The sequence below is a fragment of the Bradyrhizobium sp. KB893862 SZCCT0404 genome (assembly GCF_018130885.1).
GTDB classification, from domain to species: domain Bacteria; phylum Pseudomonadota; class Alphaproteobacteria; order Rhizobiales; family Xanthobacteraceae; genus Bradyrhizobium; species Bradyrhizobium stylosanthis.
On the sequence record NZ_JAFCLT010000001.1, the window covers coordinates 889,083 to 1,000,366 of the forward strand.

Here is a 111,284-nt window from a genome sequence, read left to right on the forward strand (position 1 = left end):
CCGACCCGTCGAAATGGGAGAATGGCGGCGAGGGCGGAGTGACGCTGGAATCGCTGGGCGCCGGCAAGCTGCGGACAGCCTACATCGCAATCGGAAACCCGCGGCGCAATGCCAACGGCGAGATCACCAATGCGATCGTGATCAACTCCTATTATTCCGGCGATTCCACCGACATGTACGAGCAGTGGGTCAAGGGCGCCGCACTGTCGGGCGGCGTGCCCATCATCGGATCGGGGCGGCCGATCGACACCGACCGCTACTATGTCGTCATGGTCGATCCGCTCGGGACCTGGGGCGCGAGCAAGCCGTCCGACGGTCTCGGCGTCAAGTTTCCGCAGTACAGCTACTACGACATGGTGCAGGCGAATTACCGCCTGCTACGCGACGAACTGAAGGTTGCGCGCGTCGCGCTGGTCACGGGCGTCTCGATGGGCGGCACCCAGACCTATGTCTGGGGCGTGATGCATCCTGAATATGTGAACGCCTTGATGCCGATCGGCGGCACCACGCAGTCCGACGGCGAAGACCCCGTCGGTAACTGGACCTTCCAGATGATGACGGCGGCGATCCAGTCCGATCCGGTCTGGCAGTCCACCAATGGCGATTACTACAAGCTGCCCAAGGAAAAGCATCCGGTGCCGGGCGTTGCGTTCGGCTGGTCGATTCTCGGAATGACGGGTTACGACTTCGCCTTCCGCACCAGCCAGAACTGGGGCGCCGTGCAGCCCGAAATCTTCTACTGGGATCCGCCGAACGAGAAGGCGGGATTGAACGTCGTCAACCGCGCCAAGCTCTACGACGCGGTCGACCTCGTCTGGCGCAACAGGGTCGGCGAGACCCACAACGTCAATCCCTATCTCGGCCGTATCCAGGCACGCACGCTGGTGATGCACATCACCAACGATCTCTGGCTCAACTTCAAGCTGGCCCAGAAAGCGGTCGACCGCGTCCCCGGCGCCGATCTGATTGCTCAGGAAAGCCCGGTCGCCCATTACGGCGTGTTCCCGATCATCAACCAGCGCAAGAACGATCCGAAGTTCGTCGCCTTCATGGACGATGTCGCGAGCCTCGATCGCGCGCAGAAGTTCGTTGACAAGAACTACCGCGTCCCCGGCGTCGCCGAGACGATCGATCCCAAGAAATCCTTCTGGAAGGATTTCGTGACCTATCCGTATCCGGTCAAGTTCGCCAATGCCAAGGACAAGAGCGGCAACACCTGGCAGATCGGCTACATGGATGAATACAACGGCACCGACAAAAATCCGAAGGTGCTCGTCATCATCCACGGCAAGGGCGCGTTCGGCGGCCATTACGGCAACATCATGCAATATGCCCTGCGCAGCGGGTTGCGTGTGATCGTGCCGGACCTGCCGCACTACGGCATGTCCGGACCCGGCAACCTCGACAAGAGCCCGGCGCGCACGATGCAGGACATGCGCGAGGTCATCTATGACCTCGTCGTCAACCAGCTCGACGTCAAGAAAGCCTATTATCTCGGCCACTCACTCGGCGGCCAGTTCGTGACGGGCTATGCGCTGACCTGGCCGGACGCGGTGCAGGGGCTCGCGCTCGAGGCGCCGTCGGGCCTCGAGGAATATCCGCGGGAGATCACCATCGCCAAGGACAAGAAGGCGAAGCTGTTCGACCCGGCCTTCGACCACGATTTCGACAAGTGGAAAGCCGTGTGGGACCAGACCGGCATCCTCGCGGCCGAGATGGGGCGCTCGGAGCAGAACATCCGCGACTTCTTCTACTTCAAGAAGCGCGATCCTGATACCGGAGCGGTGTCGGCGGCCAAGAGCGGCTATTTCTTCAGCGACAGCGAGTATGCGCGCTTCCATACCGAGCAGCGCGTCGGGCTGACCAAGGGCAACCCGAAGGAGCTCGAGCAATGGTGCAACGTCTTCATCTACGACATCCACACGATCGGCGCCGAGGTTCAGCAGGACGATCCGAAGAACCTCTATGAGCGCGTGACCCAGATCAAGGCGCCGATCTTCCTCGCCTTCGGCGACAAGGAGCCCTTCATCCCGACGCCCGCCTTCAACGGGCTGACCGATCTCGGACGCGACGTCATCTCGCCGTTCATGACGCGGATGACGAATGCCGGCAACCGGCCGATCCTGAAGATCTATCCGGACACCGGACATTTCATCCACACCGACAATCCCGTCGAATATTCGGTCGACGTCGTGGACTTCGTCATCAAAGGCGGCGTCGACACGTCATCGCCGGCCGGTATCGACCGCATGATCAAGGGCGCCGTCGTCTCGGCGTTGCCGGTGGCTCCGAGTCCTCCCGGTGCCGCGCCCACGGCCGGTCTGAACAAATAGGACCGCCCATGGGGACGGTGCCAGGAGCTGCTACCGGAATTGTGCCGAGAGTGCAGGCGGGAGAGGTCAAGCTCGGCTGGCGGGAGTGGGGACGCGGCGACGTGACCGTCGTCTTCATCCACGGCAATCTCGCCAGCAAGGACTGGATCGAGCTCGCTGCGCCGTTGTTTCCAACGGGCCTGCGCGTCGTCGCGATCGACTGGCGCGGATGCGGCGACAGCGACCGGCCGAAGCCGGCCGCCGATTACTCCAACTATTCGATGCAGCAACATGCCGAGGACATGTTGGCTGCGCTCGATACGCTCGACATCGGCTATTGCCATCTGGCGACACACTCGACCGGCGGCATCATCGCCGCGCGGATGTTGCTGATGCAGCCGCATCGCTTCGGCCGGGTGCTCGCACTCGACCCCGTGACGCCGCTCGGCATGGCGTTCAATGCCGACCAGATCGGCCTGTTCCGCGAGATGATGGCGAGCAAGGAGCTGACCCGGACGATCATGGCGACGGCGGCCTCGTCCTTGTTCGTGCCCGAGAGCATGGCCCCGAATGCGGTCCCGCGCTTTCGCGAGGGGCTGGCCGAGATCCAGGCGCTGTTCGACCGCATCATCGACCAGACCTTTGGCGTCTCGGAAGGCATCTGGATCGGCACCCCGGTCAATCTCACGCGGGAGAGGGAAAGTCGCGAACTCGAGCGCCGCATGTCGGAGCTGCGGCATCCGCATCTGGTGCTGTGGGGCGAATGGGACGGCTGGATTCCGCCGGCCGACCTTCGCGCCATGGCCGAGGCGATGCCGGATTGCCGCCTCGTGGTCGTGCCCGGCATCGGGCACTCGATGAACCTGGAGAAGCCGGCGCTCTATGCCGGATATTTCGGGGCCTGGTTCGGAGGACTTCCCGCATAACGCAATCCCTGAAAGGAGAGGAATGTCATGGCAGAGATCAACGCGTCCGCCGAGGGTGTCCGCAACGCACTGACCGAGGCGCTCGGTCGCCTGCGCAAGGCCAATGCAGATTATTTCGAGTTGTTGGAGAAGAGCCTCGGCTCGTCGCCATTACCGATCGCGAACCAGGCCAAGGACTTCTGCAGCTTCATGCAGCGCAACACCACCGCGACGTTCGATCTCGGCGAGAAGCTGATCCACGCCAACAACGTGCAGGATGCGCTCAAGCTGCAATCCGAGTTCTTCCAGGACCAGATGCGCTCGCTGACCGATCAGGCCAGGACCATGGGCGAGTCCGCCATGAAGGCGGCAGGCGGCTTGTTCAGTCCGAAGAGCTGACACGGCGGCGACGACAGCGCCGGCCGTCCGCGTCCAAGTCATCCCATTGCCGGTCGTCCGGGCGGAGGCCGCCCGGTCGCCGGCCGGCCCGGCCGTCCGGGCTATCCCGGCTATGGGGGCGTTATCAGGGCCCGGCGGGTGAAGCCATTTGCAGCGCAAATTCCTCGCAGTTGTGGATAACTTCCGGGCGCGGCCTCGGGAGAGCAGGGGCGCATGTCCATGCTGAGCCTGCTATACATCCGCCCGAATCGCGCCCCAGCCGGGGGCTATTGGGAACCATCTTGGGCCGCCGCCGGATTGCCGGCGGCAAGTGTCTGAAAGTAAAGGCTTTATGGGCAAGCGAATTGTGCCGCCGGAAGAGCCGGCCGAAATTCACGAGGTGCGGCTGCAGGAGGCGCTGGAAGAGCGCTATCTCGCCTATGCGCTCTCCACCATCATGCATCGCGCGCTGCCGGACGCCCGCGACGGCCTGAAGCCGGTGCACCGGCGCATCCTCTACGGCATGCGCCTGCTCCGGCTCGATCCCGGCACCGCCTTCAAGAAGTCCGCGAAAATCGTCGGCGACGTGATGGGCTCGTTCCATCCGCACGGCGACCAGGCGATCTACGACGCCATGGTTCGCCTCGCGCAGGATTTCTCCTCGCGCTATCCGCTCGTCGACGGCCAGGGCAATTTCGGCAACATCGACGGCGATAACCCGGCGGCCTACCGCTACACCGAAGCGCGCATGACCGACGTCGCGCGGCTGCTGCTCGAGGGCATCGACGAGGACGGCGTCGAATTCCGCGCCAATTACGACGGCCAGTCGAAAGAGCCGGTGGTTCTGCCCGGCGGTTTCCCGAACCTGCTCGCCAACGGCGCGCAGGGCATCGCGGTCGGCATGGCGACCTCGATCCCGCCGCACAACGCCGCCGAGCTCTGCGACGCCGCGCTGCATCTGATCGAGAAGCCCGACGCGAAGTCCAAGGCGCTGATGAAGTGGGTCAAGGGGCCCGATTTCCCGACCGGCGGCATCTGCGTCGATTCCAAGCAGGCCATCGCCGAGGCCTACACGACCGGCCGCGGCTCGTTCCGCGTCCGCGCCCGGTGGGAGCAGGAGGAGGGCGCGCGCGGCACCTGGGTCGTCGTCGTCACCGAGATTCCCTTCCTGGTGCAGAAGTCGCGCCTGATCGAGAAGATCGCAGAGCTGCAGGACCAGAAGAAGCTGCCGCTGGTCGGCGACATCAGGGACGAGTCGGCCGAGGACGTCCGCATCGTCATCGAGCCGAAGTCGAAGAACGTCGATCCCGCGCTGATGATGGAATCGCTGTTCCGCCTGACCGAACTCGAAAACAAGATTCCGCTGAACCTGAACGTGCTGATCAAGGGGCGCATCCCCAAGGTGGTGGGGCTCGCGGAGTGCTTGCGCGAATGGCTCGACCATCTGCGCGACGTCCTGATCCGCCGCAGCAACTACCGCAAGGGGCAGATCGAGCACCGCCTGGAAGTTCTCGGCGGCTTCCTGATCGCCTATCTGAACATCGACAAGGTGATCAAGATCATCCGCACCGAGGATGAGCCGAAGCCGGCGTTGATGAAGGAGTTCAAGCTCACCGAGGTGCAGGCCGAAGCCATTCTCAACATGCGCCTGCGCTCCTTGCGCAAGCTCGAGGAGATGGAAATCCGCACCGAGGACAAGAACCTCCGCGCCGAGCTCAAGGGCATCAACGCGGTGCTCGCCTCGGAAGCCGAGCAGTGGAAGAAGGTCGGCGAGCAGGTCGGAAAGGTCCGCGACATGTTCGGACCGAAGACGCCGCTCGGCAAGCGCCGCACCACCTTCGCCGACGCGCCCGAGCACGATCTCGCCGCGATCGAGGAAGCCTTCGTCGAGCGTGAGCCGGTGACGGTCGTGGTCTCCGACAAGGGCTGGATCCGCACCATGAAGGGTCATGTCGAGGATCTCTCGGGCCTTGCCTTCAAGCAGGACGACAAGCTCGGCATCGCATTCTTCGCGGAGACGACCTCGAAGCTGCTGCTGTTCGCCACCAACGGAAAGTTCTTCTCGATCGACGTGGCGAAACTTCCGGGCGGCCGCGGTCACGGCGAGCCGATCCGCCAGTTCATCGATCTCGAGCCGGAGGCCGCGCCGGTCACGCTGTTCGTCAACAAGGGCGGGCGCAAATTCCTGGTCGCGAGCCACGAGGGCCAGGGTTTTGTCGTCAACGAGGACGATTGCGTCGGCACCACCAAGAAGGGCAAGCAGGTCCTCAACGTCGACATGCCGAACGAGGCGCGCTCGGTCACTGAGGTGATCGGCGACACCGTCGCGGTGATCGGCGAGAACCGCAAGATGTTGATCTTCCCGCTCGAGCAGGTGCCGGAGATGGCACGAGGCCGCGGCGTGCGCCTGCAGAAGTACAAGGACGGCGGTCTCTCCGACGTCGCCGTGTTCGAGGCCAAGGCGGGCCTGACCTGGAAGGACTCCGCCGGCCGCGAATTCTCCGCGACCATGAAAGAGCTCAGCGAATGGCAGGGCACTCGCGCCGATGCCGGCCGCCTGCCGCCGAAGGGATTCCCGAAGTCGAACAAGTTCGGCAAGGTGATCGGGTAGGGCGGTCTTGTCCCGGACGCGCTGCAGCGTGAAACGCTGCTGCGCAGAGCCGGGACCCACGCCACGCGGATTGCTGGGAGACGTGGGCCCCGGCTCAGCAGTGCACCGCTAAGTAGCGCTGCACTGCGTCCGGGGCACCGGCGAGTGTGACGCACCTCTCCCCACATCGTCATTGCGAGCGCAGCGAAGCAATCCAGACTGCCTCTGCGGAAAGACTCTGGATTGCTTCGCTGCGCTCGCAATGACGAGAGGTAGCAGCCTTGCTCCCCCAATTCGCATCGCTTGGCCCGCAAACGCTTGGCAGATAGTCGTGAGTGCATAAGTGCCTGCGTTGATCGGGCACGAACATTGCTTTTTCTTTGCCTGCAAACGAACTCTCAAGAAGAAGCAAAAGGCACAATGTTCAAACTGAAGGCTTTCATTCCGGCGCTGCTCGGTCTCACGCTGGTGGCGGCGCCCGCGCATGCTGCGGGCAATCTCGTCGCGGTGCTCGAGGCGGAGATCGTCACGCTCGATCCGCATTTCTCCACCGCCTACATTTCGCGCACGTTCGGCTACATGGTGTTCGACACGCTGTTCGCGAAGGACTCCAAGGGCGACATCAAGCCGCAGATGGTGCAGGACTGGAAGGTCTCGCCGGACGGATTGACCTACACGTTCACGCTGCGCGACGGCCTGAAATGGCATGACGGCCAGCCGGTCACCGCAAGCGATTGCGTGGCCTCGCTGCGCCGCTGGGGCACCCGCAGCGCGCTCGGCCGCCGCATCTTCGCGATCACGGCCTCGCTGGAGCCGACCGATGCGAAAACCTTCGTGCTGACGCTGAAGGAGCCGTCCGGCCTCGTCATCGACGCGCTCGGCAATCCCGTCAGCCCGGTCGCCTTCATGATGCCCGAGCGCATCGCGAAGACGCCCGGCGACCAGCGCATCACCGAGATCGTCGGCTCCGGTCCGTTCGTCTACAGCAAGGCCGATCACCGCACCGGCGACCGCATGATCCTGAAGAAGTTCGCCGACTATGTGCCGCGCCCCGAGCCCGCCGACTTCCTCGCCGGCGGCAAGCGCGTCAATGTCGATACGCTCGAGATCCGCGTCATCCCTGACGGTGCGACCGCCGCCTCTGCGTTGCAGGCCGGCGAGATCGATTTCATGCAATATGCGCCGTTCGACCTGCTGCCGCAGCTGGAGAAGAACGCGCGCGTCAAGCTCGTGAACTTCACCGGCGGCAACATGTTCGCGGGCGCCTACCGCCTCAATGCCGCATCGAAGCCGTTCGACGATCCCGAGATCCGGCGCGTGTTGTGGAAGCTGGTCGATCAGCGCGAGGTGCTCGATGCGCTCGGGCTCGATGCGAAATATGCAACGCCCTGCGCGACCTACTTCACCTGCGGCACGACCTATGAGAGCAAGGCCGGCACGGATGCTGCCGCAAAGCCGTCGATCGAAGCGGCGAAGGCCGCGCTGAAGGCGACCAAATATGCCGGCGAGCCCGTCGTCGTCATGGAGGCCAACGATCTCGAAGCCCCGCGCGTCTCGGCGCAGGTCCTGGCCGAGCGGCTGAAGGCTGCCGGCTTCAACGTCGATCTGCAGGTGATGGACTGGGCGAGCGTGCTGGCGCGCCGCGCCAAGAAGGAGGGCTGGAGCGTCTATGGCGTCCACGCCGGCGGTTTCGACCTCGGCTCGCCGCTGACCAACGTCATGGTCGCCTTCAACTGCGCCGACTTCACCGGCTGGCAATGCGATGCGCGCATCACGCCGCTGATGGAAGCTTTCGCCAAGGCGCCGGCCGAGGCGGACCGCAAGACAATCGCGGGCGAGATCCAGGCCGTCATGTACGATCAGGCGCCCGCCATTCCGTGGGGGCAGTTCGCCCAGCCCGCGGCCTATCGCGCCACCCTGCGCGGTCTGATACCGTCCGCCATCCCCGTGTTCTGGAACGTTGAGAAGTAACGCGATGTACGATGTCATTGTTGTCGGCGGCGGCTCCGCCGGCGCGGCCGTTGCGGCCAGGCTCTCGGAGGATCCCGCCCGGCGCGTTCTGCTGCTCGAAGCGGGGCTCGACTGGCGCGCCGACGAGGCGCCCTGGGAGGTGCGGACGCCCAACCCCATTCCGATCATCCACAAGCGCGAATATCAGGAGAAATGGCAGTGGCCTGATCTGCTGACGCGCCGGGTGGCGGGGCAGGAGCCGCGCTTCTACTGGCGCGGCAAGGGGCTCGGCGGCTCCTCGATGATGAACGGCCAGATCGCCATCCGCGGCGTTGCCGATGCGTTCGACGAATGGGCGGCCAATGGCTGCACCGGCTGGTCGGCGAAAGAGGTGATGCCGCTGTTCTCGGTGATCGAGGACGATCTCGAGTTCGGCGACAGCGCGGGCCACGGACGCGGCGGACCGCTGCCGGTCTACCGCGCTCCGCCCGAAAAGTGGGGCCCGATCGACCGCGGCTTGCGCGACGCGGCGCTGGCGAGCGGCTATCCCTGGTGCGCCGACCTCAACGGCCCCGATGGCGAGGGCGTTGCCTGCTATCCCATCAACAGCCGCGATCTGCGCCGCATCACCACCAATGAGGGCTATCTCGAGCCCGCGCGCGACCGCGTCAATCTGGAGATCCGCGGGCACGCGCTGGTCGATCGCGTGCTGATCAGTGACGGCCGCGCGACCGGCGTCCGCGTGCATATCGAGGGGCAGGGCACCCACGACATCGCCGCGCGTCAGATCGTGCTGTGCGCCGGTGCGATCCACAGCCCGGCGATCCTGCTGCGCTCGGGCGTTGGACCTGCCGAGGAACTGAAGGCGATGGGGATCGCGGTCGAACGCGATCTGCCGGTTGGCAAGCATTTCTTCGACCATCCGCTATTCCGCGCCACGATCCAGCTCCACGAAAAGCTGCGGCCGACCGATCCGGACACCCGCCACACCAATTGCTGCGTGACCTACTCCTCCGGCCTCGCCAATGGCGGCAAGCGCGACATGATCCTGATCGCCTTCAACCATCGCGGCGTCGGCGTACCCGGCGCGATCGGGGCGGGGCTGTTCAACGCCTATTCGCGCGGCACCCTCAAGCTCGCCTCGACCGACCCGTCGATCGATCCGGTGGTCGAGGAGAACATGCTGGCCGATCCCCGCGACATGCTGCGCATGATGGACGCGGTGAAGCGGCTCGCCGTGATCACCTCGCAGCCGGCACTGTCAGGCATTGCCGACTGGATCAGGCTGACCGATACCGATCTGACGCTGCCGCAGGCAGCCAGCCTGCCGGATCACGAGCTCGACGCGCTGCTGCGGCGGGAGACCGGCGACATCCAGCACGCCGCCGGCAGCTGCCGCATGACCGGCGTGAACGACGGCGATGGCGTGGTCAACCCCGATGGAGGGGTGAAGGGCATCGCGGGTCTGCGCGTCGCCGACGCCTCGATCATGCCGTCGGACTGCCGCGCCAACACCCATTTCACCACGGTGGTCATCGGGGAGGCGATCGCGCGGATGATGATGCGGTAGGCCTGCTGCACCAATTCGCTCGCCGGAGTGATGGTGGTAGTGTGGTGTTCGCGGCTCCCACGTCGTCATTGCGAGCGCAGCGAAGCAATCCAGAATCCCTCCGCGGACGCAGTCTGGATTGCTTCGTCGCAAGGGCTCCTCGCAATGACGGAGCCAGTGGCGAGGCCATCGCTCCATAGCCCTCCAATTCACATTTCAAACAGCAGTCACACCATCGCCTTCTCGCGGCGCATCTCGCCCGAGTTTTGGCTCTTGCAACACCCTCGCAAAGACAAGGGCGCAGGGAGGCCGGGCGCCGGCTGGCACCCGCAAGTCCGTGCGCTACAAAAATGCACACGGGGTGGACCACAGGTCTCGCCGGATCGCCCGGCCTTCCCTGCGCGAATGGTTTTAACGGTGTCCTTCGTGCTCTCCCCGGGGAGCGATGCACTATTGCCCCCGTCGCCTTGCGGATGATCGATGCACGTGCCGGTTGGCCGCCGCATCACCACAAGCCTTGACGCACAGACCCCGGGCGTCAGGACCACACGACTTCTCCGTCCGCGCACGTCCTCGCTGGGACTCCGAGGGGTAGCGTGTGCTCGCCCCCGAAGCCATGCGAAGACGCTGTCGGCATCGTGTCGTTGGCGCACCGCCATTGCTCACGGCCGAAGCCGCCCTGCAATGCCTGTCGCGCCCGACGCCGTCGCGTCCATCGCTGCCCGGCCCACGGTTCGTGACGATCGCGATCCGCCCCTTGTCTCGGGGCCAGGGTGTCTTGTGTTTACGCAAATACCGAATTTCGGTAAAGCGGAATATTTTCGCGGGCGGGGCTTGACAGGCATGAATGCGGCCGGATCGATCGCCTGTTTTGCCCGACGGGCAGTCTCCTGAAGCACGATGAGATCTGGATGAATCGTCATCGCGCTTCAGGTTGATGTTTTGCGCATGATCTTTTCGGCAAATCGCTTCGCGCTTTTCCGGATCGTGCTTCAGGTGCCGACGAGGCGAGGGCGGCGGTTGGCGAGCGAAGCCTTGGCCGATAGCGCGCTTAGCCATTCGCGGAAGCTGACGATCTCAGGACAGTCCGCAGTGCCTTCCGGCGCAATCAGCCAATCGCCGAGGCCAGATCCACGGTCGATCCGGTCACAGCGATAGCCCGGATGGTGGCCAAGGCCGCGCACGATCAGCAGGTCGACCTTGCCTTCGACCAGCTCGTGCAGGCCCGCGGGGTGCAGCACCCGCAGACCGATATCCGCATGCGCGTTGCGAAATTCCGCCAGGGCGAGACGGCGCAGGTCGAAGCCGCCGTGCACTCCCAATTGCAGCAGCACCGTACCTGCCGGCTTCAATTGCACGGTCGCGTCCGCAATGTGGCGAAAGCCTTCGGAGACCCCGGGCAGATAGGCCTGTCCGGCCGCGGTGAGGATCAGCTGCTTGTGCAGCCGCTCGAACAGCTGCACGCCGAGGCGCGCCTCCAGCGCTTTCACCTGCTGCCCGACGGCGGCGGGCGTCACATGCAACTCGTGCGCGGCGAGCTTGAAACTGAGATGCCGCGCGGCGGCCTCGAAAGCGCGGAGCGCGTTGAGCGGTGGGAGGGCGTAGGTCATTGCGCCGCAGTTTGACACCGATCGCTTGCGGCCTTGCAATAGATTTTCTTGCGCTGAACCGCAGCAATGATGCTTTGCACCGCGGCGACGCTGCCGGATACGGTCAGCCCGCAACCGGAGAAAACCCATGCCCGCAGCCCACATCCTCAGCCATAATCCCGCAACGGTCCACCCTCCCGCCGCTGGCTACAGCATGGGAGTTGAGCTGACACAGCATCGTCGCCTGCTGTTCATCAGCGGCCAGGTGCCCGAGAGAGTCGACGGCACGGTACCCGAGGGCTTCGAAGCGCAATGCGAGCAGGCCTGGCGCAATGTCGGGGAGGTGCTCGCCGCCGCCGGTCTCGGCGTGGAGAATCTGGTCAAGGTCACGACGTTCCTGACCGACCGGAGCAAGCTCGTGCCCAACCGCGCCGTTCGTACCACGGTGCTCGGCGACCATCGGCCGGCGCTGACGGTGGTGGTCGTTGATACCGTCGACAGCAAATGGCTGCTGGAGATCGAGGCGATCGCCGCGGAATGAGCGGGCTTCACAGGTAATGATCGATCCAATGATATGAGGTTTCCAATGGCCGAGACCATCCATCCCTTCTACCAGTCGCATCGGGGCGCCATGGAGGCCGCCATGCGCCATCGCCTCGATCTCGCCGAGGCGATGCTGCGCGAGCGCGCGCATCTGTCCGACGTCGACGGGATCAGGCAGGAGATGATGGCCGAATTCGACATCGTGCTCACGCAGACGCCCTATGTCGGAGGCGGGGCAAGCCGCATGAGCGATTTCTTCATGCGTCTGATCGGTTTCATGGCCATCAGCAGGGTGCTCCTGCGCCACGGCGTGCCGGTCCCCGTGATCGGTGAGATCGAGCGGGAGACCTATAAGGCGCAGCTGCTCACTGAACCGGAAGACGAGCGTCTTGCCGCGGGGCGTCAGTTCATGTCGCCCGAGAACCAGGCCTTGCTGCGCGAGCAGGCTGCGCTGAGCACGGCAAGCAGCCATCGAGACGCGTTTCCGGAAGACTTCGTCTACGATTTCGTTGAGCCTAGGCCGGGCGACGATTTTGAATTCGGCATCGACTACAAGGCGTGCGGCTTCTGCAAATTCGCGGCGCGCCATGGCGACAAGGCGATCCTGCCGAACATCTGCGGCCTCGATTTCGACGCCTATGCAACGCGCGGCATCCGTCTGGAAAGGACGCAGACCTTGGCCGGCGGCGCGAGCCACTGCAATTTCCGCTTCTCGCGGCTGCGTTAGGGGGAATGGAGCCAGGTGAGCAGCTGCCGGTACAAAGCCGGTGTCATGCCCCGCGAAGGCGGGGCATCCAGTGCGCCGCGGCCTATCGATTCAGCCACAATCGCCGCGGAGTACTGGATCGCTCGCCTTCGCGGGCGATGACACCGAACGTGGGGCTAGCGCCCTAGATCACTCCCGCGAAACGGAGCGCCACGCCCGCCGCGCAGCTGCCCGCCAGGACCGTCAGCATCCCCAGCTTGAAGCGGAAGATCGCGGTTGCTGCCGCGATCGCCAGCACCAGCGCGGGGAGGTCGACGCTGGTCAGCACCGGCCGGTCGAACGCGAACGGGAAGGCGTGGACCGGCACGGTCTCGCGGAACAGCGTGTGCAGCGCGAACCAGATCGAGAGGTTGAGGATCACGCCGACGACGGCGGCGGTGATCGCACTGAGCGCGCCGGCCAATCCCGTGTTGCCGCGCAGGCGCTCGATATAGGGGGCGCCGACGAAGATCCAGAGGAAGCAGGGCGTGAAGGTGACCCAGGTCGCGAGCAGGCCGCCGAAGGTTGCGGCGACCATCGGCGACAGGGTGCCGGGATCGCGATAGGCCGCCATGAAGCCCACGAACTGCAGCACCATGATCAGCGGGCCCGGCGTGGTCTCGGCCATGCCGAGGCCGTCGAGCATCTCGTGCGGCTTCAGCCAGTGATAATGCTCGACCGCCTGCTGGGCGACATAGGCCAGCACCGCATAGGCGCCGCCGAAAGTCACCAGCGCCATCTTCGAGAAGAACAGCGCGATCTGGCTGAACACGTTGGCTTGCCCGAAGGCCGCCAGCAGCGCGATGACCGGGACCAGCCAGAGCGCAAGCCACAGCGCGCCGACGCGGATTGCGCGACCGATGTCGGGGCGGATGTGATCGGGCACGGCCTCGCCGAGCATGCTGTCGATCGCGGCGCTGCTGTCGCCATGGCCGTGACCGGCCGGGGCGAATTCCGGACGGCCTTGTCGCGCGCCGATATATCCGATCACGCCGGCGGCGATGATGATGATCGGGAAGGGGACCGCGAAGAAGAAGATCGCGACGAAGGCGATCGCCGCGAGCGCGATCATGATGCGGTTCTTCAGTGCGCGCTTGCCGACGCGGAATACGGCCTCGACCACGATCGCGAGCACGGCGGCCTTCAGCCCGAAGAACAGCGCCTCCACGAAGCTGACATTGCCGTAAGCGGCATAGATGTAGCTGAGCCCCATGATGGCGATGATGCCGGGCAGGATGAACAGCCCGCCCGCCATCAGTCCGCCGGCGGTGCGATGCATCAGCCAGCCGACATAGGTCGCAAGCTGCTGCGCCTCCGGTCCCGGCAGCAGCATGCAATAGTTCAGCGCATGCAGGAAACGGCCTTCGGAGATCCACTTCTTCTCCTCGACCAGGATGCGATGCATCACCGCGATCTGGCCCGCGGGCCCGCCGAAGCTCAGGCAGGCGACGCGCAGCCAGACACGGAAAGCCTCGTTGAAGCTGATGCCGTGACCGGCATCAGCTCCTGCTTGATTGGCACGCGTATCCATTACGCCTTGACCTTGTTGGTCGGCCAGTTGTGGGTCTCGGCCGTGGCGTCGCGGCACCAGCGGTAGAAGGCGTCGTAGAGCAGCATGCCGGCCTCGAGCTGCTCGAGGTCGTCATCGTACATGCGCGACAGCCCGAGCGAGGCCGCGAGCAGGCCCGGCGCCTCCGGTGCCAGATCCGGCCGCGCGGTGTCGGCACCGCGCACCAGCGTCGCGAGTCGAAGCAAAGGCGGCGTGGCAATGCCGAATTCCTCGATCATCACGTCGAAGGTGCAGAGCTCGCCGCGGTGGCTCCAGAACACGTTCTCGATGTCGAAGGGGGCTGCATTGAAGCGCTGGCCGACGGCGACGACCTCGGACGGCGCCACATACAGGAACACCGCGTTGGGATCGACGAAGCGGCGGATCAGCCAGGGGCAGGCGATGCGGTCGACCTTGGGCCGCGCCCGCGTGACCCACACGGTGCGTCCCTTGGCGTCGCGCGGCGGCAGCTTGCGGGTGTCGAGCAGCGGCAGTTTTGCCGCTTTCCAGCCCTCGAAGCCGTCCTCCAGGGTTTCCGCCTCGGCGCCAAGCTGCCTCAGCCAGGCGGCCGTGCCCTGCGCCAGCTTGGCGCCGCGCAGGCAGGAGACGATGGCGGAGCGGCCGGCAAATTCGCCCCCCCATTCCGCGACGGTTTCGTGGCTGAGCCTGATCGAGCCGGGGATCAGCCGCCGGTCGGCGGCAAAATCCTCCTCCGTGCGGACGTCGATCAGGACAGGAGCGTTGGCCGTGCCGATCAGGCGCGCCAATTTATCGGATGATATGGTCGTGAACGTAGACATGTTGTTGCGTCCTCGCAAAAACCGAACGGGACGCGATACTTGGGCATGTCGCCTCGTGGGGAGATCGCTCAAATCCCCATGGGCCAATTACAGCTAAACTAAGCGGAACTGTCAATCCGCAGGACGATTGGCCTTCGAAAATAGACCGCCGCCGGTCTATAGTGGGCGCCAACACATCTGAATCTTCTGGAGAATTCGATGCATTCCCACTCCATTGAACAGTGGACGCATGACCACGCCTTCCTCGGCGAAAAGCACGATGAGAACGAGCGGCGCACCTGGCTCGTGGTGGTGCTGACGCTGGTCATGATGGTCGGCGAGATCGTCGCCGGTTCGCTGTTCGGCTCCATGGCGCTGCTGGCCGACGGCTGGCATATGGGCACGCATGCGGCAGCCCTCGGCATTGCCGCCTTCGCCTATCGCTTCGCGCGCCGGCATCTCGGCAATGCGCACTTCACCTTCGGCACCGGCAAGTTCGGCGATCTCGCCGCCTTCTCCAGCGCGATCATCCTCGGCCTGATCGCGGTCGAGATCGCCTATGAGAGCGTGCTGCGGCTGATCAATCCGGTGCCGATCGTCTATGGCGAGGCGATCGCGGTCGCGGCGCTCGGCCTGTGCGTCAACCTCGCCAGCGCGTGGCTGCTGCGGGGCAGCCACGATCACCACCACCACGGCCATCATCATGGCCACGATCACGGCCACGGTCATGCGCATCATGATCACGACGAACACGATCACCACCACCATCATCACGACAACAATCTTCGCGCCGCCTATGTCCACGTCATGGCGGATGCCGCGACCTCGGTGCTGGCGATCGCAGCGCTGCTGGTGGCCATGTATTCTGGCTGGGTGTGGGCCGATCCGGCGGTGGGCCTGATCGGCAGCGTGGTGATCGCGAGCTGGGCGTTCGGCCTTATCAAGAGCTCAGGGGCGGTGCTGCTCGACGTGCGTGCCGACGAGAAGCTGGAGCGGGTGATCCGCGCCCGCATGGAGGTCGGCGACGATCGGGTTACCGATCTGCATCTCTGGCAGGTCGGCCCGGGCCATTGCGCCGTGCTGCTGTCGGTGGTGTCGGACCGGCCGAAGCAGCCGGCTGTCTACAAGAAGCGGCTCGCGGGGCTGAAGGGGCTCAGCCACATCACGGTCGAGGTCGAGACCTGCCCGCATTGACGTGATTGGGCTGGCGCGGAATTCTTGGGTGCGCGCGGGGTTGATCCTCGGTCGCAGCCGGCATGGCCATAAGGAGAAACAGCAATGATGCCCAGGATCGCGCTCGCACTCGCCGCCGTTTCGCTCGCTCTGTCCAGCCCTGCGGCGATGGCACAATCGGAGAAGAGCGGGGTCGAAAGGCTCTACGTCCTCAATTGCGGCGAGGGTACCGCCGGCGACATCTCGCGCTGGACCCCCGGCCTCAACGAAGGCAAGTCGATGGACTTCGTCGACAGTTGCTATCTCATCAAGCATGCCAAGGGCTGGTTCCTGTGGGACACCGGCATCGCCGATGCCGTCGCCGCCATGCCGAACGGGTTGGTGCCCGCCGATCCCAAAGCGGTAACCTGGAAGCGGCCGAAGACGCTCGCGGCCCAGCTCGAACAGCTCGGCCTCAAGCCCGACGACGTCAAGGCAATGGCGGTCTCGCACACTCATCCGGATCACACCGGCAATGTCGAGCTGTTCCCGCAGGCCATGCTCTACGTGCAGAAGGCCGAATATGACTGGCCCGGCGCCAACAACGAGCCGCGCTTCAAGCCGTCGCATCCGGTCGAGCTGCTCACGGGCGACAAGGACGTGTTCGGCGACGGCAGCGTGACCATCCTGTCGACGCCCGGCCATACGCCGGGACACCAGTCGCTGCTGGTGAAGCTGCCGAAGACCGGCGCGGTGGTGCTGTCAGGCGATGCCGTGCACTTCAAGGACAATTGGGATAACCGCCGCGTACCCGGCATGAACGTCAACAAGGACCAGACCGCGGCCTCGATGCAGAAGATCGCCGACACGCTCGCCAAGGAGAAGGGGCAGCTCTGGATCAACCACGACAAGGCCCAGCGCGACAGCCAGAAGCTGGCGCCGGAGTTCTACGACTAGCGCTCGTTGGCGGCCCTGTTGCCACAGCGGTGGCAGCAGGGCCGTGCTAAGCGCCGGCAAAGGCTCCGGGACAGGAGACGGCGTGTGGGCGAATGGCTCGGGGTTGCGATCGCGCTGGCGTCGAGCAGCATCGGCGGCACCGCCGCGGCGATCACCCGCTATCTCGTCACCGGCGCCGATCCGGTCCTGCTGGCGATCCTGCGCTGGGGGATCGGCTTTCTCTGCCTGCTGCCGTGCGCGTTGCTGCTGCGTGTACGCTGGCCGCAGCGGTCCGACTGGCCGGCGGTGGCGTTGCTCGGCATCTGCTTCTTCGGCCTGTTCTTCATCCTCTACAACATCGCCGTGTCCTACACGACGGCGGCGCGGGCCAGCCTCGCGCTGGCGACGCTGCCGCTGCACACCATGGTGGTCGGCGCGATCCTCGGCGTGGAGCGGCTGACGGCGCGCAAGATCATCGGGGTCGGCATCGCCGTGCTCGGCGTCACGGCGGCGCTCGCCGCGGGGCTCGCGCAGAGCCCGCCGGGCGCCTGGCGCGGCGAGCTGATCATGACCGCGGCCGTGTTCTGCATGGCGTTCTACAATGTGCTATCGCGTCCGCTGATGCAGCGCTCCAGCGCGCTCGGCTTTCTCACGGTCGGCATGGGCGCGGGCGCGGCGGTGCTGGTGCTGGCGGGGCTCGTGAAGGGCAGCTTTGCCGCACTCGATCACTTCACGACGGCGCAGTGGATTGCCGGCATCTATCTCGGGGCCGGCGGCGGCGCGCTGGCCTTCATCCTCTGGGTCATGGCGTTGGCGCGGGCGACGCCGACCCGCGTTGCCAATACGATGACGGTCAATCCGATTGCCGCGACCTTGCTGGCCGCGCTGCTGATCGGCGAGCCGATCACGGCGAACCTCCTGATCGGGCTCGTTGCGGTGTTCGCAGGGATCTGGATTGCGACCGGCGAGGCGAAACCGGCCTAGCTCTTCGGCGCGGTTGCCGCAGGCGGGCTCGTCTCCGGCGTCTTCTTCGGCTTCAGCGTGCCCGCATAGAACGAGACCAGCCACACCAGGAGGAGGGCGAGGAGATAGACGCCCCAGGCCTGCGGCGGCGTGGTCGCCCAGCGCAAGAGGCCCTTGAAGGTGCGGGGCGGGCTGTTGTCGTCGGTCATGGCCCGCTTGTGCGCGAAAGCCGCTCGGTGGTCAATCCGGCCGCCGCTCGGCGCGGATCAGGAACAGCGCCGCCAGTGCCGAGAGGCTGAGCGCAGAGGAGACGATCAGCACCTTGGCGCCCATGACGTCGATCAAGAGGCCGAAGGCCAGCGGCGCCACCGCCTGCGCCATCCGCGCCGGCGCACCGATGATGCCGAGGCGGTAGCCGAAATCCTTGGGGCCGAAGATCGATAGCGGCAACGTCCCCCGCGCAATGGTCAGGATGCCGTTGCCCGAGCCATAGAGCAGCGCAAATGCGCTCGCGGCGGGCGCGCCGAAGATGGCAACGACGGCGGCGCCGACCGGCTGGGTGATGCAGGCCAGCCGCGTCGACCACAGCGGATGGAAGCGGCTGAGAAAGCTCGCCTCCAGGATGCGCGCGGCGACTTGTGCCGGGCCGATCAGCGCGCCGGCCGCGATCGCCTCGATGTGGGTGGCGCCCATCGTCTCGAGGATGCGCGGAAAGTGGACGGCCATGGCACCGGTGACGGTCCATGCGGCGGCGAAGACGAAGGCAAGCAGGATCATGGTGCGATCGAGCGGCACATTCGGCTTCTCGGCGGTCGCCGCCGCCTGCTTTGCGCCCTTGATCGCCGGCAGCATGAAGAAGTTGAGCGGCAGGCCGATCAGGATGTTGGCGGCGGCCCAGGCAAAGCAGGTCTCGCGCCAGCCGATATGGGCAAGGCCCCAGGCGGTCAGCGGCCAGCCGACGGTGGAGGCAAAGCCCGCCATCAGCGTGATGCCGGTGATGGAGCCGCGCGCCTCGGTGCCGTAGATGCGCCCCAGCGCGGCGAAGGCGGCGTCATAGAGACCCATCGCCATGCCGATGCCCAGCACGAGCCAGGCGAATGCCATCACCGCAACCGATTGCGAGACGCCCAGCAGGACCAGGCCGGCGGCGATGATCAGGTTGGAGGCCGACAGCACCTGCCGTCCGCCGACGAGGTCGATCTGCCGGCCGATGCGCGGGCCGAGCATCGCCGAGATCACCAGCGAGGCCGAGAACGCGCCAAACACCCAATTGGAGGAAATGCCAAGCTCTTGCGCCATGGGATCGGCGAGCAGCGCGGGCAGATAGTAGCTGGACGCCCAGGCCAGCGTCTGCGTCGTTCCCAGCGCCAGGATGATCGGAAGCTGGCGCTGGCTCATGGTTCTGTGCGTGGGGTCGGCGATGTCATTGGTTCCATTTGCAGCCGGCCGCGACAGCGCGTCAACAGCACCTGCGGCATATTCGACCTGCTGCAGGCGGGAGCCTAGGTCGCACGCCACGCCCCATGCGTGGCCTTTCGCTCGTCACGAATGCACGCCATAATGGCGTATGCAATTGACCTCGCGCCTAGCGCTGATGAACTGGCTGACCGGCCAGGGGCTCACAGGCCTGCCCGAAAACGAATTGCTTCGCGGGTTCTGCGAGCGCTGCCGCGCCGAGGGCCTGGAACTGTCGCGCGCGCTGGTCGTCATCGACACGCTGCATCCGATCTATGAGGGGCGGGGCTTCCGCTGGAGCGACCGCGCCAGCAACGAGAGCGACGCGTTCGAATACGGCTCGACCGCCGAGGGCGATGCCGCCAAGAGCTGGCGCCGCTCGGTGTTCTTTCACATGCTCGAGCACGGTCACGACGAGATGGTGATCGATCTCGCTGACGCACCGTCGCTGGATTTCTCGCAGATCGGCGAGCTCGCGGAAAAGGGCCACAAGCACTATCTCGCCTTCGTGCATCGCTTCGGCGAGAACGGTGCGCTCGGGCTGATGGACTGCCTCTATTCCTGCTGGACCACGCGGCGCGATGAAGGTTTCGACGAAGCCCAGCTCGAGGCCCTGCGCGATCTGGTGCCGGTGCTGGGGCTCGCGATCAAGTCGGCGCAGCAGGTCGACATCGCGCGCACGCTGGGCCGCGTCTATCTCGGCCGCGGCGCCTCCGAGCAGGTGCTGGGCGGGCGCATCTCGCGCGGCGTCACCGAGCGCATCAACGCCGTGCTCTGGTATTCGGATTTGCGCGGATCGACCGGCATCAGCGAGAGCATCGGCCCGGACGAGATCATCCCGTTCCTCAACGATTACGCGCAAGCCGTGATCGACGCGATCCACGATGCCGGCGGCGACGTGCTGAAACTGATCGGCGACGGCGTGCTGGCGATGTTCACCGGCGAAGATATGGCGCATGCCCGCCGTGCGGCGCTCCGCGCCGAGCACCTGTTCCGGCAGAACGTCGCGGGCTTGAACGCGCGGCGGGCCGCCGATGGCCGTCCCACCACCTCCGCCTATATCGGCCTGCATGTCGGCGAGGTCTTCTACGGCAATATCGGCAGCGAGGACCGGCTCGATTTCACCGTGGTCGGCCCGACGGTGAACGAGGTCAGCCGCATCGCTTCGATGAGCCGCTCGGTCGATCGCGAGCTGCTGGCCTCGGCGGAGTTCTACAAGGGCCTGGACGCCGCCGGCCGCCGCTACCTCGTCTCCACCGGCCGCTACGCGCTGCGCGGCATCGGCCGCGCGCAGGACCTCTACACGCTCGACCCCGAGGTCGATGCGAACGAGCCGGTGACGGGGAGCTACGAACGGTATCTGGCGAATTAGCCGGACTTCGCCCCCCGCGTCGTCCCGGCTTTCGCCAGGACGACGCCGGAAAAATCACCTAGCACCGCACCGCGACCTCATCCCCCACCATGGCCGGCTGCCGGTCGAGGGCCGCGGCCGGGGACAGCCAGATCACCAGCGCCTGCGCACCGAACACGGCGGCGGCGAGATAGAGGCACGCCTCGGCGCTCCAGAGGCCGCCGACGATGGCGCCGAGCGCCGAGCCGAGCGGGCGTGCGCCGTAGCTCATGATGTTGATGGCGGAGACGCGGCCGAGCAGGCGCGGCGGCGTCACCGACTGGCGCAGCGTCGTGGTCGAGATCACCCACAGGATCGGCCCGACGCCGAGCAGGAAGAAGCTCAAGGCGGCGAGCCAGGGCGAGGGGACCAGCACGGTCAACGCCATCACCACTGCGGCGACGAAGCCGGTGACGGGGCCGAGGCCGACCACCGTGCCGAACGCGACGCGCTTCATCACGCGCGTGGCGAGGAGCGCGCCGATCACCATGCCGACTCCGTACATGGTCAGCACGGTGCCGACGCCGGCAGCGCTCAGGCCGAGATGACGCACCGCGTAGGGTACGAACACCGAGATCTGCAGGAACCAGCCGGTATTGAAGATGAACTGGGTGATGAACACCGGCCGCAGCAGCGGATGGTGAAACACGAAGGCCGCGCCTTCACGGATCTCCTGCAACGGATGGCGGCGCGGCGAGGGCGCCCGCGCGGGCTCGTAGATGCCGGAGAGCAGCACCACGGCGATGGCCGAGAGCGCCGCGGCAAAGCCGAAGGCCAGGCTCGCCCCCCACCATCCGACCAACGCGCCGCCGAGCGCAGGCCCGCTGGCGAAGGCAACGGTGCGCGCGAGCTCGATCCGGGCGTTCGCGGCTGGCAGGAGGTCCGGGCTCACCAGCGAGGGCACCAGCGCCGGCGCCGCGACGCTGTAGACGACGGTGCCGCACACCGCAGCGAAGCCGAGCAGGGCCAGCAGCGGCAGATTGAGCGCGCTCAGCGCGAGGAGCAGCACGATCGCCGCGAGCGCCGCGGCCCGCAGCGCCTCGGCGCCGGCCATCAGCGCGCGGCGCGAGATGCGGTCGGCGAGCAGGCCGGCCGGAATGGCGAACAGCACGAAGGGCAGGGTCAGCGCGGTCTGCAGCACGCCGGTCTGGCCCTCGGCGACCCCCAGCGTGAGCACGGCGACGATCGGGGCGGCGGCCAGCGCGATCTGCTCGGCGGACTGCGCCGCGAGATTGGACCAGGCGAGGCGGCCGAAGGTGTCGGGGAGGCGCGGCGGATTTGACATGGCTCATTTCCTGCAAAGTCGGATTGGCGCCAGTATCGGCGTCCCGGCGCGGCCAAACCCACCCGCTTCCCGACAGGGCGGGGCAAAACGCGCCCGATGGGGGAACCGATGCGGCTAGATGCAGTTGCAAATGAGTTGCAATAAGCCTCGACTTCGGTATTCTGACCGTATGGATGCACGCTCGCCCGACCTCACCCCCGATGCCGCCGGCTGGCGCGCTGACGCGCCAACCACCAAAAGCCTCGCCGAGGTGAACGGCACGGTCGCCATTCCGGCGGCCGCCCAGTGGTGGCGGCGGCTGCTCGCCTTCGTCGGTCCCGGCTACCTCGTCTCGGTCGGCTACATGGACCCCGGCAACTGGGCGACCGACCTCGCCGGCGGCTCGAAGTTCGGCTACACGCTGCTCTCCGTCATCCTGCTCTCGAACCTGATGGCGATCCTGCTGCAGTCGCTGGCGGCGCGGCTCGGCATCGTCACCGACCGCGACCTCGCGCAGGCCTGCCGCGCCACCTATTCGCCGGCGGTGAACTTCCTGCTCTGGCTCGCCTGCGAGGCGGCGATCATCGCCTGCGATCTCGCCGAGGTGATCGGCACCGCGATCGCGTTGAAGCTGCTGTTCGGCATCCCCCTGATCGGCGGCGCGCTGCTCGCAGCCCTCGACGCCTTCCTGTTGTTGCTCCTGATGAACCGCGGCTTCCGCTTCCTCGAAGCCTTCGTCATGGCGCTGCTCGCCGTGATCGCAGTGTGTTTCGCGGTCCAGATCGTGGCGGCCGCGCCGCCGGTTGCCGAGGTGCTGCGCGGCTTCATGCCGAAGACCGAGATCTTCACCAATTCCGAGATGCTCTACATCGCGATCGGCATCATCGGTGCCACCGTGATGCCGCATAACCTCTATCTGCACTCCTCGATCGTGCAGACGCGCGCTTATGAGCGCAACGACACCGGTCGCCGCGAGGCGATCAAATGGGCGACGACGGACTCCACCATCGCCCTGATGCTGGCGCTGTTCATCAACGCCGCGATCCTCGTCGTTGCTGCCGCGACCTTCCACAAGAGTGGCCATTCGGATGTGGCCGAGATCGGGCAGGCCTTCGAGCTGTTGTCGCCGCTGCTTGGACTCGGCATCGCCTCGACGCTGTTCGCCGTCGCGCTGCTCGCCTCGGGCCTCAACTCGACCGTCACAGCGACGCTCGCCGGCCAGATCGTGATGGAGGGCTTTCTCGACCTGCGCCTGCCGAGCTGGGCGCGCCGCCTGCTCACGCGCGGCATCGCCATCGTTCCGGTGATCGTCGTCGCCGCGATCTATGGCGAGCGCGGCACGGCGGATCTCTTGGTGTTCAGCCAGGTCGTGCTGTCGATGCAGCTGCCCTTCGCCGTCATCCCGCTGGTCCGCTTCGTCTCCGACCGCCGCAAGATGGGCCAGTTCGCGATCCCGACCTCCGTTGCCGCGATCGCCTGGATCGTCGCGGGCGTGATCGTGATTTTGAATCTGAAGCTGCTGGCCGATACGCTGTTCGGCTAAGGCCGCTTGCGCGCGTGGCTGCTAGCAGAGCCCGCTCATGTGCTTGAACTTTAGGAGTGACGGCAGCCCTTGCGGGCTCGATTTCGGCACGTAGCCCCGCAAGGTCGCCTTCGGGCCCTTCTGCTTGTACTCGTCGATCCCGCATGACGTCGGGCCTTCGTACACCGTCACCGTCACGGCATAGAAATCGGGAAGCACGCCGTCGATCCGGGCCTCGGATTCGATGTCGATGTTCGGCTGTCGCCATGTATGGATGATCTTGCGGCCGGGCTCGGGCTTGTCGAACAAGGGGACGTCCGGCGCAAAGAGATCGGCGATGTCGCCAACCTTGCCGACCGGCTCGCCATAGTCCTTGATGAACTTGCGAAGCTTCGGGGATGGAGACGTCACCGCGATGCACCGGCCAAAATACTCTTTGCGACCGGCGTCGCAGGCGTGAGCGTCGATGCTCGACGAGATGATCAACGCGAGCGCGATGAAGAAAGACGCAGCCGACGGCGGGCGCATGCCTCTGCTTGCCGCGCGACATTGAACCACGGTGTCTCAGTCCTGCGGCTCGGACGTCGCATCGCCCTGCGCATCGATGCGCAGCCAGCCTGAGGGCGCGAGGCGCTGCTGCGGCAGGAAGCGGGCCTTGTAGTCCATCTTCTTGGAGCCTTCGATCCAGTAGCCGAGATAGACGTAAGGCAGGCCTTGACGTCGCGCGCGGGCGATGTGGTCGAGGATCATGAAGGTGCCCATCGAGCGGCTGACCTGGCTCGGCTCGAAGAACGAGTAGACCATCGACAGGCCGTCGCTGAGGACGTCTGTGAGGGCGACCGCGATCAGTTCCTCGCCGCGGCCGGTGATGCCGCTGTCGGGGCCACGCTTGCGGTACTCGATGATGCGGGTCTCGACATGAGAGTCCTCGACCATCATGGCGTAGTCGAGCACGGTCATGTCGGCCATGCCGCCGTGGCGGTGGCGGGCGTCGAGATAGGCGCGGAACACCGAATATTGCTCGGAGGTCGGCACCGCGCTGCGCTGCTCGCCGATGATGTCGGCGTTGCGCGCCATCACTTTGCGGAAGTTGCGCGAAGGGCGGAACTCGTTGGCGACGACCCGGACCGAGACGCAGGCGCGGCACTGGTCGCAGGCGGGCCGGTAGGCGATCGACTGGCTGCGGCGGAAACCGCCATGGGTCAGGAGGTCGTTGAGGTCGCCGGCGCGTTCCCCCACGAGGTGCGTGAACACCTTGCGCTCATGCCGGCCCGGCAGATACGGGCAGGGCGAGGGCGCCGTGAGGTAAAATTGGGGGGTGTCGCGCGAGTGCTGGGTCAAGGGACGTCGTGGGCCTCCGAAGTGAATATCAGCATCGCGCTACGAAAGCCCTCGGTCAATTGGTCTACTCGGCAGGTCAGACCAGCCAGCTTAGCCGGTTTTGGTTGACAGGCTCTTGATCAGTACGGCCCCGCTCAATAAGGCCTTGCCGCCTGCGGCACGTGTGCACGGACGGAATTGTTGATCACGACCGTTCCCAGCACGAAATCGTGCAGCAGGCGCCGGCGACCGTTGAACAGGCCGACCAGCACGACGAAGGGCGACAGGAACGACACCGTCACCCAGAACAGCACGGCATGGGTGGCGCCAAGCACGAAGTAGCCGGGCGCGCCGTACCAGGTGCGCAGTTCCAGGTCCATCACACGCATGCCGATCGTCGCGGAGGAGGGGCCGCCGATGCAGGCGCCGTAATAGACGATGGCCCAGATCACGGACGCCGGCCAGGCCAGCCAGAACAGTGCCCAGCCGAGGCCGAGCGTAACCACGCCGAACAGTGCGATGAAGAGGTAGCCGAGGATGACCGGAACGGAGATCACGATCATGTCGATCAGGAAGGCGAACACCCGGCGCGTCGCCACGCCGCGGAACAGTTCCGGATGCAGATACGGATCGTAGGCGTGCGGCTGCACCGCGCCGTCGTTGCGCCAAATGCCTGAATTACCCGAGTCCGACATCGTCCGTTCTCCCAGCGAAGCCCCGTCGCAGGACATGGGAACACGCCATGCCCGCGCCAAGGGCGCGCCGGGGTAGCAAGCCGAAATAATCCGGCGATTCGGGGGCGTTCTCGCACCAACGTCATTCCGGGGCGGCCCGCAGGACCGAACCCGGAATCTCGAGATTCCGGGTTCGATGCTATCGCATCGCCCCGGAATGACAGGAAGTGGTGGGCACGCTTGCGCGTTGCCCACCCTACGGCTCTGCCGGCGCCACAAAAACTAGGCCGGGGACGACGGAGGGATTTTACCCCTGGCTGCGCAGCTTCTCCGCGACCTTCGGTGCGAAATAGCTCAGCACGCCGTCGGCGCCGGCGCGCTTGAAGGCGAGCAGGCTTTCCATCATCGCGCGCTCGCCGTCGAGCCAGCCGTTGTTCGCAGCCGCAGCGATCATCGCGTATTCGCCGGAGACCTGGTAGGCGAAGGTTGGCATTGCAAAGGTGTCCTTCACGCGGCGGACCACGTCGAGATAGGGCATGCCGGGCTTCACCATCACCATGTCGGCGCCCTCGGCGATATCGAGCTCGACCTCGCGCAGCGCTTCGTCGGTGTTGGCGCTGTCCATCTGATAGGTGCGCTTGTCGCCGGTGAGCGTCTTGGCCGAGCCGATGGCATCGCGGAACGGGCCGTAGAAGGCGGAGGCGTATTTGGCCGCATAGGCCATGATCTGCACGTCGAGCAGGCCTGAGCGGTCCAGCCCCTCGCGGATCGCGGCGACGCGGCCGTCCATCATGTCGGAGGGCGCGATGATGTCGCAGCCGGCCTCGGCCTGCACCAGCGCCTGGCGCACCAGCACCGCGACCGTCTCGTCGTTGAGGATCTTGCCGTCGGAGATCAGGCCGTCATGGCCGTGGCTGGTGAAGGGATCGAGCGCGACGTCGCAGAGGATGCCGATCTCCGGAAACTCCTTCTTGATCGCGCGCACCGCCTGACAGACCAGATTGTCCGGATTGGTGGCTTCCGAACCTTCCTCGTCGCGCAAGGAGGGATCGGTGTAGGGAAACAGCGCGAGGCAGGGGATGGTGAGCTTCATGGCGCGCTCGGCCTCGCGCACGGCCTGATCGACGCTGAGGCGCTCGACGCCCGGCATCGAAGTAACCTGCTCGCGCTTGTTGTTGCCGTCGATCAGGAACAGCGGCCAGATCAGATCGTCGGTGGTGAGGACGTTCTCGCGCACCATGCGCCGGGCCCATTCGGCCTTGCGGTTGCGGCGCGGGCGGACGGTCAGATCGAGGGCATGGGGCACGGCCGTGCCCTCCCGGCGCGAGACCTCGCGCAATTCGATCGGACGCCCGTATTTGATCGCCATTACTCTTCCTCCGGCTGGAATTATTCTTATACCAGCTCGCATGGTTCCCGTCACCGCGGCTTGACCTGCCGCAAGGGATGGCAGCCGATTGATTTTGCTGGCCGAAGCAGCCAGAAGGGAGCCATGTCCGAGATATCCACCCGCGATGCGGCCCGCGACAGTGCCAGGGACGCTGCCCGAGACAGTGCCAGAGAAAGCGCGCTGTCGGTGGCGGCGATCTCGTCGGAGCGGCCTGAGTCCGACGACAATGTCTGGACGCGGCGGCTCGTGCTGTTCCTGCGGGTGATGGCGCTGCTCTCGATCCTCAAGGGCCTCTATCATTGGGCGCAGGTGACCGGCTTCGTCGGCGGCGAGGACGAGGCGTTCGAGAACCAGTCGATGGCCTGGCAGGCCGCGACCGTCTACTTCGCCGTGATCGAGCTCGTCGCCGCCGTCGGTCTGTGGCTTGCCACGCCCTGGGGCGCAGTGGTGTGGCTCACGACCGTGGTGTCGATGGCGGTCATCGAGCTGATGTTCCCGGGCATCTACGGCGGCAGCCTCGTCGTGGTCGGCGTCGAGGTCTTCATGCTCGCCGCTTATCTCGCGCTCGCCTGGATGGCCGCGCGCGAGCGGCCGCCGTAGCGATCGCGCGTCTTGTAGGATGGGTAGAGCGAAGCGAAACCCATCGATGCGACTGCGTGTGGTGATGGGTTTCGCTTCGCTCTACCCATCCTACGGTCTCTCGTGCCCCGGACGCAGCGCAGCGCTACTTCAGCGGTGCGCTGCAGAGCCCGGGCCCATCCGTCCGCAATCTCGCTTTGAAACACCTCGTCTCCCGGATCTGCGCTTCGCTTGTCCGGGACACGAGAGCGGAGTTGTGCGCGATTGGTTGACCGCTGGTTGCCTCAAATTTGAGGTAAGTTTTCATTGACCAGTCCGTTCCGCCACAGCCGTTACGGGTGCGTTTCGAAACGGGGCGGGGCTGTTCTGGAATGCGACAGAATGGGCGGACGGAGGGTGAACAGGACCTTGCGAAGGTCAACAGACGGTTGCGAAAAGTCCTTGTGGCACAGGCTTAATCCGCAATTCACTGTCTTAAATTCATGATCTCTTTATTCTCTTATTTAAGCCGATCTTCAAACGAGCCCCTTAAGTTGCACCTATCAGACGGGACACAAGTTTCGTCGAATAAGTGTCGATAAAAACGACAACAGGGGAAGTGTCATGATGAAAGCCGTCGCAACTGCGGCAGATACCGCAGAGCGCGTCTCGGGCCAGCAGGGTTCGGTGCAGACGCTCTATCTGGAAGCTTTGACTCTGGTGGAGCGGCTGCATCGCCGGCTCCTCGACGTGATCAAGGATGAATTCGATCGCCGCGGCCGTGCGGACATCAACTCGGTCCAGGCGCTCCTGCTCTACAACATCGGCGACAAGGAGCTGACCGCGGGCGAGCTGCGCACGCGCGGTTACTATCTCGGCTCCAACGTTTCCTACAATCTGAAGAAGCTCGTCGAGCTCGGCTTCCTCGATCATCAGCGCTCGCGCGTTGATCGCCGCTCGGTGCGCATCCGCCTGACCCCGCAGGGCCAGGAAGTCCGCCGCATCGTCGACGCGCTCTATCAGAAGCACGTCAAGACGGTCGAGCAGGTCGGTGGCATCTCGGGCGAGGAGTTCTCGACGCTCAACAAGTCGCTGCACCGTCTCGAGCGGTTCTGGACCGACCAGATCCTGTATCGCCTCTGAGCTTTCCGAGGGATCAAGGCCAAGCCGGCCCCGACAACAAGACCGGCAAGCCTCCCGAACGTGCCTAACTTCCCCAAGCGCGCCGGCCCGGAGTTGCCCCCGGACCGGTGCGTTTTGCTTTTTTTTGCGCCTGCGAAAAAATCACCGCGCGCAGGGAACAAGTTCCTCTCTCAGTGCTTATCCCTCCCGGACGGAGGTTACGATGCTGGTCGAGCGCGGCTTGGGGGTGATGAACGTGGAGCTCGTGAGCGAGGCCTACGCCATCGCCGCGAACTATCTGCGACGCTCCGGCGCGATCGCCGACACGCTCGTCACGGACGAGCATTTGCTCGGCATCATCGTCAAGCTGCTCCACCAGGGCGAATTCAACAAGATCAGGCTGGCCAACAAGGCCATCGCACGGTTCGAAGCCGAGACCGGGGCCCGTGCGGTTGCCTGATCAAAACTCCCAAAATCCGAGAGAACCAGAGGGTGCCATGGAAGCTGCCATCGACCGCATCATGCAGACCTATGACCTGCTCGCCAATCGCACGGCGGCGGCCAGCGAGGAGGCGCGGGAAAAGGTGACGAATTACCTCAACACCCTGATGGAAGCCGGCGAAAAGGACACCCACAGGTTGACGGTCTGCGGCCTGACCTATCTGCGCCAGCTCGACGGCAGCGTGGACCCGGTGAAGGCGGGCTATACCGGGCTGTAGGTAAGATCCGGCCGGCCCGGCCGGGGCGTAAAGGTCCAAAGCGGACCCTTTAGGGATAATCGGACAAGGGCGGTTCCGCAGAGCCGTCCTGACGTCGAAATCCTTCAATCCCCACCATATCTTGCATAAATATCAGGCCCGACCCGCAAATGCTTGGCCGGGGGCGGGCGATGTGGTAGATCGCGCGTGCTTCCGATCGCCACACCAGACCCGCCCGTAGCCTGCCAAAAGGCCGCGGCGGTGGAGATATTCGCAAGATGACCCTCGCCAAAACCGCCTCTGCGCCCGATTCGTTTTTCACCGCCTCGCTCGAGCAGGCCGACCCGGAAATCGCCGCCGCCATCAAGGGCGAGCTCGGCCGGCAGCGCCATGAAGTCGAGCTGATCGCCTCCGAGAACATCGTCAGCCGGGCCGTGCTGGAAGCGCAGGGTTCGGTCATGACCAACAAATACGCAGAGGGTTATCCGGGCGCGCGTTACTACGGCGGTTGTGAGTGGGTCGACGTCGCCGAGAACCTCGCGATCGATCGCGCCAAGAAGCTGTTCGGCGCCAACTTCGCCAACGTGCAGCCGAACTCCGGCAGCCAGATGAACCAGGCGGTGTTCCTGGCGCTGCTGCAGCCGGGCGATACCTTCATGGGTCTCGATCTCGCGGCCGGCGGCCATCTCACCCATGGCTCGCCCGTCAACATGAGCGGCAAATGGTTCAAGGCTTCGCACTACACCGTGCGCCGCGAGGACCAGATCATCGACATGGATGCGGTCGCCAAGCAGGCGGAAGAGGTCAAGCCGAAGCTGATCGTGGCCGGCGGCTCGGCCTATTCGCGCGCCTGGGACTTCAAGCGTTTCCGCGAGATCGCTGACTCGGTCGGCGCGTATCTGCTGGTCGACATGGCGCACTTCGCGGGCCTCGTCGCCGGCGGCGTGCATGCCTCGCCGGTGCCGTACGCCCACGTCACCACCACCACCACGCACAAGTCGCTGCGCGGTCCGCGCGGTGGTCTGATCCTCTCCAACGACGAAGTGCTCGCCAAGAAGCTCAACTCGGCGATCTTCCCGGGCCTGCAGGGCGGCCCGCTGATGCACGTGATCGCGGCGAAGGCGGTGGCCTTCGGCGAGGCGCTGCGTCCGGACTTCAAGGTCTATGCGAAGAACGTCGTCGAGAACGCCAAGGCGCTGGCCGAGGCGATGAAGAGCCACGGCTTCGATATTGTCTCGGGTGGCACCGATAACCATCTCATGCTGGTTGACCTCAGGCCGAAGGGCCTGAAGGGCAACGTCTCCGAGAAGGCGCTGGTCCGCGCCGCCATCACCTGCAACAAGAACGGCATTCCGTTCGACCCCGAAAAGCCGTTCGTCACCTCGGGCCTGCGTCTCGGCACCCCGGCGGCGACGACCCGCGGCTTCGGCGTCGCCGAATTCCAGCAGGTCGGCGGCATGATCGCCGAGGTCCTCAACGCGATCGCGCAGTCCGACGACGGCAAGGCGCCGCTGGTCGAGGCCGCGATCAAGGAACGGGTCAAGGCGCTCACCGACCGGTTCCCGATCTACCAGTAAGGTCAGGCCAAACGGATGCGATGCCCGAACTGCAACAGTCTCGATACGCAGGTTAAGGACTCGCGTCCGACCGAGGACTCGTCCGTGATCCGCAGGCGGCGCGTATGCGTCGCCTGCGAATTCCGTTTCACCACCTTCGAGCGCGTGCAGCTGCGCGAGCTCACCGTGATCAAGCGCAACGGCCGCCGCGTGCCGTTCGACCGCGACAAGCTGATGCGCTCGGTGTCGATCTCCTTGCGCAAGCGGCCGGTCGAGCCGGAGCGGGTCGAGAAGATGGTCTCCACCATCGTGCGCGAGCTCGAGACCGGCGGCGAGGCCGAGATCTCGTCGGAAGTGATCGGCGAGACCGTGATGGAGCATCTGCGCACGCTCGACGACGTCGCCTATGTGCGCTTCGCCTCCGTCTACCGCAATTTCCGCGAGGCCAAGGATTTCGCCGAGGTACTCGGCGAGCTCTCCGGTGAGGAGGAAGCGCGGCTCGCCGCGATCCGCAAATGATCTTCCGCATCCTGGAAGATCAGTTCGCGCAGAAGGCCCGCGAGGCCAGGGACGCGGACCGCCGCTTCATGGAGCTGGCACTGGCACTGGGCAGGCGCGGGCAGGGACGCACCTGGCCCAATCCGGCCGTGGGCGCCGTCATCGTCAAGGACGGGATCATCGTCGGCCGGGGCTGGACGCAACCGGGCGGACGGCCGCATGGCGAGCCCGAGGCGCTGCGCCGGGCAGGCGAGGCCGCGCGCGGCGCCACGCTCTACGTCACGCTGGAGCCGTGCTCGCATTTCGGCAAGTCGCCGCCCTGCGCGGATGCGGTGATCGCGGCCGGCATCAAGCGGGTGGTCGCGGCGATCGAGGATCCCAATCCGGAAGTTGCCGGCCAGGGCCATGCGCGCCTGCGTGCCGCCGGTATCACGGTGGATGTGGGTCTGTGCGCGGCCGAGGCCGCCTTCGACCATGCCGGCCATTTCCGCCGCATCCGGGACCAGCGTCCGCACGTGATGCTGAAGCTCGCGGTCTCGCCCGACGGCAAGATCGGCGCGGCCGGCGGCAAGCCGCTTGCGATCACCGGCGAGGGCGTGCGTGATCGCGTGCATCTGCTGCGCGCGCAGAGCGACGCCATCCTGGTCGGCATCGGTACGGTGCTGGCGGACGATCCGCAGCTCAATTGCCGCCTGCCGGGCATGGCGGCCCGTTCGCCGGTACGCGTGGTGCTGGACCAGAGCCTGCGCATTCCCGCATCGAGCCAGCTCGTGCGCTCCGCACGCGAGACACCGCTCTGGGTGATCGCGTCCGAGCTTGCGGAAGCCGCCGCCGCGACCCGCCTGGGCGCCGCCGGGGCTCAGATCATTCGTGTGCCGCCGGGCGGCGCGTCCGGGCTCGACCTTCCGGCCGTGCTGCATGCGCTGGCCGGGAAGGGCATCTCGCGGCTGATGGTCGAGGGCGGCAGCCGGGTTGCGGCCTCGTTCGTCGCGGCCGATCTCGTCGACGAGATCTGGCTGTTCCGCGGGGCGGAAGCGGTGGGCGAAGGCGGCGTCGATGCGCTCGATGCATTGCCCCTGTCGAAAATCACGCAGTCGCAGGCCTACAAGGTTCATGCTAGCGAGACATTCGATCACGATACTCTCACCATCTACGAGCGCGCCTAACATGTTCACCGGCATTGTCACCGATATCGGCGAGATCGTCGGCTTCACGCCGACCGCGCAGGGCCAGCTGCACCGACTGCGCATCGCCTGCAGTTACGATCAGACCACCATCGCCGATGGCGCCTCGATCGCCAGCAACGGCGTGTGCCTGACCGTGGTTGCGTCCGGCGTCGCCGGCGGCAAGACCTGGTATGACGTCGATGCTGCCGCTGAAACGCTGGCGCTGACGACGGCGAAGCACTGGAAGCTCGGCACCAAGCTCAACCTCGAGCGCGCGCTGAAGATCGGCGACGAGCTCGGTGGCCATATCGTCGCCGGCCATGCCGACGGCGTCGCCACCATCGTCAGCCGCGAGGACCTGCCCGACATGGCGCGGTTCGAGCTTTCCACGACGCGGGAGCTGGCGCGGTTCATCGCCACCAAGGGCTCGATCACGCTCGACGGCGTCTCGCTGACGGTCAATACGGTTGCGGACGTGACCTTTTCGGTGCTGATCATCCCGCACACTCTGACGGTCACGACCATCGGCGGCTGGAAGGCGGGGGCCGAGGTCAATATCGAGGTCGATTTGATGGCCCGCTACGCGGCGCGGCTGACGGAAATGAAGTGACCGGCAGAGCCGGTCACTCCGGGGCGCGGAGCGAACTGGGGTGCGCAATTGCGCACCTGAGAATCTCGAGATTCCGGGCTCGATGCTTCGCATCGCCCCGGAATGACGGTGTCTTTGAACTTGGCTTGCTGGCCTGCGGCGACTACATAGCGGCCAACCCAGACTGAACGGATTTTGACGATGGCAGACGCGCGGCGCGCACCCCTGAAGGACCAGACCGACATCTCCGGCGCACGCGCGCTGATCGTCGAGGCACGGTTCTACGACGATCTCCAGGACGCGCTGCTGGACGGCGCGGTCACCGAGCTGAAGGCGGCCGGACTGACGCATGACGTGATCACGGTTCCGGGCGCGCTGGAGATCCCGGCGGCGGTGGCCATCGCGGTCGATGCCGCGGCGGCGAACGGCAAGCCCTATGACGCCGTGATCGCGCTCGGCTGCGTGATCCGCGGCGATACCATCCATTTCGAGATCGTCTCGCAGGAATCCTCGCGCGCGCTGATGGACCTCGCAGTTGCGCGAAAACTGCCGCTCGGCAATGGCATCCTCACCGTCAACAACGAGGACCAGGCCTGGGCGCGGGCGCGTGCCAGCGAGCTCAACAAGGGCGGCGATGCCGCGCGCGCGGCGCTTGCGATGCTGCGCATCAAACGCCGCCTGGCGCGGGCTTGAGACATGGCTGACGCGAAAAAACCGGCTGGCGCTCCCGAGAAGAAGGCGAACCGCCGTGGTGCGGCGCGGCTCGCGGCCGTCCAGGCGCTGTACCAGATGGACATCGCCGGCGCCGGCATCAACGACATCTTTGCCGAGTTCGAGAGCCACTGGCTCGGCAACGAGGTCGAGGGCGACACCTATTTGCCGGCAGAAGCGGCGTTCTTCCGCGACGTCGTCTCGGGCGTGGTGCGCGACCAGAAGAAGCTCGATCCCCTGATCGACGAGGCGCTGTCGAAGGGCTGGCCGCTGAAGCGGATCGAGGCGATCCTGCGCGCGGTGCTGCGGGCCGGGGCCTATGAGCTCCAGCACCGCAAGGACGTGCCGGGCCGCGTCGTCGTCTCCGAATATGTCGACGTCGCCAATGCCTTTGTCGATCGCGAGGAGACCGGCATGGTCAACGCGGTGCTCGACCAGATCGGTCGCCAGTTTCGCGGCGACGAGTTCGGGCGGGGGTAGCCTCTGACGAGGGCGGTGAATTGATGCGAGATGGCTGCCCGATACTCCGTCGTCATCGCCCGCGAAGGCGGGTGATCCAGTACGCCGCGGCCCATCGAGTTCACACGACCGTCTCTGGAATACTGGATGGCCCGGTCAAGCCGGGCGATGACAGTGGAGAATGGGGCTAGGCAAGTGGCAGACCCGCAAGACCACTCCGGCGAAGACTCCCTCATCGCGCGCTATTTCAAGCCGCTGGCGACCGATCCCGGTGCGCTTGGGCTGGTCGACGATGCCGCGGTCCTGGCCTCATCGGGCGAGGACATCGTCGTCACCACCGACGCCGTCGTGGAGGGCGTGCACTATCTTGCCACCGACCCGCCCGACACCATCGCGCGAAAGGCGCTGCGGGTGAACCTGTCCGATCTCGCCGCCAAGGGGGCGACGCCGGCCGGCTTCGTGCTGACGCTGGCGCTGCGCAGCAAGGAGGATTCCTGGCTCCGCCCATTTGCCGACGCGCTGGGCGAGGACGTAAGAACCTTCGCGTGCCCGCTGCTCGGCGGCGACACGGTGTCGACGCCGGGGCCGCAGATGATCTCGATCACCGCCTTCGGGCGCGTGCCGAAAGGGCGGATGGTCGGCCGCACCGGTGCAAGGCCGGGCGACCGTGTCTTTGTCACGGGGACGATCGGCGATGCCGCGCTCGGCCTCGATGTGCTCACGGGCGGTGCGACGGCCGATGTGCTGAAGGGGGATCGGATCGCGCAGGATCATCTGCTCGATCGCTACCGTGTTCCCCGGCCGCGCAATGCTTTGGCGGCGGCGGTGCTCGCTCACGCCAGCGCAGCGATGGATGTCTCCGATGGCCTCGCAGGCGATCTTGCCAAGCTCTGTGCCGCCTCCGGCGTCAGTGCCTCGGTCGAGGTGCACCGCGTTCCGCTATCGCAGGCCGCCGCTGCCGCGGTCTCCGCTGTGGGCCTGGAAAAGCTTGTGTCCGGCGGAGACGATTACGAGATCCTGTGCGCCGTTCCGGAAGCCCACTGCGACGATTTTGCGCGAGGGGCCGACCAGGCGGGTGTTCCCGTCACGGCGATCGGCACCGTCGTCGCCGGTCTGCAGGCGCCGCGATGGACAGATGCGCAAGGCCGCGAGGTTGTCCTGAATAGGCTTTCCTACAGTCATTTCTAGACCCTGCGACCGAACGTCCGCCGGCTGCCGCGCCCAGTCCCTCTGCTTTCCAACGATAACCGGGTAATGTCGGCAATCGCAACTAACGGACTTGATTCGGATGACGGCGGCTTCAACCGAGAGCAAGTTGCAGCCCGTTCCCGGCCGGGAATGCGGAAGCTGCAGCTTGTGCTGCAAGGTCTACAACGTTCCCGAAATCCAGAAGGCCGCAGGCAAGTGGTGCGGCCAATGCAAGCCCGGTCGAGGCTGCAAGATCCACGACAACCTGCCGGACCAGTGCGCGGCGTTCAATTGCCTTTGGCGAACGGAAGCAGCAATGCCGGCGCAATGGAAGCCGGATCAGGCGAAGATGGTGGTTACCATCAATCCGATTACCCGGAATATCCAAGTCCAGGTTGATCCGGGCCTGCCGTCGGCCTGGAGCCGCCAGCCCTACCACGATCACTTGCGTCAATGGGCAACGAAGAACATGGCGAAAGGCCAGTACGTCGTCGTTTTCGTCAATGAGCTGGCGACGCTGGTTTTGCCTGACCAGGACGTGGCGCTCGGCCCGCTTGCGCCCGAGCAGAAAATCGCAGTTCGGCTCGAGCCCGGTCCGAATGGCGGTGTCTACGAGATCAAGGTTTCGACCACGCGAACGACGGATGATGGTCAGACCTTCGAAATCGCGTCCTCGTCCCGTCATCCCGTGAGATCCGCGGCCTAGACATGGCCGCCGACAAGCTTGACCACCTTCGGAGGTCGCCGGCGTGCACTGGCGGCCGGGTGCTCGGGATTTAGGCCCAAATACCTGCCGAGATCGGCCTTTTCGGCTCTATCCGGCGTTGCACCCTCAATTTGATTTTGGCAAGCTTGCGGCTGACTAAGGCCGCCCTCGGGCGGCTTTGTTCAAAATCAAGGCGCCGCACCGCTCGACGGACAACAAAAGGCGCCGGGGGTACATCAAGGATCTGAGGCAAAAAATCACATGACAGCATTATGGTTGATAGTGCTCTGCGGAGTGCTTTCCGTCGTCTACGCGATTTGGGCGACGTCTTCGGTGTTGAGCGCGGATGCGGGGTCGCCGCGCATGCAGGAGATCGCGGGGGCCGTGCGTGAAGGCGCACAGGCTTACTTGCGGCGCCAGTACACCACGATCGGTATCGTCGGCATCGTCATCTTCGTTCTGCTTGCCTATTTCCTTGGGCTCTATGTCGCGGTCGGTTTTGCCATCGGCGCCATCCTGTCCGGCGCCGCAGGCTTCATCGGCATGAACGTTTCGGTCCGCGCCAATGTGCGCACCGCCCAGGCTGCGACGACGTCGCTCGCCGGCGGCCTCGAACTCGCCTTCAAGGCGGGGGCCATCACGGGCCTGCTGGTGGCCGGTCTGGCGCTACTGGGTGTGACCCTCTATTTCGGCTTCCTGGTCCACTCGCTGAAGCTCGCGCCCGACAGCCGCACCGTGGTCGACGCCCTGGTGGCGCTCGGCTTCGGCGCCTCGCTGATCTCGATCTTCGCCCGTCTCGGCGGCGGCATCTTCACCAAAGGTGCGGACGTCGGCGGTGACCTCGTCGGCAAGGTCGAGGCCGGCATTCCCGAGGACGATCCGCGCAACCCCGCGACCATCGCCGACAACGTCGGCGACAATGTCGGCGACTGCGCCGGCATGGCCGCCGACCTGTTCGAGACCTATGCGGTGACCGCGGTTGCCACCATGGTGCTCGCGGCGATCTTCTTCGCGAAGACGCCGATCCTCGCCAACATGATGACGCTGCCGCTCGCCATTGGCGGCATCTGCATCATCACCTCGATCATCGGCACGTTCTTCGTCAAGCTCGGGCCGAGCCAGTCGATCATGGGTGCGCTCTACAAGGGTCTGATCGCAACCGGCATCCTGTCGCTGATCGGCATTGCCGTCGTGATCTACTACCTGATCGGCTTCGGCAAGCTCGACGGCGTCGCCTACACCGGCATGGCGCTGTTCGAGTGCGGCGTGGTCGGCCTGGTCGTTACCGCGCTGATCATCTGGATCACCGAATACTACACCGGCACCGACTATCGTCCGGTGAAGTCGATCGCCCAGGCTTCGGTGACCGGCCACGGCACCAACGTGATCCAGGGCCTCGCCGTCTCGATGGAGGCGACCGCGCTGCCCGCGATCGTCATCATCGCCGGCATCCTGGTCACCTACAGCCTCGCCGGCCTGTTCGGCATCGCGATCGCGACCGCCACCATGCTGGCGCTGGCCGGCATGGTCGTCGCGCTCGACGCCTTCGGCCCGGTGACGGACAACGCCGGCGGCATCGCCGAGATGGCGGGCCTGCCCAAGGAGGTGCGCAAGTCGACCGATGCGCTCGACGCGGTCGGCAACACCACCAAGGCGGTGACCAAGGGCTACGCGATCGGCTCTGCCGGTCTCGGCGCCCTCGTGCTGTTCGCGGCCTACAATGAAGACCTCAAGTTCTTCATCGCCAACAAGAATGCCTACTTCCAGGGCGTCAATCCGGACTTCTCGCTGAACAATCCCTACGTGGTCGTCGGCCTCCTGTTCGGCGGCCTGCTGCCCTATCTGTTCGGCGCGATGGGCATGACGGCCGTGGGCCGTGCGGCCGGCGCGATCGTGGAGGAGGTCCGCCGTCAGTTCCGCGAGAAGCCGGGCATCATGCAGGGCACCGACAAGCCGGACTACGGCAAGGCGGTCGACCTGCTGACCCGCGCGGCGATCAAGGAGATGATCATCCCCTCGCTGCTTCCGGTGCTGTCGCCGATCGTCGTCTACTTCCTGATCTACGCGATCGCGGGCGGTGGTGCGGCCGGCAAGTCGGCGGCGTTCTCGGCGGTGGGCGCGATGCTGCTCGGCGTGATCGTGACGGGCCTGTTCGTCGCGATCTCGATGACCTCCGGCGGCGGTGCCTGGGATAACGCCAAGAAGTACATCGAGGACGGTCACTTCGGCGGCAAGGGCTCTGATGCCCACAAGTCCGCGGTGACCGGCGACACCGTCGGCGATCCCTACAAGGACACGGCCGGCCCGGCGGTGAACCCGATGATCAAGATCACCAACATCGTGGCCTTGCTGCTGCTGGCAATCCTGGCGCACTGAGGCACACGGCATCGTCTGGAATGAAGACCCCCGCGGCGCAGGCCGCGGGGGTCTTGTTTTGCGTGCGGCCAGCGCCTTCCGGGGGCATCGGAGCAAGCCGGCTCATCGGCTCGCGATCGAGCAGGGCGCGGCGGCGCGGGCCTATGGAAAAAGGGTCCGGCGACCGGGAGATGCACACACCTGAGAGGGTGTCATTTAAGGTTGCTTAACCCGCTGCCCTCTAGAAATACGAGAGGATATCGGCGGCTCCCGAGCGGGTTCCCATGAGAGGCGCTCGCGACGTGTTCAGGTCATCGTCGCCTGCCGGCCGCAAATGGAGGTTCCGTTGCCTGCGCTGCCGATGAACGAGGTTGTGCGCGTGCTGATGGCGCACCCGGACGTGGCGGATGCCGTGCTCAGCTTCGAGCGGAGCCATGACGGCCGCCAGTTCGAGATCGCGTTCGTCGCGGTCGATCCGGACCGGCTGAGCGTCGGGGCGAACCACCTTCAGGCCGAAACAGAGCGGAGGGTGGCGCAATGGCGCCGCGCCTTCGATCAAGCCTATCGCCATGATGCCGATAGCCTTGCGCCCTCGTTCGTAGGCTGGACCAGCAACTTCACCAACAAGCCCATTCCCGAGCCCGAAATGGCGGACTGTACGATCCAGCGCATTCGCGCGCTCGGTGCGAGGCGGGTGCTCGAGATCGGATGCGGAGTCGGGCTGCTCGTCGAGAAGCTTGCGCCCGGGTGTGAGGTGTATTGCGGGACCGACCTTTCGCCAGTCGCCGTTCAACGCTTGCGCGCGTTTGCGCAGTCGAGGCCCGAGCTTCGGCATGTCGAGTTTCTGGAGCGGGAAGCCACGGATCTGACGGGGTTGTTGCCGCACTCGTTCGATGCCGTGGTGCTCAACTCGGTCGTGCAATATTTTCCGGGCATCGAATATCTGCACACGGTCCTGGAACGCGCCGCCGATCTGGTTGCTCCCGGAGGTCACATCTTCGTCGGCGATGTTCGCAATCTCGAGCTGCTGCCGGCCTTCCACCGTGAGGTCCAGGCCGCGAAGGCAGCGCCGGGTGCAACGGAGGCCTCGCTCGAGCGAAAGATCTTCCTGTCGATCGCCCAGGACCGCGAGCTGGTGATCGATCCCGGCTATTTTCAGGGTATCTCGCAAACCATCCCGCAGATCGGGGCGGCGGACGTGCTGCTCAAACAGGGATCAAGCTATGAGCTGACCCGCTATCGCTACGACGTGGTGCTGCGTGTCGATCACCAGGCCATCTCAGCTTGCACCGACAACAACAGCCTCGTGCCGGACATGAAGCACTGGGCGGATGAGCGTCAGCCGCTGGCCACCGACCCGATGGCCGCCGCGTTTCTTCAGCATCTCGGCATGGCGCTCGGCAACGCGTTGCGGGCCGAGCTTCCGGATGCGCAATTGCCCGCGGCCGTGATCGCGCTCAGCCAACGGGATTTCGCCGAAATCGTGCACGCCTTGCTGCGCGTGCCGGCTGATCCCGGCAGCCGTGAAGCGGCGGAGGCATCGATATGACCGCCTATAATCTCGGGCTGCGCTTCGAAGAGGTCGCGGCGTCCTCGCCCGATGCCGTCGCCCTCATCTGCGAGGGCGACAGCCGCTCGTTCGCGGAGCTCAACAGCTCGGCAAACCGGTTGGCGCGATGGCTGATCTCGCAGGGCGTGGGCAAGGGCGCCGTGGTCTGCCTCGAACTGCCGAAGTTTGTCGAGGCCTATGCGCTTGCCATGGCCTGCATCAAGATCGGGGCGCCTTATGCGTTCCTCGATCCCGCAGCTCCGGCGGAGCGTGCCCGGCTGATGCTGGAGCGGTGCCGGCCCGCCTTGATCGTCAGCGTGCGCGAGGGATCCGGCCCGCGCACGGTGATCGGCGATGCGGCGGCCAGAGCGGCTCTGCAAGAGACCGTTTCGAAGTTCGACGACGGCAATCTGTCGCTGACGTCCCTGATCACCGGCGTCGATCCGGCCTATGTCATGTTCACCTCGGGGTCGACGGGCGAGCCGAAAGGCGTGGTCATCCCCCATCAAGGGGTTCTCCATCTTATCGCGTGGGCGAAGAGCGATCTTGGAATTGGACCGCAAGACCGCCTGACCAATGTCAATCCGATCTACTTCGACAATTCGGTCTTCGACATCTATGCGGCATTGCTGAACGGAGCGGCGATCGTCGCGCTGGACGCGCTGAAGGGAAGGCCGCCAGCCGAGCTGGTGGCGGAGATCACGAAGCAACAGTGCACGTTCTTCTTCGCCGTGCCGACGCTGTTCATGTTCCTGGACTCCATGCATCTGCTGGGCCCCGAATGGCTGCCGAGCGTCAGCCGTTTCATGTTCGGCGGCGAGGGATTTCCGCTGGCCCGGCTGCGCCGCTTCCACGACGCGTTTGCCGGCAAGGCAAAGCTGATCAACTGCTACGGCCCGACCGAGACGAGCTGCATCTGCAGCGGCTTCGAGATCGTCGGATCCGTTTTCGACACCGACGACGGGTTGGCCCCGCTGGGACAGCTCAATCCCAATTTCAGCTACCGGATTCTGGACGAAGACATGAAGCCGGTCGCCGCGGGCACTGCCGGCGAGTTGTGGCTGGGCGGCCCGTGTGTGGGGCTCGGCTACATCAACAACCCGCAAGAGACGGCCCGCCGTTTCTGTCAGGATCCGCTGATCGAGGGCTATCGGTCGATCCTGTATCGGACCGGCGACCTCGTGGAGGCCGAGGCTGAAACGGGTGTTCTCCGTTTCCGCGGCCGTGCCGACAACCAGGTCAAGCTTCGGGGCTACCGGGTCGAGCTCGAGGAGATCGACCACGCGCTGGTGGCCTGCGAGGGCATCACCCGTGCGCTTGCCGTGGTGCTTCACGATGCCACTGGCGCAAGCCGGCTCCTCGCCGCCTATTCGGGTGCAAAAACCGCGGACGGCGATTTGCGTCAGCACTGCGCCGCGCGCCTTCCGGCCTACATGGTGCCGAGCCGGTTCGTCTGGCTGGAGAACATTCCCGTCAACGCCAATGGCAAGGCCGACCGGCGCTCGGTGGCGTCCCTGCTCGGTGAAGCGGTCGCGAGGGCCTCGTAGATGCGACGGCCCGCAGCGCTTGCGCGCATTCTCCGATGAGCATCGAAAGCCAGTCCTACGGCTACACGGCTACGGGCTCGCTCGGGAAGCCGTCGTGGCGGTTGATCCCCCAGATCGACCGCGACCCGAACCTCGTGGCGGGCGTCCAGAGCACAAGCGGCCGCTTGCTGCTCTGGTGCACGGTCGTGCTGCTCACCGTGCTGTTCTGGCGGATCGGTGTCGACTTCTCGGCGGCGGCTCTTGCGGTGGCGTGCGCTTATGTCGGGCGGCACCGGCGTGTGCTGATCCTGCTGGCAACCGTGCTGCTGCTTTACCGGAGCGGCTTCCTGATCGATCGCCCCTTCCTCGAGCGGATGGCCGTCACCGAAGGCGTCGCGGACCGGATCCATCAGCCGCTGCTGGAGGCGGTCACGCTGGTGGTGGTGCTTGCGCTGTTCGCGGGCCTGCTGGTCTTGCAGGGATCAGCGAGCACGGCGCTTCGCCGCCCGACGCTCAGCATCCTCGTCGCATTCCTGGCACTTCTCGCGCTGACGCAGGCGCCGGTGATGGCCGGCATGCCGCGCGTCCTGCTCTGGTCGTTCCTGATGACCTCGCAGCCCTATCTCTGGTTCCTCGCTTACGGTCTGGTCGATGCCGGCAAGAACCGGTCCCCGGTGTGGCAGCGCTTGAGCGTCTTTCATCCGTTCTGGGGATCGTCGCTGACGCCGTTCGGGAAGGGGCTGGCCTATCTCGAACGCTTCGAGGCCAAGACACCGGATGAGCTCGCGGTCACGCAGCTCAAGGGTGTCAAGCTCGCGGCCTGGATCCTCGTGCTGGCGATCGTCAAGATTTGCCTCGGCGAGCTCGTCCACGGTCGTTTGCAGCTTCCGATGTTCGACGACAACCTGCTGCAATATCTCGCTGGCCATCCTTTGCCGCGCCTCGTCGGATGGGCGAGCCTCGTCAGCTTCTTCGTGGAAGACCTGCTGGGCATGACGGTGTTCGGCGGCGTCATCGTCGCGACGGCGCGGCTCGCCGGATTTCGCCTGCTGCGCAACACCTGGCGGCCCCTGGAGTCGACGACGCTCGCCGACTTCTGGAATCGCTACTACTTCTATTACAAGGAACTGCTGGTCGATCACTTCTTCTACCCGACCTTCATTCGTTGCTTCCGCGGCCATCGCCGGCTTCGCATGTTCTTCGCCACCTTCATGGCGGCGTGCGTCGGCAACCTGCTGTTCCATTTCATTCGCGACATTCATTTCGTCGGCGACATGGGCCTTTGGCGGGCCGTGGTCGGCGAGCAGTCGCATGCGTTCTACACGTTCGTCCTGGCCGTCAGCGTGGGGCTCTCGCAGATGCGCCGCGCGCCGCAGCCGGCCTCGCGTGGATGGCTGCGCCGCCGCTTGCTGCCGTGCCTGTGGGTTTCGACCTTCTTCTGCCTCATCCACGTCTTCGATGCGCCGCTGGATCGCGAGCATACGCTTCTGCAGCGCGGTGAATTCCTGTTCTATCTCCTGGGAGTAACGACATGACCGCGAAAGCCGGCCCTGAAGTCAGGTCGCAGATGCGCCGCTACATCGAGCAGCGGCTGCTCATGAAGGGCGACGGCGCGCCGCTTCATGACGACGATCTGCTGTTCACCAGCGGGCGCCTCGATTCACTCGACGCCGTCGAGCTCGTGATGAGCATCGAGACCGACTATGGGATCAATTTCGCCGACATCGGTTTCGACCTGACGCGCCTCGATTCGATCTCGGCCATTGCGGCGCTGGTCGGACAGCCGTCAGCCCAGCCCGCCTAGCGCGCTTTCGCGCAAGGCGGGATGCCGGTTCGACCCAGCGCTACTGCACGTCCATCTGCAGCCCTTCCTTCTGGATGATGCCGGCGAACTTCTTCGTCTCGGCGTCCACGAAGTCGGCGAACTGCTGCGGGGTGCCATAGTCGGCGCGGGCGCCCATGGCGGCGATGTTCTTCTTCACGTCGTCGCGCTCCAGCATCGCCTTGACCTGGAGATTGAGCGCCTCGAGCACGGCGGGCTGGACGCCCTTCGGCAGGAACACCGAGAACCAGGACGAGACGTCGAAGTTCGAAAGCTCCGGCGCGCTCTCGCGCATGGTCGGCAGGTCTTTCGCGAGATCGCTGCGGTCGGTGGTGGTGACGCAGAGACCGGTGAGCGTGCCGTTCTGGACCTGCGGCAGGCTCGGATAGAGATTGTCGAACAGGATCTGGATGTCGCCGGCGAGCGCGGCCTGCAGCGCCGGCCCTGCGCCGCGGAACGGAATGTGCGTCATCTTCAGCCCGGTGAGCTGGAGGAACCAGGCGCCGGTGAGGTGAGGGCTCTGGCCGACGCCGGAGGAGGCGTAGCTGAGCTTGTCCGGATTGGCCTTCAGATAGGCGATCAGCTCGGCGATCGACTTGATGCCGGTCTTGGGATGCGCCGAGACGATGTTCGGGATCCGGATCATGTTGGAGACCGGCTGGAGCTGGTCCGGCTTGTAGGTCAGATTCTTGAAGATGCTGTAGGCGATCGCGTTCGGACCGGGGTTGCCGATCAGGATGGTGTGGCCGTCAGGCTTGGCGCGGACCACCTCGGCGGTGCCGATCGTGCCGCCGCCGCCGGAGCGGTTTTCCACGACGACAGACTGGCCCCAAATGGGCTGTAGATGTGCGGCGAGGAGCCGGCCCATGACGTCGGTCGAGCCGCCCGCCGCAGCCGGCACGATGACGCGGACGGTCTCGGTCGGTTTCCAGTCCGCGAGACTCGATCGCGGCAGGATCGCTGCGGCTGTGAGGCCGGCGGCACCGGTGAGAACGCGGCGGCGGGACAACAAATTTTTGGGCACGAATCCACTCCCTGCTTCTTGTTTTGCAGGGAGCGTAGGGAACCCGGCGCGCAACAGCAAGTCGCAGGCGAGGGCAAGTCCCGAGCGGACAGCGGCACGACGCCGCAGGCCCGAAAACGCGGTGGCTGCTCAGTCTTTAAAGCTGAGCAGCTTGAAGATCGGCGTGAGGTAATTCATCTCCTGGCCCGACGTCGCCGTGGTGCGGCTGATGAAGTCGAAGATCTTGCCGTCCTGCAGACCGTAATTGGCCAGCCGGCGCACGCGCCGGTTCTTGTCGAAATAGATCGCGATCACGCGCTGATCGACCACCTTCTGGTTCATGAAGGCGACCATCCGCTCCGAGCGCTGCGAGATGTAATAGAAGACCTCGCCGTCGAGGGTGGCGACCGTGGAGGGCGTGCCCATCACGATCAGCACCTGGTCCTGGCTCGCGCCGATCGGAATCTGCTCCAGCGCGCCCGGCGGCAGGATGTAGCCCTTCTGGAACTGCTCGCCGGTGCAGCCGGCGAGCGCCATGCCGACGAGGGCCGCAGCGGCAGCCAGGCGCAGGCCGCGCCAGCGTGCATGAAGGCCGCGGCGCTTGTCCGCGCGCAGGCCGGTCTGGTTCGTTATCGTCATAGCGGAACTGATTCCGTCCCCTTGCGTCGCGCGAGGCGCTGAAGTACCGGGCTGGGCGTCTGAATGCAACTCGCGCGCGCCCGCTTGCGGAAACCACAATGCTTTGGCCGTTCAATCACTTCAGGAAACCCCGGCTTGCCCCGGCGCGCACCATTGAAGCCATCTATGGCATGATCGTGACGCAGGCGCGAGAACCCATATTTTACCGTGACTTGGGCGTGCCGGATACGGTTAACGGGCGTTTCGACCTGTTGCTGCTGCATCTGTGGCTGCTCCTGCGCCGCCTGCGCACGGTCCAGCACGCCACCGAACTGTCGCAGGCGCTGTTCGACCGCTTCTGCGAGGACATGGACGACAATCTGCGCGAGATGGGAATCGGCGACCAGACCGTGCCGAAACGGATGCGGGCGTTCGGGGAGGCCTTTTACGGTCGCGTGCAGGCCTATGATCAGGCCGTGGAGGGCGGGGCTGAGGCGCTGGCGGCGGCGATCTGCAAGAATATCTTGAACGGGACCGGCCTGGAGCAGGCCCGGCGGCTCGCGGCCTATGCCGTGGCCACCGAGGCCGATCTCGGCCGGACCGGCGAGGCCGCGCTGCTGGGTGCGTCCTTCAAGTTTCCCCCGGCACTTTCCGAGGATATTTCGCCATGAGCCGACCGAACACCGGATCCGAGCCCGATCCCTGGCGGGCCCCCATCATCGTGGCCCAGATTCCCGAGGCCGGCCTGCATCGCGAGCTCGAGGCGTCGGCCGGCGAGCGGCAGGCCATGGCCGGGCTTGCCGGCCTGCGCGAGATCCTGTCGGCCCATGCCAGCTTCGACGTCGTCCCGAAGAGCGGTGGCCGCGTCCAGGTCACGGGGCTGGTCCGGGCCCGGGTCGGCCAGACCTGCGTCGTCACCCTCGATCCGATCGAGAGCGAGATCGACGAGGAGGTGGACCTGACGTTCGCGCCCGAGGCCGAGGCGCGGCGCCTGGCCGACCTGATCGAGGAGGGGCAGGACGACAAGGAGCCGCCGGAGGTGATCGATCCGCCGGAAGCCATCGTCAACGGCATCATCGACCTCGGCCGGCTCGCCACCGACGCCCTGTTCCTGGCAATCGACCCCTATCCGCGCAAGCCGGGCGTCGTGTTCGAGGCGGAGGTCACCGCCCCCGATCCGGAGGACCATCCGTTCGCGGTGCTGAAGGCGCTTCAGGACGGGAAGAAGAAGGGCGAGTAGTAGCCGATTCCCCCGTAAGACCGCTGCCGCGGAGCACGAGGTGTCTGCGGCGGCGGTTTGAAAGTCCGGTTTATCCGATTGATTTCCATACATTTCCTCTGAATCCGCCGGTTCGCGGCCGGATCGCCCTGAACGCAAAAGGCTGGGGGCAAGAGGTTGTTTCGGGATAACAAAACGCTATTGTCGCGCCCCGGTCCGGGTGCGGCGTGGCGCTTGGCCGGTCGCCATGTCCATGGCGAACCCATTTGCGGACCCGCTCGTTCAAGACCGCACCAGACCAGGTTTCCAGGACTTTCATGCCCAGCAAGGTTCGCATCGCGCTTGACGCCATGGGTGGCGACGACGGCGCCGCCGTGGTCATTCCCGGCGCCGCCATCTCGCTGGCCAGGCATCGCGACACCGAATTCCTGCTGGTCGGGGACCGGGCCAAGATCGAGCCCGAGCTCGAGCGGCATCCCCAGCTCAGGGCCGCCTCCAAGATCGTCCATACCGACGTCGCCGTCAGCGGCTCGGACAAGCCGAGTCAGGCGCTGCGGCGCGGCCGCAAGACGTCCTCGATGTGGCTTGCCATCGACGCGGTGAAGAAGGGCGAGGCCGATGTCGCGGTCTCCGCCGGCAATACCGGCGCGCTGATGGCGATGTCGCGCTTCCATCTGCGCACGCTGCCAAGCATCGACCGCCCGGCCATCTCCGCGATCTGGCCGACCAAGCGCGGCTCGTCCGTTGTTCTCGACCTCGGCGCCACCCTCGGCGGCGATGCCCATCATCTGGTGTCGATGGCGGTCATGGGCGCGGCCAAGGCGAGCGTGCTGTTCAACAAGAAGCGGCCCACGGTCGGCCTGCTCAACATCGGGACCGAGGAGGTCAAGGGGCACGAGGAGATCCGCGAAGCCAGCGAGATCCTCCGCGCGCGGAACCTGCCCGAGCTCGACTATATCGGCTTCGTCGAGGGGGACGACATCGGCAAGGGGGCCGCCGACGTCGTCGTGACCGAAGGTTTCAGCGGTAACATCGCGCTCAAGACCGCCGAGGGAACCGCGCGGCAGATGGCCGAGTTGCTTCGCAACGAGTTGCAGCGGAGCTGGCTGTCCAGGCTTGGCTATCTCTTTGCCCGCCCCGCCTTCCAGGCCCTGCGCGACAAGATGGATCCCAACAAGTCCAACGGCGGTGTGCTGCTCGGGCTGAACGGGATCGTGGTCAAGAGCCACGGTGGAACCAGCGCCGAAGGCTTTGCCTATGCGATCGATGTTGGCTATGAGATGGCTCACTACGATCTCCTGAACAAGATCAATCAGATGCTCAACCGCGAGGGTGGTGCACTTAGTTCCGTGCAGGCCGCGCAGGAGGCTGTTTCGTGACGAAAATCCGTTCGGTCGTGCTCGGCTGCGGCTCTTACCTGCCGGAGCAGGTGGTGACCAACGCCCAATTGGCGGCGCGTATCGACACCTCCGACGAGTGGATCGTCCAGCGCACCGGCATTCGCGAGCGGCACATCGCGGCCGAGGGCGAGTTCACCTCGCACCTCGCCATCAAGGCGGCGCAGGCCGCGCTCAGCGATGCCGGGCTGGATGCGCAATCGATCGACCTGATCGTGCTGGCGACCTCGACGCCCGACAACACCTTCCCCGCGACCGCTGTCGCCGTGCAGCACGGGCTCGGCATCAATCACGGCGCGGCCTTCGACCTGCAGGCGGTTTGCTCGGGCTTCGTGTTCGCGCTCGCGACCGCCGACAATTTCCTGCGCACCGGCGCCTTCAAGCGCGCGCTGGTGATCGGCGCGGAGACCTTCTCGCGCATCCTCGACTGGAACGACCGCGGCACCTGCGTGCTGTTCGGCGACGGCGCCGGCGCGGTGGTGCTGGAGGCGCAGGAGCAGCCGGGCAATGCGGCGACGGATCGCGGCATCGTCACCACGCATCTGCGCTCCGACGGCCGCCACAAGGCCAAGCTGTTCGTGGACGGCGGGCCGTCCTCGACCCAGACCGTCGGCCATCTGCGCATGGAGGGCCGCGAGGTCTTCAAGCATGCGGTCGGCATGATCACCGACGTGATCGTGGATGCCTTCCAGGCGACCGGGCTCAATGCCGACAGCATCAACTGGTTCGTGCCGCACCAGGCCAACAAGCGAATCATCGACGCCTCCGCCCACAAGCTGCACATCGCGCCGGAGAAGGTGGTGCTGACGGTGGACCGTCACGGCAACACCTCGGCGGCCTCGATTCCGCTGGCGCTGTCGGTGGCGCGGAAGGACGGCCGCATCAAGAAAGGCGACCTGGTCCTGCTGGAAGCCATGGGCGGCGGCTTCACCTGGGGCTCGGCGCTGGTGCGCTGGTAGCGCCACAGTCGATAAAATTTTGCCGGAATCAGTCGCGATTATCGATGCGTCTGCATTGATGAGCGCTGTTGACCGCCGTATCGTAAGCTCATAATTTCAGACAACAATTGTTCGCCGTGATGTGGGGCAGGGCGATGACCGATCAAAGTAAAACCGTAACGCGTGTCGATCTCTGCGAAGCCGTCTACCAGAAGGTGGGGCTGTCGCGGACGGAGTCGTCGGCGTTCGTGGAACTCGTGCTGAAGGAGATCACCGATTGCCTTGAAAAGGGCGAGACGGTGAAGCTGTCCTCGTTCGGCTCCTTCATGGTGCGCAAGAAGGGTCAGCGGATCGGCCGCAACCCGAAGACCGGCACCGAGGTGCCGATCTCGCCGCGCCGCGTCATGGTGTTCAAGCCGTCCGCGATCCTGAAGCAGCGCATCAATTCGCAGCACCGCACCAACGGCGACGCCAGCAAGGCTCAACCCGAGGCGTAACGCCCAACGGATAAGGACAGGCATTTGGACAAGGCGCCGGATGCGTTCCGAACCATCAGCGAAGTAGCGCAGGAACTCGACATTCCGCAGCATGTGCTGCGGTTCTGGGAGACCCGGTTCTCCCAGATCAAGCCGATGAAGCGCAGCGGCGGCCGCCGCTATTACCGCCCCGACGACGTCGACCTGCTCAAGGGCATCCGCCGCCTCCTCTACGGGGAGGGCTACACCATTCGCGGGGTGCAGCGGATCCTGAAGGAGCACGGCGTCAAATCGGTGCAGGGCCTCGCCGACGGCGCGGCCGCGGTCTCGTTCGGAGCCATCGAGGACGCCATCGGCGCCAGCCTGATGGAGCCGGACGACGAGGGTCCCATCAAGGGCATCGCGGACGCCGACGATGACGACTACCAGGGCGATGAGGAGGAAGGCATCGACTTCCGCTTCACGGAGGTCGACGACGAGGAGATCCTCACCACCTTCCGCAAGGGCGGCACGCCCGCCGCACCCGCCGGCCCCAGCGCGCTGGACCGGGAGCGCCTCGGAAAGGTGCTCGCCGACCTTGTCGCTTGCCGCGAGATGCTGGATCAGGCCCTGAAGGACGGCTAGGGCGCATTTCGCGGGCTTTGCCGCTGTTCCGGGCACCTCGCGGGCTCCCGGCCGATGCAGGCGAGGCACCAAAATGGTGTGACCTCGCCTTGCGCATCGCGCCGATCCTAGCTAATGGAACGACGTTCGGAGCGTGGCGCAGCCCGGTTAGCGCACTAGTCTGGGAGACTAGGGGTCGGAGGTTCAAATCCTCTCGCTCCGACCATTTTTTCCAAAGCATCTGTCGGGTGGATTGACCGGGGGCGTGGGGCCTGCTCCCGCCGGGGACGCGTGCGCGACGGTCAGTCGCGCCTGGCTTGTTCGGGGGGCGGGAAAACTAAATGCCGAAAACAACCCCATGCACAGTAGCGATGGCATTGGTTGAATGATGTTTTTCCGAATCGGTTTGCGCCGTCGGGCAAAACAGGGTTATGTTGTCATCGTGGGGACCTGTGGGATCGCGAAGTAGCCAATACTGCTTGGTGTCCTGTACAGGCATGGGTTGCTCCCGCGGAGCATCAAGCTCACCTCAAATACCCCACCACCATCCGCGTCGTCTCGTCCACCAGCACCTTCACCGTCTTCTCCGTCAGCATCTCGGCCTGGTTCAGCACGGTGTTGTGCGCGACGGATTCGATCGCGCTGACGCAGATGAAGGTCGCGACATCAACGTCCACCTTTCGCATCTCCTTGCGGCGGCTTTCGAGGTAGCTGCGGACGAGGGTGTGGACCTCGCGGTTGAAGGCTTCGACCTCCTTGAGCTGGCCGGTGCGGGGGATCTGCTCGGCGAGCACGCGATGCAGTTTCGGGTTGATGCGGTGGGCCTCGATCGCGACGGTGACGAGTTTTCGCACGGCCTTGTCGATCGGCAGGTCGGCGACCTCGATGAGCGCTGCGCGGACGAGGCCCATGATCTCCTCGTTGTGGCGGTCGATCACGGCAGCGACGAGCGCTTCCTTGCTCGGGAAGTATTGGTAGAGCGAGCCGACGCTGACGCCGGCGATCTCGGCGATGCGGTTGGTGCTCGCCTTCTCGAAACCTTCGTGAACCAGAATGCGAGCAGTCGCCTCGACCAGTGCATCGACGGTGGCGCGTGATCGCGCCTGCAAGGCATTTTTTCGGGGTTTTGTCGGCGGCGTGCGTGCCATGGCCTTTGCGGTCCGAATGCGAGTAGGAAAAGCGAGCGAATGCTCGCATTATAGCCGCATGTGGCGGCCTGTCGGCAAGCGTCTTCGTCGCCATATGGATGCCGAGCCAGGCGGAGAACTGACCATGAGCGTTGCGAGACTTGTATCGGCCTTGCAGTTTTGCCCGGGTGGTTGCGTATTCGGTGCATCGGCCCGGCGCGATCCCGCACCAAGTCTGCAGAGCCGCGCTCTCAACCTGCTGCTCGGGCAGCTCCCCTACAAGCAGCAGCTCGCATCCGCCGAAGCCGTGCAGGCGCATGTGCAGAAGCTCGCGCTGGAGCCGGCCTCGTTCGAGCCGACGGGCCTCGGGCGCGGCGTCGAAGCGGTGTTGACCAAGATGGGCGGATGGCCGGTCTATTACACCGCGCCGTCGTCGGGCCATGAGGGCTGCAACTACGTCATGTTCCTGCACGGCGGCGGCTTCATCAACGAGATCGTGCCGGCGCATTGGCGTTTCGTCGGACAAATGACGCGCAAGGCGCGCGTGTGCTGCGTCGTGCCGATCTATCCACTGGCACCGCGCACGACCGCGAGGGATGTCGTACCGGCGACGGCCGAGTTGCTCCGCATGCTGCTCGAGGATGCCGGCAGCGCAAAGGTCACGGTGGTCGGCAATTCGGCCGGTGCAGGCCTCGCGCTCGCGGCGTGCCAGTGGCTGCGCGATCGCGGCCATCGGCAGCCGCACCGCCTCATGCTGATCTCGCCCGCGGCCGATGCGTCGGTCAGCCGCCCGGAGCAGGTTGCGATCGCCGCGCGCGATCCGATCCAGGACATTCCGGGGATCGCCGAGGCGGGACGGCTCTATGCCGGCGCGCTCGATGTCGGCCATCCCTTCGTCAGCCCGCTCAACGGCGCCTTCCGCGCGCTGGCGCCGATGACGATTTTCTCGGGCACGCGCGATCTGCTCTACCCCGACAGCGTCGATCTTGCGGAGCGGGCGAGGGCGGTGGGCGTGCCGGTCGAGCTGCATCTGCTCCGCGACCAGCCGCACAATTATGCGCTGATGCCGACGCCGGAGGGACGGCGCGCGCGTGCGCTGATCATGCAGGCCATAGCTTAGGGGGCAAAGCTGGGGGAGGGAGGTGTGACTGACGTCACAGGGCGCGCAGCCTCGGTGGGTCTGGCGCTGGCAGTGCTCGCACAGGGGAAGGCTGCCCCGGGCGTTTCCTCAATAGACGTAATTTTACGGGGCCGTCAGGCGTGGCCCTTGATCTCGTAGTGACCCGGCACGCATTTGTAGCGCTCGAGGCGCCAGTTGGCGTGATAGATCGGATGCTCGCCCATCCATTTCGCCAGTGGTGCCTGTGCTCCGATCGCACACTGCATCATCGACATTTCGGGCGTCATGTTGCTGTCGGTCACGATTTCCTCGACGCAAGCGCCCGAGGCAGATGCACCTAGCCGGCAGAGCACGGCAACGACGGTCACGAACATTCCTGTCACCTCATCGGTAGTTTCAGACCACGAAGAGGATGCAAGCGGAGTGCCAGAGCCTGTGACACAAACAACACGCTGGCCTGGACGACTCGACCCAGCGTCCATCCTCATTTGGCGATTCGGATTGTAAAAAAATTGCCCCTAAACCGAAGCCGGACAAATACGGGAACCCGGTAAGGGACGGGCAATTGTAAGCGGCGCGCCGCTTTCCGCCTGTGAGGCCGTTCACAGGGCTGGCACGTCGATAGGCTCGGTTTGATACGGATAAGAGTCGGGCGCGCGGGACCCCCACAAGACCGCGGGATACGCGAGGGCGCTTCCGTACTGGTCGCGCCGGTGCAGTTTCTGTTCAAGCAGGACGACGAGGCGATGCTCGCTCAGGTCCGCGCGCTCGCGGACGAGAATCGCATGCCGTCATCGTCGACGGCGACGTGCCGCACTCTAGTCTTTCGAATAGTCCGCAGGCCGAAATAACGAATGTCGACCGATCCGCTTTTACCTGCGGTTGCGTCGCTGCTACATTTTGCGCGCACGCTCGCGAATGGCGTAGCGACGGAAGAAACATACCGACAAGGGAGGGGCCGAAAGTCCCATGAAGGATTTTGCTGGAAAGATCGCAGTCATCACCGGCGGCGGCACGGGAATGGGGCGCGAGCTCGCGCGGCAGCTCGTTGCCGAAGGCTGCAACGTCGCCATGTGCGACGTCTCGGAGGCTGCGATGGCCGAGACCAAGCGGCTGTGCGAGGTCGAGAAGCTGCCGCAGGGCCTGCGCGTCACGACGCATGTCGCCGACGTCGCGATCGAGGATCATCTGAAGCGTTTCCGCGACGAGCTCGCCGAGCAGCAGAAGACGGACAGGATCCATCTCCTGTTCAACAATGCGGGCATCGGTGGCGGCGGCAGCCTGTTCACCAACACGCGCGAGCAGTGGGAGCGCACTTTCAACATCTGCTGGGGCGGCGTCTATCTCGGCGTCCGCACCTTCCTGCCGATGCTGGTCGCGGCCGACGAGGCCCACATCGTCAACACCGCCAGCGTCAACGGGTTCTGGGCCTCGATCGGCATGGGGCAGGCGCACACCGCCTACAGCTCGGCCAAGTTCGCGGTGAAGGGATTCACCGAAGCGCTGATCAACGATTTGCGCCTGCACGCCCCGCACGTCAAATGTTCGGTGGTGATGCCCGGCCATATCGGCACCTCGATCGTCTCCAATTCGCGCAGGGTGCAGAGCACGGACGGCTCGGAGCGGCTCAACGCGGATGAGGTCGCGCTGACCCGCAAGCGCATGGTCGCCGCCGGCGTGCCGGATGCGGAGAAGATGTCGGACGAGGACATCCAGGCCGTGTTCGCCGAACGCGCCCGCAGCTTCCTGGAGGACGCACCGACGACGGCCGCGCAGGCCGCGAAGATCATCCTCGACGGCGTCAAGGCGGAGCGCTGGCGGATCCTGGTGGGCGACGACGCCAGGCGCCTCGACGAGCGCGTACGCGCCACGCCCGAGCAGGCCTATGACCGCGCCTTCTACGAGAGTTTTACACAGGAGGTCGGCTGGCGACTCGGCTGAACTGGCTTCGCGCTGCCGGCCGGTGAGCGCGCGCCAATATGGGTATGATGACCGTCATGGCAAGAGGCGCGCACGTCACCTCGCGTAATATGACGTGCCACCTCTTGCCATCGTTCGCTGCCTCATGACGAATTGGAATGTCACGCATGCGACTTGGCCCGTCGTTCACCGATCGTTCAAGCGATGGTGATGGCAAACGGCTCTCATTCGGTGCACGGCAGCTTGGTTGGCGAACCAAAATAGTTTAGTCAGTCAGGGGTAACGCGATGATAGAGCGTAGCTCCGATGATACCCGCATGCCTCTCCGACGACTGGATCCTCTGCCCGGAGCGAGAGGATATCTCCTCTGAGTTCACGCGGCTCCTCACCGCGGCCCAGGAGGGCGGCGCCACCATCGCGGAATGCCTGATGATCGCGCGGCAGCTCAAGCGCGGCGAGGACCAATCCTGGCATCGCGAGTGGAAGAAGCTCGCGCAGACCAATCGCCATCGCGCCGAAGCCGCGTTCGCAGAGGGCCACATGGCGACCGCGCAGCGCAACTGGCTTCGCGCGCTGAACTACTATGGTGCTGCGGCGATGCCGCTCGACCAGGCCGACGAGCGCCGATGGGTCGCAGTGCTGGCGATGCAGGAATGCGCCCGCCGCTATCTCACGGCGCGCGGGCCGGCCGGCGAGGTCGTGACGATTCCCTGGGTCGAGGACCACGCGCTGCAGGGCTACTTCCTGCCCGCGCGCTCGGGCAGAGAGCGGGCACCGACCGTGATCTGCATCGGTGAGCCCGGCCATCGCAAGGAGGAATTCCTGTTCAAGCTCGCGCCGCATGCGCGCGAGCGCGGCTTGTCGATGCTGGCGCTGGACCTGCTCGGCGACCAGCGCGACGACTATACCGACAGCCTGTTGCAACGTCGCGATCTCGAGAGCTCGATTGCGAGCGTGATGGACTATCTGGAGACGCGCGACGACGTCGATTTCGACCGCGTCGCCATCGTCGCGGACGGGTGGGGCTCCTCTTTCGTGGCGCGCGCGGTGTTGCAGGAGCCGCGGCTGGCCGCGGCGGTCTGCGACGGCGGGCTGTGGGATCTGCACGAACGATCGTTCTTCGCGAGCCGCTTTGCCATGAGCGACCTCAGCATCGTCCCGGTGCCGCATGCGCCGCTGATGGCCTCCAGCGCCGACTGTCCGGTGCTGATCACGCTCGGCGAGGATGGCTGGCTCAAGGCCGACCGGGCCCGTCAGATCGTCCAGCAGTCCCGGCTCGGCAGCTCGGATATCATGCTGAAGGTGTTCACTGCGGCGGAAACCGGCGCGGCGCAGGCCCATGCCGACAATCCGAGCCTTGCCAACGAATATATCTTCGACTGGCTGGAAACGCGCCTCGGCGCCGGGCAGGGAATCTAAGCGCGCGAGCGCGCGCTTTCAAACGAGTAGGCGTCTCAGAAGTCGAGCGAGATCCTGACGCAGGCCTTCTCCAGCCGGGTCTTCAGCGTCGCGAGCTTGCCGGTGAATTCGGTCAGCTCGTTCTCGTCGAACTCCTGGAAGACGAATTCGCGAATCGTCTTGTACTGCTCGTTGAGGCTCGCGATGTGCTTCTGGGTCTTGTCGACCAGCGAGAGCCGCACGACCCGGGCGTCGGTCGGAGAGGGACGCCGGCGCAGCAGGCCTTTCTTTTCCAGCAGCTTGGACTGGGTGGTGACGAAGGAAGGGTCGACGTGGAGCAGCTTGGAGACCACGTTGACCGGCACGCCGTCGTCCTTGTCGAGGTCGGAGATCGCCATCAGGATCAACCATTGCGGGCCGCTGATGCCGAGCGTCCTCGCCCAGAACTGACGCAGCTCCTCCAGATACATGTTGATCGAGGATATCTCCCAGGTGAAGCGCCTGATGATATCCAGATTTCCGACGGAGCGCAGACGCGCTCCTTCTTTCCTCGTCGCGGACACAGCATCACTCCCGTGAAATGATTCTTCAGGCCGGTGTTCGTTGAGGGCCATAGTCCACGCAAGCCTGCCCTGACGCAAGTGCAGAGCAGGGTTATTTTGTCACTAAAATTACAAAGATGAGCCGGTCAGCATCTTCGGCGGACCCGGGTGTTGCGCGCGGGGCACAGGTTTAGTGAAACCAGAAAGCTTATCAAATAAACTATTTTGATAAGTGGAACGGCGCAGGCATATTGCCGCTCGACGGTGGGGGGTACTCGATCGTCCCGTTGCAGGTGGTTCGCTCACGTCCCTCGCGTCGAATGCGGGTGTGTCCGAAAGCGCGAAGCGGCCGAGCGGATTTGAAGAGACGGGGATCTGGGGGGCCTCACGGTCCAGTCTCCGTAAAATGAGCAACTTGGAGGTTTTAAATGAAAATGGTGAAGAGCCTTTTGCTCGGCACTTCGGCGGTTCTCATCGCCGTCGGCGGAGCTCAGGCGGCTGATCTTCCGGTCAAGGCCAAGGCGGTCGAGTACGTGAAGGTCTGCTCGCTCTACGGCGCGGGTTTCTACTACATCCCGGGCAGCGACACCTGCATCAAGCTGGGCGGCTATCTGCGTGCCGAAGTCGCGCTCAATGCCGGCGGCAACTACAACGGCCAGTACAGCAACGTGTTCGCGGCGAACAACCGCCTGACGAACTACTACTCGATGCGCGCTCGTGAAGATCTCAACATCGACACGCGCACCGCGACCGAGTACGGCGTGGTCCGCACCTATTTCGATGCGGTCTTCACCTGGACGACCGGCAACTATGTCGGCACCGGCAGCGCCACCGGCGGCACGCAGTACAGCGGCACGCTCGGCCTCAACGCGGCGGGCACGGGTCTCGTCGGCTCGACCAGCGGCGCGGTCAACGGCACCGACGGCGCGATCTCGGGCGGTGCGCTCGGCGTCTACTACGCTTTCATCCAGTTCGCCGGCTTCACCCTCGGTAAGGCGGTGTCGCAGTTCGACGCGCCCTGGATCAACTATCCCGGCAACAACTTCGACCAGCTGGTCGGCGGCAGCGGCACCACCAACGGCGTCGTTCAGGCCACCTACACGGCCGATTTCGGCCAGGGCGTGACCGCGGCGTTCTCGCTGCAGGATCAGACGCAGGTCTTCCAGACCAACGTCTGGAACACGGCCGGCATGAGCACCACCGGCGTTCTCGGCGGCGCTTACGGCACGAACAACCTCGGCGGCACGCGCGCTCCCGACATCGTCGGCATGGTCCGCGTCGACCAGGCCTGGGGCCTGTTCCAGGCGTCGGTCGCCGCGCACGACAACCATGTCGCCTACTACGGTGCGAGCGAAGTCACCGGTCATCCGGAAGACAAGTGGGGCTGGGCCGTTCAGCTCGCCTTGCAGATCAAGAACATCCCGACCGGCGCCGGCGACACGATCAACATCTCGGGCGTCTATACCGACGGTGCGAGCCGCTACAACTTCCAGGAGCTGGCTGCGACCAGCTACTCGATGTTCGGCAGCTCGAACGCGGCGTATCAGAGCATCGGCTTCGCCGGCGTGTCTGACGCTGTGTTCGCTCCGGGCGGCGGCCTCGAGCTGACCAAGACCTACGGCTTCCGTGGTGCTTATACGCACAACTGGAATCCCTTCTGGAACACGGCGCTGTACGGCGCGTGGGCTGCGGTCAACTACAGCGGCACGGCGAAGGGCCTGATCTGCGGCAGCGCCGCGTTCGCCACCCTGACCGGCACCTGCAACCCGGACTTCAACATCGGCCAGGTCGGCGTCATCACCCGCTGGACGCCGGTGAAGAACCTGACCTTCTCGGCTGACTTCACCTACAGCCACCTCGACCAGAAGTACTCGGGCGTGATCACGACCGGTGCGCTGACGGGCGTCGCCAAGCCGGCGGCCACCTACGAGCTGAAGGACCAGGACACCTACAGCCTGCTGCTGCGCGCCCAGCGCAACTGGTAAGGCTTGAAGGTTCTCTCGGACAGAACGAAGCCCCGGCGGGAAACCGCCGGGGCTTTTTCGCGAGCAGGTTCTGTCGCGGAACAGGCTTTCGGAAAATCCGGCGGGCCTGTGCAGGAGACGAAGACGAGCTATGCGATTCGATCGCCTTCAAACTTATTTACTTACCTGAGTTAATCAGCTATATAGCTTTCAGCCAAATACGAAAGTAGCGGCTCTTAGCTTCACGCTAAGCCTCCAGAAACCTCCGGTGATGCCCCGCCGGAGGTTTTTCGTTTTTGGGCATGGCGTCGTCGAGCGACGCGGGTGCCACCTCGCGAAAGAAGAACGCGCCGAACGGCACGCTAGCCGCGCATCATGCGGGCACGCGAGTTCGGCCGGTAGGCGAGGCGGCTGTGGCCGGTGCAATAAGGCTGGCCGTCGGGCGCGGTATTGCCGCAGAAGCAGAAATCCTCTTCGCCCGGGCTCGAGATCGGCCAGCGGCAGCGGTTCTCAGAGAGCTCCAGCAGCGAGCAGCGATTGGCATCGTCGATCGGGCCGGGGGCAACAGGCGCGCCGGTCTCGCCATAGATCGTTGCGAGCATCTCGTATTGCAGCCGCGGCACCGCGCGCGATGCGCGTGCCGGCGGCGCAAGGCTGCGCTCGAGCCTGCGGTCTTCGACGGCGCGGCTGCGCGTCAGGTTGAGACGGGAGAGCTTGCCGATCACGGCATTGCGGCTGACGCCGATATCGGCCGCGATCTCGCGGCAGGAGAGGCCGGCTTCGAAATGCTGCTTCAGAAGCTCAATTCGTTCGTCAGTCCAGGTTGGTGAGAGAACAGGCATTGTAACGGTCCCAGGTTGCAGATGTCGGCCATCCGCATCGCAAGATCCGTCCGCATCACGTCCGGCGCGCGCTCACGTCCTGCCATTGTCGCGAATCGACAAAAGCCCGTCCTTGATGGCGAGACGGATGCCTTCCTCGATCAGGGTTCGTGCGACGCCGGGAACGCTGGTGCCGTGGGTGCCCTGTCTCACCAGTTTCTCCAGATAGGTGATGGTCGAGAGCGCCAAGGTTACGGGAATGCGGTCAGTCTCGGCTTTTTCGGTGGCCATGGCCCGAACGCTAGCCTCTTACTCAGGTACATAAAAGTAACGATTAAGACTCTATTTAGGTTCGGGGGTGGAAGTCAAATGCAGCCTTCGCTTGACGCTCAGCTCGTTGGAATCGCACAGGAAATTTGGCGCGACTCAGCGCGCCGCGCGGCAGGCTGGGCGGCGGCGTCGCGTTTTGGGGGCAGGGAAGGCCCGGCTGCTCAGCCGTGCACGAGCGCCTTTTCGATCATGCAATGGATGCCCTTGGAGCCGTTGACGGTCTGGGTCACCCTGAGGTCGGCGGCCAGACTGCACAGCGTATAGGCGTCCTCGCGCGACAGGTTTCGCTTCTCGCCGAGCAGCACGATCATGTCACGCAGCGCGCGCACTGCGCACTGGTCGAGGTCGGGATCCATCGCCATGGTCATGTAGTGCGTCGCCGTTTCGGCGCGGGGGTAGGCGAACTTCAGGTCCTTGCGCAGCGTCAGGCGGAAGCGGCCCTGCAGCGCGGTCTCGATCGCAGTGACGCAGACCTCGCCGTCGCCCTGCACGCCATGGCCGTCGCCGCAGGAGAACATCGCGCCGGGAACGAACACCGGCAGATAGAGCGTCGCCCCGGCACCGAGCTCCTTGTTGTCGAGATTGCCCCCCATGGCGCGCGGGACCAGCGAGGAGATGCGGCCCCAGGCCGGCGGTGGCGACACGCCCATCACGCCGAAGAAGGGTTTCAGCGGCAGGTCGAGGCCCCACGGCATGCGGCCGACCATCCGCGACCGGTCGAGCGGGATGTTGAGGATGCGCGTCTCGTGGAAATCGTCGGGCAGGGTGCCGGACAGCGGCTTGATCATGTTCCAGCCCCAATCCTGCCGGAGCTGGACGTCGAGGATCTCGACCGCGAGCACGTCGCCGGGCTCGGCGCCCTCGACCGCGATCGGGCCGGTGAGGATATGGCCGGGCAGCATGCGCTCGTTTTTGGCGTGAACCTCGTGCATCTCCGGCGGAATGTGGAATTTGTCGCGGTCGGGCAGCATGTCCGGACCGCCGCTGATGGTGTCGACCGTCACCTCGTCGCCGCTTTTGATGGTGAGGACGGGCTTGAGCGCGGCCTCGAAGAAGCCCCAATGGCAGGTCTCGGGGCTCGAATGCAGGTGGTGATGGGTCATTTGCGGCAATCCAGTCCGTTTGCTTGTGATGCCCGGGCTTGACCGGGCGAGCGATCATCTTCCAAGAAGATTTCTGAAGATGGACCGGCCGGTCAAGCCCGCGCACGGCATATCATTTCAGCGAGGCCCCCCTGTATTTCGTCCTGTCCAAGACCCTCGGCATTGCGCTGCTGCCGATCAACCTCCTGGTCGAGCTCGGCATCCTGTCGCTGGTGCTGATGCTGACGCGCTTTGCGGCGCTCGGCCGCAAGCTCGCGGTGACCACGCTGGTCCTGCTGGTGCTGGCCGCGTTCTCGCCGCTTGGCAACCTGCTGCTCTATCCGCTGGAGTCGCGCTTTCCGGCGTGGGATCCCGCGCGTGGGGCGCCCGACGGCATCATCGTGCTCGGCGGCTCCGTCGACACCGATTTGTCGGCGGCGCATCGCACACCGGTGGTGCGGCACGCGGCCGATCGCCTGTTCGCCCCGGCCGATCTCGCCCGCCGCTATCCGAACGCGCGCATCGTCTTCACCGGAGGCACCGCGAACCTGATCTCGACCGAGGCCAAGGAAGCCGACTATTCCGCGCCGGTGCTGGAGAGCCTCGGCATCCCGAAAGAGCGTCTGATCCTCGAGCGCGACTCCCGCAACACCTGGGAGAATGCGATCTTCACCAAACAATTGGTGTCGCCGAAGCCGGGCGAGCGCTGGCTGCTGGTGACGTCGGCCTTCCACATGCCGCGCTCGATGGGGATTTTCCGCAAGGCAGGATTCGACGTCGAGGCCTATCCCGTGGACTGGCGCATGGGCGGGCGTGACGATCTGTTCGCATTCACCCGTGTCGGCGGCGAAGGGCTCGCCAAGACCGACATCGCCATGCGCGAATGGATCGGTCTTCTGACGTACCGCGCCATGGGCCGGACCAGCGAGTTGCTTCCGGGCCCGGCCACGGACTAGGCTCGCACAACAAGAACAAAGCACCGGCGCGATCCGCCGGCCGGAGGACGCCATGTTGCAGCAGAGTGCAGAGACAATCGACCTTGCCGGTCTCGTCGCCGATCTCAACAGCCTGTTGCGGCTGAAGACGACGGTGATCGGCATGAAGCTGTTCGCGCGCGCCGCGGACATGGAAGCGATCCCGAAGATCCGGCGGCCGAACGCGATCCACACCACCGACCAGATCGTCAGCATGGCGGCGCGGCTCGGCTGGACGGTCGGCATCACCGCCGACGATCTCGTCGGCGCACAGTGCCGCGCGGTGATCGGCCTCAGCCCCCAGGACGACAAATGGCTCGCCGGCGAAAACTATGTCGGGGTCTGGCACGGCACGGCGGAGGACGCGCGCAAGCGGCAGGAGGCGCTGGACGTGGTGCCGTTCGGCCAGTATCAGGCGCTCGCGGTCAGTCCGCTCCAGAGCGGCCGGCTCGATCCGCCCGACATCTGCCTCGTCTACGCGACGCCCGGGCAGATGATCATCCTGATCAACGGGCTGCAATATACCGGCTACAAGAAGTTCGAATGGGGCGTGGTCGGCGAGACCGCCTGCGCCGATTCCTGGGGGCGGGCGCTGAAAACGGGCGAGCCGAGCCTGTCCTTGCCATGCTATGCCGAACGGCGCTATGGCGGCGTGCCGGACGAGGAGATGCTGATGGCGCTGAAGCCTTCGCATCTCGCCAAGGCGGTCGTGGGCATGAAGGCGCTGGCGAAGAACGGCCTGCGCTATCCGATCCCGCCCTATGGCATTCAAAGCGACGTCCGTGCCGGCATGGGCGTGAGTTACGCGAAAAAGTAAGGGACGACCATGAGCTCTCAGGAATTCGACATCGTCGTCTACGGTGCCACCGGTTTCACCGGCCAGCTCGTCGCCGAATATCTGGCGGCGCATTACAAGAACGACAAGGCGCTCAAATGGGCGATGGCGGGCCGCAGCCTCGACAAGCTGAAGTCGGTGCGCGATGCGATCGGTGCGCCCTCGGACACGCCGCTGATCGTGGCGGACGCATCCGACGCCGCTTCGTTGAAGGCGATGGTGGCCCGGACCAAGTCGGTGATCACGACGGTCGGTCCGTATCAGTTCTACGGCGAGGACCTGCTCGCGGCCTGCGTCGCCGGCGGCACTGACTATTTCGATCTGTGCGGCGAGCCGGTCTGGATGCGGCAGATGATCGACAAGTACGGCGCCGCGGCCAAGGCGAGCGGCGCGCGCATCGTGTTCTCGTGCGGCTATGATTCCGTGCCGTTCGAGCTCGGCACCTTCTTCGTGCAGGAAGAGGCCAAGCGCGTGTTCGGTGCGCCGGCGGCGCGCGTGAAGGGCCGCGTGCGCGACATGCGCGGCACGCTGTCGGGCGGCACCGCCGCGAGCGCGAAAGCGACCTTCGACGCGGTCGCGAAAGATCTCAGCCTCGTCGCCATTCTCAACGATCATTTCGCGCTGACGCCGGGCTTCACCGGCCCGAAGCAGCCCAAGGGCAACAGGGCGGTGTTCGAGGAGGATTTGCAGTCCTGGGCCGCGCCGTTCATGATGGCGCTGATCAACACCCGCAACGTCCACCGCTCCAACATGCTGATGGGTTTTCCCTACGGCCAGGATTTTGTTTACGACGAGATGGTCCTGACCGGTGCCGGCGAGAAGGGCGAGTCCAACGCCAAGCGCGTGATGGCGGCCAATGCCGAGAAGACCGGTCCGAATGCGCCGAAGCCGGGCGAGGGGCCGTCGAAAGAGGAGCGGGAGAAGGGGCTCTTCAACCTGCTCTATGTCGCGATCGCGCCCGATGGCCGCATGGTCCGCGCCGGCATCACCGGTGACCGCGATCCCGGCTACGGCTCGACCTCGAAGATGATCTCCGAATGCGCGATCTGCCTGCTGCGCGACGCGAGCGATGTTCCGGGCGGCTTCTGGACGCCGGGTGCAGCGATGCAGCACAAGCTGATCAAGCGGCTGGTCGACAACGCCGGGCTGACGTTCGGGGTGGAGAGCTAGCTCGCTCGCCTGCCACAATCACGGTGTCATCGTCCGGCTTGACCGGACGATCCAGTATTCCAGAGGCGGTCGTGATTGAGCCGAGAGGCCGCGGCGTACCGGATGCCCCGGTCAAGCCGGGGCATGACAGTGTTCTTCTGCGCTACACCGCCCGCGCATCATACGCGTACATGAAGTCCATGGCCTTGGCGCCAACCGGCAACAGCCACTTCATCATCTGATTGCGGACCCAGGCGCCGGTGGCGCTGAACTCGCGCTTGCTGTTGCCGTTGCGGCGGGCCATCGCGACGATCTTTTCCGTGCGCGGACGCCGTTCGGCCTCGAAAGCCTGGAAGGTGGCGCCGAGCTCCTGTCCTTCCTGCATCAGCCGGGCGAGCCGCATCGCGTCCTCGAGTGCGAGCGAGGCGCCCTGGCCGGCATGGGGGCTGGTCGCATGCGCGGCATCCCCGATCAGCAGCGAGCGCTTGCGCGACCAGACCGGCAAGGTCGCGACGTCGAGCGTGTCGGTGACCACGATGTTCTCGGCGGCGTCGATGATGGCGGGGATCGGATCGTGCCAGTCGCGATGGAAGCCGCGCAGATGCTGCTTCAAGGTCGCCTGGTCGAGCGCGCGGAACATCGCCGCGTCCATGCCGTGCGCGGGCTGGGTGCTCCACCACATCACGCCGTCGTTGGGATCCGGGCTGCAATGGCCGTAACCGAAGAAGCCGCTCTGGCCGAACGTGGTCTCGACATGCCGGCCGATGGCGCGGCCGTCGAGGACGGCGTGTGGCACGAAGCCGCCGAAGCCGATCAGGCCGGTGTCGAACGGTTGCGGGCCATCAGGCACGACCTGGCGGCGTACCACCGAGTGCACGCCGTCGGCGCCGATCAGGAAGTCGCCTTCCGCGGTGGTGCCGTCGGAGAAGTAGGCGATGATCGGCTGGTCGCCGCGATCCTCGATCTTGATCAGGCGCTTCTCGAAATAGAGCGAGACGCAGGCGCACCAGGCTTTGTCGATCAGGATCTCGTTCAGGCTCGCGCGGGCGATGTTGACGGCCGGCTGGCCGAAGCGCCGCGCCATGTCGCGGTTGATCGAGCCGAGCCGCTTGCCGCCTTGCGAATAGAAGTCGAACGATTCCGCGACCGAGCCGCGGCTGATCAGCTCGTTCGCAAGCCCGATCTCGTCCATCACATGCATGCCGTTCGGCGCGATCTGAAGACCGCCGCCGATGCCCTTCGAATAGGGCCAGGCCTCGTAGATCGCGGATTCGATACCGGCGCGGCGCAGCAGGATGGCGGCGACAGGCCCGGCGATTCCGGCGCCGATGATCAGGGCCTTGCGGGGACGGTTGGACATGGCTTGCTCCCGACGTTTCCGTGGTGCTAGGAGATATTACGGTCGCTAAATCTCTTAGTGACTAAGATATATATCGAGTAAGAGAAGAGGCCGACCTTGTCAAGGACGAAGGCGCGCACAGCGCTGTTGCAGGAGCTCGAGGAGGCGATGCGCCGGTCGTCAGCGCAGGGCGTGCTCTATGGGCAGACCGTTGCGAACGTTGCCGGAATTGCCAATTCCGACCTCGAATGCATGGACATCCTCTATCTCGAGGGGCGCGTCACCGCCGGCCGGCTCGCCGAGGTCACGGGCCTCACGACGGGCGCCATCACCGGCGTGATCGACCGGCTCGAGAAGGCAGGGCTGGTGCGCCGCGAGCGGGACGAGAAGGATCGCCGCAAGGTCTTCATCGCCGTGGTGCCGGAGGCGGCGATGAAGATCGGCCAGTTCTACGTGCCGATGCAGCGGGCGATGGAGAAGGTTTTTGGCGGTTATTCCGACGAGGAATTACGCCTGCTGCTGCGCTTTGCCAACGAAGGCTACAAGGGCGTGCTCTCTGCGACCGAGGCGCTGAAGAGCCTGCTCGACACGCCGCCGGAGAAGCGTCCGGATCTCAAGCTGAAGAAGCTTCGCCCGAAACCCTGATCTTGTAGGCCTGCGCGGCGGCGATCATGCCCCACATCGCGCCCAGCATCATCCAGAAATGCCGCCAGTGGTCGGTGTCGATCACGAAGCTCTCGCCGACGGTGCCGACGAAGGCGGAGAACACCGCGAGATAGGCCCGCTGCCAGGGCACGCGGACGAAGACGTGCCTGAAGCCCATGATCACGGTGGTGAAGACCAGCGCGGGATAGCACACGCCGGAGAGCCAGCCGCCGGACATGAAGGCGTTGAGGTAGGAGTTGTGGGTGTCCTCGGGGAAGTAGCGGTGGAATTGCAGCGGGCCGATGCCGAACGGCAGGTCGAGCGCCATTTCCGCACCGAGGATATGCCGGCCGAACCGGCCGAAGCGGCCCTCGTCATAGCTCTGGTCGAAGCTCGCGCGCTGCTTGAACATCTCGGCGGTGGCATCGAATGACAGCAGCACCGCAATCAGCGCCAGCCCGAGCACCGCGGCGACGATCGCCATGATGACGATGCGCGAGCGCTGGGCGTTGGTGCGGCTGGTCAACACCATCAGCGCCAGCATGAAGGCGGAGGTCAGCACCAGCCCGCCCCAGGCGGCGCGCGAGAAGGCGAGCAGGATCGCCAGCGACATGATGCCGAAGGCGAAGACGTTGCGGATCGCCTTGCCGAGCTTGTCCGAGACCACGCTCTGCAGCGCGAACAGCGCCGGCAGGATCAGGAAGGCGCCGAGCACGTTCGGATCCTTGAACGTGCCGCGCGCGCGTCCATAGAGCGTCAGCAGGTCGTTGCCGCCGGGAACGAGGTGGAAATAGCCGGCGACCGCCAGGAGCGAGGCGATCATCGCGCCGACCACGAGGCCGCGGCGGAGCATGTCGAGCCGGGCCGCGGTGTCCTCGGACGTGACCATGGCGAAGAACACGACTGTGACCGCCATGTACCAGGAGGTCGCGATCCAGCTCACCACCTCGGGCTGGTCGTACAGCGGGATCGCGCTGATGGTGTAGCCGACATTGAGCAGCACCAGCATCAGCACCATCGGCATCAGCACGAGCCGCAGGCGCAGGCCGGTGGCGAAGAAGGCGACGGTCGCGAGCAGCGTCGCGATCTCGTACGGGCTCGGTTCGATGAAGACGATGGCGCCGGAGGCGCCGACCAGCCACACCAGCGCGCGCTGCAGCGCCAGCACGCCGGGCGCGGCCGGTGCGGCCAGTTTCACTCCACCGGCTGTCGCCGCATACGCCATCACACGCTCACGCTACTCGTACGCCACAAACACCGCCGTCATCGCCCGGCTTGACCGGACGATCCAGTATTCCGCGGCGCCAGTTGGAGAAAACGGCTGGCGCTGCGGAATACTGGATGCCCCGGTCAAGCCGGGGCATGACAGACAAATCTCAATACGCGTTCTCGTTCTTGGTCAGCAGCGAGATCGGCGTCTTCAGGAGAATGACGAGGTCGAACAGCACCGACCAGTTCTCGATGTAATAGAGGTCGAACTCGACGCGCTTCTGAATCTTCTCTTCATTGTCGATCTCGCCGCGCCAGCCGTTGATCTGGGCCCAGCCCGTGATGCCGGGCTTGACGCGGTGGCGGGCGAAATAACCGTCGACGGCTTCGTCGAACAGGCGGCTCTGGAGCTTGCCCTGGACCGCATGCGGGCGCGGGCCGACCAGGGAGAGATTGCCGGAGACGACCACGTTGAAGAGCTGCGGCAGCTCGTCGAGGCTGGTCTTGCGGATGAAGCGGCCGACGCGGGTGACGCGCGGATCGTTCTTGGTCACGACCTTCGAGGCGGTCGGGTCGGCCTGATGATGGTACATCGAGCGGAACTTGTAGACATCGATTCGCTCATTGTTGAAGCCGAAGCGTTTCTGGCGGAACAGCACCGGGCCGGGGCTGTCGAGCTTGATGGCCAGCGCCACCAGCCCCATCACCGGCAGTGCCGCGAGTAGCGCGAGGCAGCCGACGATGCGGTCGAACAGCCATTTCATCACCAGGTCCCAGTCGGTGATCGGCGCCTCGAACACGTCGAGCGTCGGCACCTCGCCGAGATAGGAATAGGAGCGGGGGCGGAAGCGCAGCTTGTTGGTGTGCGCGGAGAGGCGGATGTCGACCGGCAGCACCCAGAGCTTCTTCAGCATCTCCAGGATGCGCGTCTCCGCCGAGATCGGCAGCGCGAACAGCACGAGATCGACGCGGGTGCGGCGGGCGAACTCGACGATGTCGTCGACCTTGCCGAGCTTGCGCGCGCCGGCGCAGGTGTCGAGCGCGCGGCTGTCGTTGCGGTCGTCGAACACGCCGAGCACGTGGATGTCGGAATCCTCCTGCGCCTTCAGCGCCTCGACAAGCTGTTCGCCGTTGCGGTCGGAGCCGACGATGATGGTGCGGCGGTCGAGCCGGCCCTCGCGCGCCCAGGCGCGCACCAGCGAGCGCAGCACAAGGCGTTGAGAGATCAGCGCGACGAGCCCGAGGAAATAGAAGGCGGCGAGCCACAGCCGCGATATTTCGCTGCCGAACTTGGCGAAGAACGAGATGCCGATGAACAGCAGGAACACGAACGACCAGGACGAGATCATCCGCGTCATCTGGCGGAGCTGGCCGCGGAACAGTTGCACCTGGTAGAGGTCGGCGGCCTGGAAGCAGACCACGGCGGCGACCGCGACGGCGAAGATCTCCGCGGGGTAGATCCAGCTGAAGGAGCCCGCGAGCGGCATGACATAGCCGACATAGACGGCGATGCCGACGAGGCTCAGCAGGACGAAATCGGCGAGGCGGACGAAGCCGGCGATCACGATCGGCGAATAGGCGCGCGCGACCTTCTGGTTGACGACCTCGAGCGCGGCGGGTGTGAGCCGGCGGCGACGCTCCACGAAAGGCTGGTCAGCGGGCCTGGCCGCGGCGCTGGTCGCGGCATCGAGCATCGAGCGTGCGTTGAGCGGTTCCACGGGCGTCCACGTCCATTCCAAAAGCCCGTGGGTCGCGACTTTGCACCCCGGGTGAGCATCCCCTGGCACATCGATTATCGAACAAATCGGAAGATTCTCTAAAGCCGGCCTTAAGGATGGCTAATGATTGGTAAATGCGTCGCGATAACCCGCGAGCACGCCCTCGACCATCGCCTGCTGGGAGAAGTGCGCGGAGATCCGTTCGCGCAAGGACACCGCGCGCTGCGCGGTGGTTTTGGGATCATCGAGCGCCGCGGCGATTGCTTCCGCCATGGCGTCGGGATTGCTCGGTGCGAACAGAGCGGGGCTGTCGCTGCCGAAGATCTCGGGGATGCCGCCGATCTTCGAGGCGATCATCGGGATGCCTGCGGCGCCCGCCTCGATCACGACATAAGGCATGGAATCGCCGCGCGAGGGAACGACCAGCAGCCCTCCCTTGGAGAAGCCGTAGCGCGCCTTGACGTGGCCGATGAAACGAATGGCACCGGTGAGGCCGAGCCTCTCGACCTGCGCCTTCAGTGCCGCCGTCTCCTCGCCGTCGCCGCCGAGCGTGAGCGTGACCTTCTTGCCGCCTTCGTGCAGCCGCGCCACGGCATCGACCAGGAGATCCGCGCCCTTGATGTGCCTGAACTCGCCGACGTAGCAGATGTCGGTGGCGTCCTCGGCGGTGATGACGGGCTCGAACTCCTCCGGCGTCACGCCGTTGAAGACGCAATGGACCACGCCCTTGGGTGTGCCGACGATGCGCTGATAGGTGTCGCGGGCAAACGCGCTCTCGAACAGGAACAGGTCCGTCGCGCCCATCAACGAGCGCTCGAGCCGCGCGTAGAATTCGCCCTTCAGCGTGTTGAGCGGATAATGCAGCGAGCCGCCATGCGGGGTGTAGATGCGGATGGCGTCGTCGGTGCGCCGCCGCATGCGGATGAAGGCGCCGGCCTTGGCGCCGTGGCCGTGCAGGACGTCGGGCTTGAGCGTGGCGATCAGGCGCCGCATGCGGAGCCACACCCGAAAATCGTCCGGCGACGGTTCGCGGCGGATCGCCATCCGATGCACGCCGAGCTTCAGCCTTGGCGCGAGCTCGGCAAGGGCCTTGTCGGCGCGTTCGCCGCCGGTGAGGCTGTCGGCGAGAATCCCGACATGATGGCCGCGGTCGACCTGACCGTTGGCGACGTCGAGGATGTGGCGAAAGATTCCGCCGACCGGAGCGCGCACGGCGTGCAGGATTCGAAGCGGCTGGTCGGGTGAGGGGGGCATGATCAAAACCAGCGCTCGACGGCGAAGACCGAACAATTTCGAGGAAAATATCGCGTTGGATTAAGAGCCTTCGTGGTTAACAAACGGTGACGAGCGCCTGCGTGCAATGCGCGCGACGTCGCGATTAACCCAGCGGCAACCTTAATGGAGTGTAATCGCCCCGGTTGAGGTAGCTTGGTGGCGTTGCCCCTGCGGGAGTGTTCGATGCGTTTAGCGTTCTGGCGTGCCGGCAGAGCCAAGGCCGTGGTCGAGCGGGCTGTTTCGAAGTCCAGAGCCGATGCCGCGCACAAGGCCGAAGCTGCCAAGATTGAATCGACCAAGAGTGAATCGATCAAGTCCGAAGCGGCGGCCACCGCTGAATCGTACAAGGCTGAAACCACCAAGGTTGAATCGAAAGCTGCGCCCGCCGCCGCGAAACCGGCTCAGGCCGAGTCCGGCGACCTCGATTTGCATGCGCTCGGCGCGGCATTGGCGCGCAAGCGCGGCTGGATCATCGTGCCGACGGTGCTGGCCCTCGTCGGGTCGATCGCCGTCGTCAATCTGGTCACTCCGCGCTACAAGTCCGAATCCCGCATCCTGATCGACGGCCGCGAGAACGTGTTCCTGCGCCCGAACAGCGACCGCACCGAGGAGCGGCAGGCGCTCGACGCCGAGGCCGTCACCAGCCAGGTGCAGCTCGTGCTGTCGCGCGATCTCGCACGTGAGATCATCAAGAAGAACAAGCTCGCCGAGCGCCCCGAATTCGATCCGGTGCTGCAGGGCATTTCGCCGCTGAAGTCGCTGGCGGCGCTCGTCGGCATTGGCCGCGATCCGTTCTCGATGACGCCGGAAGAGCGTGTGCTCGACGCCTATTACGAGCGCCTGCAGGCCTACGCCGTCGACAAGTCGCGCGTCATCGTGGTCGAATTCCAGTCCGCCGATCCCGACCTCGCGGCACGCGTCGCCAATTCGATCGCCGAAGGCTATCTCGTGCTGCAGCAGAGTGCTCGCCAGGACCAGGCCAAGAACGCGAGCCAGTGGCTTGCGGGCGAGATCGAGAACCTGCGCAAGAAGGTGTCGGACGCCGAGGCCAGGGTCGAGGATTTCCGCTCGAAGTCGAGCCTGTTCGTCGGCACCAACAACACCACGCTGTCGAACCAGCAGATGGGCGAGGTCAATACCCAGCTCAACAACGCGCGCTCGATGAAGGCGGATGCCGAATCCAAGGCGCGGCTGATCAAGGAGATGCTCCAGAGCGGCAAGCCGATCGAGGCATCCGAAGTGGTGAACTCCGAGCTGATGCGGCGCCTGTCGGAGCAGCGCGTGACGCTGCGCGCGCAGCTCGCGGAACAGTCGTCCACGCTGCTCGGCAATCACCCGCGCATCAAGGAGCTGAAGGCTCAGCTCGGCGACCTCGACAACCAGATCCGCGACGAGGCGGCCAAGATCTCCCGCTCGCTCGAAAGCGACGCACGCATCGCCAGCGGCCGGGTCGACGGCCTGACGGCAAGCCTGGAGCAGCTCAAGAAGCAGGCGACATCGACCAATGGCCAGGACGTCCAGCTTCGTGCGCTCGAGCGCGAGGCCAAGGCGCAGCGCGACCTGCTCGAGACGTATCTCGCCAAGTACCGCGAGGCCAACACCCGCGAGACCATCGACACCGCGCCGACCGACGGCCGCATCATCTCGCGCGCCATCGTTTCCAACACGCCGGCCTATCCCAAGAAACTGCCGATCGTACTGATCGCGACGATCGCGACGCTGCTGCTGTCGTCGGGTGTCGTCGTCACGGGCGAGCTGCTGCGTCAGACTGCGCCGCGGGCTGCGGCCGTGTTCGCGCCGGCGCCGGCGGCCTCACAAAGGCAGGCTGCGGCTCGCCAAGAACCGTTTGTTGAGCAGCCGTTTGTTGAGCCGCCGTTCGTTGAACCGCCGGTCGTCGCGCCGCCTGTCGCGCCATCCGCCGAACCGGTCTTCGAACCGATCGTGGACGAGTCCCTGCCGCTTCAGCCGGAGATGACGGCCGATGCCGGTCTCGCCGAATTCGCCGAGATCGAGCACCTCGCTCACAGACTGCGCGGCGGGGCGGCGAAGAAGGTCACGGTGCTCGGCACCGCATCCGGCGAGGCCGTCACTTTGTCGGCGCTGACGCTGGCCCGCCATCTGGCGCGCGATGCGCGTGTCGTCCTGGTCGATCTCGCCGCGTCCTCGCCGACCATTGCTGCGGTCTCGGTCGACGCCTCCGCGCCCGGCCTTGCCGAGTTGATGCAGGGCGAAGCCTCGTTCGCGCAGGTCATCACCCGGGACAAGCTGTCGCGGCTGCATCTGGTCATGGCCGGGCGTGCCGGCTTCGACCGCAGCCTGCTGCAATCGCCGCGCGTGGGCCTTGCGATCGACGCGCTGCTGCGCGCCTACGACCATGTGCTGCTGGACGCCGGCGGCGCATCCGATCTTCCTGCGGAGCTGCTGACGACCGGTGCCCGCGCCGTCGTGGTGCCCGATGCCGCGATGGCGGCCGACGCGCGCACGCTGATGTGCGAGCAGCTGAAGGCCGTCGGCTTCAGCGAAGTGACGATGCTGAGCAAGCCGGTGCAGGCGCCAAATGCGGTCGAGAGCCCGCGCGTGGTGGCGGCGTAGTTCTTGCCCTCTCCCCTTGCGGGAGAGGGTGGCTCGCCGCGATAGCGGCGAGACGGGCGAGGGGTCTCTCTCCGCGAACCCCATCGCCCTTCAAGTCTGTGGATAGATACCCCTCATCCAGCGCTTCGCGCCACCTTCTCCCGCTAGGGGAGAAGGGAAGGGCAAGCGTATTCGCGGAGAGGTTTTACCCGAACGCCTGCCGCAGCCGGCGCGCCAGATCGAACAGCATCTGGTTCTGCTTCACCAGCCGCTTGCCGTGGCTGAGCGACGACATGGCCATCGCCGCCAGCTTTCCGCGCGAGGTCAGCGGCACGAAGCTGTCGAAAATGTCCTCGTCGTCCTTGCAGAACATCCGCTTGTACTCGTCGGAGCCGATGCCGAGGTCGAGCGAGCGGTAGCCGCGCTCGGCGTAGCGGTCGATGATGTAGCGCATCAGGATCAGGCCGGGGCTGTAGCGGGCGTGCTCGGACATCGTGTAGGTGTTGAACATCATCGAGAAGCGCTGGCCGTCGGCAACGCCGGCGAAGATCGCGATCACTTCCGCGTCGCATTCGAGCGCGTGGATGTCGATGACGCGACCCTCGCCGCGCGGCGCGAGGCACGCGCTGCGGACGAACTGCTCGACCCCCGGCTCGGCGAAGACGTTCGGCAGCTTCTGCTCCGCCATCCGTACCGGCTTGACGCGGAAGAACCAGTCGAGCAGCCGGGTGACGTCGGCGTCGGTCGTGGCAAGATGATAACGATAGCCTGCGAGCGACTGGAGCTTCTTCTCCTTGCTCTTGAGGCGGCGGCGGAAGGAATTGCTGATCCGCGATGCGGGCGGCCCACCGGGCTCCATCGTCAGCAGCGGGCAGCCGTTGATCGCGCTCTGCCGCGGCAGGGCCGCGAACGGATTGTGCTGGTCGCTCCAGCGCAGCGGCTGCTGCGTCAGCGCGAGCACGTCGACGTGCTCGCCGAGCGCGGCAAACAGGCCGTCGAGATCGGCGGCGCCGGCCTGGCCTGCGAATTCGCTATTCCACAGACCCATGTTGAAGGTCGTGTGCTTGCCGCCCATGAAGCAGGCGGTGCGAACGCCATGGCCCTGGCGCAGCGAGAGCGGCAGCAGCAGCAGCGGCTGGCGGTCGGCGTCGCGGGCGATGACGATGAAGGGGCGGGCGCCTTCGTGAACGCCGACCTGCTGTTGCCAGGGACCGAGCAGGTCGAAGCGCTGATAGGGCGTAAAGAGGTGACCGGGCTCCTCGAAGGCGCGCCAGACCGCCTCGGCCTCGCCGAGCTCCCGGACGATATCGACATGCGCGATACGGCTCGCTTTCGACCGCGCTGGCGCTTCTGCCGTCCGGCTTTGCATCGCCGCAGCCATGGTCATTCGCGAAACCTGTCGAGAAAACGGAAAATGCGTAATTCGGCCTGTGGCCGACCTTTGCAAAGAAATGTCAACAAAGGGTAATGAGGATGGGCGAGGGAACGGGCCGCGGGCGAGCGCGGAGGCGGGATATTGGCATCCGACGACAGATGGCTGGAACGGCTGCGCCTCGAGCTGACCTGGTTCAGCGGCCAGGCGCTGCTGCGCGGCCGTGGAGCGGGCGCCATCCTGCGCTTTGTCCATGTGCGGCCACGGCGCCGCGGCGGATTCCAGCCGCTCCGTGCGGACGAGATCACGCCGCAATTCCTCGACCGCGCCATTCGGGCGCTGAAGCGGTGGCGTTATGATTTTATCGACATGGACGAGGTCTGCCGGCGCGCCGTGACGCTGCCTGAGAAGCGGCGCTTCGTGGCGCTGACCTTCGACGGCGCTGCCAAGGACCTCATCAGCTTCGCCTATCCGGTGCTCGCGCGCCACGCCGTGCCCTTCACGGTCTATGTGCCGACTGCGTTTCCCGACGGCGTCGGCGAAGCCTGGTGGATCGGGCTGGAGCGGGTGATCGCGCGCGAGAGCCGCATCAGCCTGATGATGGGCGAGAAGGAGCAGCGCTTCGTCGTGACCGGCGATGCCGAGAAGCAGGCGCTGTTCTCGCATATCGAGAGCTGGCTGCGCTCGCTGCCGCCGGCGGAGCTGTCGGCTGCGATCGCCGATCTCTGCACGCGCTACCGGATCGATCTCGCCGCGCTCTCGCGCGAGGCGTCGATGGACTGGGAGGATCTCGCCAGGCTCGCGGCCGACCCGCTCGTCACCATCGGCAGCGCGACCGTGAATTATCCGGTTCTCGCCAACATGAAGGATACCGCGGCGCTGCGCGAGATGACGATGGGCAAGGCGGTGGCGGAATCCGCGTTCCATCGCGAGATGAGGCATCTCGCCTTTCCGTTCGGCGACCGCGCGTCGTTCCGGCGCAGCCACGTCGTGATGGCGGAGGAGGCGGGCTTTGCCAGCGCAGTGTCGACGATCCCGGGCATCGTGGAGGCGGAAGGGCGCACCAATCTGCGCGCGCTGCCGCGGATTTCATGGGACGGCCGGACCGGCTCGCTGCGGATGCTGCGCGTGCTGGTGTCGGGGGCCGCCTTTGCGCCGGTGAAACCGACGGGCAGTACTACGGGCCAGACTTGACGCGGTCGGGCCGCTGCATCCAGCTCACGATCGGCATCGCCGGCAGCACCCAGCCCATGCCCACGACCACATAATATATCGCCTGCCGCCAGCCGGATTCGGCGATCCACGGCATCTGCGCAGCCGCCATGCCGAGCAGGGCCCAGACGGTGGCGAGCACCAGGAGCAGGATGGCGCCGAGGAACTTGCGGGTGCGGATCGTCATGATCGAAAACTGCGGCCTTCGCGTAACTTGCGCTGCGGGAGCGGGGGACTATAAGGGGCACGCAGTCCGGTTCAAGTCTCTTAGGCACCAGGCCTCGTTTGCCCCTGAAATGACGACGATTTCCGCTTCCCCCGACCCGCATCGCGCCGTGCGCTGGTGGCTGATCTCCGTGGCCGCGCTGATCGCCCTGATGGTGCTGGTCGGCGGGGCGACGCGGCTGACGGAATCCGGCCTGTCGATCGTCGAATGGAAACCCGTCACCGGCAGTGTTCCGCCGCTCTCGGAGGCGCAGTGGACCGCGGCGTTCGAGGCCTACAAGACAATCCCGCAATATCGCGAGCTCAACGCAGGCATGAGCCTGTCCGAGTTCAAGGAGATCTTCTGGTGGGAATGGAGCCACCGGCTGCTCGGCCGCTTCATCGGCGTCGCCTATCTGCTGCCGTTCCTGTTCTTCCTCTGGCGCGGCGGATTGGCGGCTGAGCTGAAGCGGCGGCTCTGGCTGCTGTTCGCCTTCGGCGGGCTCCAGGGCGCGGTCGGCTGGTGGATGGTGGCCTCGGGCCTCACCGAGCGGGTCGAGGTCTCGCAATACCGGCTGGCGACGCATCTGATGCTCGCGCTGCTGATCTTCGCCGGCATCGTCTGGACGGTGCGGCGGCTCAGGGAGCGGCCGGCGATCGCCGTGCCCGCGCGGTTGCGCTTCACCAGCGCGGTGCTGCTCGCCGTGACGCTCGTGCAGATCTATTTCGGCGCGCTGGTTGCGGGCCTGCGCGCCGGGCGTGCCTACAACACCTGGCCGCAGATCGACGGCGCGTTCATTCCCGCAGCTGAGCGGCTGTGGTTCGAGACGCCGTGGTGGCGCAACATGTTCGACAACGTGCTGACCGTACAGTTCGAGCACCGCATGACCGCCTATGCGCTGTTCGCGCTGGCGGCGCTGCATGCGTTCGATGCCGTGCGCTCGCGCGCGGGCGCAGCGGCAAGCGGAGCGCTCTGGCTGTTCGCCGCGGTCAGCCTGCAGGCCGTGCTCGGTATTCTCACGCTGCTCAATCAGGTGCCGATCGGGCTCGCCCTCGCGCACCAGGCGGTTGCGATTTTGGTGCTTACGCTCGCCGTGATGCAGGTGGAGCGGCTGGCCTCACGCCAGTCCGCGCAAGCGCAGCCGCGTGCCGTCCCGGTCGGTCAGGTCGGCTGATCACCATCAGCCCCGGCTGATACCGGCTGATCAGCAATAGCCGTAGATGCCGCACGAATAGGGCAGGCGCCAGAAGTAATCGACTTGCTTCCCGCCGTAATAGGAGCCCTGGTAATCGTAGCTCCAGGGCCGGCCGTAATAGCCGGGCAGGGTGTGGGAGCCGGGCAGGAGCGGCGTACCCGGCAAATTGCTGATGTAGCTGCCGATGCCATAGGCCGGCGAGATCAACGCATCCGGATCGGTTTCGACATAGACCTTGGGCGGGTCCTGCGGCGGCGGAGCGGCTCGCCGTCTCGCCGTTGCCGGCAAATCGGCGGCCATGGCGGCCGAGACCGTCAGCATTGCCGCAAGGGCAGGCACCATCCAGCGCAGCATCGTCGGCTCCGAATCAAAAGGGGCGATCCAGCGACGATGTATGCGGCAGATATGGTTAATGACTGTTAACCGGCGGTCGCCAAGGCAACCGTCATTCCGGGGCGCGCATGAGCGCGAACCCGGAATTTCGAGGTTCTCTGGTGCGCAATTGCGCACCCTAGTTCGGTGCTTCGCACCGCCCCGGAACGACAGGAAACTAAGCGCTGAGCGCCTGCTCCAGATCGGCGATCAGGTCTTCCTTGTCCTCGATGCCGATCGAGAGCCGGACCACGTCGGGGCCGGCGCCGGACTTCACCTTGGCGGCGTCGTCGAGCTGGCTGTGCGTGGTCGAGGCCGGGTGGATCACCAGCGAGCGGGTGTCGCCGACATTGGCGAGGTGCGAGAACAGCTGCAGCTTCGACACCAAATTGACGCCGGCGTCGTAGCCGCCCTTCAGGCTGAAGGTGAAGACGGCGCCCGCGCCCTTCGGCGCGTATTTGCGCGCGAGCTGGTTGTACTTGTCGCTCGCAAGGCCCGCATAGCTCACCGAGGCCACCGCCGGGTGGCCGGCGAGGAATTCGGCGACCGCCTTGGCGTTGTCGCAGTGCTTCTGCATGCGCAGCGGCAGTGTCTCGATGCCGGTCAGGATCATGAAGGCGTTGAACGGCGACAGCGCAGGGCCGAGATCGCGCAGGCCCAGCACGCGGCAGGCGATCGCGAAGGCGAAGTTGCCGAACGTCTCCTGCAGGCGGATGCCGTGATATTCGGGGCGCGGCTCCGACAGCATCGGATATTTGCCGCCCGTGGACCAGTCGAAGGTGCCGGCATCGACGATGATGCCGCCGAGCGAGTTGCCGTGGCCGCCCAGGAACTTCGTCAGCGAGTGCACGACGATGTCGGCGCCGTGGTCGATCGGACGGATGAGGTAGGGCGAGGCCAGCGTGTTGTCGACGATCAGCGGCACGCCCGCCTTGCGCGCCACCGTCGAGATCGCCTCGATGTCGGTGATGCTGCCTGCGGGATTGGCGATGGACTCGATGAAGATCGCCTTGGTGCGCGGCGTCACCGCGCGCTCGAAGCTCGAGATGTCGTCGGGATCGGCCCACACCACGTTCCAGCCGAAGCTCTTGAACGCGTGCGTGAACTGGTTGATCGAGCCGCCATAGAGTTTTCGCGCGGCAATGAATTCGTCGCCGGGCTGGAGCAGCTGCTGCAGGATGACGACCTGGGCGGCGTGGCCCGAGGCCACCGCGAGCGCGGCGGTGCCGCCTTCGAGCGCGGCCACGCGCTCTTCCAGCACCGCGTTGGTCGGGTTGCCGATGCGGGTGTAGATGTTGCCGAACGCCTGCAGGCCGAACAGCGAGGCGGCGTGGTCGGCGTCATTGAAGACGAAAGAGGTGGTTTGATAAATCGGGGTCGCGCGCGCACCGGTGGTCGGATCGGGCTGTGCACCGGCATGCACGGCGAGGGTTGAAAATCCCGGAAGGCGATCGCTCATAGAAGGCGTCCTGTTCTCTTGGTCTGAAATCGCGCGGCATGCTGATGGGCGGGACGTCCGCCGTCAAGGCGCCGCTTCACATCAGGATGATTTGGGAACGATCCTGCTACGCATTGTCGCGTTCGCGAAACGAAACCTTCGCAATTGCGTCAGCTCTGCTCGGTCTTGTTTTTCGCGGCGCGATCCGATGCCGCGGTGTCGCCGCCGCCGACGCTCATCCGATTGAGGGAGAGCCGCATGCCCTGCGTCGGCGCCGGCGCGCGCTTGGAGCTGAGCGTGCGCGAATTCACGCCCATCCAGGAGATTTCCGAGGACAGCCGGCCATATTCGATCTTGGGGCAGCGGTTCATGACCACCTCGATACCGACCGACTCCGCTTTCGCCGCCGCGGCGTCATCGCGTGCGCCAAGCTGCATCCAGATCACCTTCGGCAGCGGGTCGAGCGTGAGGGCTTCCTCGACCACGGGCATGATGTGGCTGGAGTTGCGGAAAATGTCGATCATGTCGATGGGGCGACCGATGTCGGACAGCGAGGCGACGAACGGCTTTCCGAGCAAATCCTTGCCGACATGGCCCGGATTGATCGGGATCATGTCGTAGCCGCGCTGCGCCAGATATTTGAACGCAAAATAGCTCGGCCGCACGTTCTGCGGCGAGGCGCCGACCATCGCGATCGACTTCACGCTGTTGAGGATGCCGCGGATGTAATTGTCGGGATAGGCGTCGTGGTTCATTGGGTCTTCTTTGTTGCTGTCATTGCGAAGAGCGAAGCGACGAAGCAATCCAGGCTGTCACCGCGGAGGGATTTCTGGATTGCTTCGCTTCGCTCGCAATGACGGTTGTCACTCATCCCGCCATGTCGGCGCGCGCTTCTCGATGAAGGCGCCGATGCCTTCCTCGGCGTCGCGCGCCATCATGTTCTCGGTCATCACCTCTGCGGCATAACGATAGGCATCCGCAAGGCTCATCTCGGCCTGGCGATAAAAGGCCTCCTTGCCGAGCTTGACGGTATAGGCGGATTTCAGCGCGACCTTCTCGGCGAGCGCGATCGCCGCTTCGCGCTCGGTGCCGGCGGGCACGACACGATTGACGAGCCCGATCTCGCGCGCGCGGTCGGCGGTGACAGGCTCGCCCGTCAGCAGCATCTCCATCGCCTGCTTGCGCGGCACGTTGCGCGTCAGCGCCACCATCGGCGTCGAGCAGAACAGGCCGATGTCGACGCCGGGCGTGGCGAATGTCGCGTCCTGCGAGGCGATCGCGAGGTCGCAACTCGCCACCATCTGGCAGCCGGCGGCCGTGGCGATGCCCTGGACGGCGGCGACTGTCGGCTTCGGCAGATGCACGATCGCCTGCATCATCGCGCTGCAGGCATTCATCATCTCGGCGAAGAAGGCACGGCCGCGGTCCGCGTCAGCGCGGCGGGCGTTCATTTCCTTGATGTCGTGGCCGGCGGAGAAGGCGGGGCCGTTGGCTGCGATCACCACGCCGCGGATGGCCTTGTCGTCGCGGATCTCGTTGAGCTCGGCTTGCAGGGTCGCGATCATCGCCTGCGACAGGCTGTTGCGCGCGGCCGGGCGGTTCAGCGTCAGGACCGCGATGCTGCCGATTGTCTCGCGCAGCAGGATCTGTGGTTGCGGGGAGGGGGCGCGGGCGGCCTGAACGGACATTGACGCGACTTCCGTGGAATGATTGCAATTGGATGACACGGATAACTTAATGTAACAGGGCAAGCGAAGCGAGGGTGGGGAACAGCATGGCGTTAGCGAAAATGAGCGTGGCCGAGGTCGAGCAGTTTCTGCGCGACGAGTTCCCCCAGGCCTTCAGCGGCGACGACATCACGATCGAGAGCGCGGACGGCCAGACCTGCCTTTTGCGCCAGCGTTTCAGTGTAAGGATGCTGCGGCCGGGCGGAACGGTCTCCGGCCCGACGCTGATGGCGCTCGCCGATTTCGCGATGTACGTGGTGCTCCTGTCCGCGATCGGCCCCGTCGGGCTCGCGGTCACCACCAATCTGAACATCAACTTCCTGCGCAAGGGGCAGCCCGGGCAGGACGTGCTGGCCGAGGCGCGGCTGCTCAAGCTCGGCAAGCGCCTGGCGGTGGGGGAGGTGAACCTCCTGTCCGGGACCTCACCCGACCCGATCGCCCATGTCACCTCGACTTATTCCATTCCAAATGTTTGAGCTTTTCGCAGGTAATATAGCACCGTATTTTTAAGCCTATGATTTTGCTTCAGTAATTTACGTCATCGGGCATTGACCGCTGCGCGGCGTTTCTCTAGAAACCCGGGCAGTCCGGTGCGGTTGTTCGCGCCGATGCTCCCCGTCCACGGAAACTCTGACATGAAAACCTTTTCGGCAAAGCCGGCTGAGGTGACGAAGAAGTGGGTGCTGATCGACGCCAAGGGTCTGGTCGTCGGCCGTCTCGCCACCATCGTTGCCATGCGCCTGCGCGGCAAGCACCTCCCGACCTACACCCCGCACGTTGATTGCGGCGACAACGTCATCATCATCAACGCGCAGCATGCGGTCCTCACCGGTCGCAAGCGCGAGCAGAAGACCTATTACAAGCACACCGGCTACGTCGGTCACGTCAAGGAGCGCACCGCGCGCCAGATCCTCGAGGGCAAGCACCCCGAGCGCGTGCTCGAGAAGGCCGTCGAGCGCATGATCCCGCGTGGTCCGCTCGGTCGCGTGCAGATGGGCAACCTCCGTGTTTACGGCGGCGCCGATCATCCGCACGAGGCGCAGCAGCCCGAGAAGATCGACATCGCCAAGTTGAACCGCAAGAACACGAGGGCCGCATAACATGGCCGAATCCATCCAGTCGCTCGACCAGCTCTCGCAGCTCAAGACTGCGGCGGCGCCCGATGCGCCCAAGCACGAGAAGAAGGTCGACAAGTTCAACCGCGCCTATGCCACCGGCAAGCGCAAGGACGCGGTCGCCCGCGTGTGGATCAAGCCGGGCGCCGGCAAGGTCACCGTCAACTCGCGCGAGGTCGAGGTCTATTTCGCCCGTCCCGTGCTGCGCATGATGATCGAGCAGCCGTTCTCGGTGGCCCAGCGTTCGGGCCAGTACGACGTGATCTGCACGGTCGCCGGCGGCGGTCTGTCCGGCCAGGCCGGCGCGGTCCGTCACGGCATCTCCAAGGCGCTCACCTATTTCGAGCCGGAGCTGCGCTCCGTGCTCAAGAAGGGCGGCTTCCTCACCCGCGACTCGCGCGTGGTCGAGCGTAAGAAGTACGGCAAGGCCAAGGCCCGCCGGTCCTTCCAGTTCTCGAAGCGTTAATCGCTTCGGTCGCATTCGCCGCGAAAGCGGCTTCAATGAGATGCAAAAGGGCGCTGATTTCAGCGCCCTTTTTGTTGTTCGTTTGTATGCAAATTGACGACGAGTTTCTGGAAAAGTTGGGGCTGCGCGAAAACCTGAATGGAACCCGCGGGACATAGCGTCGCATTCGGAAGGGCGCGCAAATCGGATGTGCCGATCGCGTAACTGCTATGTTTTCAAGGGGGCCGACATGATGTCGCTCGATAGCATCACGCTCTATTTGGTTGCCACCATGGTTGCCGCATTGCTCGGCGCCATGATGGTTTTCTTCGGCAAGCAGGAAAACAGTCCTGCGCTGAAATGGTGGGGCACCGCCTATCTGCTCGGTGCGTCCTCCGTCGCGTTGTGGACGGCGGCCGGCGATAAGCTCGGCCCGCATCTCTACCTCGCGTTAAATGCCGTCGGCTTCGTGGCCTGCGGCATGGTGTGGAATGCGGCGCGCGTCTTCCACGGCCGCAAGCCGAACTGGCCCGGTCTCGTGCTCGGCGCGCTCGCCTGGGTCGCCGCCGTATCGCTGCTCGATCCCGCGGCGTCCATGCTGCGCATGATCATCGGTGCCGGCATCGTCTCGGTGTATGCGGCGCTGACCGCGAGCGAGCTCTGGGTCGAGCGGCGCAAGAGCCTGCAGCGGCGCTGGCCGGCCTTCGTCGTGCCGGTGATGCACGGCTGCGTCCTGATGCTGCCGATCCTGATCGGCAGCTTCCTGCGTCCGCACGATGCCGGCTTCTCCTCCAGCATCTGGGTCACCGTGTTCGCGGTCGAGATCGTGCTCTATGCCGTCGGCACCGTGTTCGTGATCTTCATGCTGGTGTCCGAGCGCACCGTCACCGCGCACAGGACCGCGGCGTCGACCGATCCGCTCACCGGCATGCTGAACCGACGCGGCTTCTCCGAAGCCTGCGGCCGCGTGATCGATCGCGAGGCCAAGGCCGGACGTCCCGTCACCGTGATGATCTTCGACATCGACCACTTCAAGTCGATCAACGACCGCTTCGGCCATCCCGCCGGCGACGAGATGCTCAGGCTGTTCTCGACCGTCGTCGTCAACAATTTGCGCATCTCCGACCTGTCGGGCCGCATCGGCGGCGAGGAGTTCGCGGCCTTGCTGCCGTGCTCGCTCGAGGAGGGCGTGCTGGTGGCCGAGCGCGTACGCGAAGCCTTCGAGACCTCCGGCGTCGTGGTTGACGAGGGCCCGGTCGACACCACCGTCAGCATCGGTGTCGCCGGCGGTCCTGCCGGCACCGAGCTCGAGGTGCTGTTGGCCTCGGCCGACACCGCGCTCTACCAGGCCAAGCGCGGCGGCCGTAACCGCGTCGAGGCGGCGGAGGAGCTGCCGTTGTCGCTGGAGAACTGGCGCCGCCAGAGCGCGGCGCGGGTCGGTGCGCCGCAGGCGCGTCCGGTCACGGCGTAAACCTGAGGGCGGCCCTGCGGTAAGCCGCTGTTTACCAGTCGATCCCTACCATTGCGGTCATGGAATCGATCCGTCGACAGACCCCGCAGGCCGCCCTGATGTCGCTCGAAGCCCACGCGGCTTCGGCGCGAAGCGGCTTTGCCTGCCTGTTCTCGACGGCGGAGGAATACGAGACCGCGCTGATCACCGAGCGTCGCGCCCAGGGGCGCTACACGCAGGGACGCAGCTACTGGCCGGTCGCGCTGTTCATCGGCTGCACGCTGATCGTCCTGGGCACCGCGCTGCTGTTCTCCTGAGAGAGGCGCATTTGGGGCTGGTCAGGGCGCCGTTTCGGCGCCTTTTTCTTTGCCCATGGCTGCGGTAGACACGCCCATCGAACAACAATGGGTGGAAACCAATGGTCACCGAGATCGCGCAAATCGACGTCAAGCCGGGCAGCGAGAAGGATTTTGAAGCCGCCGTCGCCAAGGCCAAGGCCGCCTTCGGCCGTTCCAAGGGCTTTCACGGCTTCGAGCTGCACAAGTCGATCGAGAAGCCGCAGCGCTACCGGCTGATGGTGAGGTGGGCGACGCTGGAGAACCACACTGTCGACTTCCGCGGCTCGGAGAATTTCACCGAATGGCGCGGCCTCGTCGGCCAGTATTTTGCCGCGCCTCCGGAGGTCGAGCACACCGAGACCGTGCTGACCACCTAAGAGGGATCACGCCGCCTCCGCCAGAGGCGGCGCCTCATACGTCTTGAAATGGTCGATCATGACCTTTGCGATGGCGACGAGCGGGAGCGCCAGCGCGAGGCCCCAGATTCCGAACACGACGCCGAGCACGATCTGGAACGCGAACAGCGTCGCCGGCGGGATGTCGAGCGCCTGGCGCTGCAGGATCGGCGTCAGCACGTAGCTCTCCATGGCATGCACGCCCATGAAGAGCAGGAAGGCCGACAGCGCCGGGATCCAGCCCGAGGCGAGGCTCGCCAGCACCACGACCACACCGGCGATGATGGCGCCGACGGTCGGGATGAAGGCGAGCAGGCCGGCCTGGATTCCCAGGATGAACGAGCCGGGGATGCCGATGACGGCAAGCCCGATCCAGGTCACGGCGCCGACCGCGATCATCACCACGATCTGCGCGATCAGCCAGCGCTCCAGCGTCTCAGCCGTGCGGTCGATGATGAGCGCAACGCGCCTGCGGTGCCGGGCCGGCGCGAGGAACAGCAGGCCGTCGTGATAGACGCCGGGCTGGGCGGCGAAGGACAGGCCCAGAAACAGCACGATGAAGATGTTGCCGACGCCGTGGATGGTGCCGAGCAGCAGCTTGAAGGTCTGGCTGACGATCGCGCCGCCGTTGGAGGCCAGCGCGCCGGCGCCGGGCAACGAACCGCGCTGCGCCGCTTGCGGTGCAGGCGTCGAGTCCGGTGGCGTCGTGGCCGAGCCGTCGGACGCACCATTGCCGAAATCGAAGAAGCTGGTGTCGATCCCGTGGTTGTCCAGGAAGGATTTCACCGTGCCGATCTGCGACTTGATGGTCTTGCTGAGCACCGAGGCCTGGTCGGCAATGGTGGCGCCGCCGAGATAGGCGACGCCTGCGAGCAGCACCGCAAGCACGACGCAGACGATGGCGAGCCGCACTGCATGTGGCAGGCGCACGCGGCGGCCGAGCGCGCCGGTCAGCGCGTTGAGGCCGAGACCGAGCAGCATGCCGGTGAAGATCAGCAGCAGCGTGGCGGCAAAATACCAGGTGAAGACCAGCCCGGCCGTGAACAGCACGACACCGATGCCGCCGACCGAAATCGCCCAGGCAAGATCGTTGCGGGTCGGGGGCCGTTCATCTCTGGAAATGCTCACATCGGGTCCTTTTCAGCGTGCCGCGCGCCGCACTCTTTCGACAAACGGGCTTCCGATCAAGGCCGCGTCAACGGGCTGGTTTGACGCTGCCGCGCGAACGGTGCAGAGCGATGAGAAAGAACAGGTGGGGGGCGCTTGAGTTTCATCAGCAAATGGGCCGGTCTGCTCGGGCTTCTGGCCGTGCTCGTGATCGGGGATCAGATCCGGATCAACCGGCCCGGCCACAAATATCGCCTCACGGTCGAGGTGACGACGCCCGACGGGATCAGGACCGCATCAGGCATTCTCGCCGTGGTGCCCGATCGCAACTACAATCGCGGCGGCCGCACCACGATGCGCGGGGAGGCGGTGTTCGTGGACCTCGGCCAAGACGGCGGCAAAGATCGCGGCAAGGGCAAGAACCTGGTGGTGCTGCTGGCCCATCGGCAGGGCGACAAGCTCGATCTCGACGACATCAACTATGTGGCGCTGCGCGCCTATGGGGCGGCGCGCGGCAACCGTGTCTCGTTCAACGACATCAGCCGGCAGACCGGCATTGTCCCGGTGCAGGGGGACCTGATCCCGGTGCTGGTGAGCTTTGGTGATCCCGCCGACCCCGCGAGCGCGCGTCTTGTCGCCAGCGACCACGCAGACGCGGTTCTGGGCGATGGCTATGCCATCCGCGGCCTCACGGCCGAGGTGGTGCCCAACGGGGTGTGGCCGATCGATTTCGGGAGCGTGCTCGGGGAGCCCGTGACGCGCGGAATCGATGCGAAACTGCCCTGGCTGGCGGCGCCAGGGGACCCCGCGGCAGCCGCCCTGAAGGCCGCCGGCCTGCCTGCGGCGGGGGCAATCGAGGCCCGGGAGGCATTTGCGCGAAAATAGCATTGCCGTCCCGCGATCCCTTCAGTTGAATTTGTTCCATCCCAAGGGCATCTTTGGAGAATCTTGTTGCGGGGAGGTCGGAACGGGAGATGAGAAAGCCGGTCGTCGGCGTGATTGGGAATTCCCATCGCGTCGAGAATCGATTTCAGGTCCAGATGGTCGGCGAGCGAAACTTGCGCGCCGTGGCCGAGGTCTCCGGCGGCTTGCCGGTGATGTTCGCGGGCTCCCCTGATATCACCGACATCGCTGCACTGCTCGATACGGTCGATGGCATCGTCCTCACCGGTGCTCGCGCCAACGTGCATCCGACCCATTTCAACGTCGATCCCTGCGAGAAGCACGAGCCCTACGACATCCATCGCGACGAGGTGGCGCTGGCGCTCTCGCTCGCCTGCGTCGCGCGCGGCATTCCGCTGTTCGGCATCTGCCGCGGCCTGCAGGAGATGAACGTCGCGTTCGGCGGCTCTTTGCATCCCGAGATTCGCGAAATTCCCGGCCGCATGAACCACCGCATGCCCCGGCTCGAGAACGGCGAGATCCATCCCGATCCGACCGTGGTGTTCGCCGACCGTCACGACGTCGCCCTCACGCCCGGGGGCGCATTCGCGACGCTGCTGGGGTGTGAGAAGATCAGGGTCAATTCGCTGCACGGCCAGGGCATCCTCGACCCCGGCAAGCGCGTGCTGATCGAGGGCGTTGCCGAGGACGGCACCATCGAGGCGATCCGCATCGCGGAGGCCCCGACCTTTGCGCTCGGTGTGCAATGGCACGCTGAGTACGACCCGCAGCGCAACCCGATCAACCGAAAACTGTTCGAGGCCTTTGGCGAGGCGCTGGTGGCGCGACAGAGGGCGGCGGCTTAGCTCAAGGCTCGCGTCCCGGACGCGTTGCAACGTTCTGCTGCGCGGGCCGGCCGGGACCAAGCGCAGCCTCGCGCATCAAGGCGTGAGCTTTGCGACATAGGCATTGACGGGGTCGGCGTAGCCCTTGAGAAGCAGGCTGCGCTGCTCGGCGGCAATGCCGGGCGGTGCGTCCTCCCGGACCACCGAACTGATCATCATCTCGCCACCCTTGGCCGCGGCGACCAGCCGCGCGCAGAAGTTCATGGGGTCTCCAAGGGCGGCAAACTGGTAGTTGCCGTCCTCCACGCCGATCGAGCCGACAAACGTCTTGCCCGCATGCACGCCGACGCCAATGGAAAGCCAGGGGCCTGCGGGATCGTCATGTCCGGTCGCGCGCAGAAGTGCGAGCCCGGCCTTGACCGCGTGCCGGCGATAGTCGCTGCCTGAAAAGCCGGGCAGGAAAATTCCGATCACCTCGTCACCGACCATCTTGTCGACCACGGCGTCGGTCTCGGCAAATACCTCGGTCGCCACCCGGAAAAAGCGCTGCATGAGCGCGGCAAACTCGGTTGGGCCCATGCGCGCAGCGAGTTGGGTCGATCCCCGCACATCGGCATAGAGCATCGCGATCTCGATCTCGGCGCCGCCGCGCTCCTTGGCGAGCACCGCCTCGCACTGCTCGCAGATATGCGGGTTGCGTCGCCATGGCCGGAAGCCCGCAAGCCGTAAGGCCGGTGCCGTGAAGCCGTCGAAACCCACGCAGCAGAGCCGGCAGCGGTTATCGGCTGTCGGCGACAGCATGCGCATCACCGCGCGGCCGCGGCGGAGTGAGGGATGCTCGCCGGACAGCATCTGCTGCCAGAAGGCATTGCGATCCTGATCGCCCGCAAGGTCCGACATCGAACGTCTCGTCCGATCGCCCGAAGTTAGCTGCTGCATCCTAGTCCTGGGGCCGGAAGCCGGCAACGAAACTTATGCGGCCGCGGCTTGCGTCGGCGAGAAGCCGGCGGCGATTGCGCCGTGCATCAAGGCGCACTCCGAATTTCACGCGAGATAAACCAATCGGTAGGAATTGGTCCGCTCCGATTTTCGCGGTGCTGATTTGTTCTTTGAGAACGAAGTGGAGTCAGATGCAGAACGAAAGGACTCTGCTGCGCCAAACGTGGCGCGTGCCGGCCGATCTCACGCCGTCCGCTCCATCCGCCGTGCACGATACGCCTGCGGAGACATCAGGGTCAGCTTGCGGAACGCCTTGCGAAAGCTGCTCTCGTCCTCGTAGCCGGCGGCGCGCGCGATGGTCTTGACCGGCTGCGCCGTCGTCTCCAGCAAGGTGCGTGCCTGCTCGACGCGGCGGCGCATGATGAAGGCGTGCGGCGGCTCGTGCGTGAGCTCCTGAAACTTCCGGTTCAGCGTGCGTTCGCTCAATCCGAGTGCGCCCGCGAGGCGCTTCACCGTCATCGGGCTCTTGCCGGCGCGGCGCACCAGCAGGTCCGCCCTGGTCAGCAGCGGGTCTTGCGAGAGCAGATAGCCGACGGGCATGAAGATCGACTGGGTGCGCTGCGCGGTGTCGATGACGACGTAGTCCGCGCACAGCTTTGCGATCTCCTTGCCGTCGACCATCTCGATCAGGCGGAGCAGGAGGTCGACCCACGACATCGGTCCGGCCGCGCAGACGATGCGGTCGGTCGCGGTGATGACGGCGTCGGCCGCGAGGTCGATTGCGGGATGACGCTGCCGCAGCTCGCCCTGCAGCCACCAGGTGATGGTGGCGCGGCGGTTGTCGAGCAGGCCCGCGCCGGCCAGCAGGAACACGCCGCTGCAGAAGGCGCCGATCAGGCGGCCGTTCGCGTGCTGCTGCCGCAGCCAGGCGCCGGCGCGGGCATATTGCGGTTGCAGCCGGGCGGCCGTGACGTGATCGACGAGATTGCCGGGGACGAGGATCGCATCGAAGCTGCCGCGTCTGCCGATCGCACCATCGACCGCGACGATCTGGCCGCCGCCGGCGCGCACGGCCTTGCCGTCGAGCGACAGCGTCTGCCAGGCGAAGCGGGATTTTGCGCCGCTCTGCTGCATCACGTGGTTGGCAAGCGACAGGACGTCGGCGATGCCGGCGATCGCCGAATGCATGCAGCCTTCCAGCGCCAGAATGGCGAGCTTCATTGGGACCTCCAGGCAGACGCGATGATCCTAGCCGATGGCCGCGTGGACCGAGTGGCTGAAATTGCCCGATCTCTGGCTTATCCGCCACTGCCTTGCCGGGCCTGCCGGGTGCAAATTCGCTGCGTCGTCACCCGACATGATTGGAGAAAGACATGCCTTACGTCACCATTTCCACCGTCCGCGGCATCCTCGACGCCGCGCAGAAGAAGTCGCTGCTCGAGCAGATCACCGACCTGATGGTCGAGGTCGAAGGGCAGGGCAATGCGGACTTCCGCCGCAACGTCTGGGTCAGGATCGAGGAGCAGGAGCCCTCGCACTGGTCGCTCGGCGGCATGCAGCCGACGCCTGACGTCATCGCCGGCACGTTCGGGCCGATCGGCGCGGATGGCATGCGCGTCTCGCGGCCGTAGCAGCGCATCGCGCGGGCGGATCGGCCGAAGGCATGGTCCGCCCTGTGTTCGCGGGGCGATCTCCATTGCATCGCACAACGACAACGGCGTGCACGCGACCGCATTGAGGTTCGAAAGACGCGCACCATATGTTCTGCAAGGGAGCCCGTGCCGTGCAGACCATGAAGGCGGCCCTCGTTGCGGCGATCAGCGCCGCGGCTTTGATCTGCAGCCTCCTTCCCGGCCTGGCGGAGGAGGGACGCCGTTTTGCATTGATTGTATCGATCGACGGGGCCATTGGCCCTGCGTCGGCCAGCTACGTGAAGGAGGCTTTGGCCACGGCGAGCGAACGGCGTGCCGAGGTTGTGCTTCTGAGAATGAACACGCCTGGCGGTCTCAATTCCAGCATGCGCGAGATCATTGCGGATGTGCTTGCCTCGCCCATCCCTGTCGTCGGCTACGTTGCTCCTTCGGGCGCCCACGCGGCGAGTGCCGGGACCTATATCCTTTATGCGACCCATATCGCGGCGATGGCGCCCGGCACCAATATCGGTGCCGCGACGCCGGTGCAGATTGGCGGGCCGCTGCCGGGCCTGCCGAGCGGCACGCCCGAGAAGGATGGCAAAGACAAGAAGGATGAGCCGAAGGACGCGATGACGGCGAAGGTGACGAATGATGCCGTCGCCTTCATCCGCAGCCTCGCGGAGCTGCGCAACCGGAACGCGGACTGGGCCGAGAAGGCGGTCCGTGAGGCTGCCACACTCTCTGCCAACGGTGCGCTCGAGGCTCATGCCATCGAGCTCGTCGCGCGTGACCAGGCTGAATTGCTGCGGCAGCTCGATGGTCGTGTGGTGGAGGTTGCAGGCGGCAGGACGCAACGCCTCGCGACGAAGGATGCCGTCGTCGAAGCCGTCGACCCCGGACGGATATCCCGCTTCCTGGCGGTCATCACCGATCCGAACGTGGCGTTCATTCTCCTGATGGTCGGCATCTACGGCCTGATCTTCGAGTTCATGTCGCCCGGTGCCGTCGCCCCCGGCGTCGTCGGCGCGATCTGCCTGCTGATCGGCCTCTATGCGCTCAATCTGCTGCCCATCAACTATGCCGGCCTCGCCCTGATGCTGGTCGGACTCGTGCTTCTCACCATCGAAGCCTTCAACCCGACCGTGGTGATCGGCCTTGGAGGGATCATCGCTTTCGTGCTGGGAGCCATGATGCTCTTCAGGGGCGAGGCGCCCGGCTACCAGCTATCGTGGTGGGTGATCGGCATTGCAGCGGCCGTGTTCACCGGCTTTGCGCTGGTCGTGCTCGGTTCGCTCCGGCGCGTCCGCGAGGCTCCCGCACGGGTCGGCGCGCAGGCCATGCGTGGCTTGCCCGCCAAGGTTCTCGACTGGAACGGAAACGAAGGTCACGTCTTCGCCCATGGTGAGCGCTGGCAGGCGCGCGGCGCCGAAACGTTCAAGCCCGGAGAGACCGGCGAAATCGCCGACGTCGTCGATCTGACGCTGCTGATACGGCGCACACCCGCCCGAACCGGCGAGGGAGGCACATCATGATGCTGGAATATCTGACGTACGCGGCGCTTGCGCTGCTTGTCATCATGTTTCTATCCCAGGCCATTCGAATCCTGCGCGAATACGAGCGCGGCGTCATCTTTACACTCGGCCGCTTCACCGGCGTGAAAGGACCGGGCCTCATCCTCCTCATTCCGGTCGTGCAGCAGCTCGTCAAGGTCGACCTCCGGGTGATGGTGCAGGTCGTGCCGCCGCAGGACGTGATTTCGCGCGACAACGTCTCGGTCAAGGTCAATGCCGTTCTGTACTTCCGCATCGTCGACCCCGAACGGGCGATCATCAAGGTCGGCGATTACATGGCCGCAACCAGCCAGCTCGCCCAGACCACGCTGCGTTCGGTGCTCGGCAAGCACGAGCTCGACGAGATGCTTGCCGAGCGCGACAGGTTGAACGCCGATATCCAGGAGATTCTGGACAAGCAGACCGACGTCTGGGGCATCAAGGTCACCGGCATCGAGATCAAGGACGTCGATATCAACGAAACCATGGTTCGCGCGATCGCCAAGCAGGCCGAGGCGGAGCGCTTGCGGCGGGCCAAGGTGATCAATGCGATGGGCGAGCAGCAGGCCGCCGAAAAGCTCGTCGAGGCCGGCCGGATTCTCGCGCAGGAGCCTCAGGCGATGCAGCTGCGTTATTTCGCGGCTCTGCACGACATCGCGGGCGAACGGTCGTCGACCGTCGTGTTTCCGCTGCCGACGGGCTTGCTCGACCATTTCTTGCCGCGGCGAGACAATCCATAGCGACAAGCAGCAGGCCGACCCATCTTCGGCCTCAATGGGCGTATCGAATGTCGATCCCTACTTAAACGGGAGGACAATTCGATGATGACGCCTACCGCCAGTGCAGCCGGTCGCCGCCAAAGCTGGATTTCAATGCTCTCCATTCCCCTGTTCGCCCTCACACTTTGGACGTGCGGGGGGGCGGCTGCGGTCCAGGCTGCGGAGCCCGGCAAGGACGCTTCGGCTGCCAGCCTGCCGCGCATTCTCGTGCTCGCGACGGGAGGCACCATCGCCGGCCAGGCCGACCCGCGCGCGACCGGCGCGTACAAATCCGGCCAGATCACCGGCGAGCAGCTCATGGCGTCGGTGCCGGGCCTCGACAAGCTCGCCAAGATCAACGCCGAGCAGATCTCGTCGATCGGATCCCAGGACATGAACGACAAGGTCTGGTTCGCGCTGGCCCGCCGCATCCAGGACGCCTTCGACAAGAACGAGGCCGATGGGATCATCATCACCCACGGCACGGATACGCTGGAGGAGACCGCGTTCTTCCTCGACAACGTGGTGCGCGGCGACAAGCCGGTGGTGATTGTCGGCTCGATGCGGCCGGCGACGGCGGTCAGCGCGGACGGTCCCGGCAATCTCTACGAGGCGGTGCAGGTCGCCGCCGATCCACGCGCGCGCGGACGCGGCGTGATCGCCGTGCTGAACGACAAGATCCAGGGCGCGCGCTCGGTGACGAAGACCAACACCACGAGCATCGAGACCTTCGGTTCGCCCAATGACGGACCGATCGGCTATGTCGACACCGCCGGCGGCATCCGCTTCATGGCGCAGGCTCCGGGCTTCAGGCGCGCGACCTATCAGCTTCCGGCCGGCGAGCAATTGCCGCGGGTCGCGATCGTCTACTCGCACGCCAACATGGACGCCATTCCGATCGAGGATGCGATCTCGCACGGCGCCAAGGGCATCGTGCTGGCCGGCGTCGGCGACGGCAACACGTCGAAGGCCGCGCTCGACGCGCTCGAGGCCGCCGCGAAGAAGGGCATCGTCGTCGTCCGCTCCACGCGGGTGCGATCCGGCTTCGTCACGCGGAACGTCGAGGTCGACGACGACAAGAACGGCTTCGCCGTGTCGGAGGATCTCAATCCGCAGAAGGCGCGCGTCCTCACCCAATTGCTGATCGCGAGCGGCGTCACGGCGCCGGCCGATCTGCAGAAGGCGTTCACCGCGACGTGGTAGCGGCCGAGTAGGATGGGTAGAGCGAAGCGAAACCCATCGATCTCGCAAAGGTTAGATGATGGGTTTCGCTACGCTCTACCCATCCTACGCCTCCAAGCGAAAAGGCGCCCCTCTCGGGGCGCCTTTTGCCTGTCTCGTGCTGTTCGAACGCTTAGTTCGAATAGTACATCTCGAACTCGACCGGGTGCGGGGTCATCTCGAAGCGGGCGACTTCGGTCATCTTCAGCTCGATGTAAGCGTCGATGAAGTCGTCGTCGAACACGCCGCCGTTCTTGAGGAAGCCGCGGTCCTTGTCGAGGTTCTCCAGCGCCTCGCGGAGCGAGCCGCAGACGGTCGGGATCTGCTTCAGCTCTTCCTTCGGCAGGTCGTAGAGGTCCTTGTCCATCGCCGGACCCGGATCGATCTTGTTCTTGATGCCGTCGAGGCCGGCCATCAGCATCGCGGCGAAGCCGAGATAGGGGTTGGCCATCGGATCGGGGAAGCGCACCTCGACACGCTTGGCCTTCGGCGAAGCGGTGTAGGGGATGCGGCAGGAGGCCGAGCGGTTGCGCGCGGAGTAGGCGAGCAGCACGGGCGCCTCATAGCCCGGGACCAGACGCTTGTAGGAGTTGGTCGACGGGTTGGTGAAGGCGTTGATCGCCTTGGCGTGCTTGATGATGCCGCCGATGTAGTGCAGGCAGGTCTCCGAAAGGTCGGCGTACTTGTTGCCGGCGAACACCGGCTTGCCGTCCTTCCAGATCGACTGGTGCACGTGCATGCCCGAGCCGTTGTCGCCGTAGATCGGCTTCGGCATGAAGGTGGCGGTCTTGCCGTAGATGTGCGCGACCTGGTGGATGCAGTACTTGTAGATCTGCATGTGGTCGGCCATCAGCGTCAGCGTGTCGAACTTCATGCCGAGCTCGTGCTGGGCGGAAGCCACCTCGTGGTGGTGCTTCTCGACCTTGACGCCCATCTTGGCCATGGCGCCGAGCATCTCGGAACGCATGTCCTGCACCGAGTCCTGCGGCGGGACGGGGAAGTAGCCGCCCTTGGTGCGGATGCGGTGGCCGAGATTGCCGCCTTCATATTCGGTGTCGGAGTTGGTCGGCAGCTCCGAGGAGTCGAGCCGGAAGCCGGTCTTGTAGGGCTCGGCCGAATAGCGCACGTCGTCGAACACGAAGAACTCGGCTTCGGGGCCGACGAACACGCTGTCGCCCACGCCCATCGACTTCACCATGGCTTCCGCCTTCTTGGCGATGCCGCGGGGGTCGCGGTTGTAGGGCTCGCCGGTGGTCGGCTCGAGCACGTCGCAGGTGATGACCATCGTGGTCTCGGCGAAGAACGGGTCGATCGTCGCGGTCACCGGATCGGGCATCAGGCACATGTCGGACTCGTTGATCGCCTTCCAGCCGGCGATCGAGGAGCCGTCGAACATCGTTCCTTCGGCGAAAATGTCCTCATCGATCATGCTGACGTCGAACGTGACGTGCTGCCACTTGCCGCGCGGATCGGTGAAGCGCAGGTCGACGTACTTAACGTCGTTGTCCTTGATCGATTTCAGGACGTCTTTGGCGGTCTTCATGCATACCCCTTTTGGCTCTGCGGGTCGGTTTCCAGGTGAGCAGATTCGTTCTCGCTTTCGGCGAGTTGGCGCAACCGCACAAACGAAATCAGGCCGCCGAAGCAGCCTTTTTTCTTTCAGAGTGTCGCAAAATTCGGGATAGCACCCGGCTCAGATAGCGTCCAGCCCGGATTCGCCGGTTCGGATGCGGATCGCCTCTTCGATGTTGGAGACGAAGATCTTGCCGTCGCCGATGCGACCGGTTTGCGCGGCGCGGCGGATCGCGTCGATCGCCCGCTCGACCAGATCGTCGCCGATCACGATCTCGATCTTCACCTTGGGCAGGAAGTCGACGATGTATTCTGCGCCGCGGTAAAGCTCGGCGTGGCCCTTCTGCCGGCCGAAGCCCTTGGCCTCGGTCACGGTGATGCCCTGAAGGCCGACTTCCTGAAGCGCTTCCTTCACCTCGTCGAGCTTGAACGGCTTGATGATGGCTTCAATTTTCTTCACTGCGCGCCTCCCGGCCTTTCGATCAATAGCAACGTCTTCGTCAGGATGCGCTTTATCTCACGCACGATCGTGTCTTCGGTATGCCGGGATGCCTGACCAGCCCGACAACGACGGCCAGCCACACCCTGATAAATGCCAGCGAGCACGACAAACCGAAGCGGCTTCCTCGAAAGCAGGGTCTATGCCAAGTTGCAAATGCCCTGATTATTGGAGCGTTATCAGCCTTTTAACTGGCAACTCTGATAGGTGGAGCCGACCGGCTCAAAATACCGCAGACTACGAAATAGGCAAACGGTTCAATATCTGTGCAGATCATTGTTCCGTAAGCCCAGTCGGCACGGATCGTGCCTGTTGAAAAGGCGTTTGGACCAGGGAAGTGGCATGGAAGTACTGACCAACGCTGAAATGCAGCGCGCGGACCAGCTCAGTATTGCGGCAGGCACGCCCGGCTTCAAGCTGATGCTGAGCGCCGGGCAAGCGGTCGCGGAGGCCGCCAACGCGCTGGTGGAGGAGGGGCCGATCCTGATCGTGGCCGGCCCCGGCAACAATGGCGGCGACGGTTTTGTCGCAGCCGCCGAGCTCGCCGCGCAAGGGCGCGAGGTCTCGGTGATCCTGATGTGCGAGCGCGACCAGCTCCAGGGCGATGCGGCCTCCGCCGCGCGCGGCTGGAAGCATCCTGTGCTGCCGTTCAATCCGCAGGCGATCGGAAGACCCGCGCTGATCATCGACGCGCTGTTCGGCGCCGGCCTCGGCCGCCCCGTCGAGGGCGAGGCGCGGGAGATGATCGAGGCGATCAATGCCAACGGTGCGCCCGTGCTCGCGGTCGACCTGCCGAGCGGCATCAACGGCACCAGCGCGGCAATGATGGGCGTTGCGGTCAACGCCGCCGAGACCGTCACCTTCTTCCGCAAGAAGCCGGCCCATTTGCTGCTGCCCGGCCGGATGCATTGCGGCCGCGTCCGCGTCGCCGACATCGGTATCGACGCGCAGGTGCTGGAGGAGATCAGGCCGGGGATCTTCGAGAACGATCCGGATTTCTGGGGCGCGGCGTTTCCGGTGCCGCTGATCGACGGCCACAAATACGCGCGCGGACACGTGCTCGCGGTCTCCGGCGATGCGGCCGCGACCGGCGCGGCGCGGCTTGCCGCGCGCGGCGCGCTGCGGGCCGGTGCCGGGCTGGTGACGCTCGCCACACCGCGCGAGGCGCTCGCGATCAATGCCGCCGCGCTCACCGCGGTGATGGTGCGCCCCGCCGACACAGCGGTCGAGTTCGGCGAGCTGCTCGGCGACAGGCGCTACAACACCTGCATCATCGGTCCCGGCACCGGGATCGGTGAACGCACCTGCGACATGGTCCACACCGCGCTCACCGCGCAGCGGCACCTGGTGCTGGATGCCGACGCGCTGACGAGCTTTGCGGCGAACCCCGAGCGCCTGTTCGAATCGATCAAATCCTCTGGGGACAACGCGGTGGTGCTGACGCCGCACGAGGGCGAGTTTCCGCGCCTGTTCTCCGACCTCAGCAACAAGCATCCCGGCCGCTCCAAGCTCGAGCGCGTGCGCGCTGCCGCGGAGCGCTCCGGCGCAGTGGTGCTGCTGAAGGGGCCGGATACCACCATCGCCGCGCCAGATGGCCGCACCACCATCGCCGCGAACGCGCCGCCCTGGCTCGCCACCGCCGGCGCCGGCGACGTGCTGTCCGGCATAATCGCTGGTCTCCTGGCGCAGGGCGTGCCGGCGTTCGAGGCCGCCAGCATCGGTGTCTGGATGCACGGCGAGGCCGCGACCGAGGCCGGGCCGGGGCTGATCGCGGAGGATCTGACCGAGACGCTGCCGGCCGTGCACCGGCGCATCTACGATGCGCTGGGTGTGGAGTACTAAGCCGCCAGGTAGGATGGGTAGCGAGTAGGATGGGTAGAGCGCAGCGAAACCCATCATCTCAAATCTTGGCGCAGTAACGATGGGTTTCGCTGCGCTCTACCCATCCTACAAATCTCACTCCACCGCGTACCAGCGCACCAGGCGGGGCGAGGCCCAGTCCGTCACGACCGATTCGAGCAGCCATCGCCCGGGCGAGGTTGCGGCGAAGGCGATCCGCTGGGTCTGGCCAGGCTCGATCGCGAGCGTGTCGAGCCAATAGGGCTTCCAGCCATCGTCGAGCTTGTCGAGCAGGCGGAAGGGGTGGCCGTGCAGGTGGAAGACGGTCGTGACGTGGGCGGGGTTCTTCAGGGCCAGCACGACGGTGCGGCCGGCCTTGGCGCGGAAGACGGGAGCGGAGGCCGTGGAGAAGCTTGCGGGCCGGGCCCAACCGGCGTCTGCGCCGCCCAGCGCGACATCGAACCGCAGGGCGCCTTTCAGGTCGAGCTTATCGGGCAGGTCGTTTGACGGGAGCGGCTGCGGCTCGAACAGCGGCACACGCCGCTCCAACTGGCCTGATATCTTGAGGCTGCCGACCTGGCGCGCCTCCTTGCCGTCATGCAGCATGAATGCAGCCGATGTGGCTGTATCCACAAACGCGTCGGCGCGTCCGCCTGGGGCCAGGACCAGGGCGCCGTTGCGGGCCGGGAATGGCTCGGCGGGCTGCCCGTCCAGAGCCATCACGCGGACCTCATGGCTTTCTAATTTGATTGCTAGAACAGTACGTTGCGAGCCGTTGATGAAGCGCAGCCGCAGCCGCTGATTGCCCATCGCTGAGAGTTCGAATGAAGTCTGTCCGTTGATCGTGTAGAGCGGGGTCGTGTCCTTCGGGTCCTGACCCGGGGGAAGGGCGGTGCCGTCCGGTCGCAGTCGCCATTCCTCGAGCAACAGGACCTCGTCGCGATCGACCGCGACCCGGCTGGTCTCGGCCGCGATGATCGGAAGCGGGCGCGCGGGCTGCTTCTGGCCGTCCTCGAAGAGGCGGAAGTCGGCCAGCAAAGTCCCTGCGTTAGTGATTGAAATGGTTGATGTTTCCGTCGTGTCCGGCGCCGCCGGGGCACGGCCCCGGAGCGGGTCGGCCGGGGTCGGGGCGCTCAGGCCGTACCAGACTGGTGCAAGCGGCACAGGCAGGTCGTTCCGGAACACCACCTGGCAATTGTCAAAGCGCTTGAGACGGACGTCCCTGAGGTGGCTTACAGCCGCCAGCTCCCAGACCGGTGTAGGTGGCTGACCCGGCCTCAGAGCAAGGGTTGCCGCCCTTGCCTGAAGCGCGAGCTGGGCCGTCACGGACGGGCCGGCGCCGCCGGCGATCAACCCGGCCGCCGAGGCTCCAAGGGAAGCTCCAAGGGAGGCTCCAAACCCGGCCAAAACCTGCCGTCTGTTCGGGTCGAAAATCGGTGGCTTCATGCCGCGATCCGGACCACGCCGCGCTGGATAAGTCCAGCCATCGTGCCTACTTGAACCATGCCTCCATCGGGCCATTTTTTTGCTGCGAACAGTCAGGCACATGTTATAAGCCCGGCCGCCCGCGGCATCGCGGCCGGTCTTGATGCAAATTCACGCGGGCGTGGCGGAACTGGTAGACGCGCTGGATTTAGGTTCCAGTGACGAAAGTTGTGGGGGTTCGAGTCCCTCCGCCCGCACCAAGCGCTTCTCGCGTTTGCACGGATTACGAGGGCCTGCTCCTCGCGGATGTTTGTCCGCCTGAAGCCGGTCCGATGAACCACCGGCGTTGAGGCGTTCGCCTCGCGCCGGATCGATTAATGACAGCGTCCCGACGCATGCGCGCCGGGACCGAGCGAAAAGAAGATTGGACGCCATGCAGGTCACAGAGACCCTCTCGGAAGGTTTGAAGCACGAGTTCAAGATCAGCGTTCCCGCGGCTGATCTCGACGCCAAGGCTGGCGCCAAGCTCGTCGATCTCAAGGACAAGGTCCGCATCAACGGCTTCCGTCCCGGCAAGGTGCCGGTCACGCATCTGAAGAAGGTTTACGGCCGTTCGGTGATGGCCGAGACCATCGACCAGACCATCCGCGACACCAACACGCAGCTGTTCTCCGAGCGCGGCTTCCGTCTCGCCACCGAGCCGAAGATCACGATGCCGACCGAGCAGGCCGAGGTCGAGGAACTGCTGAACGGCAAGACCGATCTGACCTACACGGTCGCGATCGAGGTGGTGCCGGCGATCGCGCTCGCCGACTTCAAGACCTTCCAGGTCGAGAAGCCCGTCGCCGACGTGTCCGACGCCGACGTCGACGAGGCGATCAAGCGCATCGCCGATTCCAACCGCGGCTACGCTGCCAAGGCGGAAGGCGCCAAGGCCGAATCCGGCGACCGCGTCACCATCAATTTCAAGGGCTCGATCAACGGCGAGCTGTTCGAGGGCGGCACCGGCGAGGGCATCCAGGTCGTCATCGGCTCCAACACCTTCATCCCCGGCTTCGAGGAGCAGCTGATCGGCATCGGCGCGAACGAGACGCGCACGCTGAAGGTGTCGTTCCCGAAGAACTACATGAACGACAAGCTCGCCGGCCAGCCGGCCGAGTTCGAGACCACCGCGACGCTGATCGAGGCGCCGCAGGACATCGCGATCGACGACGAGTTCGCCAAGACGCTCGGCCTGGAATCGCTGGACAAGCTGAAGGAAGCCGCGCGCGAGCGTCTGGTCGCCGAGTTCTCGACCGCGACGCGCCAGCGCGTCAAGCGCGCGCTGCTCGACCGTCTCGACGAGGCGCATCGCTTCGAGGCGCCGCCCTCGCTGGTCGACGAGGAGTTCAATCTGATGTGGAACTCGGTCAAGGCCGAGATGGACTCCGCCGGCAAGACCTTCGCCGACGAGGACACCACTGAGGATGCCGCCAAGGAAGAGTACCGCAAGATCGCCGACCGCCGCGTGCGGCTCGGCCTCGTGCTCTCCGAGATCGGCGAGAAGAACAAGATCAGCGTGACCGACGACGAGGTCGGCCGCGCCGTGATCGAGCGCGCCCGGCAGATGCCCGGCCGCGAGAAGGAGGTCTGGGACTACTATCGCAACAACGCCCAGGCGCTCGCCCAGCTTCGCGCACCGATCTACGAGGACAAGGTCGTCGACTTCATCCTCGAGCTCGCCAACGTGACCGAGAAGAAGGTCTCGCGCGAGGATCTCTACAAGGACGACGAAGCGGAAAAGACCGCTGCTTGAAGGCTTTGAGCAATCAGCCTTCTATTAAGGATGATCCGCGATCAGGCCCGGCTAGCCATGTGGCTGGCTGGGCCTTTCTGCGAGAATCAGCTTCAACTCCCCGCTGGATTAAGCCTTAATTCGCTCCGCACTTGTCTGGCGCGAATTGGGCTATATCTGTCGGTACGCCCTGTACCCGAGTTCCTCTGCTAACTAGTCCTGCATCACGGGACGTCCATCGCCTCCGGCAAATCCAGCCCCACTGGCCAGCCAGGACACGCGGTGTCCACGTCCGAAAACCCTAGGTGACTCATGCGCGATCCGGTTGAAACCTACATGAACCTCGTGCCCATGGTGGTCGAGCAGACCAACCGTGGCGAGCGCGCCTACGACATTTTCTCGCGCCTGTTGAAAGAGCGCATCATCTTCGTGACCGGTCCGGTCGAGGACGGCATGTCGACGCTGATCGTCGCGCAGCTGTTGTTCCTCGAGGCGGAAAATCCGAAGAAGGAAATCTCGATGTACATCAACTCGCCGGGCGGCGTGGTGACGTCGGGACTTGCGATCTACGACACCATGCAGTTCATCCGCCCGCCGGTCTCCACGCTCTGCACCGGTCAGGCCGCCTCGATGGGCTCGCTGCTGCTGTGCGCCGGCGAGAAGGACATGCGCTTCTCGCTGCCGAACGCGCGCATCATGGTCCACCAGCCCTCCGGCGGCTTCCAGGGCCAGGCGACCGACATCATGTTGCACGCCCAGGAAATCCTGAACCTGAAGAAGCGGCTCAACGAGATCTACGTGAAGCACACCGGCCAGACTTACAAGACGATCGAGGACGCGCTGGAACGCGACAAGTTCCTGACCGCCAACGACGCCAAGGAGTTCGGCCTGGTCGATAAGGTCATCGACAAGCGCGCCGAGGAGCCGGCGGCGGCGAAGGCCCCGTAGCACTACTGGGCCGTAACGGCGATCCCCTGGGATCGCCGGGTCTCATCAGGGGCGTGTTCACGCTTGGTGCGCGTGGACGCATTGCAAAACAGTGTTTTGCGCCCTGCGGCAGGCAGAAAGTTCCGCTTTCGTGCTTGTTTTTCGTGGCAATCCAGCAACGCCGGGGTGATTTCGGTCACTTCGTCCGTGCCAAGACCGGAAATCACGGTATTGTCACGGGTAGCCGGCGACCCCCGATTAGCGAATTCTTGATAGTCGGGTGACAGCATGGTTGGCTACGATTGATCGGCTATGATCGCGGGAGAATCGAGTGACCGTGATTCGCACGGGATGTAGTAACGCGTAGGTCTTTTTTGGTACGGAATTTGCTCTATTTAAACTCTAGGCCGGCCATCGTGTCGGAATGGAGCGATCGAGCGGAACGGGATCGAACCGCGGACGGAGACATGAATGAGTAAGGTCGGCACGAGCGACTCCAAGAACACGCTATATTGCTCGTTCTGCGGCAAGAGCCAGCACGAAGTCCGCAAACTGATCGCGGGTCCCACGGTCTTCATCTGCGACGAGTGCGTCGAGCTCTGCATGGACATCATCCGCGAGGAGAACAAATCCTCGCTGGTCAAGTCGCGCGACGGTATTCCGACGCCGAAGGAAATCTGCAAGGTGCTGGACGATTACGTCATCGGCCAGAGCCATGCGAAGAAGGTCCTGTCGGTCGCGGTGCACAACCACTACAAGCGCCTCAACCATCAGACCAAGCACAACGACGTCGAACTCGCGAAGTCGAACATCCTGCTGATCGGTCCGACCGGTTCGGGCAAGACGCTGCTCGCGCAGACGCTCGCCCGCATCCTGGACGTGCCGTTCACGATGGCGGATGCGACGACGCTGACCGAAGCCGGCTATGTCGGTGAGGACGTCGAGAACATCATCCTGAAGCTGCTCCAGGCCGCCGACTACAATGTCGAGCGCGCCCAGCGCGGCATCGTCTACATCGACGAAATCGACAAGATCAGCCGCAAGTCCGACAATCCCTCGATCACGCGCGACGTGTCGGGTGAGGGCGTGCAGCAGGCGCTGCTCAAGATCATGGAAGGCACGGTGGCTTCGGTCCCGCCGCAGGGCGGCCGCAAGCATCCGCAGCAGGAATTCCTGCAGGTGGACACCACCAACATCCTGTTCATCTGCGGTGGCGCCTTCGCCGGCCTCGAGAAGATCATCTCGGCGCGCGGCCGGTCGACCTCGATCGGCTTTGCGGCTCAGGTGATGGCGCCGGAAGACCGCCGCACCGGCGAAATCTTCCGCCACGTCGAGCCTGAGGATCTCCTGAAGTACGGTCTCATCCCCGAATTCGTCGGCCGTCTGCCCGTCGTGGCGACGCTCGAGGATCTGGACGAGACCTCGCTGAAGAAGATCCTGACCGAGCCGAAGAACGCGCTGGTGAAGCAGTACCAGCGGCTGTTCGAGATGGAGAACATCGAGCTGACCTTCGCCGACGAGGCGCTTGGCGCGGTTGCCCGCAAGGCGATCGAGCGCAAGACCGGCGCGCGTGGTCTGCGTTCGATCCTCGAGGCGATCCTGCTCGAGACCATGTTCGACCTGCCGGGCCTGGAAGGTGTGGAAGAAGTCGTCATTTCGCGCGAAGTCGTGGAAGGCACGGCCCGTCCGCTCTACATCTACGCCGATCGGACCGATCGCGCCGTCGAGAACGCCAGCGCCTGATTTCGGCGCTGGAACGCTTCCTTTCGTCTTTCATAGTGGCGGCTGCGGACATGACCTCCGCAGCCGGTGTTGCGTCGCTTATTTGCGTGCGTAAGCGCCTGATGGCGCGCGTCTTTCAATGACTTGACACCCCCCCGGTCGATAGCCACCTAATGTCGGCGGCGAGCGAGAATTCTGTTCAAGATTCGCCTCAGTTCCGATCCGGCAAGCCCGGTCCAACCTACGAATGGTAGACCGGTTTTTTCGGATCACGTCGGCACCTTGTGGCGGTTGCGCATGAAGACGGCGGACTGCGTGCAAGGGGGCAAAGCAAAAGGAAAAGGCCATGACTAATCCAAAACCCCGGCCAACCATCGTCCACGGCGAAACGCACGCCTATCCCGTGCTGCCGCTGCGCGACATCGTCGTCTTCCCGCACATGATCGTTCCGCTCTTCGTCGGCCGCGAGAAGTCGATCCGCGCGCTCGAAGAGGTGATGAAGAACGACGCGCTGATCATGCTCGCGACGCAGAAGAACGCGTCCGACGATGATCCGGCGCCCGATGCGATTTACGAGACGGGTACGCTTGCGAGCGTGCTGCAGCTCTTGAAGCTTCCCGACGGCACCGTGAAGGTGCTGGTCGAAGGGCTCGAGCGTGCGCGCGTGCAGAAATACACCGATCGCGCCGACTACTATGAAGCCACCGCCGTCGCGCTCGCCGACACCGATGCGAAGTCGGTCGAGGCGGAAGCCCTGGCGCGCTCCGTCGTGTCCGACTTCGAGAGCTATGTGAAGCTCAACAAGAAGATCTCGGCCGAGGTCGTCGGCGTCGTGCAGGCGATCACCGATTTCGCCAAGCTCGCCGACACCGTTGCCTCGCATCTCGCCGTCAAGATCGCCGATCGCCAGGGCATCCTGGAGACGCTGTCCGTCACCACGCGCCTGGAGAAGGTGCTGGGCCTGATGGAGAGCGAGATCTCGGTGCTGCAGGTCGAGAAGCGGATTCGTTCTCGGGTCAAACGGCAAATGGAGAAGACCCAGCGCGAGTACTATCTCAACGAGCAGATGAAGGCGATCCAGAAGGAACTCGGCGACGACGACGGTCGCGACGAGCTCGCCGATCTCGAAGAGAAGATCTCCAAGACCAAGCTCTCCAAGGAAGCGCGCGAGAAGGCGCAGCATGAATTGAAGAAGCTGCGCCAGATGTCGCCGATGTCTGCGGAAGCGACCGTCGTGCGCAACTACCTGGATTGGCTGCTGTCGATTCCGTGGAACAAGAAGTCCAAGGTGAAGAAGGACCTGGAGGCCGCGCAGGCCATCCTGGACTCCGATCACTACGGGCTTGAGAAGGTCAAGGAACGCATCGTCGAGTATCTCGCGGTGCAGTCCCGCGCCAACAAGCTGACCGGCCCGATCCTGTGCCTCGTCGGTCCTCCCGGCGTCGGCAAGACCTCGCTCGGCAAGTCGATCGCGAAGGCGACCGGACGTGAGTTCGTGCGCGTGTCGCTCGGCGGCGTGCGTGACGAGGCCGAGATCCGCGGTCACCGCCGCACCTATATCGGCTCGATGCCCGGCAAGATCATCCAGTCGATGCGGAAGGCGAAGTCGTCGAACCCGCTGTTCCTGCTCGACGAGATCGACAAGATGGGCGCCGATTTCCGCGGCGATCCGTCCTCTGCCTTGCTCGAGGTCCTCGACCCCGAGCAGAACGGGACCTTCAACGACCACTATCTCGAGGTCGACTACGATCTGTCCAACGTGATGTTCATCACGACCGCGAATACGCTCAATATTCCCGGGCCGCTGATGGACCGCATGGAGATCATCCGGATCGCGGGCTACACCGAGAACGAGAAGGTCGAGATCGCGCGCAAGCATCTGATCCCGAACGCGGTGTCCAAGCACGGCCTGGACTCCAAGGAGTTCTCGATCGACGACGAGGCGCTGCTGCTTCTGATCCGCCGCTACACCCGCGAAGCGGGCGTGCGTAACCTGGAACGTGAGCTCTCCACACTCGCCCGCAAGGCGGTGAAGGAGCTGATGATCTCCAAGAAGAAGTCGGTCAAGGTCACCGAGAAGACTCTGGAAGAGCTGCTCGGCGTGCCGAAGTACCGCTTCGGCGAGATCGAGAGCGAGCCGCAGGTCGGCATCGTCACTGGCCTTGCCTGGACCGATGTCGGCGGCGAGCTGCTGACCATCGAAGGCGTCATGATGCCCGGCAAGGGCAAGATGACGGTCACGGGCAATCTGCGTGACGTGATGAAGGAGTCGATCTCGGCGGCGGCGTCCTATGTCCGCTCGCGGGCGATCAACTACGGCATCGAGCCGCCGATGTTCGACCGCCGCGACATCCACGTGCACGTGCCGGAAGGCGCGACGCCGAAGGACGGCCCGTCCGCGGGCGTGGCCATGGCCACCGCGATCATCTCGGTCATGACCGGCATTCCGGTCCGCCACGATGTCGCGATGACCGGCGAGATCACGCTGCGCGGCCGCGTGCTGCCGATCGGCGGCCTCAAGGAGAAGCTGCTCGCCGCTGCCCGCGGCGGCATCAAGACGGTGCTGATCCCCGAGGACAACGCCAAGGATCTCACGGAGATTTCCGATGCGATCAAGGGCGGCATGGAGATCATCCCGGTCTCGCGCCTCGACGACGTCGTCGCCAAGGCCCTGGTGAAGAAGCCGGTGCCGATCGTCTGGGAAGAGGACACCAAGGTGACGGTGAAGCCGGACGGCGACGAAGCCGCCGGCGGTCTGACCGCTCACTGATCGCAGCTTGAACGATCACGAAACGGCGCCTTCGGGCGCCGTTTTTGTTTTGGGGCGACATCGGCGGTGGAGCCGCGCTGGCGGGCGAGGGGCGAGATTGAATACAATTATAGATTGTGTTATTGATGTCCTTTTACCCACAGGGGAGGATAGCAATGATTGGCAAGACATTTGGCTTCGTCTGTTTGCTGACGCTCGCAGTTGCACCCGTCGCGCATGCGCAGACCGCCGTCGCCTGCACCGACATCTACGCTCCGGTTTGCGGTCTATCGAACGTCGGGCTGCGGATGACCTATTCGAATGCCTGCTGGGCCCGCGCGAGCGGCGCGACGGTTCTGCATGCCGGCCAATGCCAGGGGCCGATCTGCTCCGACCTCTACAAGCCGGTATGCGCACGGCCGGTGGGAACGCGGATTCTGAAGACGTATCCGAACCTGTGCATGGCTGAAAATGCGAACGCGGTCTTCGTCTACAACGGCAGATGTCACAAGTAGGCTGGACGATCCGCGGGCCTGAACGGTACGCTGGCGCCGGCGTTTCGCCGGGGCTGTGATCGTGCGCGAGAGTTGCCCGGTGCGGCGCCTTCGGGCGCCGCTTGTGCTGTGGGGCAAATCATGCGGATCGACGGGCAGTGCCATTGCGGAAAGATCACCTTCGAGGCCGAGGTCGATCCGGAGGCGGTCTCGGTGTGCCACTGCACCGACTGCCAGGCGCTGACGGGCTCGCCGTTCCGGGTGACCGCGATCTGCACCAAGACCGACGTGAAGCTCACCGCCGGCGCGCCCAAGGTCTACGGCAAGCGCGGCGACAACGGCCGGATGCGCTTCCAGCACTTCTGTGCCGATTGCGGTTCCCCGCTGTTCACGAGCGGCGAGGGCGAGGAGGCCGGCGATTGGGGCATCCGCTGGGGCTCGATCCGCCAGCGGGACAAATTACGCCCCGTCAGGCAGATCTGGTGCCAGTCGGCGGCAGTCTGGATCGACGCCGTGCCGCTGCTGCCCGGCCGGCCGCAGGACTGAGGCCCAGGAACTGAAGTTCCGCGCTTGCTCGTTCGGGGCCTGTGAGGCTAAAGAGGCGGCGAGGGGCGGTTAGCTCAGCTGGTTAGAGCATCTCGTTTACACCGAGAGGGTCCGCGGTTCGAATCCGTGACCGCCCCCCAGCCTTCGCTCGCTTCGCGAGCTACGGCGGGGCAAGCTGGAGCGCCGCCCGAACCATCAGCTCCCTGTGAGAAGCTTGGGGCAGACGGACTTAGTTGCAAACTTCAACGCTCTCGCCGGTGTGGGTATTGGCACTGCCGCCGCCCCTGCGAAATTCCAATCGACAACCTTTGGACACCGGTCGGCAGCCGGCGCTATTGCAAACAATCTGTCCGTTCGTCTGCGGCTTCGCCGGTGTAGCCTCGATCTTCTTACGCTCCGCGTCCCGCTTCGTCGTATCGTCACGCGCGGCCACCGGTTTTTTCTCCACCTTCTCGCATTCGTTGTCGTCATTGACGCGGTAACCTGCGCGGCAGGCAATCTTGACGCAGGAATCGCCGTCGGCCCTGAAGCCGTGGTCGCAGACCAGCGGGCAGATGCGCCCCGGCTTGGCCTTGATCGCGTCCAGCGCCTCGAAGCTCGCGACCTTGGTGTCGAACTTGGTGCCGGCGTATTTGTTGAACAGTGCAAGCGAACGCTCGGATGAGCCGGTCCAGATGCCATCCACGGGAGCCGGATGGCAACCGACGCGTCGCAGTTCGGACTGCACCAGCTTCGTTCTCTCGTCTGCCGACATCGCTGGCGCGGCGGAGGAGGGCGTTACGGCGGCGACCTTCTGCTCTGCGGCGGCCTGCTTCTCCGCCATTGCCTTCGCGGCGGCCGCCTCGGCGTCCTTCCGCCGCTGCTCGGCTGCGGCCGCTTTGGCCTCCTCGGCCTGCTTGGCCTTCTCGGCCGCAAGACGCTTTTCCTCGGCCGCCCTGGCCGCCGCTGCCGCCTTCTCCTGTTCGGCCTTGTTGGCCCGCTCGGCCGCGAGTCGCGCCTTGTCCTCTTCCGCCTGCCGCGCCTTGTCGGCCGTGGCCGCGCGGGTTTCCTCGGCGGCGATCTTGTTCAGCTGGCCTTTGGCGAGATCGGCATAGAAGCCGGTCGGAAAGCGGTTGAGGAAGGCGGTCCATCCGTCGCGCGTGCCGAGCTGAAGCGCCAGCTCGTAGTCGCGCCGGATTTCGCTGTCGGGATTTGCCTGCGGCCCGGTCGCGACCGGCTTGGCGGCGACCAGCGGCACGTCGTCGCCGCCAAGCGAGCCGTACACATAGGGCTCCTGCTTGTAGCCGGTGGTCTTGAGAACATCGTCGCGGACGAAGCCGAAGGCCTTGCGCAGGTCGAGCCCTGGCGTGGGCAGGCGTTCGACCAGCGCCGCGGCGAACGGGCTGTTCCTGGAATCGCCGTCCGAGGCCGTCGAGCCGGCCTTGGCCGCGAAGGCGATCATGGTGTTCGGGCTGGTCGGCTCGACCTTGGCGAGGCCGCGGCCGATGGCGCGGGAGGCCACCGTACGCTTCATCGTCCTGGCAAACGGATTGTCGCGGCAGGCGTCCAGAATGATCAGGCGCAGTTGTTTCGCAGGCTCGACCGCGAACAGCGCCCGATCGAGCGCGACCGTCTCGTCGAGCACGTCGCCATCGGCTTCCAGCATCGCATCGATCGGGATCAGGTAGTTGGCGCCATCCAGCTCGATGCCATGTCCGGCATAGTAGATGACGGCGACTTCCGCATCGCGGGTTCTGCCGGCGAACTCGCGCAGCGCCCTGCGCATGTCGGCTGCGTTCACATCTAGCCTGATGTCCACGCTGTCAAATCCGGCCTTCTTGAGCATGCCGCCGACGAGGCTCGCATCGCTCACCGGGTTGCTCAGCCTCGGCGCGCTCTTGTAGGCGGAATTGCCGATCACCAGCGCCACGCGCTTTTCCGCCCGCGCGCCGCCGCAGCCGAGACAGAAGACGGTCAACAAAAATAGAAAAACCCGAATTGCGCCCATTGCAGCCCCAAATCGCAATGTGACCAGACTATTCGCACAGTGCCATCAAGGCAAAACTTCCTATGTGACGAACGTCACAGGCGGGCGCGCGGGAGCAAGCCAATGTCAAATCCGCAAGTCACAACGGAGAGCTGGCCAATGTGTGCTCTGCTTGATCTCGTCAATCGGAGTTGCTGCCGGACTTGCCTGCGTGAGATGCGACGCATGAGCCGGCGCGGCTCGATCATTCCCATCTAGTCATTTCCGGCCTAGTGCCCGCGCCCAGCGGCCGACGATCGTTTCGCGCCTGGCTGGCGGTTTCCAGCAAAAACCGGTCCGGTTCCGCCGGCATGTTCTGCTTGCGGCCCGTCTGCTCGTCGGGCATATCCGCCCGAACCGGGACGCGCAAAGCGGCTGCCCTACCCAAGGGAATGCTCCGTCGGGGCGGTCGCGTGAGAAGGGCTTGCCAGGGGACGTTAGATGCTGCGCCAGATCATTGCCGAGGAAATACCCGGCAACCCCGACTTTTCCGCTTCCCTCTCGGATCTGCCGATCGACAGTTTTGGGCTGGTCGTGCTGAGGGGAAGGATCGAGGCGGCACTCGGACGACCCGTCGGTGACGAGGCCTGGGGACGCGTCGAGACGCTGAACGACATCCTGGCCCTCTCGTCGGTGCAGGAGCCTGCGCGGGTCTCCGCGGCGGGCGCCATGGAGCGGCGCAGCCTGTCCGTGAACATGCCGCAGATGGCCATGGGTGGGCTGTCAGAGTCCTGGCTCCTGAAGGAGCTGGGCGATATGCACTGGACCATGATCACCTCGGGTCTCCGCAGCCCGAGCTCGGCATTGAAGGATGGCGGAGGCAACCGCCTGTACGCGACGTTTACGCGCATCGGCTACTCGCTGCGCAAGCCGCTCAGTGCGATCGGCGAGGACAGCGGTCTCGATCTCACCGGGACGATCTCCCGGTTCGGAGCCGGCACGTTCATCTCGGACATCACGCTGCGCCACGACCTTGCCGGCGGAGAGGCGCGCCTGATGTCGAATTTCTCCCGGCGCGGCGAAGCGAACAACACCTCGCTCCTGAAGGGGCAGCCGACCATTCCGCCGGATTGTCCGATTCCGGAAGTTCCTCTGCCGGCCTTCGTGTCGGAGTACCGCGATCTCAGGGCGCGGACGCCGGCGGCGCCGCTGTTCGAGACCGAGTACGACATCATCCCGTTTCACGACATCAATGGCGTCGGGCTGCTGTACTTCGCGTCCTATCCGATCATCAGCGACATCTGCGCGCTGCGCTACGACCCGACGTTTTCCGAGCTGAGCACGGTCTCGCGCGACATCTACTATTTTGCCAATTCGGACATCAAGGACCGTATCGTCTTCCGTATCCACAAATGGGAGCAGTCCGAGGCCGGGCTCGTTACGGAGATCTCCCTGTCGCGCGAGAGCGACGGTGTCGTGATGGCCTATATGCTGACAACGAAATCCCAAGGCTAACGCATTTGATGGCTAACGCATTTGATGGCTAAGGCATTCAATGGCTAAGGCGATGGCTAAGGCATTTATCTTCGGCGGAGGCGGCCATGCGCGCGTGATCGCATCGTTCCTCGATGTCGCGCCCGTCTTCGTCGTTCGCAGCCTGGAGGGCCAGCCCGCGCTGCCCGGAAGCGTGATGTCCGAGGACGACTATTTCCGCGAGCTTCCGTCCGGCGATGCCTATCTCGGAATAGGAGCCAACGCGGCGCGCCAGCTCTGTGCCTCCCGGTTGCGGGAAGCCAAGGTGAACATGCCGCCGTGCATCGCTCCGACCGCCTTCGTGGCGCGCGACGCCGAGATCGAGAGCGGCGCGGTGATTGCGGCCGGTGCTGTCGTGGGCTCGAGAGCCCTGATCGGGCGCGACACGATCATCAACACCCTGTCCAGCGTCGACCACGATTGTGTGCTCGGCGCGCTGTCCCAGGTGACGGCCGGCGTGACCTTCGGCGGAGGGGTCAAGGTCGGCGCCAATTGCTTCTTCGGCATCAAGAGCGCCGTCGTTCCGAACAGGACCATCGGCGACAATGTCCAGGTCATGGCGGGCAGCCTGATCACGGCCGACGTCGAGCCTGATGTCGTGATGGGCGGAAATCCGGCGCGGCTGGTCAAACGCATCGGTTGAGGCCGCACGAACGGGGCGGGCCTCGTTCTGCGGCCGCGCAGCTGCATTGCTGGTCAGCGCCGCATTTCCCGCCTTCCTCATCTATGGCTACAATCGCTATGCTTACTACGTCATTCCCTTCCTTGGGGGCTCGAGCGCCATTCTGGCGAGTTTGGTCTTCGATGTGATCAGGTCCTATCGCACCCGGGCCGGAGATGGCGGGGAAGACCGCAAAGTGCGAACGGCGCGCGAGCGCGTGCAATGAGGTCATGATGCAGCAACCCAGCGGACACGAGCAAAACGCCGACCAGATTGCCTATTGGAACGGCCCGAGCGGGCAGCGCTGGGCCGATCGCCACGGGGTCCAGGAGAAGCTGCTCGGGCCGATCGCCGACGTGCTGATCGACCGGGCGAAGCCGAAGCCGGGCGAGCGCGTGATCGACGTCGGCTGCGGCTCCGGAGCGACCACGGTAGCGTTCGCCAGGGCCGTGTCCCCCGATGGCTTCGCGCTCGGCCTCGACGTCTCCGATCCGATGCTGTCGCAGGCGCGGGCGCTCGCCCCAAAAGGCCTGCCGCTCGATTTCGTGCTGGCGGATGCAACGGTGCATCCGTTCGAGCCGGCGAGCTTTGACCTGTTGGCGTCACGCTTCGGCGTGATGTTCTTTGCCGATCCCGTCGTGTCCTTTGCCAATCTCCACCGTGCGCTGAGGCCCACGGGGCGGCTCGCCTTCGTCTGCTGGCGCGAGCCCAAGGAGAATCCCTGGATGATGGCGCCGCTGATGGCGGTCTACAAACACGTTCCCAAAATGCCGCCGGTCGGGCCGGAGGAACCGGGTCCGTTCGCCTTCGCCTCCGAAGAGCGCGTGATGCGCATCCTGAAGGGCGCCGGCTTCGTGGACGTCGCGATGGAGCCGCACAATCTGGCGATGGATATCGCGATCGGCGGCGGCCTCGACGCCGCGGTCGAGGGTTCGCTCCAGATCGGCCCGGCCAGCCGTGCACTGCAGGGCCATCCGCCGGAAACCTATGAGGCCGCCAAAGCCTCGATCCGCGAGACGCTCGCGCCGTTCCTGAAGGGGCAGAGCGTGGCGCTGCAGGGCGCGATCTGGATCGTGACGGCGAGGGCGAGTTAGGGCTTAAGCGAAGCTCTCTCCACCGTCATTGCGAGGAGCTCTTGCGACGAAGCAATCCAGACTGTTTCCGCGGAGGCAGTCTGGATTGCTTCGCTGCGCTCGCAATGATGACGCGGAGGTAGAACGCCTCACACCACGTCGTCCGGCGCCAGCGCGCAGCCGTTATCTGGATGGGTCTCGACCTGGAGTGTTGTGTGGCCGATGCGGAAGGAGGCCTTCAGCATCTGTGCCGTCTCCATCAGGAATGCATCGCCGGCTCCATCGGGCATCACGAGATGGCAGGTCAGCGCCGTCTCGGTGGTCGAGATCGGCCAGACGTGGAGATCGTGGATCGCGGAAACGCCGGGGCGCTGCAGCAGGAACGTCCTGATCGCGGCGAGGTCGGTGCCCTTGGGGGCGGCTGCCATCGACATGTCGATGGAGCCGCGCAAGAGGCTGGTCGTGCTCCAGAGAATGGTGGCGCAGATCACGAGGCTGGTGACCGGGTCGAGCCAGAGCCAGCCGGTCCAGATGATCAGCGCCGCCGAAACCACGACGCCGAGCGAGACCGCCGCGTCCGCCGCCATGTGCAGA

Annotated in this window: 108 protein-coding genes and 3 tRNA genes (2 of these 111 cut by a window edge); 73 read left to right on the forward strand and 38 right to left on the reverse strand. The window is 65.2% G+C overall.

All coding sequences use genetic code 11. The features are described from left to right. From JQ617_RS04510 to JQ617_RS04535, 6 genes are all read left to right on the forward strand, one after another. Nucleotides 1–2,333, forward strand: the 3' portion of a protein-coding gene (locus tag JQ617_RS04510; RefSeq protein ID WP_212024714.1) for an alpha/beta hydrolase. It extends 175 nt beyond the left edge of the window; only the last 2,333 of its 2,508 coding nucleotides appear in the window; its start codon lies beyond the left edge, outside the window; its stop codon occupies nucleotides 2,331–2,333. A gap of 41 nt (nucleotides 2,334–2,374) precedes the next feature. Next, the gene (locus JQ617_RS04515; RefSeq protein ID WP_212025964.1) at nucleotides 2,375–3,238 is read left to right on the forward strand and encodes an alpha/beta fold hydrolase; all 864 of its coding nucleotides are present in this window, start codon (nucleotides 2,375–2,377) and stop codon (nucleotides 3,236–3,238) included. 27 nt (nucleotides 3,239–3,265) lie between these two features. Beyond that, nucleotides 3,266–3,616, forward strand: a complete 351-nt coding sequence (locus tag JQ617_RS04520) for a phasin (RefSeq protein ID WP_212024716.1) — start codon at nucleotides 3,266–3,268, stop codon at nucleotides 3,614–3,616. 331 nt (nucleotides 3,617–3,947) lie between these two features. Beyond that, nucleotides 3,948–6,206 (forward strand): DNA topoisomerase IV subunit A, encoded by a 2,259-nt coding sequence (gene parC / locus JQ617_RS04525; protein WP_212024718.1) that lies wholly within the window; start codon nucleotides 3,948–3,950, stop codon nucleotides 6,204–6,206. Between the two features lie 399 nt (nucleotides 6,207–6,605). Then, nucleotides 6,606–8,156, forward strand: a complete 1,551-nt coding sequence (locus JQ617_RS04530) for an ABC transporter substrate-binding protein (protein ID WP_212024719.1) — start codon at nucleotides 6,606–6,608, stop codon at nucleotides 8,154–8,156. A 4-nt stretch (nucleotides 8,157–8,160) separates the two neighbouring features. Further along, the gene (locus tag JQ617_RS04535) at nucleotides 8,161–9,705 is read left to right on the forward strand and encodes a GMC family oxidoreductase (protein WP_212024721.1); all 1,545 of its coding nucleotides are present in this window, start codon (nucleotides 8,161–8,163) and stop codon (nucleotides 9,703–9,705) included. A gap of 971 nt (nucleotides 9,706–10,676) precedes the next feature. Here the strand turns inward: JQ617_RS04535 and JQ617_RS04540 are convergent. Beyond that, nucleotides 10,677–11,294: a LysR family transcriptional regulator gene (locus JQ617_RS04540; protein WP_212024723.1), complete on the reverse strand. Its 618-nt coding sequence runs from the start codon at nucleotides 11,292–11,294 to the stop codon at nucleotides 10,677–10,679. Nucleotides 11,295–11,421: 127 nt separating this feature from the next. Here JQ617_RS04540 and JQ617_RS04545 point away from each other — a divergent pair, with 127 nt between their 5' ends. Together JQ617_RS04545 and JQ617_RS04550 are read left to right on the forward strand one after the other, a co-directional pair. Continuing rightward, nucleotides 11,422–11,814, forward strand: coding sequence for a RidA family protein (locus tag JQ617_RS04545; RefSeq protein WP_212024725.1), 393 nt, complete (start codon nucleotides 11,422–11,424; stop codon nucleotides 11,812–11,814). A 45-nt stretch (nucleotides 11,815–11,859) separates the two neighbouring features. Then, nucleotides 11,860–12,543 (forward strand): L-2-amino-thiazoline-4-carboxylic acid hydrolase, encoded by a 684-nt coding sequence (locus JQ617_RS04550; protein ID WP_212024727.1) that lies wholly within the window; start codon nucleotides 11,860–11,862, stop codon nucleotides 12,541–12,543. Between the two features lie 163 nt (nucleotides 12,544–12,706). Here JQ617_RS04550 and chrA read toward each other — a convergent pair whose 3' ends face one another. Both chrA and JQ617_RS04560 read right to left on the reverse strand, forming a co-directional pair. Next, nucleotides 12,707–14,092, reverse strand: a complete 1,386-nt coding sequence (chrA, locus tag JQ617_RS04555) for a chromate efflux transporter (protein ID WP_212024730.1) — start codon at nucleotides 14,090–14,092, stop codon at nucleotides 12,707–12,709. Next, the gene (locus tag JQ617_RS04560; protein ID WP_212024732.1) at nucleotides 14,092–14,910 is read right to left on the reverse strand and encodes a chromate resistance protein ChrB domain-containing protein; all 819 of its coding nucleotides are present in this window, start codon (nucleotides 14,908–14,910) and stop codon (nucleotides 14,092–14,094) included. The genes chrA and JQ617_RS04560 overlap by 1 nt, the downstream gene beginning before the upstream one ends. A 198-nt stretch (nucleotides 14,911–15,108) precedes the next feature. Here JQ617_RS04560 and dmeF point away from each other — a divergent pair, with 198 nt between their 5' ends. The 3 genes from dmeF (at nucleotide 15,109) to JQ617_RS04575 (ending at nucleotide 17,961) form a co-directional block, all read left to right on the forward strand. Continuing rightward, the gene (gene dmeF, locus JQ617_RS04565) at nucleotides 15,109–16,083 is read left to right on the forward strand and encodes a CDF family Co(II)/Ni(II) efflux transporter DmeF (protein WP_212024734.1); all 975 of its coding nucleotides are present in this window, start codon (nucleotides 15,109–15,111) and stop codon (nucleotides 16,081–16,083) included. 84 nt (nucleotides 16,084–16,167) lie between these two features. After that, nucleotides 16,168–16,998, forward strand: coding sequence for an N-acyl homoserine lactonase family protein (locus JQ617_RS04570; RefSeq protein ID WP_212024736.1), 831 nt, complete (start codon nucleotides 16,168–16,170; stop codon nucleotides 16,996–16,998). An 84-nt stretch (nucleotides 16,999–17,082) separates the two neighbouring features. Further along, nucleotides 17,083–17,961: a DMT family transporter gene (locus tag JQ617_RS04575; RefSeq protein ID WP_212024738.1), complete on the forward strand. Its 879-nt coding sequence runs from the start codon at nucleotides 17,083–17,085 to the stop codon at nucleotides 17,959–17,961. Here the strand turns inward: JQ617_RS04575 and JQ617_RS04580 are convergent. Both JQ617_RS04580 and JQ617_RS04585 read right to left on the reverse strand, forming a co-directional pair. Further along, nucleotides 17,958–18,149, reverse strand: a complete 192-nt coding sequence (locus JQ617_RS04580; RefSeq protein ID WP_145666315.1) for a hypothetical protein — start codon at nucleotides 18,147–18,149, stop codon at nucleotides 17,958–17,960. The two genes, JQ617_RS04575 and JQ617_RS04580, sit on opposite strands and share 4 nt — an antisense overlap. A gap of 31 nt (nucleotides 18,150–18,180) precedes the next feature. Continuing rightward, the gene (locus JQ617_RS04585; protein ID WP_212024739.1) at nucleotides 18,181–19,338 is read right to left on the reverse strand and encodes an MFS transporter; all 1,158 of its coding nucleotides are present in this window, start codon (nucleotides 19,336–19,338) and stop codon (nucleotides 18,181–18,183) included. Nucleotides 19,339–19,507: 169 nt separating this feature from the next. On the opposite strand from JQ617_RS04585, the gene JQ617_RS04590 reads away from it, so the two are divergent. Beyond that, nucleotides 19,508–20,767, forward strand: coding sequence for an adenylate/guanylate cyclase domain-containing protein (locus JQ617_RS04590; RefSeq protein ID WP_063683070.1), 1,260 nt, complete (start codon nucleotides 19,508–19,510; stop codon nucleotides 20,765–20,767). A 58-nt stretch (nucleotides 20,768–20,825) separates the two neighbouring features. Here the strand turns inward: JQ617_RS04590 and JQ617_RS04595 are convergent, their stop codons facing one another. Beyond that, complete coding sequence (locus JQ617_RS04595; protein ID WP_212024741.1) at nucleotides 20,826–22,070, reverse strand: MFS transporter; 1,245 nt, start codon at nucleotides 22,068–22,070, stop codon at nucleotides 20,826–20,828. A 169-nt stretch (nucleotides 22,071–22,239) separates the two neighbouring features. Between JQ617_RS04595 and JQ617_RS04600 the strand changes: the two genes are divergently transcribed. Continuing rightward, nucleotides 22,240–23,592, forward strand: coding sequence for an Nramp family divalent metal transporter (locus JQ617_RS04600; RefSeq protein WP_212024743.1), 1,353 nt, complete (start codon nucleotides 22,240–22,242; stop codon nucleotides 23,590–23,592). A 21-nt stretch (nucleotides 23,593–23,613) separates the two neighbouring features. On the opposite strand, the gene JQ617_RS04605 is transcribed toward JQ617_RS04600, so the two are convergent. From JQ617_RS04605 to hemB, 4 genes are all read right to left on the reverse strand, one after another. Continuing rightward, entirely contained in the window at nucleotides 23,614–23,982 is a 369-nt protein-coding gene (locus JQ617_RS04605; protein WP_212024745.1) for a hypothetical protein, read from the reverse strand. Between the two features lie 153 nt (nucleotides 23,983–24,135). Beyond that, nucleotides 24,136–24,912 carry an arginyltransferase gene (locus JQ617_RS04610; RefSeq protein ID WP_063683074.1) on the reverse strand — a complete coding sequence of 259 codons (777 nt, stop codon included), beginning with the start codon at nucleotides 24,910–24,912 and terminating at the stop codon, nucleotides 24,136–24,138. Nucleotides 24,913–25,046: 134 nt separating this feature from the next. Then, on the reverse strand, nucleotides 25,047–25,586 hold the full coding sequence (locus JQ617_RS04615) for an RDD family protein (protein WP_249156629.1): 540 nt from the start codon (nucleotides 25,584–25,586) through the stop codon (nucleotides 25,047–25,049). Nucleotides 25,587–25,872: 286 nt separating this feature from the next. Further along, nucleotides 25,873–26,934 (reverse strand): porphobilinogen synthase, encoded by a 1,062-nt coding sequence (gene hemB / locus JQ617_RS04620; protein WP_063683076.1) that lies wholly within the window; start codon nucleotides 26,932–26,934, stop codon nucleotides 25,873–25,875. Between the two features lie 123 nt (nucleotides 26,935–27,057). Here hemB and JQ617_RS04625 point away from each other — a divergent pair, with 123 nt between their 5' ends. From JQ617_RS04625 to JQ617_RS04705, 17 genes are all read left to right on the forward strand, one after another. Continuing rightward, on the forward strand, nucleotides 27,058–27,555 hold the full coding sequence (locus JQ617_RS04625; protein WP_212024749.1) for a DUF6163 family protein: 498 nt from the start codon (nucleotides 27,058–27,060) through the stop codon (nucleotides 27,553–27,555). A gap of 582 nt (nucleotides 27,556–28,137) precedes the next feature. Next, on the forward strand, nucleotides 28,138–28,656 hold the full coding sequence (gene ldtR, locus JQ617_RS04630; protein ID WP_212024751.1) for a transcriptional regulator LdtR: 519 nt from the start codon (nucleotides 28,138–28,140) through the stop codon (nucleotides 28,654–28,656). Between the two features lie 202 nt (nucleotides 28,657–28,858). Further along, nucleotides 28,859–29,095, forward strand: coding sequence for a hypothetical protein (locus tag JQ617_RS04635; RefSeq protein WP_212024753.1), 237 nt, complete (start codon nucleotides 28,859–28,861; stop codon nucleotides 29,093–29,095). Nucleotides 29,096–29,132: 37 nt separating this feature from the next. Beyond that, a complete protein-coding gene (locus JQ617_RS04640) occupies nucleotides 29,133–29,354 on the forward strand; it encodes a hypothetical protein (protein ID WP_063683079.1) in 222 nt (73 codons plus the stop codon). Between the two features lie 257 nt (nucleotides 29,355–29,611). Beyond that, the gene (glyA, locus tag JQ617_RS04645) at nucleotides 29,612–30,910 is read left to right on the forward strand and encodes a serine hydroxymethyltransferase (protein ID WP_063683080.1); all 1,299 of its coding nucleotides are present in this window, start codon (nucleotides 29,612–29,614) and stop codon (nucleotides 30,908–30,910) included. Nucleotides 30,911–30,925: 15 nt separating this feature from the next. Beyond that, nucleotides 30,926–31,408 (forward strand): transcriptional regulator NrdR, encoded by a 483-nt coding sequence (gene nrdR / locus JQ617_RS04650; protein WP_063683081.1) that lies wholly within the window; start codon nucleotides 30,926–30,928, stop codon nucleotides 31,406–31,408. Beyond that, nucleotides 31,405–32,553: a bifunctional diaminohydroxyphosphoribosylaminopyrimidine deaminase/5-amino-6-(5-phosphoribosylamino)uracil reductase RibD gene (gene ribD, locus JQ617_RS04655; RefSeq protein ID WP_212024755.1), complete on the forward strand. Its 1,149-nt coding sequence runs from the start codon at nucleotides 31,405–31,407 to the stop codon at nucleotides 32,551–32,553. The genes nrdR and ribD overlap by 4 nt, the downstream gene beginning before the upstream one ends. Nucleotide 32,554: 1 nt before the next feature. Continuing rightward, a complete protein-coding gene (locus JQ617_RS04660; RefSeq protein WP_212024757.1) occupies nucleotides 32,555–33,163 on the forward strand; it encodes a riboflavin synthase in 609 nt (202 codons plus the stop codon). A 180-nt stretch (nucleotides 33,164–33,343) separates the two neighbouring features. Beyond that, the gene (ribH, locus tag JQ617_RS04665; RefSeq protein ID WP_063683084.1) at nucleotides 33,344–33,835 is read left to right on the forward strand and encodes a 6,7-dimethyl-8-ribityllumazine synthase; all 492 of its coding nucleotides are present in this window, start codon (nucleotides 33,344–33,346) and stop codon (nucleotides 33,833–33,835) included. A 3-nt stretch (nucleotides 33,836–33,838) separates the two neighbouring features. Continuing rightward, on the forward strand, nucleotides 33,839–34,333 hold the full coding sequence (gene nusB, locus JQ617_RS04670) for a transcription antitermination factor NusB (RefSeq protein ID WP_063683085.1): 495 nt from the start codon (nucleotides 33,839–33,841) through the stop codon (nucleotides 34,331–34,333). Nucleotides 34,334–34,507: 174 nt separating this feature from the next. Beyond that, nucleotides 34,508–35,500 (forward strand): thiamine-phosphate kinase, encoded by a 993-nt coding sequence (thiL, locus tag JQ617_RS04675; RefSeq protein WP_502754864.1) that lies wholly within the window; start codon nucleotides 34,508–34,510, stop codon nucleotides 35,498–35,500. Nucleotides 35,501–35,600: 100 nt separating this feature from the next. Beyond that, entirely contained in the window at nucleotides 35,601–36,206 is a 606-nt protein-coding gene (locus JQ617_RS04680; RefSeq protein WP_212024761.1) for a hypothetical protein, read from the forward strand. Nucleotides 36,207–36,467: 261 nt separating this feature from the next. Further along, nucleotides 36,468–38,582 (forward strand): sodium-translocating pyrophosphatase, encoded by a 2,115-nt coding sequence (locus JQ617_RS04685; RefSeq protein ID WP_063683088.1) that lies wholly within the window; start codon nucleotides 36,468–36,470, stop codon nucleotides 38,580–38,582. A 325-nt stretch (nucleotides 38,583–38,907) separates the two neighbouring features. After that, nucleotides 38,908–40,110, forward strand: a complete 1,203-nt coding sequence (locus JQ617_RS04690; protein ID WP_249156630.1) for a class I SAM-dependent methyltransferase — start codon at nucleotides 38,908–38,910, stop codon at nucleotides 40,108–40,110. After that, nucleotides 40,107–41,657, forward strand: coding sequence for an amino acid adenylation domain-containing protein (locus JQ617_RS04695; RefSeq protein ID WP_212024763.1), 1,551 nt, complete (start codon nucleotides 40,107–40,109; stop codon nucleotides 41,655–41,657). The genes JQ617_RS04690 and JQ617_RS04695 overlap by 4 nt, the downstream gene beginning before the upstream one ends. Nucleotides 41,658–41,692: 35 nt before the next feature. After that, a complete protein-coding gene (locus JQ617_RS04700) occupies nucleotides 41,693–43,171 on the forward strand; it encodes a hypothetical protein (protein ID WP_212024765.1) in 1,479 nt (492 codons plus the stop codon). Then, entirely contained in the window at nucleotides 43,168–43,440 is a 273-nt protein-coding gene (locus JQ617_RS04705) for an acyl carrier protein (RefSeq protein WP_212024767.1), read from the forward strand. The genes JQ617_RS04700 and JQ617_RS04705 overlap by 4 nt, the downstream gene beginning before the upstream one ends. 40 nt (nucleotides 43,441–43,480) lie before the next feature. Here JQ617_RS04705 and JQ617_RS04710 read toward each other — a convergent pair whose 3' ends face one another. Together JQ617_RS04710 and JQ617_RS04715 are read right to left on the reverse strand one after the other, a co-directional pair. Further along, entirely contained in the window at nucleotides 43,481–44,482 is a 1,002-nt protein-coding gene (locus tag JQ617_RS04710) for a Bug family tripartite tricarboxylate transporter substrate binding protein (RefSeq protein WP_063683092.1), read from the reverse strand. 129 nt (nucleotides 44,483–44,611) lie between these two features. Further along, complete coding sequence (locus JQ617_RS04715; RefSeq protein WP_212024769.1) at nucleotides 44,612–45,100, reverse strand: outer membrane protein assembly factor BamE; 489 nt, start codon at nucleotides 45,098–45,100, stop codon at nucleotides 44,612–44,614. 98 nt (nucleotides 45,101–45,198) lie between these two features. Between JQ617_RS04715 and JQ617_RS04720 the strand changes: the two genes are divergently transcribed. The 7 genes from JQ617_RS04720 (at nucleotide 45,199) to JQ617_RS04750 (ending at nucleotide 49,938) form a co-directional block, all read left to right on the forward strand. Further along, nucleotides 45,199–45,750 carry a ubiquinol-cytochrome C chaperone family protein gene (locus JQ617_RS04720; protein ID WP_212024771.1) on the forward strand — a complete coding sequence of 184 codons (552 nt, stop codon included), beginning with the start codon at nucleotides 45,199–45,201 and terminating at the stop codon, nucleotides 45,748–45,750. Beyond that, a complete protein-coding gene (locus JQ617_RS04725; RefSeq protein ID WP_212024773.1) occupies nucleotides 45,747–46,319 on the forward strand; it encodes a YceD family protein in 573 nt (190 codons plus the stop codon). Before JQ617_RS04720 ends, JQ617_RS04725 begins: the two co-directional genes overlap by 4 nt. 296 nt (nucleotides 46,320–46,615) lie before the next feature. Beyond that, nucleotides 46,616–47,677, forward strand: coding sequence for a phosphate acyltransferase PlsX (gene plsX / locus JQ617_RS04730; RefSeq protein ID WP_212024775.1), 1,062 nt, complete (start codon nucleotides 46,616–46,618; stop codon nucleotides 47,675–47,677). After that, a complete protein-coding gene (locus JQ617_RS04735) occupies nucleotides 47,674–48,654 on the forward strand; it encodes a beta-ketoacyl-ACP synthase III (protein WP_212024777.1) in 981 nt (326 codons plus the stop codon). Before plsX ends, JQ617_RS04735 begins: the two co-directional genes overlap by 4 nt. 134 nt (nucleotides 48,655–48,788) lie before the next feature. Continuing rightward, nucleotides 48,789–49,130: an integration host factor subunit alpha gene (locus JQ617_RS04740; RefSeq protein WP_027548240.1), complete on the forward strand. Its 342-nt coding sequence runs from the start codon at nucleotides 48,789–48,791 to the stop codon at nucleotides 49,128–49,130. A 24-nt stretch (nucleotides 49,131–49,154) separates the two neighbouring features. Then, complete coding sequence (locus JQ617_RS04745; protein ID WP_063683098.1) at nucleotides 49,155–49,733, forward strand: MerR family transcriptional regulator; 579 nt, start codon at nucleotides 49,155–49,157, stop codon at nucleotides 49,731–49,733. Between the two features lie 127 nt (nucleotides 49,734–49,860). Beyond that, a tRNA-Pro gene (locus tag JQ617_RS04750) sits at nucleotides 49,861–49,938 on the forward strand. Nucleotides 49,939–50,049: 111 nt separating this feature from the next. Here JQ617_RS04750 and JQ617_RS04755 read toward each other — a convergent pair. Then, nucleotides 50,050–50,211 (reverse strand): hypothetical protein, encoded by a 162-nt coding sequence (locus tag JQ617_RS04755; RefSeq protein ID WP_212024779.1) that lies wholly within the window; start codon nucleotides 50,209–50,211, stop codon nucleotides 50,050–50,052. A gap of 25 nt (nucleotides 50,212–50,236) precedes the next feature. Beyond that, nucleotides 50,237–50,821 carry a TetR/AcrR family transcriptional regulator gene (locus tag JQ617_RS04760; RefSeq protein ID WP_249156633.1) on the reverse strand — a complete coding sequence of 195 codons (585 nt, stop codon included), beginning with the start codon at nucleotides 50,819–50,821 and terminating at the stop codon, nucleotides 50,237–50,239. Nucleotides 50,822–50,984: 163 nt separating this feature from the next. Here JQ617_RS04760 and JQ617_RS04765 point away from each other — a divergent pair, with 163 nt between their 5' ends. Continuing rightward, nucleotides 50,985–51,959 (forward strand): alpha/beta fold hydrolase, encoded by a 975-nt coding sequence (locus JQ617_RS04765; RefSeq protein WP_212024783.1) that lies wholly within the window; start codon nucleotides 50,985–50,987, stop codon nucleotides 51,957–51,959. A 134-nt stretch (nucleotides 51,960–52,093) separates the two neighbouring features. On the opposite strand, the gene JQ617_RS04770 is transcribed toward JQ617_RS04765, so the two are convergent. After that, nucleotides 52,094–52,333: a hypothetical protein gene (locus tag JQ617_RS04770; RefSeq protein WP_027547402.1), complete on the reverse strand. Its 240-nt coding sequence runs from the start codon at nucleotides 52,331–52,333 to the stop codon at nucleotides 52,094–52,096. Between the two features lie 595 nt (nucleotides 52,334–52,928). Here JQ617_RS04770 and JQ617_RS04775 point away from each other — a divergent pair. Together JQ617_RS04775 and JQ617_RS04780 are read left to right on the forward strand one after the other, a co-directional pair. Beyond that, nucleotides 52,929–53,900 carry an SDR family NAD(P)-dependent oxidoreductase gene (locus tag JQ617_RS04775; RefSeq protein WP_212024785.1) on the forward strand — a complete coding sequence of 324 codons (972 nt, stop codon included), beginning with the start codon at nucleotides 52,929–52,931 and terminating at the stop codon, nucleotides 53,898–53,900. A gap of 285 nt (nucleotides 53,901–54,185) precedes the next feature. Then, nucleotides 54,186–55,298, forward strand: a complete 1,113-nt coding sequence (locus tag JQ617_RS04780; protein ID WP_212024787.1) for an alpha/beta hydrolase family protein — start codon at nucleotides 54,186–54,188, stop codon at nucleotides 55,296–55,298. Nucleotides 55,299–55,333: 35 nt separating this feature from the next. Here the strand turns inward: JQ617_RS04780 and JQ617_RS04785 are convergent, their stop codons facing one another. Next, the gene (locus JQ617_RS04785; protein ID WP_063683103.1) at nucleotides 55,334–55,840 is read right to left on the reverse strand and encodes a MarR family winged helix-turn-helix transcriptional regulator; all 507 of its coding nucleotides are present in this window, start codon (nucleotides 55,838–55,840) and stop codon (nucleotides 55,334–55,336) included. Nucleotides 55,841–56,247: 407 nt separating this feature from the next. Between JQ617_RS04785 and JQ617_RS04790 the strand changes: the two genes are divergently transcribed. After that, the gene (locus JQ617_RS04790) at nucleotides 56,248–57,804 is read left to right on the forward strand and encodes a porin (RefSeq protein WP_212024789.1); all 1,557 of its coding nucleotides are present in this window, start codon (nucleotides 56,248–56,250) and stop codon (nucleotides 57,802–57,804) included. 341 nt (nucleotides 57,805–58,145) lie between these two features. On the opposite strand, the gene JQ617_RS04795 is transcribed toward JQ617_RS04790, so the two are convergent. From JQ617_RS04795 to JQ617_RS04805, 3 genes are all read right to left on the reverse strand, one after another. Further along, the gene (locus JQ617_RS04795; protein ID WP_212024791.1) at nucleotides 58,146–58,625 is read right to left on the reverse strand and encodes a GcrA family cell cycle regulator; all 480 of its coding nucleotides are present in this window, start codon (nucleotides 58,623–58,625) and stop codon (nucleotides 58,146–58,148) included. 72 nt (nucleotides 58,626–58,697) lie between these two features. Beyond that, entirely contained in the window at nucleotides 58,698–58,895 is a 198-nt protein-coding gene (locus JQ617_RS04800) for a hypothetical protein (protein ID WP_007603456.1), read from the reverse strand. Nucleotides 58,896–59,095: 200 nt separating this feature from the next. Continuing rightward, nucleotides 59,096–60,037 carry an acetamidase/formamidase family protein gene (locus JQ617_RS04805; protein WP_212024793.1) on the reverse strand — a complete coding sequence of 314 codons (942 nt, stop codon included), beginning with the start codon at nucleotides 60,035–60,037 and terminating at the stop codon, nucleotides 59,096–59,098. Between the two features lie 131 nt (nucleotides 60,038–60,168). On the opposite strand from JQ617_RS04805, the gene JQ617_RS04810 reads away from it, so the two are divergent. The 3 genes from JQ617_RS04810 to JQ617_RS04820 are packed head-to-tail and all read left to right on the forward strand — an operon-like array spanning nucleotide 60,169 to nucleotide 62,995. After that, nucleotides 60,169–60,972 carry a YdcF family protein gene (locus JQ617_RS04810; protein ID WP_245323410.1) on the forward strand — a complete coding sequence of 268 codons (804 nt, stop codon included), beginning with the start codon at nucleotides 60,169–60,171 and terminating at the stop codon, nucleotides 60,970–60,972. A 52-nt stretch (nucleotides 60,973–61,024) separates the two neighbouring features. Further along, nucleotides 61,025–61,807, forward strand: coding sequence for a DUF169 domain-containing protein (locus tag JQ617_RS04815; RefSeq protein ID WP_212024795.1), 783 nt, complete (start codon nucleotides 61,025–61,027; stop codon nucleotides 61,805–61,807). A 9-nt stretch (nucleotides 61,808–61,816) separates the two neighbouring features. After that, nucleotides 61,817–62,995, forward strand: a complete 1,179-nt coding sequence (locus JQ617_RS04820; RefSeq protein ID WP_212024797.1) for a saccharopine dehydrogenase family protein — start codon at nucleotides 61,817–61,819, stop codon at nucleotides 62,993–62,995. 142 nt (nucleotides 62,996–63,137) lie between these two features. Here JQ617_RS04820 and JQ617_RS04825 read toward each other — a convergent pair whose 3' ends face one another. Further along, on the reverse strand, nucleotides 63,138–64,334 hold the full coding sequence (locus JQ617_RS04825; RefSeq protein ID WP_212024799.1) for an FAD-dependent monooxygenase: 1,197 nt from the start codon (nucleotides 64,332–64,334) through the stop codon (nucleotides 63,138–63,140). Between the two features lie 147 nt (nucleotides 64,335–64,481). Here JQ617_RS04825 and JQ617_RS04830 point away from each other — a divergent pair, with 147 nt between their 5' ends. Further along, nucleotides 64,482–64,958, forward strand: coding sequence for a MarR family transcriptional regulator (locus tag JQ617_RS04830; RefSeq protein ID WP_212025966.1), 477 nt, complete (start codon nucleotides 64,482–64,484; stop codon nucleotides 64,956–64,958). Here JQ617_RS04830 and JQ617_RS04835 read toward each other — a convergent pair. The 3 genes from JQ617_RS04835 to JQ617_RS04845 form a co-directional block, all read right to left on the reverse strand. Next, entirely contained in the window at nucleotides 64,927–66,183 is a 1,257-nt protein-coding gene (locus JQ617_RS04835; protein ID WP_212024800.1) for an O-antigen ligase family protein, read from the reverse strand. The genes JQ617_RS04830 and JQ617_RS04835 overlap by 32 nt on opposite strands. A 151-nt stretch (nucleotides 66,184–66,334) precedes the next feature. Further along, a complete protein-coding gene (locus JQ617_RS04840; protein WP_212024802.1) occupies nucleotides 66,335–67,885 on the reverse strand; it encodes an undecaprenyl-phosphate glucose phosphotransferase in 1,551 nt (516 codons plus the stop codon). A gap of 120 nt (nucleotides 67,886–68,005) precedes the next feature. Next, nucleotides 68,006–69,139, reverse strand: coding sequence for a glycosyltransferase family 4 protein (locus tag JQ617_RS04845; protein ID WP_212024804.1), 1,134 nt, complete (start codon nucleotides 69,137–69,139; stop codon nucleotides 68,006–68,008). A 204-nt stretch (nucleotides 69,140–69,343) separates the two neighbouring features. Between JQ617_RS04845 and JQ617_RS04850 the strand changes: the two genes are divergently transcribed. Then, nucleotides 69,344–71,752 (forward strand): GumC family protein, encoded by a 2,409-nt coding sequence (locus JQ617_RS04850; RefSeq protein ID WP_212024806.1) that lies wholly within the window; start codon nucleotides 69,344–69,346, stop codon nucleotides 71,750–71,752. Nucleotides 71,753–71,936: 184 nt separating this feature from the next. Here the strand turns inward: JQ617_RS04850 and JQ617_RS04855 are convergent, their stop codons facing one another. Next, nucleotides 71,937–73,118: a GNAT family N-acetyltransferase gene (locus JQ617_RS04855; protein ID WP_212024808.1), complete on the reverse strand. Its 1,182-nt coding sequence runs from the start codon at nucleotides 73,116–73,118 to the stop codon at nucleotides 71,937–71,939. 129 nt (nucleotides 73,119–73,247) lie between these two features. On the opposite strand from JQ617_RS04855, the gene JQ617_RS04860 reads away from it, so the two are divergent. Next, nucleotides 73,248–74,297 (forward strand): polysaccharide deacetylase family protein, encoded by a 1,050-nt coding sequence (locus JQ617_RS04860; RefSeq protein ID WP_212024810.1) that lies wholly within the window; start codon nucleotides 73,248–73,250, stop codon nucleotides 74,295–74,297. On the opposite strand, the gene JQ617_RS04865 is transcribed toward JQ617_RS04860, so the two are convergent. Continuing rightward, on the reverse strand, nucleotides 74,281–74,502 hold the full coding sequence (locus JQ617_RS04865) for a DUF2842 domain-containing protein (RefSeq protein ID WP_018642447.1): 222 nt from the start codon (nucleotides 74,500–74,502) through the stop codon (nucleotides 74,281–74,283). The two genes, JQ617_RS04860 and JQ617_RS04865, sit on opposite strands and share 17 nt — an antisense overlap. Before the next feature lie 109 nt (nucleotides 74,503–74,611). Here JQ617_RS04865 and JQ617_RS04870 point away from each other — a divergent pair, with 109 nt between their 5' ends. After that, nucleotides 74,612–75,694 (forward strand): COX15/CtaA family protein, encoded by a 1,083-nt coding sequence (locus JQ617_RS04870; RefSeq protein ID WP_212024812.1) that lies wholly within the window; start codon nucleotides 74,612–74,614, stop codon nucleotides 75,692–75,694. 30 nt (nucleotides 75,695–75,724) lie between these two features. Here the strand turns inward: JQ617_RS04870 and JQ617_RS04875 are convergent, their stop codons facing one another. The 4 genes from JQ617_RS04875 to JQ617_RS04890 form a co-directional block, all read right to left on the reverse strand. Continuing rightward, the gene (locus tag JQ617_RS04875; RefSeq protein WP_145666206.1) at nucleotides 75,725–76,069 is read right to left on the reverse strand and encodes a hypothetical protein; all 345 of its coding nucleotides are present in this window, start codon (nucleotides 76,067–76,069) and stop codon (nucleotides 75,725–75,727) included. 196 nt (nucleotides 76,070–76,265) lie between these two features. After that, nucleotides 76,266–77,546, reverse strand: coding sequence for an O-acetylhomoserine aminocarboxypropyltransferase (locus JQ617_RS04880; protein ID WP_063683118.1), 1,281 nt, complete (start codon nucleotides 77,544–77,546; stop codon nucleotides 76,266–76,268). Between the two features lie 149 nt (nucleotides 77,547–77,695). Further along, on the reverse strand, nucleotides 77,696–78,280 hold the full coding sequence (locus JQ617_RS04885; RefSeq protein ID WP_212024814.1) for a CoA-binding protein: 585 nt from the start codon (nucleotides 78,278–78,280) through the stop codon (nucleotides 77,696–77,698). 108 nt (nucleotides 78,281–78,388) lie between these two features. Further along, a complete protein-coding gene (locus JQ617_RS04890) occupies nucleotides 78,389–79,213 on the reverse strand; it encodes an enoyl-CoA hydratase (RefSeq protein ID WP_212024816.1) in 825 nt (274 codons plus the stop codon). 86 nt (nucleotides 79,214–79,299) lie between these two features. On the opposite strand from JQ617_RS04890, the gene JQ617_RS04895 reads away from it, so the two are divergent. The 6 genes from JQ617_RS04895 to JQ617_RS04920 all read left to right on the forward strand — a co-directional run bounded on the left by JQ617_RS04895 (nucleotide 79,300) and on the right by JQ617_RS04920 (nucleotide 82,977). Continuing rightward, nucleotides 79,300–79,728, forward strand: coding sequence for a PaaI family thioesterase (locus tag JQ617_RS04895; protein ID WP_212024818.1), 429 nt, complete (start codon nucleotides 79,300–79,302; stop codon nucleotides 79,726–79,728). Nucleotides 79,729–79,887: 159 nt separating this feature from the next. After that, complete coding sequence (gene rplM / locus JQ617_RS04900) at nucleotides 79,888–80,352, forward strand: 50S ribosomal protein L13 (RefSeq protein ID WP_011087726.1); 465 nt, start codon at nucleotides 79,888–79,890, stop codon at nucleotides 80,350–80,352. Nucleotide 80,353: 1 nt separating this feature from the next. Further along, entirely contained in the window at nucleotides 80,354–80,833 is a 480-nt protein-coding gene (rpsI, locus tag JQ617_RS04905; RefSeq protein WP_018320095.1) for a 30S ribosomal protein S9, read from the forward strand. Between the two features lie 229 nt (nucleotides 80,834–81,062). Further along, a complete protein-coding gene (locus tag JQ617_RS04910) occupies nucleotides 81,063–82,283 on the forward strand; it encodes a GGDEF domain-containing protein (RefSeq protein WP_212024820.1) in 1,221 nt (406 codons plus the stop codon). Between the two features lie 59 nt (nucleotides 82,284–82,342). Beyond that, on the forward strand, nucleotides 82,343–82,579 hold the full coding sequence (locus tag JQ617_RS04915) for a hypothetical protein (protein ID WP_063683123.1): 237 nt from the start codon (nucleotides 82,343–82,345) through the stop codon (nucleotides 82,577–82,579). Between the two features lie 101 nt (nucleotides 82,580–82,680). Continuing rightward, a complete protein-coding gene (locus JQ617_RS04920; protein ID WP_212024822.1) occupies nucleotides 82,681–82,977 on the forward strand; it encodes an antibiotic biosynthesis monooxygenase family protein in 297 nt (98 codons plus the stop codon). A gap of 6 nt (nucleotides 82,978–82,983) precedes the next feature. Here the strand turns inward: JQ617_RS04920 and JQ617_RS04925 are convergent, their stop codons facing one another. After that, a complete protein-coding gene (locus JQ617_RS04925; RefSeq protein WP_212024824.1) occupies nucleotides 82,984–84,123 on the reverse strand; it encodes an AI-2E family transporter in 1,140 nt (379 codons plus the stop codon). 135 nt (nucleotides 84,124–84,258) lie between these two features. Between JQ617_RS04925 and JQ617_RS04930 the strand changes: the two genes are divergently transcribed. Beyond that, nucleotides 84,259–84,987, forward strand: a complete 729-nt coding sequence (locus tag JQ617_RS04930) for a hypothetical protein (RefSeq protein WP_212024826.1) — start codon at nucleotides 84,259–84,261, stop codon at nucleotides 84,985–84,987. 89 nt (nucleotides 84,988–85,076) lie between these two features. After that, nucleotides 85,077–85,850 carry a gamma-glutamyl-gamma-aminobutyrate hydrolase family protein gene (locus JQ617_RS04935; RefSeq protein ID WP_212024828.1) on the forward strand — a complete coding sequence of 258 codons (774 nt, stop codon included), beginning with the start codon at nucleotides 85,077–85,079 and terminating at the stop codon, nucleotides 85,848–85,850. Nucleotides 85,851–85,925: 75 nt separating this feature from the next. Here JQ617_RS04935 and JQ617_RS04940 read toward each other — a convergent pair whose 3' ends face one another. Both JQ617_RS04940 and JQ617_RS04945 read right to left on the reverse strand, forming a co-directional pair. Continuing rightward, nucleotides 85,926–86,729 (reverse strand): adenylate/guanylate cyclase domain-containing protein, encoded by an 804-nt coding sequence (locus JQ617_RS04940; protein WP_212024830.1) that lies wholly within the window; start codon nucleotides 86,727–86,729, stop codon nucleotides 85,926–85,928. Nucleotides 86,730–87,011: 282 nt separating this feature from the next. Further along, nucleotides 87,012–87,989, reverse strand: coding sequence for a GlxA family transcriptional regulator (locus tag JQ617_RS04945; RefSeq protein WP_212024832.1), 978 nt, complete (start codon nucleotides 87,987–87,989; stop codon nucleotides 87,012–87,014). A 152-nt stretch (nucleotides 87,990–88,141) separates the two neighbouring features. Here JQ617_RS04945 and JQ617_RS04950 point away from each other — a divergent pair, with 152 nt between their 5' ends. The 4 genes from JQ617_RS04950 (at nucleotide 88,142) to JQ617_RS04965 (ending at nucleotide 91,913) form a co-directional block, all read left to right on the forward strand. Further along, the gene (locus JQ617_RS04950) at nucleotides 88,142–88,399 is read left to right on the forward strand and encodes a tautomerase family protein (RefSeq protein WP_212024834.1); all 258 of its coding nucleotides are present in this window, start codon (nucleotides 88,142–88,144) and stop codon (nucleotides 88,397–88,399) included. Between the two features lie 152 nt (nucleotides 88,400–88,551). Beyond that, nucleotides 88,552–89,934, forward strand: a complete 1,383-nt coding sequence (locus JQ617_RS04955) for an NfeD family protein (RefSeq protein ID WP_212024836.1) — start codon at nucleotides 88,552–88,554, stop codon at nucleotides 89,932–89,934. Further along, nucleotides 89,931–90,692, forward strand: a complete 762-nt coding sequence (locus tag JQ617_RS04960; RefSeq protein WP_212024838.1) for a slipin family protein — start codon at nucleotides 89,931–89,933, stop codon at nucleotides 90,690–90,692. The genes JQ617_RS04955 and JQ617_RS04960 overlap by 4 nt, the downstream gene beginning before the upstream one ends. An 81-nt stretch (nucleotides 90,693–90,773) precedes the next feature. After that, nucleotides 90,774–91,913 carry an asparaginase gene (locus JQ617_RS04965; RefSeq protein WP_212024840.1) on the forward strand — a complete coding sequence of 380 codons (1,140 nt, stop codon included), beginning with the start codon at nucleotides 90,774–90,776 and terminating at the stop codon, nucleotides 91,911–91,913. Between the two features lie 151 nt (nucleotides 91,914–92,064). Here JQ617_RS04965 and glnA read toward each other — a convergent pair whose 3' ends face one another. Further along, the gene (gene glnA / locus JQ617_RS04970) at nucleotides 92,065–93,474 is read right to left on the reverse strand and encodes a type I glutamate--ammonia ligase (RefSeq protein ID WP_063683135.1); all 1,410 of its coding nucleotides are present in this window, start codon (nucleotides 93,472–93,474) and stop codon (nucleotides 92,065–92,067) included. 150 nt (nucleotides 93,475–93,624) lie between these two features. Next, entirely contained in the window at nucleotides 93,625–93,963 is a 339-nt protein-coding gene (locus JQ617_RS04975) for a P-II family nitrogen regulator (RefSeq protein ID WP_007603495.1), read from the reverse strand. Nucleotides 93,964–94,344: 381 nt separating this feature from the next. Between JQ617_RS04975 and JQ617_RS04980 the strand changes: the two genes are divergently transcribed. Next, complete coding sequence (locus JQ617_RS04980) at nucleotides 94,345–95,844, forward strand: NAD(P)H-hydrate dehydratase (RefSeq protein WP_212024842.1); 1,500 nt, start codon at nucleotides 94,345–94,347, stop codon at nucleotides 95,842–95,844. A 114-nt stretch (nucleotides 95,845–95,958) separates the two neighbouring features. Here JQ617_RS04980 and JQ617_RS04985 read toward each other — a convergent pair whose 3' ends face one another. Beyond that, on the reverse strand, nucleotides 95,959–97,287 hold the full coding sequence (locus JQ617_RS04985; RefSeq protein WP_212024844.1) for a multicopper oxidase domain-containing protein: 1,329 nt from the start codon (nucleotides 97,285–97,287) through the stop codon (nucleotides 95,959–95,961). Between the two features lie 154 nt (nucleotides 97,288–97,441). On the opposite strand from JQ617_RS04985, the gene JQ617_RS04990 reads away from it, so the two are divergent. The 3 genes from JQ617_RS04990 to JQ617_RS05000 all read left to right on the forward strand — a co-directional run bounded on the left by JQ617_RS04990 (nucleotide 97,442) and on the right by JQ617_RS05000 (nucleotide 99,988). Beyond that, nucleotides 97,442–97,526 (forward strand) — tRNA-Leu (locus JQ617_RS04990). Nucleotides 97,527–97,699: 173 nt separating this feature from the next. Further along, nucleotides 97,700–99,061, forward strand: a complete 1,362-nt coding sequence (tig, locus tag JQ617_RS04995; protein ID WP_212024846.1) for a trigger factor — start codon at nucleotides 97,700–97,702, stop codon at nucleotides 99,059–99,061. Between the two features lie 291 nt (nucleotides 99,062–99,352). Beyond that, a complete protein-coding gene (locus JQ617_RS05000; RefSeq protein ID WP_063683139.1) occupies nucleotides 99,353–99,988 on the forward strand; it encodes an ATP-dependent Clp protease proteolytic subunit in 636 nt (211 codons plus the stop codon). Between the two features lie 2 nt (nucleotides 99,989–99,990). On the opposite strand, the gene JQ617_RS05005 is transcribed toward JQ617_RS05000, so the two are convergent. Further along, complete coding sequence (locus JQ617_RS05005) at nucleotides 99,991–100,257, reverse strand: hypothetical protein (protein WP_212024848.1); 267 nt, start codon at nucleotides 100,255–100,257, stop codon at nucleotides 99,991–99,993. A gap of 181 nt (nucleotides 100,258–100,438) precedes the next feature. On the opposite strand from JQ617_RS05005, the gene clpX reads away from it, so the two are divergent. The 5 genes from clpX to JQ617_RS05030 all read left to right on the forward strand — a co-directional run bounded on the left by clpX (nucleotide 100,439) and on the right by JQ617_RS05030 (nucleotide 105,618). Then, the gene (gene clpX, locus JQ617_RS05010; protein WP_018642420.1) at nucleotides 100,439–101,710 is read left to right on the forward strand and encodes an ATP-dependent Clp protease ATP-binding subunit ClpX; all 1,272 of its coding nucleotides are present in this window, start codon (nucleotides 100,439–100,441) and stop codon (nucleotides 101,708–101,710) included. Nucleotides 101,711–102,035: 325 nt separating this feature from the next. Beyond that, nucleotides 102,036–104,459, forward strand: a complete 2,424-nt coding sequence (lon, locus tag JQ617_RS05015) for an endopeptidase La (protein ID WP_063683140.1) — start codon at nucleotides 102,036–102,038, stop codon at nucleotides 104,457–104,459. Nucleotides 104,460–104,614: 155 nt separating this feature from the next. After that, nucleotides 104,615–104,953, forward strand: a complete 339-nt coding sequence (locus JQ617_RS05020; RefSeq protein ID WP_212024850.1) for a Kazal-type serine protease inhibitor family protein — start codon at nucleotides 104,615–104,617, stop codon at nucleotides 104,951–104,953. A gap of 120 nt (nucleotides 104,954–105,073) precedes the next feature. After that, on the forward strand, nucleotides 105,074–105,478 hold the full coding sequence (locus JQ617_RS05025; RefSeq protein WP_212024852.1) for a GFA family protein: 405 nt from the start codon (nucleotides 105,074–105,076) through the stop codon (nucleotides 105,476–105,478). 63 nt (nucleotides 105,479–105,541) lie between these two features. Next, nucleotides 105,542–105,618: transfer RNA gene (locus JQ617_RS05030), tRNA-Val, on the forward strand. A gap of 89 nt (nucleotides 105,619–105,707) precedes the next feature. Here the strand turns inward: JQ617_RS05030 and JQ617_RS05035 are convergent. After that, nucleotides 105,708–107,465: a caspase family protein gene (locus JQ617_RS05035; protein WP_212024854.1), complete on the reverse strand. Its 1,758-nt coding sequence runs from the start codon at nucleotides 107,463–107,465 to the stop codon at nucleotides 105,708–105,710. Between the two features lie 459 nt (nucleotides 107,466–107,924). Between JQ617_RS05035 and JQ617_RS05040 the strand changes: the two genes are divergently transcribed. The 4 genes from JQ617_RS05040 to JQ617_RS05055 are packed head-to-tail and all read left to right on the forward strand — an operon-like array spanning nucleotide 107,925 to nucleotide 110,711. Continuing rightward, nucleotides 107,925–108,938, forward strand: a complete 1,014-nt coding sequence (locus JQ617_RS05040) for a Pnap_2097 family protein (protein ID WP_212024856.1) — start codon at nucleotides 107,925–107,927, stop codon at nucleotides 108,936–108,938. A 52-nt stretch (nucleotides 108,939–108,990) separates the two neighbouring features. After that, nucleotides 108,991–109,599, forward strand: coding sequence for an acetyltransferase (locus tag JQ617_RS05045; protein ID WP_212024858.1), 609 nt, complete (start codon nucleotides 108,991–108,993; stop codon nucleotides 109,597–109,599). Between the two features lie 46 nt (nucleotides 109,600–109,645). Further along, nucleotides 109,646–109,843 carry a hypothetical protein gene (locus tag JQ617_RS05050; RefSeq protein ID WP_212024860.1) on the forward strand — a complete coding sequence of 66 codons (198 nt, stop codon included), beginning with the start codon at nucleotides 109,646–109,648 and terminating at the stop codon, nucleotides 109,841–109,843. Nucleotides 109,844–109,850: 7 nt separating this feature from the next. Further along, complete coding sequence (locus JQ617_RS05055) at nucleotides 109,851–110,711, forward strand: class I SAM-dependent methyltransferase (protein ID WP_212025967.1); 861 nt, start codon at nucleotides 109,851–109,853, stop codon at nucleotides 110,709–110,711. 128 nt (nucleotides 110,712–110,839) lie between these two features. Here the strand turns inward: JQ617_RS05055 and JQ617_RS05060 are convergent, their stop codons facing one another. Beyond that, nucleotides 110,840–111,284, reverse strand: partial view of a cation diffusion facilitator family transporter gene (locus tag JQ617_RS05060; RefSeq protein ID WP_212024862.1) — the 3' portion only. 524 nt of this gene lie beyond the right edge of the window; only the last 445 of its 969 coding nucleotides appear in the window; its start codon lies beyond the right edge, outside the window — the gene reads right to left on this strand; the stop codon is at nucleotides 110,840–110,842.

What these genes read in the sequence shown, in the direction of transcription:
- JQ617_RS04985 (WP_212024844.1), bottom strand. Translation starts at nt 97,287, where the DNA reads ATGAAGCCACCGATTTTCGACCCGAACAGACGGCAGGTTTTGGCCGGG.
- JQ617_RS04625 (WP_212024749.1), top strand. Translation starts at nt 27,058, where the DNA reads ATGTCCGAGATATCCACCCGCGATGCGGCCCGCGACAGTGCCAGGGAC.
- JQ617_RS05045 (WP_212024858.1), top strand. Translation starts at nt 108,991, where the DNA reads ATGGCTAAGGCATTTATCTTCGGCGGAGGCGGCCATGCGCGCGTGATC.
- JQ617_RS04950 (WP_212024834.1), top strand. Translation starts at nt 88,142, where the DNA reads ATGCCTTACGTCACCATTTCCACCGTCCGCGGCATCCTCGACGCCGCG.
- JQ617_RS04765 (WP_212024783.1), top strand. Translation starts at nt 50,985, where the DNA reads ATGAGCGTTGCGAGACTTGTATCGGCCTTGCAGTTTTGCCCGGGTGGT.
- JQ617_RS04835 (WP_212024800.1), bottom strand. Translation starts at nt 66,183, where the DNA reads ATGGCGTATGCGGCGACAGCCGGTGGAGTGAAACTGGCCGCACCGGCC.
- JQ617_RS04725 (WP_212024773.1), top strand. Translation starts at nt 45,747, where the DNA reads ATGAGCCGACCGAACACCGGATCCGAGCCCGATCCCTGGCGGGCCCCC.
- JQ617_RS05040 (WP_212024856.1), top strand. Translation starts at nt 107,925, where the DNA reads ATGCTGCGCCAGATCATTGCCGAGGAAATACCCGGCAACCCCGACTTT.
- JQ617_RS04825 (WP_212024799.1), bottom strand. Translation starts at nt 64,334, where the DNA reads ATGTCCAACCGTCCCCGCAAGGCCCTGATCATCGGCGCCGGAATCGCC.
- hemB (WP_063683076.1), bottom strand. Translation starts at nt 26,934, where the DNA reads ATGGCGATCAAATACGGGCGTCCGATCGAATTGCGCGAGGTCTCGCGC.
- JQ617_RS04550 (WP_212024727.1), top strand. Translation starts at nt 11,860, where the DNA reads ATGGCCGAGACCATCCATCCCTTCTACCAGTCGCATCGGGGCGCCATG.
- JQ617_RS04815 (WP_212024795.1), top strand. Translation starts at nt 61,025, where the DNA reads ATGTTGCAGCAGAGTGCAGAGACAATCGACCTTGCCGGTCTCGTCGCC.
- JQ617_RS04715 (WP_212024769.1), bottom strand. Translation starts at nt 45,100, where the DNA reads ATGACGATAACGAACCAGACCGGCCTGCGCGCGGACAAGCGCCGCGGC.
- JQ617_RS05020 (WP_212024850.1), top strand. Translation starts at nt 104,615, where the DNA reads ATGATTGGCAAGACATTTGGCTTCGTCTGTTTGCTGACGCTCGCAGTT.
- JQ617_RS04705 (WP_212024767.1), top strand. Translation starts at nt 43,168, where the DNA reads ATGACCGCGAAAGCCGGCCCTGAAGTCAGGTCGCAGATGCGCCGCTAC.
- JQ617_RS04580 (WP_145666315.1), bottom strand. Translation starts at nt 18,149, where the DNA reads ATGACCGACGACAACAGCCCGCCCCGCACCTTCAAGGGCCTCTTGCGC.
- JQ617_RS04895 (WP_212024818.1), top strand. Translation starts at nt 79,300, where the DNA reads ATGGCGTTAGCGAAAATGAGCGTGGCCGAGGTCGAGCAGTTTCTGCGC.
- JQ617_RS04830 (WP_212025966.1), top strand. Translation starts at nt 64,482, where the DNA reads ATGCGCCGGTCGTCAGCGCAGGGCGTGCTCTATGGGCAGACCGTTGCG.
- JQ617_RS04870 (WP_212024812.1), top strand. Translation starts at nt 74,612, where the DNA reads ATGACGACGATTTCCGCTTCCCCCGACCCGCATCGCGCCGTGCGCTGG.
- JQ617_RS04805 (WP_212024793.1), bottom strand. Translation starts at nt 60,037, where the DNA reads ATGACCCATCACCACCTGCATTCGAGCCCCGAGACCTGCCATTGGGGC.
- nrdR (WP_063683081.1), top strand. Translation starts at nt 30,926, where the DNA reads ATGCGATGCCCGAACTGCAACAGTCTCGATACGCAGGTTAAGGACTCG.
- JQ617_RS05055 (WP_212025967.1), top strand. Translation starts at nt 109,851, where the DNA reads ATGCAGCAACCCAGCGGACACGAGCAAAACGCCGACCAGATTGCCTAT.
- JQ617_RS05025 (WP_212024852.1), top strand. Translation starts at nt 105,074, where the DNA reads ATGCGGATCGACGGGCAGTGCCATTGCGGAAAGATCACCTTCGAGGCC.
- chrA (WP_212024730.1), bottom strand. Translation starts at nt 14,092, where the DNA reads ATGGATACGCGTGCCAATCAAGCAGGAGCTGATGCCGGTCACGGCATC.
- JQ617_RS04740 (WP_027548240.1), top strand. Translation starts at nt 48,789, where the DNA reads ATGACCGATCAAAGTAAAACCGTAACGCGTGTCGATCTCTGCGAAGCC.
- JQ617_RS04770 (WP_027547402.1), bottom strand. Translation starts at nt 52,333, where the DNA reads ATGTTCGTGACCGTCGTTGCCGTGCTCTGCCGGCTAGGTGCATCTGCC.
- JQ617_RS04660 (WP_212024757.1), top strand. Translation starts at nt 32,555, where the DNA reads ATGTTCACCGGCATTGTCACCGATATCGGCGAGATCGTCGGCTTCACG.
- ldtR (WP_212024751.1), top strand. Translation starts at nt 28,138, where the DNA reads ATGATGAAAGCCGTCGCAACTGCGGCAGATACCGCAGAGCGCGTCTCG.
- JQ617_RS04855 (WP_212024808.1), bottom strand. Translation starts at nt 73,118, where the DNA reads ATGACCATGGCTGCGGCGATGCAAAGCCGGACGGCAGAAGCGCCAGCG.
- JQ617_RS04560 (WP_212024732.1), bottom strand. Translation starts at nt 14,910, where the DNA reads ATGTCTACGTTCACGACCATATCATCCGATAAATTGGCGCGCCTGATC.
- JQ617_RS04700 (WP_212024765.1), top strand. Translation starts at nt 41,693, where the DNA reads ATGAGCATCGAAAGCCAGTCCTACGGCTACACGGCTACGGGCTCGCTC.
- JQ617_RS04875 (WP_145666206.1), bottom strand. Translation starts at nt 76,069, where the DNA reads ATGCTGCGCTGGATGGTGCCTGCCCTTGCGGCAATGCTGACGGTCTCG.
- JQ617_RS04795 (WP_212024791.1), bottom strand. Translation starts at nt 58,625, where the DNA reads ATGCCTGTTCTCTCACCAACCTGGACTGACGAACGAATTGAGCTTCTG.
- JQ617_RS04695 (WP_212024763.1), top strand. Translation starts at nt 40,107, where the DNA reads ATGACCGCCTATAATCTCGGGCTGCGCTTCGAAGAGGTCGCGGCGTCC.
- ribH (WP_063683084.1), top strand. Translation starts at nt 33,344, where the DNA reads ATGGCAGACGCGCGGCGCGCACCCCTGAAGGACCAGACCGACATCTCC.
- JQ617_RS04635 (WP_212024753.1), top strand. Translation starts at nt 28,859, where the DNA reads ATGCTGGTCGAGCGCGGCTTGGGGGTGATGAACGTGGAGCTCGTGAGC.
- tig (WP_212024846.1), top strand. Translation starts at nt 97,700, where the DNA reads ATGCAGGTCACAGAGACCCTCTCGGAAGGTTTGAAGCACGAGTTCAAG.
- JQ617_RS04820 (WP_212024797.1), top strand. Translation starts at nt 61,817, where the DNA reads ATGAGCTCTCAGGAATTCGACATCGTCGTCTACGGTGCCACCGGTTTC.
- rplM (WP_011087726.1), top strand. Translation starts at nt 79,888, where the DNA reads ATGAAAACCTTTTCGGCAAAGCCGGCTGAGGTGACGAAGAAGTGGGTG.
- JQ617_RS04545 (WP_212024725.1), top strand. Translation starts at nt 11,422, where the DNA reads ATGCCCGCAGCCCACATCCTCAGCCATAATCCCGCAACGGTCCACCCT.
- JQ617_RS04590 (WP_063683070.1), top strand. Translation starts at nt 19,508, where the DNA reads ATGCAATTGACCTCGCGCCTAGCGCTGATGAACTGGCTGACCGGCCAG.
- JQ617_RS04790 (WP_212024789.1), top strand. Translation starts at nt 56,248, where the DNA reads ATGAAAATGGTGAAGAGCCTTTTGCTCGGCACTTCGGCGGTTCTCATC.
- JQ617_RS04600 (WP_212024743.1), top strand. Translation starts at nt 22,240, where the DNA reads ATGGATGCACGCTCGCCCGACCTCACCCCCGATGCCGCCGGCTGGCGC.
- JQ617_RS04780 (WP_212024787.1), top strand. Translation starts at nt 54,186, where the DNA reads ATGATACCCGCATGCCTCTCCGACGACTGGATCCTCTGCCCGGAGCGA.
- JQ617_RS04570 (WP_212024736.1), top strand. Translation starts at nt 16,168, where the DNA reads ATGATGCCCAGGATCGCGCTCGCACTCGCCGCCGTTTCGCTCGCTCTG.
- JQ617_RS04965 (WP_212024840.1), top strand. Translation starts at nt 90,774, where the DNA reads ATGATGACGCCTACCGCCAGTGCAGCCGGTCGCCGCCAAAGCTGGATT.
- JQ617_RS04680 (WP_212024761.1), top strand. Translation starts at nt 35,601, where the DNA reads ATGACGGCGGCTTCAACCGAGAGCAAGTTGCAGCCCGTTCCCGGCCGG.
- rpsI (WP_018320095.1), top strand. Translation starts at nt 80,354, where the DNA reads ATGGCCGAATCCATCCAGTCGCTCGACCAGCTCTCGCAGCTCAAGACT.
- ribD (WP_212024755.1), top strand. Translation starts at nt 31,405, where the DNA reads ATGATCTTCCGCATCCTGGAAGATCAGTTCGCGCAGAAGGCCCGCGAG.
- parC (WP_212024718.1), top strand. Translation starts at nt 3,948, where the DNA reads ATGGGCAAGCGAATTGTGCCGCCGGAAGAGCCGGCCGAAATTCACGAG.
- nusB (WP_063683085.1), top strand. Translation starts at nt 33,839, where the DNA reads ATGGCTGACGCGAAAAAACCGGCTGGCGCTCCCGAGAAGAAGGCGAAC.
- JQ617_RS04920 (WP_212024822.1), top strand. Translation starts at nt 82,681, where the DNA reads ATGGTCACCGAGATCGCGCAAATCGACGTCAAGCCGGGCAGCGAGAAG.
- JQ617_RS04775 (WP_212024785.1), top strand. Translation starts at nt 52,929, where the DNA reads ATGAAGGATTTTGCTGGAAAGATCGCAGTCATCACCGGCGGCGGCACG.
- JQ617_RS04845 (WP_212024804.1), bottom strand. Translation starts at nt 69,139, where the DNA reads ATGCCCCCCTCACCCGACCAGCCGCTTCGAATCCTGCACGCCGTGCGC.
- JQ617_RS04640 (WP_063683079.1), top strand. Translation starts at nt 29,133, where the DNA reads ATGGAAGCTGCCATCGACCGCATCATGCAGACCTATGACCTGCTCGCC.
- JQ617_RS04720 (WP_212024771.1), top strand. Translation starts at nt 45,199, where the DNA reads ATGCTTTGGCCGTTCAATCACTTCAGGAAACCCCGGCTTGCCCCGGCG.
- JQ617_RS04980 (WP_212024842.1), top strand. Translation starts at nt 94,345, where the DNA reads ATGGAAGTACTGACCAACGCTGAAATGCAGCGCGCGGACCAGCTCAGT.
- JQ617_RS04585 (WP_212024739.1), bottom strand. Translation starts at nt 19,338, where the DNA reads ATGAGCCAGCGCCAGCTTCCGATCATCCTGGCGCTGGGAACGACGCAG.
- JQ617_RS04960 (WP_212024838.1), top strand. Translation starts at nt 89,931, where the DNA reads ATGATGCTGGAATATCTGACGTACGCGGCGCTTGCGCTGCTTGTCATC.
- JQ617_RS04595 (WP_212024741.1), bottom strand. Translation starts at nt 22,070, where the DNA reads ATGTCAAATCCGCCGCGCCTCCCCGACACCTTCGGCCGCCTCGCCTGG.
- JQ617_RS04890 (WP_212024816.1), bottom strand. Translation starts at nt 79,213, where the DNA reads ATGTCCGTTCAGGCCGCCCGCGCCCCCTCCCCGCAACCACAGATCCTG.
- JQ617_RS05000 (WP_063683139.1), top strand. Translation starts at nt 99,353, where the DNA reads ATGCGCGATCCGGTTGAAACCTACATGAACCTCGTGCCCATGGTGGTC.
- clpX (WP_018642420.1), top strand. Translation starts at nt 100,439, where the DNA reads ATGAGTAAGGTCGGCACGAGCGACTCCAAGAACACGCTATATTGCTCG.
- JQ617_RS04520 (WP_212024716.1), top strand. Translation starts at nt 3,266, where the DNA reads ATGGCAGAGATCAACGCGTCCGCCGAGGGTGTCCGCAACGCACTGACC.
- JQ617_RS05005 (WP_212024848.1), bottom strand. Translation starts at nt 100,257, where the DNA reads ATGCTGTCACCCGACTATCAAGAATTCGCTAATCGGGGGTCGCCGGCT.
- glyA (WP_063683080.1), top strand. Translation starts at nt 29,612, where the DNA reads ATGACCCTCGCCAAAACCGCCTCTGCGCCCGATTCGTTTTTCACCGCC.
- JQ617_RS04800 (WP_007603456.1), bottom strand. Translation starts at nt 58,895, where the DNA reads ATGGCCACCGAAAAAGCCGAGACTGACCGCATTCCCGTAACCTTGGCG.
- JQ617_RS04945 (WP_212024832.1), bottom strand. Translation starts at nt 87,989, where the DNA reads ATGAAGCTCGCCATTCTGGCGCTGGAAGGCTGCATGCATTCGGCGATC.
- glnA (WP_063683135.1), bottom strand. Translation starts at nt 93,474, where the DNA reads ATGAAGACCGCCAAAGACGTCCTGAAATCGATCAAGGACAACGACGTT.
- JQ617_RS04910 (WP_212024820.1), top strand. Translation starts at nt 81,063, where the DNA reads ATGATGTCGCTCGATAGCATCACGCTCTATTTGGTTGCCACCATGGTT.
- lon (WP_063683140.1), top strand. Translation starts at nt 102,036, where the DNA reads ATGACTAATCCAAAACCCCGGCCAACCATCGTCCACGGCGAAACGCAC.
- JQ617_RS04685 (WP_063683088.1), top strand. Translation starts at nt 36,468, where the DNA reads ATGACAGCATTATGGTTGATAGTGCTCTGCGGAGTGCTTTCCGTCGTC.
- JQ617_RS04885 (WP_212024814.1), bottom strand. Translation starts at nt 78,280, where the DNA reads ATGAACCACGACGCCTATCCCGACAATTACATCCGCGGCATCCTCAAC.
- JQ617_RS04935 (WP_212024828.1), top strand. Translation starts at nt 85,077, where the DNA reads ATGAGAAAGCCGGTCGTCGGCGTGATTGGGAATTCCCATCGCGTCGAG.
- JQ617_RS05035 (WP_212024854.1), bottom strand. Translation starts at nt 107,465, where the DNA reads ATGGGCGCAATTCGGGTTTTTCTATTTTTGTTGACCGTCTTCTGTCTC.
- dmeF (WP_212024734.1), top strand. Translation starts at nt 15,109, where the DNA reads ATGCATTCCCACTCCATTGAACAGTGGACGCATGACCACGCCTTCCTC.
- JQ617_RS04540 (WP_212024723.1), bottom strand. Translation starts at nt 11,294, where the DNA reads ATGACCTACGCCCTCCCACCGCTCAACGCGCTCCGCGCTTTCGAGGCC.
- JQ617_RS04915 (WP_063683123.1), top strand. Translation starts at nt 82,343, where the DNA reads ATGGAATCGATCCGTCGACAGACCCCGCAGGCCGCCCTGATGTCGCTC.
- JQ617_RS04850 (WP_212024806.1), top strand. Translation starts at nt 69,344, where the DNA reads ATGCGTTTAGCGTTCTGGCGTGCCGGCAGAGCCAAGGCCGTGGTCGAG.
- JQ617_RS04615 (WP_249156629.1), bottom strand. Translation starts at nt 25,586, where the DNA reads ATGTCGGACTCGGGTAATTCAGGCATTTGGCGCAACGACGGCGCGGTG.
- JQ617_RS04940 (WP_212024830.1), bottom strand. Translation starts at nt 86,729, where the DNA reads ATGTCGGACCTTGCGGGCGATCAGGATCGCAATGCCTTCTGGCAGCAG.
- JQ617_RS04530 (WP_212024719.1), top strand. Translation starts at nt 6,606, where the DNA reads ATGTTCAAACTGAAGGCTTTCATTCCGGCGCTGCTCGGTCTCACGCTG.
- JQ617_RS04865 (WP_018642447.1), bottom strand. Translation starts at nt 74,502, where the DNA reads ATGACGATCCGCACCCGCAAGTTCCTCGGCGCCATCCTGCTCCTGGTG.
- JQ617_RS04535 (WP_212024721.1), top strand. Translation starts at nt 8,161, where the DNA reads ATGTACGATGTCATTGTTGTCGGCGGCGGCTCCGCCGGCGCGGCCGTT.
- JQ617_RS04755 (WP_212024779.1), bottom strand. Translation starts at nt 50,211, where the DNA reads ATGCCTGTACAGGACACCAAGCAGTATTGGCTACTTCGCGATCCCACA.
- JQ617_RS04880 (WP_063683118.1), bottom strand. Translation starts at nt 77,546, where the DNA reads ATGAGCGATCGCCTTCCGGGATTTTCAACCCTCGCCGTGCATGCCGGT.
- plsX (WP_212024775.1), top strand. Translation starts at nt 46,616, where the DNA reads ATGCCCAGCAAGGTTCGCATCGCGCTTGACGCCATGGGTGGCGACGAC.